Origin of the sequence: Thauera sedimentorum (assembly GCF_014489115.1) — a bacterium.
Classification (GTDB): Bacteria; Pseudomonadota; Gammaproteobacteria; order Burkholderiales; family Rhodocyclaceae; genus Pseudothauera; species Pseudothauera sedimentorum.
Map to the genome: position 1 here is coordinate 1,243,378 of NZ_JACTAH010000001.1, position 114,393 is coordinate 1,357,770.

Sequence of the window (114,393 nt, forward strand, 5' to 3'; positions counted from 1 at the left end):
GGACATGTTTTTCTGCAGCAGGCTGATGTAGTGGATGAAGGCAAGGCGGTCGTCGAAGGAAAGACCCTTCAAGGCTTCGTCATAGAACTGGTGAATCGGGTCGGCGAGGGCGGTCCATAGCTCCTCGCCCTTCGGGGTGAGGCGCACCTTGCGCGAGCGCCGATCCTCCTCGCCGGTGATCCGCTCCAGATAGCCGTCGCGTTCGAGACGGTTGAGCAGGCCGGAAAGGTTCTGGCGGCTGACTAGCAGGTAGCGGGACAGCTCGCCGACGCTCATGCCGCCCTGTGCCTTGGGACGCGAGAGTGCACCGAGCACTGACCACTGTTGGGTCGTGACGCCGAACTCGTCGAGAGCCTGGGTGCCCTTGGTGTGCAAGGTGTTTGCAGCCTGAAAGAAGCGGAAAAACAGGCGGTTGTTGATCTCGATGGAAGCGAGGCTCTTTTCGGCGGACAGGTCTTTCATCGGTTAGGTCGTCGTTTTTGGTTGAGCAGTATTGAAACGCAGAGCTGGCATCCCGGGCAATGGGGCACGGCAGATTCACGTCACAAAAAGGAGAAGCAGGAATGAAGGGACTCAAGGACAAGGTGGTGATCGTTACCGGTGGCGGCGGTGGCATCGGTTCGTCGATCTGCCGTCGTTTTGCCGAAGAAGGTTCGGCGGTGGCCGTGTTCGACATCAACAAGGATGCAGCGGAAACGGTGGCTGCCGGTATCCGTGATGCGGGTGGCAAGGCGCTGCCCTTCGCGGTCGACCTGACCAGCCAGGAATCGGTGATCGCTGCGGTGAGCGCTGCGGAAGCCGCGCTCGGCCCGACCGATGTGCTGGTCAATAACGCGGGCTGGGATCACGCAGCGCCCTTTCTGAAAACCGACAAGGCGCTGTGGGAGAAGATCGTCGCGGTCAATCTCTACGGTGCGCTCTACATGCACCACGCGGTGCTGACGGGCATGGCTGAGCGCGGTCGTGGCCGTGTGGTCAACGTGGCCTCCGATGCCGCCCGTGTGGGCTCCTCGGGTGAGGCGGTGTATGCCTTCTGCAAGGGCGGTCTGGTGTCTTTCTCCAAGACCATGGCGCGCGAACTGGCGCGCAAGCAGATCAACGTGAACGTGGTCTGCCCGGGGCCGACCGATACCGCACTGTTCCGCGACTTTGCCGGCGAAGGCGAGAAGGGCGAGAAGCTCAAGGAGGCGCTCACCAAGGCGATTCCCTTCGGCCGCCTCGGTCAGCCGGATGACCTGGCCGGCATCGTCGCTTTCCTGTCCAGCGATGAGGCTTCGTTCATCACCGGCCAGATCATCAGTGCCTCCGGTGGCCTGACGATGGCCGGCTGAGTCTGACGACCTGCCCACACGTTCCAACAGCAAGGAATTCACGAACATGCAATACGAAGACATCCTCTACACCAAGGCCGATGGCATCGCCACCATCACCATCAACCGCCCCAAGCAGTTCAACGCCTTCCGCGCCCAGACCTGCGAGGAAATGATCCACGCGTTCAAGGACGCGGATTTCGACAAGAGCATCGGCGTGGTCGTGCTCACCGGTGCGGGCGAAAAGGCCTTCTGCACCGGCGGTGATCAGGGTACGCAGGACGGCGGTTACGGTGGCCGCGGCGTCATCGGTCTGCCGATCGAGGAAGTGCAGAGCGCGATCCGCGACATCTCGAAGCCGGTGATCGCGCGCGTCAATGGCTACGCGATCGGTGGGGGAAACGTGCTGGTGACGATCTGCGATCTGGCCATCGCCTCCGACAACGCCCAGCTCGGTCAGGCCGGACCGCGCGTCGGCTCGGTCGACCCCGGTTTCGGTACCGCGCTGCTGGCGCGGGTTGTGGGCGAGAAGAAGGCGCGTGAAATCTGGTACCTGTGCCGTCGTTACACCGCCCAGGAAGCGCTGCAGATGGGGCTGGTCAACGCCGTGGTGCCGCAGGATCAGCTCGATGCCGAGGTGAAGAAGTGGTGCGACGAAATCGTCGAAAAGAGCCCCACGGCCATCGCGCTGGCGAAGAAGTCCTTCAACGTTGATACCGAAATGATCCGTGGCATGGGCGGGCTGGCAATGCACGCGCTCAAGCTCTACTACGAAACCCCCGAATCGGCCGAAGGGGGCAACGCCTTCCGCGAAAAGCGCAAGCCGGAGTTCCGCAAGCACGTCAAGTAAGACGGTACGGCGCGGCACGAGACCTCTCTCTCCCTCCACTCGTGCCGCGCCGCGACCTCCTGCCTTTGCCTTCCCCCAATAGCCTCGGAGACTGACAAGAATGATCCGCGACCAGGAAACACTGAACATACTGCTGGACACGATCTCGCGCTTCGTGCGCGAACGCCTGGTGCCGGCCGAGGCCACGGTTGCCGAGACCGACCGGATTCCCGACGACGTGCTCGAAGACATGAAACAGCTGGGTCTGTTCGGCATCTGTCTGCCCGAGGAGCACGGGGGCATGGGGCTGACGATGGAAGAGGAGGTGCTGCTGACCTTTGAGATCGGCCATACCTCCCCGTGTTTTCGCTCCATCTTCGCCACCAACAACGGCATCGGGGGCCAGGGTATCGTCATCGACGGCACCCCGGAGCAGAAGGCCTTCTATCTGCCGAAGCTCGCCAGCGGCGAGATCATCGGCTCCTTCGCACTGACCGAGCCGGACAGCGGCTCCGATGCAGCCAGTGTGCGCACCACCGCCATACGTGATGGCGACTTCTATGTGCTCAATGGCACCAAGCGCTACATCACCAACGCGCCCGAGGCTGGCATTTTCACGGTGATGGCGCGTACCGATCCGGCAAAGAAGGGCGCGGATGGCATCTCGGCCTTCATTGTGGAGAAAGGTACCCCCGGCCTGTCGTTGGGCGTGCCGGACGAGAAGATGGGCCACAAGGGCTCCCACACCTGCGATGTGATCTTCGAGGACTGCAGGGTGCCGGCCGCCAACTTGATTGGCGGTGTCGAGGGCGTCGGCTTCAAGACCGCGATGAAGGTGCTCGACAAGGGGCGCATCAACATTGCAGCAATTTCCGTCGGCGTGGCCGAGCGCATGCTGGAAGACGCACTGCGCTACGCCTGTGAGCGCAAGCAGTTCGGCCGGCCGATTGCCGAATTCCAGCTTGTCCAGGCCATGCTGGCCGACAGCAAGGCAGAGATCTACGCCGCCCGCAGCATGGTGATCGATGCGGCACGCCGTCGCGACCTGGGGCTGGATGTCGGCACCGAGGCCTCGTGCGCCAAGATGTTCGCCTCCGAAATGTGCGGTCGGGTTGCCGACCGTGCGGTGCAAATCTTTGGTGGCGCGGGCTACTTGTCCGAGTACGGCATCGAGCGCTTCTACCGCGATGTACGGCTGTTCCGTCTCTTCGAAGGCACTACCCAGATCCAGCAACTGGTCGTCGCCCGCAACATGATCCGGGCCCACAACGGCTGACGCGCGCTGCGCCATACGCCGAATCGCAGGAATACAAAGGAGACATGGATGAAGAACACGTTCAAATGGGATGACCCGCTTCTGCTCGATCTGCAACTGGACGAGGACGAGCGCATGATCCGTGACGCGGCCGAGGCCTATTCGCAGGGCAAGCTGCTGCCGCGTGTGCAGGACGCGTTCCGTCATGAAACCACCGATCCCGCAATCTTCCGCGAGATGGGCGAGATGGGGCTGCTCGGGCCGACCATCCCCACCGAATACGGCGGCGCCGGTCTGAACTATGTGAGCTACGGCCTGATCGCGCGCGAGGTGGAACGGGTGGATTCCGGCTACCGCTCGATGATGAGCGTGCAAAGCTCGCTGGTGATGGTGCCGATCTTCGAGTTCGGCAACGAAGCCACCAAGCGCAAGTACCTGCCAAAGCTTGCCAGCGGCGAGTGGATCGGCTGCTTCGGCCTCACCGAGCCGAACCACGGCTCCGACCCCGGCTCCATGGTCACCCGCGCCCGCAAGGTCGATGGCGGCTACAGCCTCTCCGGCAGCAAGATGTGGATCACCAACAGCCCGATCGCAGACGTCTTCGTGGTCTGGGCCAAGGACGACGAGGGCAAGATTCGCGGCTTCGTCCTGGAGAAGGGCTGGAAGGGTCTGTCGGCTCCGGCCATTCACGGCAAGGTCGGCCTGCGCGCCTCGATCACCGGCGAGATCGTCATGGACGAGGTGTTCTGCCCGGAAGAGAACGCCTTCCCCGAAGTGCGCGGCCTCAAGGGTCCGTTTACCTGCCTCAACTCGGCGCGCTACGGCATCGCCTGGGGCGCACTGGGTGCAGCCGAAGACTGCTGGCACCGCGCGCGCCAGTACGTGCTCGACCGCAAGCAGTTCGGCCGCCCGCTGGCCGCCAACCAGCTCATTCAGAAGAAGCTGGCCGACATGCAGACCGAGATCGTGCTTGGCCTGCAGGCCTGCCTGCGCGTGGGACGCATGAAGGACGAAGGTATTGCCCCGGTGGAAATTACCTCCATCATCAAGCGCAATTCCTGTGGCAAGGCGCTGGATATCGCCCGCATGGCGCGCGACATGATGGGCGGCAACGGCATCTCGGACGAGTTCGGCGTGGCCCGCCACCTGGTGAACCTGGAAGTGGTGAACACCTACGAAGGCACGCACGACATCCACGCGCTGATTCTCGGGCGCGCGCAGACCGGCATCCAGGCCTTTTCGGGCTGACAAGACCGGATCGCGGAAAGGAGGAGACGATGACGGACAAGACTGCACAAGCAGCGGACGACCTGATTCTTGAAACGGCGGGACTCGTCAAAGAGTTCCGCGGCTTCGTGGCGGTCGACGGTGTGAACCTGAAAATCCGGCGCGGAGACATCCATGCGCTGATTGGTCCGAACGGGGCGGGCAAGACGACCTGTTTCAATCTGCTGACCAAGTTTCTGCAGCCCACGCGGGGCAGGATTCTGTTCAAGGGTCAGGACATAACCGGGGAGTCGCCCCAGTGCATCGCCCGCAAGGGGATGGTGCGTTCCTTCCAGATTTCGGCGGTGTTCCCGCACATGACCGTGCTGGAAAACGTTCGCGTTGCCCTGCAACGCAAGCTCGGCACCTCCTTTCATTTCTGGAAGTCCGATCGCAGCCTCGACTGCCTCAACGAGCGCGCGATGGCCTTGCTGGCCGAAGTCGGCCTGGAGAGCTACGCGCGGATGGTGACGGTGGAAATGCCCTACGGCCGCAAGCGGGCGTTGGAGATTGCGACCACCCTGGCGCTCGATCCGGAACTGATGCTGCTGGATGAGCCAACCCAGGGCATGGGCCTTGAAGATGTCGAACGGGTCATGGCGTTGATCAAGAAGGTGTCGGCCAACCGCAGCATCCTGATGGTGGAGCACAACATGAAGGTGGTGTCCGGTATCTGCGACCGCATCACCGTGCTGGCCCGCGGAGCGGTTCTCGCCGAAGGGGACTACGCCGAAGTGTCGTCCAACCCGGTGGTGATCGAGGCCTACATGGGCAGCGAGGCTGCCGAACTCGCGGGAGCCCACTGATGAGCGCCACGGAATACCTGCGTGTGTCCAAGCTGCATGCGTTCTACGGCGAATCGCACATTCTTCACGGCATGGATTTCACCGTGCGCCGTGGCGAGTGTGTGAGTCTGCTCGGGCGTAACGGAGCGGGGCGCACCACGACGCTGCGTGCGCTGATGGGCCTAACCGGCAAGCGCACCGGCTCCATCATGATCAATGGCCGGGAGGCGATCGGCATGGCGCCGCACAAGATCGCCCAGTTGGGTGTCGGCTATTGCCCGGAGGAACGCGGCATCTATTCAGGCCTGACTACCGAAGAGAACCTGATGATGCCGCCGCGTGTCGGCAGCGGTGGGATGAGTGTCGAAGAGCTCTACACCATGTTCCCGAACCTGGCGGAACGTCGCCACAGCCAGGGCACCCGTTTGTCGGGGGGCGAGCAGCAGATGCTTGCACTGGCCCGCATCCTGCGCACCGGCGCGCGCTTGCTGCTGCTCGACGAAATCTCCGAGGGCTTGGCGCCGGTTGTCGTCCAGAAGCTTGGGGAGGTCATTCGGGAACTCAAGCAGAAGGACTACACCATCGTCCTGGTCGAGCAGAACTTCCGTTTTGCGGCACCGCTGGCTGACCGCATGTTCGTGGTCGAGCACGGCCAGATCGCCATGGAAATCGCCCAGAGCGAACTGGCCTCGCGCATGGGTCACCTGCAGGAGATGCTCGGTGTATGACGCCTCCCGCCACCTTCCGCACCGTGGGTGCGGGTGCTACTCAATTCATCGGAGTCCTGCCAAATGACTGAAATATTCGGCATTCCGCTCGCTGCGTTGATGGGCCAGCTGATGCTAGGCCTCGTCAACGGCTCTTTCTACGCCCTGATGAGCCTGGGGCTGGCCGTGATCTTCGGCATGCTGCAGATCATCAACTTTGCGCATGGCGCCATGTACATGATGGGTGCGATGTTCGCCTGGATTGCGTTTGTACATCTCGGTGTTGGCTATTGGTGGTCGCTGTTGCTGGTGCCGGCCGCGGTCGGTGCCATCGGAATCGTCATCGAGCGCTCCCTTTTGAAGTGGATCTACAAGCTCGACCACCTCTATGGCCTGCTGCTGACCTTTGGGCTGGCGCTGATCATCACCGGCGGCTTCCGCTATGTGTTCGGCTCATCCGGGCAACCCTATTCGATTCCGCCGGCGCTTGCCGGCGCGGTCGACCTGGGCTTCATGTTCATGCCGAAGTACCGGCTGTGGGTGATCGTGGCCTCGCTTTTTGTGTGCCTATTCACGTGGTACATGATCGAAAAGACCCGCCTTGGCGCCTATCTGCGTGCGGCGACCGAGAATCCGGCACTGACTCAGGCCTTCGGCATCAATGTGCCGGTGATGGTGATGCTGACCTACGCCTTCGGTTCGGCCCTGGCCGGGTTCGCCGGAGTGCTGGCTGCGCCCACCACCCAGGTCAGTCCCTTGATGAGTTCGAACATGATCATCACCGTATTCGCTGTGGTCGTGATTGGCGGCATGGGTTCGATCATGGGGTCGATCATCACGGGGCTGGGGCTTGGGGTGCTGGAAGGGCTGACCAAGGTGTTTTACGCCCAAGCGAGCTCTACCGTGATTTTCGTCGTCATGGTCATCGTGCTGATGTTTCGGCCGACCGGCTTGTTCGGAAAGGAGAACTGAATGAGTGCCACGACCGCCCGGCTCGGCTATCTCGCCGCGCTCGTCCTGTTGCTCCTGGCGCCGGCCGCGATCTACCCGGTACTGATCATGAAGGTGCTGTGCTTCGCGCTGTTCGCGTGCGCCTTCAATCTGCTACTCGGCTATACCGGCTTGCTGTCCTTCGGCCATGCCGTATTTCTCGGAAGTGCCGCCTACCTGACCGGACATGCTTTGAGTGCCTGGGGCTTACCCACGCTCGTCGGTCTTGCCGTGGGCACTGCGGCGGCCGCACTGCTCGGCTTGGTGATTGGTGCGCTGGCGATTCGTCGGCAGGGCATCTACTTCGCGATGATCACCCTCGCCCTCGCGCAGATGATGTACTTCGTCTTCCTGCAGTCGCCCTTTACCGGTGGTGAGAACGGCCTGCAGGGCGTGCCGCGCGGCAGCCTCGCGGGTATCGACCTGTCAAATGACTATGCCTTGTACTACCTCGTGGTGGCGCTGTTTGCTGCGGCATTCTGGTTGATCCTGCGCACCATCCATTCGCCGTTCGGGCAGGCGCTCAAGGCCATTCGCGAGAACGAGGCGCGCGCGGTGTCGCTGGGCTACGACGTTGACCGCTACAAACTCCTAGCTTTTGTGCTCTCCGCTGGGCTTTCGGGACTGGCAGGTGCGCTCAAGGTGCTGGTGTTCGGCTTCGCGACCTTGACTGATGTCCATTGGCACACATCGGGCGAGGTCGTTCTGATGACCCTGCTGGGCGGCATGGGAACGGTCATGGGGCCTGTTGTTGGCGCGGGGGTGGTGGTGTTGCTGCAGACCGAACTGGCGGACAAGGTCGGTTCGCTGGTGACGGTGATCATGGGGGCACTCTTCGTGTTCTGTGTGCTGGTGTTCCGCCGCGGTATCGTAGGCGAGAGCGTCGCGCTCTATCGGCGAATGATCGGCGAGAAGACGCGTTGATCTGACTCATACTCCCCAAGGAAATCACAACTATGAATGCACCAGACCCGGTGGCGACGGTCAGCCGGATCGTCGATCAAGTGATGATCGGCCGCAGGTCGATTCGCCGCTTTCTGCCCGACGAGGTTGGTGAGGACATCCTGAGGGACATCCTGAACGTTGCCACGCGGGCACCCTCTGGCACCAATATTCAGCCGTGGCGGGTGCATGTGCTGACGGGTGCCACGCTCGGTCGCGTGATGGATGAAACCTGCAAGGCGTTTGATGTGGCGGATGGCAGCCATACGCCGGAGTATGACTACTACCCGCCCGAGTTCTTTGAGCCCTACCTGGCGCGGCGTCGAAAGGTCGGCTGGGATCTCTACGGGCTGCTCGGTATTGCCAAGGGCGACGGTCCGCGCATGAAGGTGCAGCACCGGCGCAATTTTGAGTTCTTCGGGGCGCCGGTCGGGCTGATGTTTACCATCGACCGGCGCCTCGGCAAGGGTAGCTGGCTGGATTACGGCATGTTTTTGCAGAACGTCATGCTGGCGGCTGATGCGCGAGGTTTGGGTACTTGCCCGCAGGCCGCCTGGATCGACTATCACCGCATCATCGAACATGTGCTGGATCTGCCGCCGAATGAACAGGTGGTATGTGCCATAGCACTTGGCCACCCCGACCCGCACGCGCCGGAGAACACCCTGGTGAGTGAGCGCGCGCCGCTTGAGGAGGTCGTTGTCTGGCATCGCTGATATCTGTGAAGGTGCCGACCTCGGCATCACCCCGATCACCTGCGTCCGGGTTCGTGCCCGGTGCGTTTGCGTGACCGGCGGGAAGATTCCCTGTTCAGTCTCCACGCTTCCCTGCCGGCCTTGCGCGGCTCGATGGTCCACCGTCGGGCCGTTTTTTTGTGCGTGCCGCATGGAAACGACAGGAAATTTCTTAAAGCAACCATACGTTTAAGTGTTTGTTGAATAACTAAGTAAATACATTGACTCAAAATGCTTGGACGGATATTGTCTGTGCAGCTAACGGGGTTCGTCCGCAGAACCCCTGTGTCCGACCGGAGAATCCTGAATGAGTGATGTACTTCTCGAACATCCACAGCCCCATGTCGCCTTGCTTCGACTGAATCGGCCTGAGGCGCGCAATGCGTTGAGTCAGTCACTGCGTGCGCAACTCGCCGAGCACTTTCGCGCACTTTCGGCCGACGAGACGGTGCGCTGTATAGTGCTGACCGGGAACGAGCGCGTCTTTGCCGCGGGTGCGGACCTGAAGGCCTTGCTCGACGCTGGACCGATAGAGGTACTGCTGCTTAACAATCAGCGCATGTGGGAGGCGATTGCGGGGTGCCCCAAGCCCGTCATCGCAGCAGTCAATGGCCATGCGCTGGGCGGTGGTTGTGAGTTGGCCATGCACGCGGACATCATCGTGGCTGGCCAAAGCGCCAGCTTCGGTCAGCCCGAAGTACGGGTTGGCGTCATCCCGGGCGCGGGAGGCACTCAGCGTTTGGCGCGTGCGGTGGGTAAGTTCAATGCCTTGCGGATGCTGCTTACCGGTGAGCCGATCAGCGCACCGAAGGCAGCCGAACTCGGCTTGGTCAGCGAGCTAGTGGCCGATGAGGAGGTGCTGCCTCGCGCCTTGGCGCTCGCCGGACAAATCTCCGCACTACCACCGTTGGCAGTCGCACAGATCAAGGAAGTGCTGTTGGCGGGTCTCGATGCGCCCTTGGATACGGCGCTGATGCTGGAACGCAAGGCCTTCCAGTTGCTGCTTGCCAGTGCCGACAAGCGCGAAGGCATGAGCGCCTTCCTCGAAAAGCGCGCGCCGATCTTCAGGGGATGCTGAGATGACGGATATCAATCGTCCAGATCTGCGATTAGGTATCGTCGGTGCTGGCCTGATGGGGCGCGGCATCGCACAGATTGCCGCCACAGCGGGCATTGAGGTCGTCCTGCACGATGCACGCGACGATACCGTGCGACAGGCCCGTCAGGCGCTGAGCGACACACTCGACATGCTGCGCGGCAAGGGCCGCATGACTGCTGATGAGGCCACCGCTGCGCTTGGGCGCATCCGTGTGGCTGACGCGCTGGCCGACCTGGCCGGCTGCGATGTGGTCGTTGAAGCGGTGGTGGAGGATCTTGCGGTCAAGCGCGAACTCTTCGCGGCGCTCGAAGCGGTGGTCACGCCGCACTGCATACTGGCTACCAATACCTCCTCGCTGTCGGTGACCGAAGTAGCCGCGGCGTGTCGCCACCCCGCTAGGGTGGCAGGTTTCCACTTCTTTAGTCCAGTGCCGCTGATGAAGGTGGTCGAAGTGATCGACGGCGTGCTCGGCGACCCGGCTGTGGGTGACAGCCTGATGGTGCTGGCGCAGCGTATGGGACACCGACCGGTGCGTGCCAGCGACACCCCGGGTTTTATCGTGAACCATGCCGGGCGCGGCTTTCTCACCGAGGCGCTGCGCATTGTTGGCGAGAACGTGGCGCCGTTTCATGTCGTCGACCGCATTCTGCGCGAGGCAGCAGGGTTCCGCATGGGGCCCTTTGAGTTGCTCGACCTGACCGGGCTGGATGTATCTCACCCGGTCATGGAGACGATCTACAACCAGTACTACCAGGAGGCGCGCTACCGCCCGTCACCGATTGCCCGCCAACGCATGAAGGCCGGCCTGCTCGGACGCAAGAGCGGACAGGGCTTCTATTCCTACGTCGATGGCAAGGGAGCGCTACCCGCCCAGCCTACGGCGCCGGCGTTGTCGGCGCGAGCGCTGTGGATTGCCGAAGGTGAGGGTGACGTGCGCGAACTCTTGCTCGTACGTTTGAAAACGGCCGGCGTTCCGGTGGATGAGGGCGCGCGACCCGCGGCCGACTCGGTCTGCGTGGTTCTGCCGCTTGGGCGAGATTGCAGCAGCTGTGTGGTTGAGGCCGGGTTGGACCCGGTACGTACGGTAGCGATCGATCCACTGTTCGTCGACCTGCATGCCACCTTGATGACCAACCCGCTCTGCGCTCATTGGGCTCGCGATGCGGTGTGGGCTGCAATGGCCGCAGCGGGCTGGTCGGTATCGGTGATTCGGGATAGCGCTGGCTGCGTCGTGCAGCGGGTGATGGCGATGATCGTCAATATCGCCTGTGACATGGCGCAGCAGGGAATCGCCTCGCCCGAGGATATCGACTGCGCGGTGTCCCTGGGGCTCGGTTACCCCAATGGTCCGTTGGCAATGGGCGATGCGCTGGGCGCGGGTAAAGTTCTGCGCATTCTGGAAAACCTGCACCAACTGTCCGGCGATCCGCGCTACCGCCCGAGCCCCTGGCTGGCACGCAGAGCCCGCCTGAACGCCTCCCTCCGCACGCAGGAAGGCTGAGCAATAAACGATCAAGGAATACGCTGATGTTGAATGCCTACATTTATGGCGGCCTGCGCTCGCCTTTTGGCCGTCACGGCGGCGCACTGGCGCCCGTGCGCCCCGACGATTTGGCCGCGGTGGTAATCACCGAGTTGATCCAGCGCTCGGGCTTCGATCCCGCGCAGATCGAGGACGTGGTCCTTGGCTGCGCGGCGCAGTCCGGTGAGGATAGCCGTAACGTCGCCCGCCATGCGGCCCTGCTTGCAGGGTTGCCGGCTACCGTGCCGGGGCAGACGGTCAACCGCCTGTGCGGTAGCGGTCTGGCGGCAGTGCTGGACTGTGCGCGGGCAGTCAGCAGCGGGGAGGGCGCACTCTACGTCGCCGGTGGCGTTGAAAGCATGAGCCGAGCACCCTTCGTGATCGGTAAGGCGGAGGCGGCCTGGAGCCGTGAGTTCAAAGTTTTCGATTCCACCATTGGCGCGCGTTTCCCCAATCCTGAGCTGGTGGCACGCTACGGCAACCACACCATGCCCGAGACGGCTGACATCGTTGCCACGGAACTGGGCATTGCCCGGGCAGAGAGCGACCGTTTTGCGCTCGCTTCGCAGACCCGCTACGCGAAAGCTCGCGCGGACGGTTTCTTTGCAGGTGAACTTCTGCCGCTTGCGGTACCCAATGGGCGGAAGCAGCCCCCGCGCCAAGTGGCCGAAGATGAGCATCCGCGCCCGGATGCCACCCTCGACAGCCTTGCTGCACTCAAGCCCCTGCATGGCGGTGTTGTTACCGCCGGCAATGCGTCCGGCCTGAATGATGGCGCGGCAGCCGTGCTCATTGGCAACCTGAAGGCCGGAGAGCGGGCGGGCGTCGAGCCACAGGCGCGGATTCTCGCCGGTGCGGTGGCCGGGGTCGAACCGCGCGTCATGGGTTTGGGGCCGGCCCACGCCATTCCCAAGGCGTTGGAGCGGGCAGGTTTGAGGCTGGCCGATATGGACGTGATCGAGATCAATGAGGCCTTCGCTCCCCAAGTGCTGGGCTGCTTGAAGCAGCTCGCCGTCGCTTTCGACGATCCGCGGGTCAATCCCAACGGTGGTGCGATTGCGGTCGGTCATCCGCTTGGCGCATCCGGGGCGCGCATCGCGCTGAGCGCGGTACGGGAACTGCGTCGACGCGGGGGGCGTTACGCGGTGCTAAGCCTGTGTATCGGCGTGGGACAGGGCATTGCGGTGGTGATCGAACGCTGCTGAGTGCTTTTCGGGGTGTAAAACCTCAACTGAAGGCACTGAATCAAACGATTGCTCAGGCCGGATCTCAGCGCAGCAGCAGCGTGGGGATCTTCGACGAACGCAGCAGGTCGGTGGTCTTGCTGCCGAGCAACAGGCTGCGCAGCGGCGAGTGGGCGTAGGCGCCCATCACCAGGATGTCGATCTCCAGCTCCTGCACCGCGCGGGCGATGACGCTCTCCGGGTCGCCCGGGAGGACTTGCGCCGGGGCCTCGAAGCCGGCGTCCTGCAGTGTCTTCTGCGCCCATTCGATCTGCTTGGGGCCGTCCTGACGGGCCTTGCCGGACATCAGCAGGTGCACCGGCAGGCCGCGGAACAGCGGGCTGGCGGCCACCATCTCCACGCCGCGCCGGGTGACGCCGCTGCCGTCGTAGGCGATCAGCACGCGGCGGGGCTCGCGGAAGCCCTCGGTGACGGTGAGGATGGGCTTGTGCAGCGAGCGCACCACGTGCTCGACGTTGCGTCCCAGGTCGCGCTGGGTGGTTTCGGCCGATTCGCCGCGCCGGCCGAGGACGAAGAGGCGCACGCCGGCCTCGTGCTCGGCCAGGGTTTCGCCCAGTTCGCCGTGGCGCTGGCGCATGTCCGGGGCGGGCACGCCGGCGTCGATGGCGCGCTGGCGGAGGCGGTTGAGGAAGATGCGGCCGGCCTCGCGCTCGTCGCGGGCGCGCTGGGCGTCCTTCTCGGACAGTTCGTTGAGCAGGTTCTCCTGTGCGTTGAAGCCGATGGCCCCGCTGTGGTCGTCGCCGGAGCCGATCTCCGGGTGGCGGTCGATGACGTGCAGCAGTTCCAGCGGTGCACTCATGCGCTCCGCGGCCCAGGCGGCGTAATCGGTAACGTAGTCGGCAAAGCGGGAGCGGTCCACGCAGGCCAGTACCTTGTTGTCGGCATTGATCTTGAGCTTGGTGTTCATGTCCGGTTCTCCGCTCAGTGGCCCATCAGCCGTTCGACGGCGTCGGGTTTGTCATGCACCGCGAAGCGGTCGACCATGGTGGCGCTGGCTTCGTTGAGGCCGATGATCTCCACCTCGGTGCCCTCGCGGCGGAACTTCACCACCACCTTGTCCAGCGCGCTGATCGCGGTGATGTCCCAGAAGTGCGCACGCGAGACGTCGATGACGACGCGCTCGATCACCTCCTTGAAGTCGAAGGCGGCGACGAAGCGGTCGGCCGAGGCGAAGAACACCTGGCCGAACACGCGGTAGCGGCGGGTGCGGCCTTCGCTTTCGGCCTTGGAGCCGATGTGCAGCACCATGCCGACCTTGTGCGCGAAGAAGAAGCCGGAGAGCAGCACGCCGACCAGTACGCCCTTGGCCAGGTCGTGGGTGAGCACGGTCACTGCCACCGTGGCCAGCATCACCACGCTGGAGCTCTTCGGGTGTTCGCGCAGGTTGCGGATCGAGCTCCAGTTGAAGGTGCCGATGGAGACCATGATCATCACCGCCACCAGTGCGGCCATCGGAATGCGGCTCACCCAGTCGCCGAGGAAGACCACCAGGATCAGCAGCACCACGCCGGCGGTCAGGGTGGACAGCCGCCCGCGGCCGCCGGACTTCACGTTGATCACCGACTGGCCGATCATCGCGCAGCCGGCCATGCCGCCGATGAAGCCGGTGGCGATGTTGGCCACGCCCTGGCCGACGCATTCGCGGTTCTTGTCGCTCCTGGAGTCGGTGAGGTCGTCCACGATGGTGGCGGTCATCAGCGATTCCAGCAGGCCGACCACCATCAGGGTGAGCGAGTACGGGAAGATGATCGCCAGCGTCTCCAGGGTGAAAGGCACGTCGGGGATGAGGAATACCGGCAGGCTGTCCGGCAGCTCGCCCATGTCGCCCACGGTGCGGATGTCCAGGTCCAGGAAGATCGCCACCGCGGTGAGCACCACGATGGTGACCAGCGGCGAAGGCACGGCCCGGGTGATGCGGGGGAAGAGGTAGATGATGCCCAGGCCGGCGGCGGTCATCGCATACACATGCCAAGTGACGTTGGTCAGCTCCGGCAACTGGGCCATGAAGATGAGGATGGCCAGCGCATTGACGAAGCCGGTGACCACCGAGCGCGAGACGAAGCGCATCAGGCGTCCGAGCCGCACCCAGCCGGCGACGATCTGCAGGACGCCGGTGAGCACGGTGGCGGCGAGCAGGTATTCCAGCCCGTGCTCCTTGACCAGGGTGACCATCACCAGCGCCATGGCGCCGGTGGCGGCCGAGATCATGCCGGGGCGGCCGCCGGTGAAGGCGATGATGGTGGCGATGGAGAACGAGGCGTAGAGCCCCACCTTGGGGTCGACCCCGGCGATGATGGAGAAGGCGATCGCCTCCGGGATCAGCGCCAGCGCGACCACCAGGCCGGCCAGCAGGTCGTTGCGGACGTTGGAAAACCAGTCCTGTCGCAGGTTCTTCATGTGTACGTGCCTTTCCGTCGGGCGGCTCGATGGCGTAGCCCTTGTTCGGGTCTGTCGGGTGTGGTCTTGCAGCGGCTGTCGCGGTGGACGGCGGCGGACTCGCGCGCGGGCGAAGGGCGTGATGAACGTGGTGCTCGCGTCGATGAGTCAGGTATTACACGGGTGGGAATCCGGTATGGAGGGCTGCAGGAACGCCGGCCCGGCGGCCGACGATGGACTGAGGGGCAGCACTATACAGAAATTGCTGCAGCGCAACAATGCAGGCACGCCGATGGAAGTGCCCGCCAGGCCTGCAGCGGCGGCAAGCCTGTCAGCCCCGCGGGCGAAGCTGCTCGGCGTCCAGCACGATGCCGTCCAGCCACACGCGGCCTTCCGCGTCGCGCGTCGGGCGGCCGCGCTCGTGCACGTGGCGGGTACCGCCGTCGGCATGGCGGATACGGTAGTCGAGGGCGTAGGATCGGTCGTCAGCGATCGCCTGGGCGACGGCCTCGTCGATGCGGCTGCGGTCCTCCGCAAAGCAGAGGTCGCCGAACAGTACGCGGCCGGACAGGAAGTGCGCGGCGGGATAGCCGGTGAGGTCCTCGATGCCCTGATCCACCTCGACCGGGTGGCGCAGGGTGTTGTCGGCCAGGCAGCGGTAGCTCGCACCGGGCAGGTTCCCGGTCAGCACGTCGAGACGATTGCGGTTACGGTCGAGTTCCGTACGCAGCACGGCGATCTGCCGCTTGCTGCGGGCCAGGACTGCAAGGACGGTCAGCAGGCCCAGGGTGAGCACCACCAGCGCGCCGGCCGCGACCGGCAGGACCGAGGCGTCGGTGTGGGCCACCGGACGCGCGCGTCGCTGGCCATCGTAGGGCGGCAGCGACAGCGCCTCCAGCAGCCGGCGCACCGGTTCGTAGTCGGCGGGGTAGGCCCATCCGGCATAGCCGCCCTGCCGGGCCGCGGGCGCGTCCTCCGGCAGGCTGAGGAGGGCGGCGGCAATCCGCCGGGCGAGCCGTTCGTCCACATGGGGTTGTATCGACAGCGGCCATTCCGGATAGAGGCGGGTCGACAGCAGGAAGGGAAAGCTCGGCAGCCGTTGCCTGTTGAGCACGCGCAACTGCCCGGGCGCGAGCCGGCCTTCGGCGAGCATGGCTTCGACGACCCCGGTGCGGACGAAGGCGGCATCGGCCTGGCCGGCAAGCAAAGCGTCCAGCGCGCGGTCGTGCGGCATGCCGGTAAACAGCATGGTGACGTCGTGCTGGGGGTCCAGGCCGGCTTCCTGCAGCACCTGCGCCTGCACCTGGTAGCCGCCCAGCGAACCGCGCTCGGGACTGGCCACCGTGGCGCCGCGCAAGTCGTCGATGTCCTGCAGATGCGCGTCGCCGGCGCGCACCGCGACGACGCCGCCGAAGGCGGTGAGATTGCGCCCCTGCTCATCGACGACCAAGGTGGCGATGCGCTGCAGCTGATGATCGGCATTCAGGACGATGTAGTGGCTCGGATTGGTCAGCACCAGATCCACCTGATGGCTGGCCACCGCCGCTTCGAGTTCCGGATAGCCCGCCGGGACGATCTCGAAGCGGTAGCCGGGCAGCTGGGCACCCAGATAGTCCGCAGTGGGCTGCCAGCGTGCCAGGGTGTCGGCCGCAGGCCGAAAGGCCAGCACGCCGATGCGCAGGGTCTGCGCGGCAGCCGCCTGCAGCGGCAGGGCCAGGGCGGCCATCGCCAGCAGGGCGATCGTGGCCAGCTGCCACGCTGCGGGGCGCCGCATGCTCATCCGCTGACCTGCGTGTCGCGCACGCGCTGGATGAAGGCCTCGACCGGCTCGGGACGGCAGTACAGATAACCCTGGTAGAGCATGGGCGTGCGCGAGGCGAGGAAGGCGGCCTGCGCCTCGGTCTCCACCCCCTCGGCGACCACGGCGATCTTCAGGTGATCGGCGATCGACAGGATGGCGTCGACCAGCGCGGCGTCGTTGGGGTCGGTGGGTGCGTCCTGGATGAAGCTGCGGTCGATCTTCAGCTCGTTGATCGGCAGGCGCTTCAGATAGGCCAGCGAGGAGTAGCCGGTGCCGAAGTCGTCGATCGAGAAGTGTATGCCCAGCGCGGCGAGCTCGGACATGGTGGCGACGGTCTGGTGCACCTTGTCGATCACCAGGCTCTCGGTGACCTCGAAGGTCAGGCGGCTGGCGTCCGCGCCGGTTTCGGCCAGGATGTCGCGTACCCGGTCGATGAAGCCGATGCGGTGGAACTGCCGCGGACTGACGTTCACCGAGATGCGCAGCGGGCTCTCGGCCAGGGCAGGCATGGTGAGCAGGCGGCAGGCGCGGCGCAGCACCCAGTCGCCCAGTTCGACGATCAGCCCGGTTTCCTCGGCGATGGGGATGAAGCTGGCCGGGGAGATCAGCCCGCGGCGCGGATGGTGCCAGCGCAGCAGGGCTTCGGCGCCGCGCATGCACCGTTCGCCGTCGTACTGCGGCTGCAGGTAGAGACGCAGTTCGTCATGCTCGACCGCGTGGCGCAGCTCGGCTTCGAGCATGAAGCGCATCTCCGCGCGGGCCTGCATCTCGGGTTCGAAGAAGCGCACGATGTTGCGTCCGGCGGCCTTGGCCTGGTACATCGCGGTGTCGGCCTGCTTGAGCAGCTCCGAGACGTCGCCGCCCTCGGCTGCAGGGAAGAGGGTGACGCCTATGCTCGCCCCCAGGGCGATCTGCTCGCCGTCCATCTCGAAGGGTTGGCTCAGCACGCTGCGCAGCTTCTCGGCCACGCTGCGGGCCATGTCGGCGGCCAGCTGCGGGTGGGGAGAGATCTCCGGCAGAAGCAGCACGAACTCGTCGCCGCCGAAGCGCGACAGGGTGTCGCTTTCGCGCAGTTCTGCCCCCAGGCGCTCGGCCACGGCCTTCAGCACGCGGTCGCCCATGTCGTGGCCGCGGGCGTCGTTGAGCGTCTTGAAGTAGTCCAGATCGAGCAGCAGCAGCGCGCCGTGGTGGCCCGAGCGGCGTGCCACCGCCACCGCGTGGGCGAGGCGGTCGTTGAGCAGGCGGCGGTTGGGCAGGCCGGTGAGCGGGTCGAAGTAGGCCAGGCGGGCGATCTCGGATTCCGCGCGGCGCCGGTCGGTGATGTCGCGGCCGATGCTCACCAGCCCGTTGCGGCTGCCGTCGGCATGGAAGAGCGGCACCTTGATGGTGTCGAACACCATGCTCTGGCCGTCGGACGTGGGGATCTTCTCCTCGATGCGCACCGCGGCCCGGTTGTTCCAGGCGTCGTCGTCGGCGCGCTCGTGGCCGAGCAGCGCACGGCGCGACTGACCCTGGCGGAAGGCCAGCTCTGCGTCGGTATGGCCCCGGTAGTCGGTTTCTGACAGGCCGAAGAGTTCCAGCGCGTAGCGGTTGGCCTGCTGCCAGCGGCCCTTGCCGTCCTTCAGGCGCACCACGTCGGGCAGGGCGTCGATCAGCGTGGAGAGCTCTTCCTCTCGCCGGGCGAGTTCGCGTTTGCTGCGGCGCAGGCGGACCATGCTCAGCACCAGCAGCAGGATGACGATCACCTGCGCGACGATCGCCCCCAGGAGGATGCGGTCGGTGGCCTCACGGGCGGACAGTGCCTCGCGCGTGCGCTGGTCCACCAGTTCCTCCAGACGGTTCTTGTAGTCCAGCAGGTCGGCCTCGGCGATCTGCTTGCCGGTGATGTCGTGGATGATGGAGAACAGCACCAGTTGCCCGTCGTCCAGCCGGACCGGCGAGGAATACACCTCCACCGTGCGGATCTCGCCATTGGCCAGGCGGTGCGGGAAGACGAAGTAGTTGCGCCGTTCGCTTTGCGCGCGGGCGCGCTCGGCGGCCACCTCGTCCGCGCCGAGGGCGTTGATCTCGTCGATGCTGCGCCCGATCAGCTTGCCCTGGCCGTAGCCGTAGAAACGGTCGGCGGCGGCGTTGGCATCCACGATGCGTCCGGTGACCGGCTCGATGAACATCATCACCGCGGTGTGCTGCTGGAACAGCGAGGACAGCAGGTCGTGCTGGGCCTTGGCCAGCGAGGCCACTGCGGTGGCGGCAACCAGCATCAGCGGCAGCATCGCCCAGCGCACGCGCCGGTTGCGGAGGGTGTTGGCCAGCGGCGCGAGGAACTTGTGGATCATATTCATTCGGTGGGTGTCTCTCCGGCCGCCCTGGCGGCATCGGCGGTGGTGGACGATGTTAGCCGTCCGTCTGTGTTCCCGGCGGGAAAGATCTGCCCCTGCGAGGCCAGCCAGTGGTCGAGCTGCTGTTCGGCGGGCTCGGGCCGGCCGGTGAGGTAGCCCTGGTAGAGCAGTGGGCCGCGGCTGCGCAGGAAGGCGGCCTGATCTTCGGTTTCGACACCCTCGGCGACCACGCGCAGGTTGAGGTGGCGAGCCACGGCCAGGATGGCGTCGACCAGCGCGGCGTCGTTGGGGTCGCTGGGCGCGTCCTGGATGAAGGCCTTGTCGATCTTGAGTTCGTGGATGGGCAGGCGCTTCAGGTAGGCCAGGCTGGAATAGCCGGTGCCGAAATCGTCGATCGAGAAATGGATGCCAAGCGCGGCCAGCTCGCTCATCTTGCCTACCGTGTCGGCCAGGTTGTCGAGCATCACCCCTTCGGTCACCTCGAGCAGCAGACGGGTGGGGTCGGCGCCGGTGCTGGCCAGCGTATGGCGCACGCGCTGGACGAAGTCCGCCTGACGGAACTGGCGCGGGCTCACGTTGACCGCGATGCGCAGCGGCAGATGGCTCATCTCCTGGCGGGCGAGCAGTTCGCAGCAGCGGGTCAGCACCCAGTCGCCCAGCGGGACGATCAGGCCGCTGTCCTCGGCCACCGGAATGAACAGGCCCGGCGGCACGAGGCCGCGCTGCGGGTGGCGCCAGCGCACCAGGGCTTCGGCGCCCTCCAGGCGGCCGTCGATACCGCACTGCGGCTGCAGGTAGAGCACCAGCTCGTCGTTCTCGATGGCCTGGCGCAGCTCGGATTCGAGCGCGAAGCGGGCCTGGGCCTGGGCACCCATCGCCGCCTCGAAGAAGCACACCGTGTTGCGCCCCGAAGCCTTGGCCTGATAGAGCGCGGTATCGGTTTCGCGCAGCAGATCGTCGGCACCGTCCTGGCCCTTGGGGAAGAGCGTCACCCCGATGCTGGCGGCGATGTGGTAGCGCGTGCCGTCGATCTCGAAGGCCTGCTCGAAGCGGTTGCGCAGCTTCTCGGCAATGTGGTGTGCGGCGCGGGCGGCGGCGTCGGCGGGCGGCCGCAGGTTGGGCAGCAGCACGGCGAATTCGTCGGCCCCCAGGCGGGCCAGGGTGTCGCCCTCGCGCAGGCCGTCCTGCAGGCGTTCGGCAACGCGGCGCAGCAGTTCGTCGCCCAGGGCGTGGCCGCGAGCGTCGTTGATGGCCTTGAAACGGTCGATGTCGAGTTGCAGCACCGCGCCGAAGTGCGAGCCCCGTCGGGCGGCCACCAGGGCCTGGGTGAGGCGGTCGCGAAACAGGCTGCGGTTGGGCAGATCGGTCAGCGCGTCGTGGTTGGACAGGCGGTGGATTGCCTGTTCGGCCGCCTTGCGTTCCGACAGATCGAAGAAGTTGGACACGAAGTGGGTGAGCGTGCCGCTTTCGTCGCGCACTGCGCGTACCGACAGCCACTGCGGATACACGTGGCCGTCGCTGTGCCGGTTCCAGATTTCCCCTTCCCAATGGCCCGGTCCGGTGATCGCAGCCCAGAGTTCGTCGTAGAAGGCAGCGTCCTGATGGCCGGATTTCAGCAGGCGGGGCGTCTGTCCGGCCACCGCGCCGGCGTCGTAGCCGGTGATGCGGGTGAAGGCCTGGTTGATGCGCAGGATGAAGCCCTGCGCATCGGTCACCATGATCGCCTCCGAGGTCTCGAAGGCCGCCGCCGCCAGGCGCAGGTCCCGCTCGGCCTGGCGGCGGGCGGTGACGTCGTGGGCGGAGACGAGGTCTGCTTGGTGGCCGAGCCAGTCGACCGGGTGGGAGATCAGTTCGACCTCGATGATCGAGCCATCCGCGCGGCGATGGCGCACCACGCCGGCGGCGTCGGGATGCTCTTCCGGCGTTGTGGCCAACTGGCCGGTCGTCAGCGCCAGAAAGCGTTCGCGCGGATAGCCGTAGTGTGCGATTGCGGCCTCATTCACCGCGAGCAGGGCGCCGGATGCCGAGTCTTGCACCCACAACGGCAGCGGATGGGCGTCGAAGAGGCGGCGATAGCGCGTTTCGCTGTCGCGCAGCGCGGCGAGGTTCGCCTGGATCTGCGCCTCCATGTGGTTGAAGGTTTCGGTCAGCCGGACGATCTCCAGCGGGCCAGAGGCGCGGATCGACGGTCCGCCCACACCGGCGGCCAGGCGCTTGGCGGCCTGGTCCAGGTGGTGCAGGGGGCGGGAAAGATGACGGTAGAGCCACACGCCCAGCAGCAGCACGAAGACGATGCTGCCCATGAACTCCGGCAAGCGCCCGGCGACCACATCGGCCTGCCCGGCGGCATAGGCCGCGCGCAGGTCGTAGGCCATGTAGAGCAGGCCCCGCGTGGCGCTGCGTTCGGCACTGCCGTCGCGATGCAGGAACACCGTGGCCAGCGCGTAGAGGGTGTCGCCGTCGTCTGCTACCGTCAGGCGCGGCACGCGCGAACCCTGCGGCCTGAGTTCGTCCTCGGGCAGTTCGTTCAGCACGCGGACCGCCGGCTCGCCTTTCCAGGCGAAGCGGTTGGCCATCAATACGCGGCCATCCGGGCCGATCAGGGCCACCGTGCGCACACGCGGATCGGTGGCAGCATGGGTGAGGTCTGCCTCGACGATACCGGGCGAGCGGTGCAGTTCGCGCTCGGCCATGCGCAACAGATGGCCGACCTCGGCCTGCAGGTCGGTGCGCGCGCTGTCGAGAATGTCCTTGCGTGCATGCCAGAGCGCGCTCGCCAGCGAAGTGCCGAGGATCACCGCCAGAGTGACGAGCAGGATGAGCGGAAGCTCGAAGCGCAGCGGCAGACGGCGGATCATGCGGCCTCCAGGTCGGGCAGGAAGCGGTGGTCGAACAGTCCGTCGAGCGATTGGCGCTGGGGCAGCAGGCCGTTGGCGAGCATGATGTCCTGCAGGCGCAGCGCAGTCTCGTGCAGCGCTGTGGCCGGCGGCAGGAGGAGTTCGCGGTTCTCGGCCGCGTCGGGCATGTGCAGGCCGGCCAGCGCCTTGCGCACGTCCTGGGGGGAAACGCCCAGCCGCGGGGCCATGCGGTAAGCCGCGTCCTGAGGCTGGGTGCGGGTGTGTTCGAGGGCGGTGAAGTGCGCTTCGACCAGGTGGCGCAGCGCGCCGTCCGAGCGTTCCAGCGCCGCAGGCGAGACGGCCAGCACATCGACGATGCGACCGGGAATCGCGCGGCTGTCGAATACCCGCACCGCACCGGAGGCCAGCAACAGCGAGGCGACCGGCTCGAAGGTCACCACGGCGTCCACACGTCCGGCGAGGAAGGCTTCGCGTTGCTGGTCGACGGTCAGCGGCACCCGCTCGACGCTGTTCGCCGGCATGTCGTTCAGTTCCAGCGCCGATGCCAGCATCAGCGCGCCGAGCGCGGTCTGCTCCAGGCCGATGCGGCCGCCGGCCAGGTCGGCCATGCGCCCGGTGCCGGGGCGGGCGAGGATCATGTCCGCGCCCGCCGAGAAGTTGAAGATCTGCACGACGGTGAGTTCCAGCCCTTCGGCGCGTGCGGTGAGCACCTCGTCCAGGGTCAGGCCCGCGCCTTCGACAGTGTCGGCGGCAAGCGCCTGCATGCAGTCGGTGGCAGAGAGCAGTTCGATCAGGCGGACACGGTCCGGGTCAATCAGTCCGAGTTCGCGGGCGAGATAGAGCGGTTCATAGCCCGGCCATTGATTGCTGGCGATGCGCAGCGGTGCCGCTGCGTGGCGGCATCCGGCCATGCCCCCGAAGCCCAGGGCGATGGCGCTCGCACACGCGCCGGCGAGAAAGCGTCGGCGGCTCGCGGCGGCAGGATGATGGGGGGGGCGGGAAGGCACGAATACAGGCTGGCGTGGCGGTTTGGGAGCGTTCCGGGCAGCGCCGACGGCGCAGGGGGAAATATTACGGAAGTCATGCTCATCCGCCAACAAACACGTATCGCCGATAGGGGTTTTCCGAGGTAAAAAGACTGGATTGGCCGGGTTGGATTGGACTTAAGTTGTAAGCCGGCGAACGCTCATCCCGCGCTCGGCGGTTCGGCGCCGAGGATCCAGCCTTCCACCGGGTCGATACCGGGAGGGAGACCGAAGTGCGGCGGGCCGCAGCGCCATGCGCTGGCTGCCTGAACGAGCGCCAGTACCGCGTCCAGCGCGTCGCCCGTCGCGTCGTCCACCAACAGGGCGAGCAGGTCTTGCGGGCCATGCAGGCGCAGCGGCACATGCGGGCCGCCCTGAAGCAGGCAGGCGACCATGTCCGCGCGCGCCTGCCGTCGCGCCGCGCTCTGCAGGCTGCGGGTGTCGCTCTTGTAGGAGTGCGCGGAGAGCCGGCGCGCGAGCAGTCCGGGATAAGCCTCCAGCGCCACGCGTGCCGGGTCGCCGGCGTGCATCCCGGGCAGGTGCATGCCGGCCTCCAGCAGTCGCGGCGCACCTTCAAGGAACATCAGCCCGACCGGCGGGTTCACCAGCTTCAGCGGACTGTGCGAGCGCGCCGGTCCGTCGGTGGCGCGATGCGCGTAGCGGCGCCCGGGCGGACGGCTCTCGCGGTAGGCGTCGAGCGCAGCGCGGAAGGCCGCTTTGCCCAGCGCGCGGCAGTGGGCCACCAGCGCCGCCCAGTCGTCCGGCCAGCCGAGGTCGCGCACCGCCTCGCGCGGCAGGCCGAAGGGAAAGTCGAAGCCGCCGAGCCAGGGGCCGGGGCGGCGCAGGAAGGCTTCGAAGGCCGGCCAGTCGGGCAGGGCTTCCAGGCCGTCGAGCAGCAGCCGGTCGCCCTCCAGCCGGCCGGCGGCCACCGTGATCGCTTTCGCGCGGCGCGGCGCGCTGGTGAAGTCGATCCCGTAGAGCTGCACCGGCGGCAGCGCTCAGCCGGCGTTCTTCTTGGTGCTGCGCTTGTCGCGCAGGAAGAGATGGCTGCCGCGGCGTTCGGATTCGAACAGGCCGGTGGCCTCGATCAGGTCGCCGAGCTTCTTGTAGCCGTAGTTGCGCTGGTCGAAGGAGGCCTGGTTGGTGATGTGCGAGCCGACCGCGGAGAGGCTGGCCCAGCCGTCCTCTTCCAGGCAGGCCTCGACCGAGTTGCGCAGCAGGGTGACCAGGCGGGCGTCGCCCTTGAGCTCCTTGGCGCTCTTTTTCTGCACGTTGGCCGCGGCGGCCTCTTCCTCGGTGCGCGGTTGCGCGCCGAGCGTCTCCAGGTAGAGGAACTTGGAGCAGGCGTTCACGAAGGGCATCGGCGTCTTCTTCTCGCCGAAGCCGTACACCTTGAGGCCGTTGGTGCGGATGCGCATCACCAGCGGCGTGAAGTCGGAGTCCGACGAGGCGATGCAGAAGGCGTCCAGCTTCTGGGTGTACAGCAGGTCCATGGCGTCGATGATCATCGCGCTGTCGGTGGCGTTCTTGCCCTTGGTGTAGGCGAACTGCTGGATGGGCTGGATGGCGAACTCGTGCAGCACCTCTTCCCAGCTCTTCAAACCGGTGCTCTTCCAGTTGCCGTAGGCACGGCGCACGTTGGTGACGCCGTACTTGGCCAGCTCGTCGAGGATGACTTCGATCTTGGCGGCCGGGCAGTTGTCGGCGTCGATGAGCAGGGCGATGCGGGCTTCGTCGGTCATGCGGGGGTGTCCTCGGGCGATGTGCGGTACAGGCGGGCAGCGGTCTCCAGCGTCGCGGCGTGGATGGCTACCGTGTCGTCGATGTGGTGAGCATAGCCGCCGGCCATGGCGATGGCCACCGGTGCGCTGCCCGACTGACAGGCCGAGAAGACCCGGCGGTCGCGCTCGGCCAGCCCCTCGCGGCTCAACGCCAGGCGGCCGAGGCGGTCGCCCTCGTAGGGGTCGGCGCCGGCGAGGTAAATGACCAGATCCGGGCGGAAGCCGTCGAACACCTGCACCAGCGCATCGTCGAGCGCGGCCAGGTAGGCGGCGTCGGCGGTGCCGTCGGGCAGTTCGATGTCCAGATCGCTCGCCGCCTTGCGGAAGGGAAAGTTCTTCTCGCCGTGCAGGCTGAGCGTGAAGGTGGCCGGATTGCCGGCCAGGATGGTGGCGGTGCCGTCGCCCTGGTGCACGTCGCAGTCGACCACCGCGACCCGGCGCGCGTGGCCTTCGGCGATCATCGCCAGCGCGGCGATGGCGGCATCGTTGAACACGCAGAAGCCCGAGCCGAAGTCGCGGTGGGCGTGGTGGGTGCCGCCGGCCAGGTTGGCGGCACAGCCCTCGTCCAGGGCCGCGCGGCAGGCCGCCAGGGTGGCGCCGGCCGAGCGCCGCGAGCGTTCCACCATGGCCGCCGACCACGGAAAACCGATGCGGCGCATCTCGGCTGCGTCCAGCGTGCCGGCCTGCACGTGGTCCAGGTAGGCGGCGTCGTGTGCGCGCAGGATCTCGGCGTCGGTGGCGGCCTCGGGAACGTGGAAGGCGTCGGCCGCGAACAGTCCGCCGGCCTGCAGGCGTTCGCGCAGGCGGGCGTACTTCTCCATCGGGAAGCGGTGGCCCGGCGGCAGCGGCAGCACGAAATGGTCGGCGTAGAAGAGCTTCACGCGGCGGCCGGAAGGTTCAGGCCATACCGAGGCCAGGTAGCTCCGCGGCGCCGTAGAGGGTCTGGAACTCGTCCTCGGGCACCACGGTGACCGCGATCTCCGGCTCGTGCTCGCCGCCGCCGAGAATGACCCCGCGCATCGGCGACACGTCGGCGAAGTCGCCGCCCCAGCCGATGGTGATGTGCTCCAGTTCGGGCATCAGCGCGTTGGTGGGGTCGAAATCCACCCAGCCGTGCCCGGGGCAATGCACCGAGATCCACGCGTGGGTGGCGTCCGCACCGACCAGCCGCGGCTTGCCCGGGGGCGGGCGGGTGAGCAGGTAGCCGCTCACATAGCGCGCCGGCAGGCCCAGCGAGCGCAGGCAGGAGAGCATGAAGTGGGCAAAGTCCTGGCACACCCCGCGGCGGTTCTCGAACACCTCGGTGACCGGGGTGGAGATGTCGGTGGCCTCGGGATCGAAGGTGAACTCGTCGAAGATGCGCTGCATCAGGTGCCGGGCGCCGACCAGCAGCGGGGTGCCGGGCGGGAAGTCCTGGGCGGCGTAGTCGGCGAACTCGCGCTTGACGCGCACATGGCGCGACTCGAACAGGTAGCCGCAGGCCTCCAGCTGTTCCGCGTCCAGCGTACGCCCGGCGCGGTAGGCGAGCGCGTCGCGCACCGCCTCCCAGGCCGGGGAGTCGGCCAGCGCGGGCAGCTCGCGCGGAGCCAGTTCCACCCAGCTCTCGGCGCGGATGAACAGGGTGTCGTGATCGCGCTCGAAGTGCAGGGTCTCCACGGTGTTGCCCATGCCGTCGACGAAGCGCTGGCGGCGGGCCGGCTCCGGGGAGATGTCCAGGCGATGGGCGCAGACGTGCTGCCAGGGCAGCTCGCGCGGGCTCAGCCGCAGCAACTGGCGGGATTCGCCCACCGGCTGGTCGTAGCGGTAACGGGTGTCGTGGCGCACGTGGTAGCGCACCGCGGTCTGCAGCGCGGCGCTCATGCCACCCTCCGCAAGTGCATCGGGCGCACGGTGTGGGTGAAGAAGCGGCGGTGGACGTCCTCCGAGAGATGCCCGGCGGCGTCCTCGGCTTCGGCCAGCAGGGTGCGCAGGGTGCGCACCGCGAGGTCGCAGTCGTCCGCCTCGAAGCGGGTGAGGTCGAAGTCCGCCAGGCGGCGGGCCAGCGGGTCGATCATCAGCGAAGGATAGGGATGGCCGAGTTCGCGCGCGGTGCGGCCGAGGTAGCGCTGCAGCGCGTCCACCTGGAAGCCCACCGAGTGCGGGTTGGTGGTGTCGAACACCAGCAGGTGCACCAGGGGCAGCAGTTCCGGTACCCGGCGATAGCGCGCGCGGTAGGTGACGATGGAGTTGGCCGCTTCCAGCAGCCACTCGAACATGCGCTCGCGCTCGCGCACATGCGGCTCCATCGGCACCGAGATCAGCGCGCTCAGGCCGGCCAGGCGCTCGATGCGGCGGCCGAGGATGAGAAAGCGCCAGCCTTCGTCGCGGGTCATGTCGTCCATCGCGAAGCCGGCCAGCGAGATGCACGAGAGCATCACCTGGTCGATGGCCGACAAGGCCTGGTCCACCGTGTTCACCGGGCGCGAGAGCAGCTGCTCCAGGTGGTTGAGCGCATGCCAGTTGTCCGAGGACAGGCGCTCCTTCACGTGCCCGGCGGAATAGGCCAGCGCGCGCAGGTTGGCAGCGACCGAGCCGGGCTGATCGGCGTCGGTGAGGGCGGCGAGCAGGTCCTGTTCCAGCGAGTGGCTGTCGGTGGCATCCGCATCGGGCTCCGGCAGCACGCCGGTCCGCCGCGCGGCGGCCAGCAGGCCGGACAGGCGCAGTTCGGTTTCCGGGTCGGAGCTGGACACGCGGGCCAGCGCGGTGCGCAGCAGGCGGGCGCTGGCCTCGCAGCGCTCGGCGTAGCGGCCCATCCAGAACAGGTTTTCGCCCACCCGCGAGGGTACGTCGGCTCCGCCGCACACCAGGTCGATCACGCCCAGGCGGCGCTTGAGCAGGCTGGTGCGCACCACCGGGCCGTCGGCGCGCACCCAGGTGTCCTTGGACAGGCCGCCGCGCTGCATGGAGATGACCTCCATGCCGGCGCGCGGCGCCACCCGGCCGAGCGCGCCGGGCATGACGGTGTAGCCGTCCGGGGTGGCCGCGGCGAACACCCGCATGCCCACCGAGCGCGGCATCAGCTTGCGGTTCCACACCGGCGCCTGGGCAAGGCGCACCCACTCCTGGCCGACATAGGCATGCGGCTGGGCAACGATGCGCTCGATCATGCGGCGGCGCGAGTCGCCCTTGAGCTCGTGGCCGAACACGGCATCCATGCGCATGGAGGCGTAGGCCGGCTTGATCACCAGTTCGTCCAGGTGTTCCAGCACGTACTCCAGCGCCGGCTCCTCACCGCACCACCAGCTGGCCACCGACGGCATCATCAGCGGTTCGCCGAGCAGGCGCTCGCAGATCGGCGGCAGGAAGCCGAGCACCGCGGCCGATTCGAGGAAGCCGCTGCCGACCTGGTTGGCCATCAACACGCGCCCGGCGCGGATGGCGCCCATCAGCCCGGGGATGCCCAGCGCGGAGTCGGCACGTAGTTCCAGCGGGTCGCAGAAGTCGTCGTCCAGGCGGCGCAGGATGGCGTGCACCCGGCGCAGGCCGCGCAGGGTCTTGAGATAGACGGTGTCGTCGCGCACGGTGAGGTCCTGCCCCTCGACCAGCGGAAAGCCGAGGTAGCGGGCCAGGAAGGCGTGCTCGAAGTAGGTCTCGTTGTAGGGGCCGGGGGTCAGCAGCACGCTCAGCGGCGCTTCGCCATCGGTGGGGGCCAGGCGGGCCAGGCTGTCCTGGATGCTGCGGAAGAAGCCGGCCAGCGGCTGCACCTGCATCTCGCGGAAGGCGTCCGGGAAGGTGCGCGAGACGATGATGCGGTTCTGCAGCGCGTAGCCGGCACCGGACGGGCCCTGGGTGCGGTCGGCGATCGCCCACCACTGGCCGTCGGGTGCGCGGGCGAGATCCACCGCGTAGCTGTGCAGCCAGATGCCGGCCGGCGGCCGCACGCCCAGACAGGGCCACTTGTAGCCGTGCTGGCCGAACACCAGCGCCGGCGGCAGCAGGCCTTCGGTGAGCAGCTGGCGCGGGCCGTAGAGGTCGGCCAGGATGGCATTGAGCAGGCGGGCACGCTGGGTCACCGCGGCGCCGAGCTGTTCCCATTCGCCGGCGCCGACGATCAGCGGCAGCATGTCCAGCTCCCAGGGCCGCTTGGTGCCCTTGGGGTCGGTATACACGTTGTAGGTGACGCCGTCGGCTTCGATGGCGCCGCGCACGAAATCCGCGCGACGGCTCATCGCCTCGTCGGGGAAGCCGGTCAGCCGGTCGGCGAAGGCCTGCCAGTGCGCGCGCGGCTTGCCGGGCGCAGCGAGCATCTCGTCGTAGCGGTCGGCGGCGAAGGGGTAGCTGTCGATCAGGCCAGCGGGCATGGAGGCGGTTTCTTGGGAGTATGTGAGCAAGGGGGTGAAGGGAGCGGCGCCGGCACAAGGCGCCGCCCTGGGTGGCGTCAGCGCCCGCGCAAGTCTAGCGTGAACGGAAATTCCGCATCGATGCGGGGATTCCCGGCTTCCAGCCGTCCCGGGGTATGCCCCATGCGGAAGAAACGCGCCAGCCGGCGGCTTTCCGCCTCGAAGGCGTTGACCGGGAAGGTGTCGAAGTTGCGCCCGCCCGGGTGCGCCACATGGTACTGGCAGCCGCCCAGGCTGCGGTGGTTCCAGGTGTCGACGATGTCGAACACCAGCGGCCCGTGGGTGCCTATGGTCGGATGCAGGCAGGAGGCCGGCTGCCAGGCGCGGTAGCGCACCCCGGCGACGAATTCGCCCACGGTGCCGGTGGGCACCAGCGGCACGCTCTCGCCGTTGCAGGTGACGCGGTAGCGCTCCGGCGCGGCACCGCAGAGCTTGACCTGCAGGCGCTCGACCGAGGAATCCACGTAGCGCACGGTGCCGCCGGTGGCGCCTTCCTCGCCCATCACATGCCAGGGTTCGAGCGCGGCGCGCAGCTCCAGGCTCATGCCCTTGACCGCGAAGTCGCCGTATTTGGGGAAGCGGAACTCCAGGTGCGGGGCGAACCATTCGGCCTGCATCGGGTAACCCTCGGCCTGCAACTCGTCGATGACGTCGCGGAAGTCCTGCCAGACGAAGTGCGGCAGCAGGAAGCGGTCGTGCAGTTCGGTGCCCCAGCGCACCAGCCGCGGCGGGGTGTAGGGGGCTTTCCAGAAGCGGGCGATGAGGGCGCGCAGCAGCAGTTGCTGGGTGAGGCTCATGCGCGCGTGCGGCGGCATCTCGAAAGCGCGCATCTCCAGCAGGCCGTGGCGGCCGGCGGGGCCGTCGGGCGAGTACAGCTTGTCGATGCAGAACTCCGCGCGGTGGGTGTTGCCGGTGACGTCGATCAGCAGGTTGCGCAGCAGGCGGTCGACCATCCATGGCGGGCAGCCGTCGGGCCCCTGGGCGCAGACGCGGTCCATCTCGCGGAAGGCCAGTTCGATCTCGTACACCGAGTCGTTGCGCGCCTCGTCGATGCGCGGCGCCTGCGAGGTGGGGCCGATGAACATGCCCGAGAACAGGTAGGACAGCGAGGGATGGTTGTGCCAGTAGGCGACCAGGCTCCTGAGCAGGTCGGGGCGGCGCAGGAAGGGCGAGTCGGCCGGCGTGGCGCCGCCGAGCACGAAGTGGTTGCCGCCGCCGGTGCCGATATGGCGGCCGTCGAGCATGAACTTCTCGGTGGTCAGGCGCGAATGGTGGGCCGCTTCGTAGAGGTGGGTGGTCTGTTCGACCAGCTGGTCCCAGCTGGCCGCCGGATGGATGTTCACCTCGACCACGCCGGGGTCGGGGGTGATGCGGAACTTCTCCAGGCGCGGATCGTTGGGCGGCTCATAGCCTTCCAGCAGCACCGGTTGGTCGAGCTCGGCGGCGGCGGCTTCGACCGCGGCGACGATCTCCAGGTAGTCTTCCAGCGTGGCGACCGGCGGCATGAAGATGTACAGGATGCCTGCGCGCGCCTCGGCGCACATCGCGGTACGGGTGATCCAGGCGGCGGATTCGCCGGCCTGCGGGGCGCGGTCGGACGGCGCGGGTGCGACGGTGCCGCGCCGTGTGCTGCCGGCGGGGGGGTGCAGGCCTTCAGCGCCAAGTTCGCCGGGGCCGTACTGGCGGCGCAGGGCCGCATGGGGGGCGAGTGGCGGGTAGTGGTCGAAGGGGTCGGGCTGCTGGATCCACGGGTAGTCGCCTTCCGCCACCCAGGGCTGGGAGTCGAGCGGCAGGCGGTAGCCCAGGGGCGAATCGCCCGGGATCAGGTAGCAGCGCTCGCTGCGCAGGAACCACCGGCCGGTTTGCCAGCGTCCGCTGGCCGGGTCGCGCATCACCGGCAGCACGTGGCCGGTGACGCGGTCCAGCCCGCGGCTGAACACCCGCGCCAGGCGCTCGCGCTCCAGCGGGTCGTCGAGGCGGGCGTCGAAGGGATCGACGTTGGTGGGCAGGCGGCGTTCGCGCCACAGGTAGTAGAAGGCGTCCTCATAGGCCGGGAAGGCGTACTGCGGATCGAGCCCGAGGCGTTCGGCCAGCGCGCGCAGGAAGCGCCCGGCGGTCTGTTCGTCCGCCTCGCCCGGCAGGTGCTCGTCGGCGATCAGCAGCGGATCGTCCCAGATCGGCCCACCGTCCTTGCGCCAGTAACAGTTCAGCGACCAGCGCGGCAACTGCTCGCCCGGGTACCACTTGCCCTGGCCGAAGTGCACCAGCCCCTTGGGCGCGTATTTCTGCCGCAGGCGGTGGAAGAGTTCGGCCGACATGCGCTTCTTGTCCGGCCCCATCGCCGCGGTGTTCCATTCGGCGCCGTCCGGGTCGTCCACCGAGACGAAGGTCGGCTCGCCGCCCTGGGTGAGGCGCACGTCGCCGGCGGCGAGCTCGGCGTCGATGGCGTGGCCCAGACCTTCGATCGCGCCCCATTGCTCTTCGGTGTACGGTTTGGTGACCCGCGGCGCTTCCCAGATGCGGGTCACCGCCATGTGGTGCTCGAATTCGACCTCGCACTCGTCGAGCAGGCCGGTGACCGGCGCCGCCGAGCCCGGCTCCGGGGTGCACGACAGCGGAATGTGTCCTTCCCCGGCGAACAGGCCGGAGGTGGGGTCCAGGCCTATCCAGCCCGCACCCGGCAGATAGACCTCGCACCAGGCGTGCAGGTCGGTGAAGTCGGCCTCGGGGCCGGAGGGGCCGTCGAGCGACTTCACATCCGGGGTGAGCTGGATCAGGTAGCCGGAGACGAAGCGTGCGGCCAGCCCCAGGTGGCGGGCGAGCTGCACCAGCAGCCAGGCCGAGTCGCGGCACGAGCCGGAGCGCTTCTCCAGCGTTTCTTCCGGCGTCTGCACCCCCGGTTCCAGGCGGATCAGGTAGTCGATGTGTTCGTAGAGCTCGCGGTTCAGATCCACCAGAAAGTTCACGCTCTGCTTCTTCTCGCGCGGCACCGCGTCGAGGTAGGCCTTGAACTTCGGGGTCAGTGGCAGCGTCTTGAAGTAGGGCGCCAGTTCCTCGCGCTGCCAGTCCTCGTACTTGAAGGGGATGTGCTCGGCGTAGGGCTCGAGGAAGAAGTCGAAGGGATTGATGACCGCCATCTCGGCCACCAGATCCACCTCGATGTCGAAATGCGTGGTCTTCTCCGGGAACACCAGGCGCGCAAGGTAGTTGGACTGCGGGTCCTGCTGCCAGTTGATGAAGTGCTCGACCGGCTGCACCTTCAGCGAGTACGACAGGATGCGCGTGCGGCTGTGCGGCGCGGGACGCAGGCGGATGGTCTGCGGGCCGAGATTGATCGGCCGGTCGTAACGGTAGCGGGTCAGGTGGTGCAGGGCCACATGGATAGACATCTCGGTTGTCCTCGACGGAAGCGGTTGCACGGCATGCAGCAATTCCCGCGCCATATGGCGCTGAGCGGCCCTGTGCGGCGTGCTTGCTGATGCGGCGCGGGCAGGATGCACCGTCCTCGTGCATCGCCCGGGATGCAGCGCACCATTCCCGTCTGCCGGGCCGGCGGCCGCCGTGGTGTAATAGACCATTCAACAGAGAACAATGAACCCTTGGTGAAGCAATGAGCGTCATCGACATCACGAAAGACAGCCATCAGAAGCTGACCGCCATCCGCCGCGACATCCACGCGCACCCGGAACTCGCCTTCGAGGAGCACCGCACCGCCGAGTTGGTGGCCCGCCACCTGGAGGCGCTGGGCATCGAGGTCCATCGCGGCATCGGCCGCACCGGCGTGGTAGGTGTGGTGCGCGGCGGGCGCGGCCTGCGCGCCATCGGCCTGCGTGCCGACATGGACGCCCTGCCGATGGCCGAGCGCAACGAGTTCGCCCACAAGTCGCGTCACGAAGGCTGCATGCACGCCTGCGGCCACGACGGCCACACCACCATGCTGCTGGGGGCGGCCGAAGTGCTGGCCGCACGGCGCGATTTCGAAGGCACGGTGTACCTGATCTTCCAGCCCGCGGAAGAAGGCGAGGGCGGCGGCAAGGCGATGATCGACGACGGCCTGCTCGAACGTTTCCCGATGGAGTCGGTGTTCGGCATGCACAACTGGCCGGGCATGCCCGCCGGCCATTTCGCCGTGCATACCGGCCCGGTGATGGCCAGCGCCGACCGCTTCGACATCGAGATCCTCGGCCACGGCGCGCACGCCGCCATGCCGCATCTGGGCTGCGACCCGGTGGCGGCCGGCGCGGCGCTGGTGCAGGCGGTGCAGACCATCGTCTCGCGCACCCTGGACCCGATCGACGCGGCGGTGGTGTCGGTCACCCAGTTCCATGCCGGCGAGGCCTATAACGTCATTCCCGACCGCGCGCAGCTCTCCGGCACGGTGCGGGCCTTTTCCGAAACCGTGCAGGCGCGCATCGAGCAGCGCCTGGGCGAACTCTGCGAGGGCATCGCCGCAGCCTTCGGCGTTAAGGTGGACTTCCGCTACCGGCGCGGCTACCCGCCGACCATCAACACCGCTGCCGAGGCCGAGTTGTGCGCCGAGGTGGCGCGCTCGCTGGTCGGCGCGGACGCGGTGCGCACCGATGCGCGGCCGAGCATGGGGGCGGAAGACTTCGCCTATTTCCTGCAGAAGAAACCCGGCGCCTACGTGTGGATCGGCAACGGCCCGGGCGAGGGCGGCTGCACCCTGCACAACCCCAACTACGACTTCAACGACGAGATCATCGTCCCCGGCGTGGCCTACTGGGTGGAACTCGTGCGCCGCATCCTGGGACCGCTGAAGACCTGATCCGGCGCGCCCGACCATGAAGACCCTGAAACTCGCCTTCCGCATGATGCTGCGCGACCTGCGCGCCGGCGAACTGCACCTGCTCGGCCTGGCGATCCTGATCGCCGTGGCCAGCCTGACCAGCGTCGGTTTCCTGGCCGACCGCGTGGGCCGCGGCCTGGACCGCGAGGCCAACCAGCTGCTCGGCGGCGACCTGCTGCTGCGCGCGGATCACCCGTGGTCGGAGAATTTCGTGGACGCCGCCCGCGAGCGCGGGCTTGCGACCGCCGGCACGGTGCTGTTCACCAGCATGGCCAGCACCGCGGAGCGTGCCGTGCTGACCGGCGTGAAGGCGGTGGACGAGGGCTACCCCTTGCGCGGCGCGGTGCGCATCGCCCCTGGCCCCAACCAGGCGGACGCGGAAGCCGGCCGCGTGCCTGCACCCGGCGAGCTGTGGCTGGACGAGCGCCTGTTCGCCGAACTGGGCGTGAAGCTCGGCGACACCGTAGGCCTGGGCCTGGTGGAGTTCCGAGTCGGCGGCATGGTCACCTTCGAATCCGACCGCGGGGCGAACTTCTTCAGCCTGCTGCCGCGCGCCATCTTCAACACCGCGGACCTGCCGGCGACCGGCCTGCTGGTCGAAGGCAGCCGCGCCACCTGGCGCCTGCATGTGGCCGGCAGCCCGCAGGACGTGGCTGCCTACGAAGCCTGGGTCAAGGACAACCTCGGACGCGGCGAGCGCCTGGAGAGCATCGACAATGCCCGCCCCGAGGTGCGTGCCGCGCTCGACCAGGCGCAGCGCTTCCTGCGTCTCGCGGCGCTATTGGCGGTCATTCTTGCTGCGGTGGCGGTGGGCTTGTCCTCGCGCCGTTTCATGGCCCGCCACCTCGATGGCTGCGCGGTGATGCGCTGCCTGGGTGCGGGGCACGGCCAGGTGCTGCGCCTGTTCGTCGGCGAGTTTCTGCTCTTCGGCCTGGTGGCGGCGCTGGCCGGCTGCGCGCTCGGCTGGCTCACCCAGTTCGCCCTGGCCGGGGCGCTGGCCGAGGTGGTCGCCACTTCGCTGCCCGCGCCCTCGCTGATGCCGCTGGCGCACGGGCTGGCCGTCGGACTGGTGCTGCTGGTCGGCTTCGCATTGCCGCAACTGCTGCGCCTGGGCGCGGTGCCCACGCTGCGCGTGCTGCGCCGCGAACTGGGCGGGGTGGAGCCGGTCACCGGCCTGGCCTGGGCGGCCGGTGCCGCTGCCCTGCTGGCCATCGTGTTCTGGATCGCCGCCGAACTGCGCCTGGGCCTGATGGTGGCCGGCGGCTTCGCGGTGGCGTTGGGCGTGTTCGCCCTGGCTGCGCGCGTGGTGCTCGGCCTGGCCGCCCGTCTGCGTGCAGGCGGGCCGGCGGGTGGCTGGCGCTACGGGCTGGCGGCGCTCTCGCGGCGCATGGGCGGCAGCGTGATCCAGGCCACCGCGCTGGGCATCGGCCTTACCGCCTTGCTGCTGCTCACCCTGATCCGCGCCGACCTGCTGCAGACCTGGCGGCAGACAGCCCCGCCGGATGCGCCCAACCGCTTCGTCATCAACATCCAGCCCGACCAGCAGGACGGAATGCGTGCCGCCTTCCGCGCCGCGGGACTGCCCGAGCCGGAACTGAAGCCGATGATCCGCGGGCGCATGACCGCGATCAACGGCGAAGCGGTCGACCCGACGCAGTACGAGGACAACCGCACGCGGCGGCTGGCCGAGCGCGAGTTCAACCTGTCCTACGGCACACAGCTGCCGCCGGGCAACATGGTGTCCGCCGGTGCCTGGCATGGCGATGCCGGCTCGCCACAGTTGTCGGTGGAAGAGGGGCTGGCAAAGACCTTCTCGCTGAAGCTGGGCGACGTGGTGGCCTTCGAGGTCGCCGGCCAGCAGGTCGAGGCGCCGATCACCAGCGTCCGCCGCCTGGAATGGGATTCGATGCGGGTGAACTTCTTCTTCATCGCCTCGCCCGGCCTGCTGGACGAGCATTCGGCCAGCCTGATCACCAGCTTCCACCTGCCGCCCGAGCAGCACGGCTTCACCACCACCCTGGTCAACCAGTTCCCCAACCTGTCGGTGATCGACATCGCTGCGGTGCTGGCGCAGGTGCAGGCGATGATGGACAAGCTGATCGTGGTGGTGCAGTTCGTCTTCGGCTTCTCGCTCGCGGCCGGCCTGGTGGTGCTGTTCGCCGCGCTGCAGGCGACCCACGACGAGCGCGAGTACGAGCTGGCGATGCTGCGTACCCTGGGTGCGCGCAACAATCAGGTGCGTCACGCGCTGATGGCGGAGTTCCTCGCGCTCGGGGCGGTGGCCGGCGTGCTGGCCGGCATCGGCGCCAGCGCCATTGGCTGGGTGCTGGCCGACCAGGTCTTCCGCATGGATTACGTGCCGGGCGTGCTGCCGGTGAGCGCGGGCGCCGCGCTCGGCGCGCTGGGCGTGCTGGCCGGGGGCTGGGTGGGCGTGCGCCGGCTGCTGGGCCGTCCGCCGCTGGCCAGTCTGCGCGCACTGGGCTAGGGCGGCAGGCGGCTGCGCTGGCAGGGGCGGTCCTGGCTGTGCGACTACGGTGGCCGGTCTTCTGACGGGGGTATCGCGGCCAAGGCCGCTCCTACATGGAGCGGTCTTGCGGGGGTATCCTGCGACAGGATGCTCAGTCGGTTAGGCTGAGTGAGGAGGGGGCGCATTCGACGCGATTGCGCCCCTTGCGCTTGGCGGCATACATGGCCAGGTCGGCACGCTCGACCAGGTCGTCCATGCGGTCGCCCGGGCGCAGGCTTGCGCAGCCCACCGAGATGGTGACCTGCAGCGGCGCGCCGCCCACATCGATCTGCAAGCCGGCGACGCGGGCGCGCAGCAGTTCGGCAGTTTCCGCTGCGGCGTCCTGGTCGGTTTCCGGCAGCAAGAGCACGAACTCCTCGCCGCCGTGGCGGGCCAGCAGGTCGCTGTGGCGCGTCTCGCTGCCCAGTGCGCCGGCAATGCGGGCGAGCACCTGATCGCCAGTCGCATGCCCCCAGTTGTCGTTGATGCTCTTGAAATGATCGATGTCGATCATCAGCAGGGACAGCGGGCGGCGGTAGCGGAAGGCGCGCTCCAGCTCGAAGCGCAGGCGGTCCATCAGCGTGCGGCGGTTGGCGAGGCCGGTGAGCGGATCGCTCGCCGCCAGGCGTTGCAGTTCCAGGTTCTGGTCCGACAAACGGTCCAGCAGCGCGCCGAGTTCGGCGGTCATCTGGTCGAGCTCGTCACGGGGGCTGCCCGAGCGCAGTCGCTGCGCCTCCACCGTGCCGCTCATCATGCCGTCGCGCAGTCGTGCGATGCGCCGCAGCAGGCGCCGGTCGACCAGGCGGTACTGGGCGAACATCAGCACGCCTACCAGCAGCCCGGCGCCAATGAGCAGCGCGCCCTGAAGCCAGCGCTGCTGCGCGAGTTGTTCGCGCTGGGCACTGAAGGCGTTTTCACTGTCGTGGGTGGCGATGGCGGCGTGACTCGCCAGCGTGAGCCCCAGATCGTCCAGCCGGCGGGCAAGGTCGCGCTCACTGCGCCGGGCTTCCAGCAGGCGGTCGGCCGGTAGCAGCCCTTGATCGACATCCCTCGCCACCTCGATGCGCCGCTCGGTGGCCGCGAAGGCCAGTTCGGCGGTGTGGCGTATCTCGTTCAGGGTACTGGTCAACGCGTCGTTCAGTTTCCCGGGCCCGGACCCCAGCGTGTCCTCGATGAGTGCCAGGCCGCCGGATACCATGTCATGAACGGTTCGCGCCTCGGCCTGGGTCATGGCAAGCGGCAGGCGGGCCACATGCACGCTGAGCGCCCTGCTGTCCGCTTCCAGCTGAAGGGCGGCGTGCCAGTTCGGCAAGGCCACTTCTTCCAGCCCGACCGCGCTGCGCTGGATCTGGAACTGGACCACGAGCGGGGCGCCGATGGCGCAAAGCAGGACGGCCGACATCACCGCCGAGAAACGCAGAAAGCTGCTCCTCACCGAGCGGGCGGAAACGGCAGGAGGGCGTTCGGGTGGCATGATCCAGGGCAGCAGATGGAGCGCGATGCCTTTCATGCTATACCATTTGGCGTAGTTTCAAATCCATCGGATGAGATTGGCCGCGGCTGCGGCGTGGCGAAGGGGACTGCGGCCGGGGCCGGCTGTGCCCGAGAACACTGTGGAGGCAGGCATGGGGATGCTTCGGTTTTGCTTGAGACTGGCGCTGGTTCTGGGGACCGCCGTGCCTGCCGGCGGCATGGCCGCCGACGACACGCTGGCCGCGGTGCGCGAGCGCGGTGCGGTGCGCTGCGCGGTGGATGGCACGCCGGGCTTTGGCGGGCTGGATCGCGAGGGGCAGCCGGCCGGCGTGGATGTGGCCTTCTGTCGCGCAGTGGCCGCTGCGGTGCTGGGCGATGCGCAGGCCGTCCGCATCGAGCGCATCAGCACGGCGAACAAGTTCCAGGCGCTGGTGGGCGACGAGGTGGATATCGCTTTCGGCATGGCCACCTGGACGCTGACCCGCGACGCCGCCCTCGGGGTGCGTTTCGTGGCCCCGGTGTTCCACGACGGACAAGCCCTGATGGCGTGGACCGATACGCCGCTGCGCAGCCTGACGGATGCGGCCGGCAAGCGCGTGTGCGTGCAAAGCGGTACGACGTCCGCTGCCAACCTGGCGGACGTGTCGCGGGTGCGCGGGCTGGCGCTGCAACTGGTCGAGTCGCCCAGCACCGAGATGCGCCTGCAACGCTTCCTGCGCCGCGACTGCGAACTGATCAGCGGCGATCGCGCCGAACTGGCCGCGGTGCGGGCCACCCGCACACCCGATCCGGCGCGCTGGCAGATCCTCGACGAGACCTTCTCCCGCGAACCGCTGGGCCCCTATGTGCGCGCGGGCGACGAGCGCTGGTTCGGCATCGTGCGGTGGGTGATCAACGCCACGCTGATCGCCGAGGTCTACGGGATCGATTCGGGCAGCGTCGGCAAGGTGGACGAACACACCGCCTCGGGCGAGGTGCGCATGCTGGCCGGCCGCGACCCGACTTCCGGCGCGGCGCTCGGCCTGGGGAGCGACTGGGCGCGCAACGTGATCGCCCAGGTCGGCAACTACGCGGAGATCTTTGCCCGCAGCGTCGGCAGGGAGAGCGCGCTGGGTCTGGAGCGTGGGCCGAATGCGCTGTGGCGCGACGGCGGTCTGTTCTTTCCGCCGCCTTTGCGCTGAGCGCTGGCGGCTGTTGCTGCTACCGCCTGTTCGGGAACTCCGGCCCTGGGTTCAGGCCCAGGCCACGTCGCCGCACAGCACGCGGCGCTGGCCGCCGGCCTGGAAGCAGATCGACACGGTGACGCACAACACGGCGCTGGAGATGCACAGGTAGGGGCGGGTCACGCAGACGCGCCCCGGGGTCTCCATGGCGCGGCGGAAGTAGGGGCGGCGCGACCAGCGCGAACGCGCGGCGTCGCTCTCCGGGGTGATGCCTTCGGCCAGGCGCTCGCCGTGCGCCGGAATGTTGCGGCTGATCTGGAAGCCCTGTTCGTCCAGCATGTAGCAGCGCAGCGCGCCGGGCTGGCCGAGAAAGAGCCGCAGCGCCTCGTCCGCGCTGCGGCGGTCCGCCAGCAGGGAGGCGGCGTGGCCGATGGCATTCACGTAGTCACTGATGCGCTCGCGGTAGCGCCGGGTGTCGTCGGCCTGCGAGGTGTCGTAGTCGGTCCACACCGCGTCGATGGCGGCGACCGACGGCGCCGGATCGGGCGTCTCGCCGCTGGGGCGGCCGAAGAAATAGCCCTGGGCGAAGTCCACGTCGGCCGCCATGGCGATGCGCGCCTGTTCGGCGGTCTCGATGCCTTCGAGCAGTACCAGCGATCCGGCTTCGTGCAACAGCTCGACGATCTGCGGCAGCAGGCGGCGGGCGCTCTCGTCGATGGCCGCGCGCACCGCGAAGTCGCGGTCGAGCTTGACGATCTCCGGCTTCAGCCGCCAGACGCGGTCGAAGTTGGAGTGCCCCGCGCCGAAATCGTCCAGCGCGATGCGGCAGCCGAGATCGCGCAGGTAGAGCACGCTGGACTCGAAGGAGGAATCGTCGGTCAGCACGTCCTCGGTGATCTCGATGACCAGCCGCTCGGGCGGCAGATCGAACGCGGCGGCGGTTTCGCGCATGAAGCTCGCGCAGTCGGTCGAGTGCATGCTGGCGAAGGCCAGCGGGTGCATGTTGAGGAACAGATAGCCGCCGGCGCCGAAGGCCGCAGCCTGGCCGATGTGCAGGTAGCGGCAGCTGCGGTCCAGGTCGATCAGTTCCGCCGCGGTGTCGGCCTGGCGCAGCAGCGTCAGGGGCGGCACCGCTTCTCCTGCGGCGTCGGTGGCGCGCACCAGGCCTTCGTGCCCCACCACGCGGCGGTGGCTGAAGCTGACGATAGGCTGCAGGTGGCTGCACAGCCGATGCCCCGCCCAGTCGACCGTCAGCCGTCCGTCGCGGCGGCTGGTCAGGCGCTGCAGCGCGCCGAAATCGAGGAGGGCGTCGCTGCGTGGCCGGAACTCGGGACTGTGGACGGGCATCATGCTCAAGGTCTTGCGCACTTCATGTTGCAGAGCAGCGAAAGATACCCCAATCGATATAATCCCGCATGATCTGTGTCAGGAGAATGTCGTGTTCGAGCAATTGCCGCCGCCGGCGATCCTTCTACCCGCACTGATCCTTGCGGCGCTCTGCGCGGGGCTGGTGTGGCAGGCCGTGAGGTTGAACCGGCTGGGCCGCGAGCTGGCCGAAACCCTGGGCGAGCGCATCGAGGCGCAGCGCGACGAGCAGCAGCGCGAGGCCCTGCGCCGCCAGCAGCTCGACCTGCACGAAGGCTTCGCCCGCCAGCGCGAGGAGATCGCCCTGCGCCTGGCGGAGCAGTCCGGGCTGATGGTCAATGCGCAGGAACGCCTGCGCGGCGAACTGCTCGGCCACACCCTGAAGACGCTCTCCGAGCACGCCCGCGCCGACCGCGAACTGCTGGAAGGCGGCCTGCAGCGCGCCTCCCTGCAACTGGCGGGCAGCATCGAGTCGCTCACCCGCAGCGTCAACGAACGCCTGGAGGCGATCAGCGGGCATGTGAACCAGCGCCTGGACGAAGGCTTCCGCAAGACCAACGAAACCTTCGCCAACGTGATGGCGCGCTTGGCGACCATAGACGAGGCACAGAAGAAGATCGACGGGCTGACCACCAACGTGGTCAGCCTGCAGGAGCTGCTCGGCGACAAGAAGGCACGCGGCGCCTTCGGCGAGGTGCAGCTGGAAGCGCTGGTGCGCAACGCGCTGCCGGCCGAGGCGCGCGAGTTCCAGGCCACGCTGCCCAACGGCACCCGCGCCGACTGCGTGCTGCGCCTGCCCGCGCCCACCGGGCTGGTGGCGGTGGATGCCAAGTTCCCGCTGGAGAACTACCACCGCATGTTCGACTCATCGCTCGCCGAGGCCGACCGGCGCGCGGCGCAGGGCGCCTTCCGCGCCGACGTAAAACGCCACGTCGACGCGATCGCCGACAAGTACATCATTCCGGGCGTCACCTCGGACGGCGCGGTGATGTTCCTGCCCGCGGAAGCGGTGTTCGCCGAACTGCACGCCTACCACCCGGAGGTGGTGGCCCATGCGCAGGCGCGCAGGGTGTGGATCGTCTCGCCGACCACGCTGATGGCGGTGCTCAACACCGCGCGCGCGGTCTTGAAGGACGTCGAGACGCGCAAGCAGATCCACGTCATCAAGGACGCGCTGGCCAAGCTGGCCAAGGACTTCCACCGCTTCGACGAGCGCATGAACGCGCTGGCGCGCCACATCGAGCAGGCCGGGCGCGACGTGCAGGAGGTGCAGGTGTCCAGCCGCAAGATCACCGCGCACTTCCAGAAGATCGAGTCCGCACGGCTGGATGAGCTCGACGAGGCGGAAAAAGAGCCCGCGGTGCCGGCGGTTCAGCCGCCGATGTAGGACATTTCGATCTTGCGCAGGGCCGCGGTGTTGGCGGTGCGGATCTCCGAGTATCGGTCCTCGCGCGCGGCCCACATGCGGGCGATGGCCGCGTCCAGCGTGGCGTCGTCGGCACCGCTGCGCAGCAGGCTGCGCAGGTCGTGGCCCTGCTGGGCGAACAGACAGGTGTAGAGCTTGCCTTCGGTGGACAGGCGGATGCGGGTGCAGGTGGAACAGAAGGCCTGGGTCACCGAGGAGATCACGCCGATCTCGCCCGCGCCGTCCGTGTAGCGCCAGCGCTCGGCCACCTCGCCCTCGTAGTTGGGGTCGACCGGCTCCAGTGGAAAGACCTGGTTGATGCGCTCGACCACTTCGCGCGAGGGCAGCACCTCGTCCATCTTCCAGCCGTTCGAGGCGCCCACGTCCATGAACTCGATGAAGCGCAGGATGTGGCCGCTGCCGCGGAAGTGGCGGGCGAGTTCGACGATGCCGTGATCGTTGGTGCCGCGCTTGATGACGGTGTTCACCTTGATCGGCGCTAGCCCCGCGGCCTGCGCGGCGGCAATGCCTTCGAGCACGCGCTCGACCGGGAAGTCGGCGTCGTTCATGCGCCGGAAGGTGGCGTCGTCCAGCGAATCGAGGCTGATCGTCACCCGGTGCAGGCCGGCGTCGGCCAGCGGGCGGGCGAGCTTGGGCAGCAGCACGCCGTTGGTGGTCAGGGTGAGCTCGACGCCGTCGAGTTCGGCCAGCATGCCGACCAGGCGCTCGATGTTCTTGCGCAGCAGCGGCTCGCCGCCGGTGATGCGGATCTTTTTCACCCCGCGGGCGACGAACAGGCGCGCCACGCGGACGATCTCCTCGAAGCTGAGCAGGTCGCGGCGGGGCAGGAAGGGGTAGTCCTTGTCGAACACTTCGCGCGGCATGCAATAGATGCAGCGGAAGTTGCAGCGGTCGGTCACCGAGATGCGCAGGTCGTGCACCTGGCGCCCGCGGCGGTCGCTCAGCGCAGCGCCGGGCGGCGGCAGCGGGCCCGCGGCGGGGGCGGACTCGAGGCCCGCCTGCTGGATGGGGATGACCTTCATCTGCGGACGATGTGGGGAAAGTGGCGCGGTTTATCGAAGAGTGGGCCGCGGCGCCTGCGGCCTGCCCCGATTATCGGCACGCGGCCCCGGCAAGGCAAGCTGCCGGGCGTTCAGCCACGGCGTGCGCCGGAGGAGACGCCGGCCAGCCGGCGGAACTCGTCGCCGAGATGGCGGATCATGTGGCGGAACTGCGCGTAATGGTGCTCGGCGGGTGCGTCCGATCCGTTGCCGCGATCGGCCCACATCACCCCGAGCGGGCGCTCCGCCGCCTGCAGGCTGCCCACCAGGAAACCGCCTGTGGGTGCCAGCGGGGCGAGGGCCGGCGGAAGCTGCCGGCGCGCCACCGGCACGCGGGCGGCGGCGACATGCAGGGCGCTGCCGGGGCGCTGGTAGAGACGGGCCAGCAGATTGTCGTCGGCCGAAGACCCTGCCAGGCTGCGTGCTGGCGGCGCAGGATCGAAACCGTGGGCGAAACAGCACACCAGGCGGTCGGCGTTCGAGGCCTTGAGCATCAGCAGGCAGCGGCGCAGGCCGATGCCTTGCTCCAGCGTGCGCACCAGGGCCGCCATGAAGCTGCGCAGGTCGCGGTGGGCGCCCGCGCGGCAGTCGCGCACGAAGGCGTCCACGATGGCCGGGTCGGCCGCGGGCGCTTCCGCGCGTCGTGCGGGCGCGGCGGGAGTCAGGTCGCTGAACAGGTCGACGTCCGGTGGGCGTGCTGCCGCCGCCCGTGCCGGAGCAGCCGGTTCGTGCGACGGACCGGCCCGGCGTGCGGCAGCGACCCGCAAGGCGGCAGGCGTGTGGCGGACCGCCGGCGGCCAGAACAGCTGCTGGGCCGGGGTGAACACACGCCCGCCCAGCACGGGGGCGCGACTGGCGCGCACCGCCACCTGGTGCGCGTCGGCGATCACCCGGTCGAGCGGCTGGTGCAGCAGGGCGGACGCCGCGCGCATCAGGGCCAGGGTGCGCCGGCTGTACCAGCCGTCGCAGGCGCTCCAGGCGAGCAGATGGGCGAGCACGGCGAGCATGGTGCGCGAGCGCAGCCGGCGGGAGAGGTCGGTGGGCAGGGCCGGTGCGATGCTGCCGGTCCACGCGTGGTGGGCGGCCTCGGCCAGCAGCCGCGGGTCCGGGGTCATGGCCTCGGTCAGCAGCGGGTCCGTGCTGAGTCCGGCGGCTGCCAGCAGCGCGCCGTTGAGCGCGTTGGTGTCGCAGCCGAGCAGTTCGCGTTCCACGCAGGCGCGATGCTCGCCGGCGCGGGCGCGGCGTTCGATCTGCAGATGCACTTCCGGCGCGGCCAGCGGCAGCTTCCAGCGCGCGAGTCCGAGGATCATCGCCACCCACTGCAGGTACTCGCCGCTGCCGCCGGGGTTGGCGCGGTCCCAGTGCTCGACCAGGGCAGCCGCGAGGCGGCTGGTGGACATCGCCTGCAATGCGCCCCGATGGGCCGGCCGTTCGTCGCTGAACAGGCGGTTCATGCGGGTGCGGGCGAGTTGCTGGACGCGGTCGATGCCGAGCACGCTGAGCGCGTGCTGCAGGCCCTGGACCTCGCCCTGCAGGCGGGGCAGACGGGCCGCCATGAGAATGGTGTCGAGCGCCAGCGGGGGTTCGGCGAGCAGCAGGCGGCCGAGTTGCTGCAGGGACAGGGCCGGTTGCAGCAGCGCAGCGCGCCCGGCCTCGTCGCCCAGTACCGGCAGCTGGACCTGCGCGAGCAGGTCGCGCCAGAAGGCCAGTCCGCCGGACGGGGCGCTCATCTCTCAGTCCAGGACGTTGAGGATGCCGTCCAGGCCGCTGTGGTCCAGGCAGCAGTCGGCCACTTCGCGCAGCACCGGCTTGGCGCGGAAGGCCACGCCGAAGCCGGCTTCGCGCAGCATGGGAATGTCGTTCGCACCGTCGCCCGCGGCGATGGTCTGTTCGGCGCGCAGTCCGCGCGTCTCGCGGGCGCGCACCAGGTGGGCGGCCTTGGCTGCGGCGTCGATCACCGGGCCGGTGACCCGCCCGGTCAGGCGGCCGTCGCTCACTTCCAGTTCGTTCGCCCAGGCTTCGTCGAAGCCCAGGCGCTGCTTGAGGCGTTCGGTGAAATAGGTGAAGCCGCCGGACACCAGCACGGTGTAGATGCCGGCCTGCTTGAGCCCGCGCAGCAGGCGCTCGGCGCCGGGGTTGAGCGCCAGGCGTTCTTCATACACCTCGGCCAGGGCCTCGACCCGCAGGCCGGCGAGCAGGCTGACGCGGCGGGTGAGCGATTCGCGGAAATCGATCTCGCCACGCATCGCCGCCTCGGTGATCTCCGCGACCTCGTGCTTGAGGCCCTGGAGGTCGGCGATCTCGTCGATGCACTCGATGTCGATCAGGGTCGAGTCCATGTCGGTGACGAAGAGGCCGAAATCGCCCAGGCGCCGCCCCTTGGGTGTCCAGGCGAAATCAAGCGCGGCGCGCGCGCAGACCGCCGCGACCTCGCCGTGGGCCTGGGCATCGACCAGGCGGAAGGCGGTGGGCGTGATCTGCACGATGCTGCTCGCGCCGGTCAGGCAGGCGAGCGTCTTCAGGACGTTGGAGTCGACCTCCGGACCCTGTACGACCAGGTTCATGCAGGCACACCCCGGTTGGCCAGCGCTTCGCGCAGCACCCCGGCGGCGTTGCGGATCATCTCGTCGGTGGTATCCCAGCCGACGCAGGCGTCGGTAACCGAACAGCCGTACTTGAGCTGCGAGAGATCGGCCGGAATCGACTGGTTGCCGGCCTCGATGAAGCTCTCGATCATCAGGCCGACCACCGAGCGGTTGCCCTCGCGGATCTGGTGGATCACGTCCTTCATCACCAGGGGCTGGAATTCGGCCTTCTTCCACGAGTTGGCGTGCGAGCAGTCCACCACGATGTTCACCGGCAGCTTGGCCTTGGCCAGCGCCTGTTCGGCAAGCGAGATCGACACGGTGTCGTAGTTGGGGCGGCCGCCGCCGCCGCGCAGCACCACGTGGCCCAGGCGGTTGCCGCGGGTGCGCAGGATGGCCGACTGGCCCTTGCCGCTGATGCCCAGGAAGCTGTGCGGACGCGAGGCCGAGATGATGGCGTTGATCGCCACGTCCAGGTCGCCGTCGGTGGCGTTCTTGAAACCCACCGGGGTGGACAGGCCGGAGGACATCTCGCGGTGGGTCTGCGATTCGGAGGTGCGCGCGCCGATGGCGGTCCAGCTGATCAGGTCGCCGTAGTACTGCGGAGCGATCGGGTCCAGTGCCTCGGTGGCGGTGGGCAGGCCGATCTCGCACACGTCCATCAGGAAGCGGCGCGCCTTCTCCATGCCCTCGTCGATGCGGAAGGAGTCGTCCATGTAGGGATCGTTGATGAAGCCCTTCCAGCCGGTGGCGGTGCGCGGCTTCTCGAAATACACCCGCATCACCAGCACCATGGTGTCGGCGACCTCGTCGGCGAGCTTCTTCAGCCGGCGGGCGTAGTCCAGGCCGGCGACGGGGTCGTGGATGGAGCAGGGGCCGACCACCACGAACAGGCGCTTGTCCTTGCGGTCGAGGATGTCGGCGAGCGCGCGGCGTCCGGCCAGCACGCTGGCGGCGGCACGCTCGGTGAGCGGCACGCGGGCCTTGATCTCTTCCGGCGACGGCATGTGGTCGACGGCGACGATGTTGAGGTTTTCGGTCTGGGCGACAGACATGGCACGCTCCGCGGTGCAGCAAAGAAGGCGGATTGTAACCCGAACGCCTTGCGCGACGCAGTCGCCCATGGATGCTGCGCTGCGCCGCCGCAACCGCCGGGCAGGCTGCGCCGCGACCGCGCATTGCTGCGATAATGCGCCCCCGAAGACGGATTTCCCCCAGGCTGCACATGTCCATCCAATGGTTCCCCGGTCACATGACCTCGGCGCGCAAGAAGGCCGCCGAGACCATGGCGCGTACCGATCTGGTGATCGAGGTGCTCGACGCCCGCATCCCCGAGGCCAGCTGCAACCCGATGATCCGCGAGCTGCGCGAGTTCCGTCAGCGCCCCTGCCTGAAGATCCTCAACAAGACCGACCTCGCCGACCCTGAGGCGACCCGTGCCTGGCTGGCCCACTACGAGCGTCAGCCCGGGGTGAAGGCGGTGGCGCTCTCCTGCAAGAAGCCGGGCGACGTCGCCCGTATCCCGAAGCTCGCGCAGGCGCTGGCGCCGCACCGCAACGACGGCACCAAGCAGCTGCGCCTGATGATCATGGGCATCCCCAACGTCGGCAAATCCACGCTGATGAACGCGCTGCTCAACCGCCGGGTGGCCAAGGTGGGCGACGAGCCGGCGGTGACCAAGTCGCAGCAGACCTTCGACCTCGGCGGCCACATGACGGTGACCGACACGCCAGGGATGATGTGGCCGAAGATCGCCCACGACTCCGACGGCTTCATGCTCGCCGCCTGCCATGCGATCGGCCGCAACGCGGTGATCGACGAGCAGGTCGCAGCCTTTCTCGGAGACATCCTGCTGGCGCGCTACCCGGGCGAACTCGCCGCGCGCTACAAGTTCAAGACCCAGCCCGCCGACGGCCACGCGGTGGTGGAAGAGGTGGCACGCCGGCGCGGCTGCCTGATCAAGGGCGGCGGACTGGACCTGGAGAAGGCCGCCGGCCTGCTGCTGACCGACTTCCGTGCCGGGGCGATCGGGCGGATCAGCCTGGAGACGCCGGACACGCGTGCGCAGATGCTCGCCGCCGCGCGGCAGGCGCCTGCCGCCGCCCCCGATGAACAGGCCCGCGAGGAGGACGCAGATGAGTGAACCGGATGCCGTCGACGCCCGTCTGGTCGAACTGGAGAGCAAGCTCGCCTTTGCCGAGGATCTGCTCGAAACCCTCAACATGACGGTCTTCCGCCAGCAGCGCGAGATCGAACGTCTGCAGAAGCAGTTGCTGCATCTGGGCGAACAAATGCGCAACGTCGCCACGCCCGGCCAGCCGACCAGCCTGCGCGACGAAATTCCGCCTCACTACTGAGCCGGCGGCGCTTCCCCTGCCGCGGCGTCCTGCCGTGTTGCCAGCAGCGGGGCGCGCAGGCGCTCGAAATCGCGCGGCGCCACGTACTGCAGCAACTCCTTGCCGTCGGGGTCCAGGGTGATGCCCAGGCCGAGCGCCGGGTAGAGGAAGTGTTCCTGCTGGCCGGCACCCTTGAAGCGCTCGGCCGGTTCGCCGAAGCGCTCCAGGATGGTGGGCGCATCCAGGTTGGCAGTGGGGATGAAGCCCAGCGCGGCGATCGGCGCCGCCAGCGCGGCGGGCAGGTCCTCCGGGTGCAGGGTGGCCTTGCGGGTGGTGCTCTCCATGAACTCGGTCTTCACCGCGCGCTCGCGCATGGCGGCGATCAGCTGCGCCGGCAGGTCGGCGGTGACCACCAGGCGGCCGGTGATGAAACCGGCCTTGGTGCTGCCGTTGTAGCCTTCCAGCGAACTCTTGCCGTCCTTGGGGGTGACGATGGCGATCTCCAGTTCCTCGCCGTAGCGCGCCCGCGCATCGCCCAGGGTGTTCGCACCCAGCGTGAAGCCCAGCGCCCGCGCGGTACCGTCGTCGGCCACCTCGATCTGCCAGGGCAGGTCGCCGAGTTGCGGGTCGCGGGTCTCGACGAAGGGCATGTAGATGAAGGGCGCGATGATGACGATGGCGACGGCGACGAGGATTAGCGGAATCGGTTTCATCCGGGGGCGGGGCTCCGTGGGGAATCGTTGGTGGGCGCTCAGGCGCCCGGGCGGGTGCGGTAGAACTGCAGCGGCGTGGCTTCTGCCTGCTTGAGCACGTTCTTCTTGATACGCCCGACCACATGCATCTCGCAGGGCTTGCAGTCGAAGCGCAGGGTGAGGCGTTCGCTGCCGTTGACCAGCACCAGCGGCTCGGCGCGGATGGTGCCGGCCACCCCGGTGACCCCGGCGGTCTGCTTGGGACACAGGCTCAGGCTGTAGCGCACGCAGTGCTTGGTGATCATCAGGCTGGCTTCGCCCAGCTCCTCGTGGCTCTCGTAGGCCGCTTCGATCACCTTCACGCCGTGGCGGGCGTAGAAGTCGCGCGCCTTGTGGTTGAAGACGTTGGCCAGATAGCTGAGGCTGTCTTCCGGGTAAGGCACCGGCGGCTCCACCGCGGCGGCACGCGGCAGGCGCTGCCAGGCCGCGGCGCGGGCGGCCTCAATCCGCTCGACGGCCTCGCGGCGCAAGGCGTTTACCGCCGCAGCGGGCAGGAACCAGGCGCGGGCGAGAGCGATGTCGATCCGTTCCGCGGAGAAGATGGTGTTGCCCAGCTTGGCGAGTTGTTCGCGCAGCGCGGCTTCGGCACGGGCCGGGTCCTTGGCGGGCTCGAAGGGCTGCGCCAGGGTGGCGCTGGCGCAGTAGTCATCCTCGTCCTGCACGGTGAGCGACAGCCCGTCGGCGCATTCGCGCAAGCTCATCCACAGGCCGATGCGGCGCTCGGCGGATTTCTTCTCCAGCAGGCGGTCCCAGGCCATGTCGGTGTTGCGCGAGATCTCGGTGCCGGCGCGCAGGTCCTTGAGGCGCGCCATGCCGTCGGCCGGCCACACGCGCCAGAGCGCCAGCCGCGGTTCGGAAGCGGCTTGCGCCAGGCGCTCGACCTTGTTGGCGCGAAAACCCACCAGGTTGCGCTGCAGGTCGAAGTAGGTGAGGCCGTCGCCGTTGGCCAGCTGCGCCTCGCTCTCCAGCTCGAAGCTGTCGCGCGCCGTGGCCAGCACGTGGCCCAGCGGCAGGCCGGCCCAGGTGGGTGCGTCGAAGGCGCCGATGTCCGCCTTGCGGCCATTGACGAAGTAGTCGGTGGCGCCGCGGTTGTAATTGCGCTGCGGGTCGGGGGTGAAGCCGTAGCTGCAGCGTCCGCTGGAAGCGCGCGCCAGATCGGGGCGGGCGTCGAGAACTTCGTCGAGCAGCAGGCGGTAGTGGGCGGTGATGTTCTTCACATAGCCCATGTCCTTGTAGCGCCCCTCGATCTTGAAGCTGCGCACGCCGGCATCGACCAGCGCGGCGAGGTTGGCCGACTGGTCGTTGTCCTTCATCGACAGCACGTGCTGCTGGTGGGCGACGATGCGGCCGGACTGGTCGGTGACGTTGTAGGGCAGGCGGCAGGCCTGCGAACAGTCGCCGCGGTTGGCGCTGCGCCCGGTGTGGGCGTGGCTGATGTAGCACTGGCCGCTGTAGGCCACGCACAGCGCGCCGTGGATGAAGAACTCGATCACGCAGCGCGCCGGGTCGGTGGCCGCGCGGATGGCACGGATCTGTTCCAGGGTGAGTTCGCGCGCCAGCACGATCTGCGAGAAGCCGACGTCCTGCAGGAAGCGGGCCTTTTCCGGCGTGCGGATGTCGGTCTGCGTGCTGGCATGCAGCTGGATGGGCGGCAGGTCCAGCTCGAGCAGGCCCATGTCCTGCACGATCAGCGCGTCCACGCCCATGTCGTAGAGCGCCCAGGCGGTGCGCCGGGCGTCGTCCAGCTCGTCGTCGCGCAGGATGGTGTTCAGCGTGGCGAAGATGCGCGCGTCGAAGCGGTGGGCGTGGCGCACCAGGCGCTCGATGTCGGCCAGCTCGTTGCCGGCGCCGGCGCGCGCGCCGAAGGCCGGGCCGCCGATATACACCGCATCTGCGCCGTGATTGACCGCCTCGATGCCGATGTCGACGTTGCGGGCGGGGGCGAGCAGTTCGAGCTGGGTGTCGGGAAAGCGGGGCTGCGGCGGCGTCATGGCAAGGGGCGGGTGAAGGCAGGGCGCAATGATACCGGTTCGCCCGCCTGCGGTGCCGCCCGCGGCGCGAGCGGCGTATCCTTGCGCTGTGCGCGACAAGGCAGGAGGAGAAGGCCGATGGTCATCCGCGTGGTGCGCCTGGGCAGCCCCCGGGCGGCAGATGAAGGACTACGCCTCGGCACGGTGCGCCGCCCGCCGCGCGGCGTGCCCAAGACCGAGTTCGCCAGGCAGGACTGGTACGACCTGTGGTTTCCCAATCTCGCGCCCAGCGTGGACACGATGAAGATGGCCCAGGCGGCGGAAACGCCTGCGCAGTGGGCCGCCTTCGCCCGCAAGTACCGCGCGGAGATGTCTGCGCCGCTGCCATCGCACGATCTCGACCTGCTCGCAGCCATGTCGCACCGGACCAATTTCTCGGTCGGCTGCTACTGTGCGGACGAGGACCACTGCCATCGCTCCATCCTGCGCGCGCTGCTGGCGGAGCGCGGAGCGGCGGTCGAGGCGTAGGCGTATCGGACGCAGCCGCTGTCCAGGCCGCCCCCGCGGACTACCGCTCGTCCTCGTCGCGCCCGAACAGGGAGTAGTGTTCAGCGCGGCGCTCGCGCTCCTTCCAGGTGTCGGCCGATTCGGCTTCGTTCTCGTCGTGCATGACCTTGGTCAGCAGGGCCGCGACCAGGGACATCGCCGACAGGCAGAAGGCCATGATGCCGGCGGACGGGCCGGTGTAGAGCAGGGTGACCATGGCCGGCAGCACGAAGGCGCCGGTGAGGAAGAAATCGGTCCAGGAAGGCATGGCGGACTCCTTCAATGGATGAGGCGCCCGTGCCATGCTCGGCGGCTGGCCGGACGGGTGTGAGGGGACTGCGGGAAGCTCTTCCATCCTAGACCCCGGCAAGGGGCGCTGCAGGTCGATTTTCGGCAAGCCCGGGCACCCGGCCGGGCCAGGGGAGAAAGCGTGTGAACGAAGTGGCGATGATCATCGTGCTGACGGCCGCGGCGGGCGCCTGCATACCGCTCGGCGGCCTGCTGGCGAGCTTCGAGCGCATCCGCCCGCGCTGGCTGGAACGCGAGTTCCGTCATTTCCTGATCGCGGTCGGCGGCGGCATCCTGATCGGCGCGGTGGCGGTGGTGCTGGTGCCGGCCGGGCTGGACAGCATGGACGGCTCGATGCTGGCGATTCCGCTGGTGCTGGCCGGCGGACTGGTGTTCTTTGCCATCGAGCGCGCGCTCGGGCTGCGGCGGCGGGAGTCGCCGCAACTCATGGGCACGGTATTGGACTACGTGCCGGAGGCCATCGCGCTCGGCGGGCTGGTGGCGCTGGATTCGCCGGTCGCGCCCCTGCTTGCGGCGTTGATTGCGCTGCAGAACCTGCCCGAGGGCTTCAACGCCTATCGCGAGCTGTCCGCCCTCAATGGACGCAGTCCGCGCCGCACCCTGGGCTACATGAGCCTGCTGGTGCCGATCGGGCCGCTGGCCGGGCTGGCAGGCTACTACTTCCTCTCGGCCCACGCCGCGGTGCTCGGCGGCATCATGCTCTTCGCCTCGGGCGGCGTGCTCTACCTGATTTTCCAGGACATCGCCCCCCAGTCGCGCCTGAACCGCCACTGGGCGCCGCCGCTCGGCGCGGTGTGCGGCTTCTGTCTGGCGCTGTTCGGGTCGATGCTGGTCGGCCATCCCGGCTGAGCGTGCTGCGCCCGCCGGGGCAGGCTTGACCTGCATCAAGCGCATCCGCTGCCGGCTTGGCGAGAATTCCGCCATTGCGCAAGGCGGCGAAACGGCCTGCCGTGCGCCCGAACATCCCAGAGGTGATGCGAATGGAACAACTGGCGTGGAGCGACGCGCTGCGCACCGGTATCGACGTGATCGACCGCCAGCACCGTGGCCTGGTCGACATGGTCAATGCCACCGCGATCCGGCTCGAAGCCGACGCAGCATTGAGCGCCGACGAAGTACGGCTGCTGCTCGGTTACCTCAAGGACTACGCCGAGGTCCATTTCGGCACCGAAGAGGCCTTGATGGCCCTGTGCGGCCTGCCGCCCGGCTACGCGCAGGACCACCACGCCAACCACGCGCGCTTCCTGGCCCACGTCGGCGACATGGTCGACGACCTGTCCGACGACGCGGTGCCCGACGGGCGGCAGCTGCTCGCCTTCCTGGCCGACTGGCTGATCCGCCACATCCAGGGCGAGGACCAGGGCCTGGCCCGCCGGCTGCGCGCGGCCCACCCCGAAGGACCGGGCATGCATGCCGAAGGGGCGGTCGGCGGCGGCGTGGGCGCCACCGGCCTGACCCGCCAGTTCGCCGATGTGCTCGCCCTGGGCAGCGCCACGCTGCACGCCAGCGAGGCCGACGTGCTGGAGATGATCACCGAGGGCACCGCGCCCACGCTGGTCATGGCGCTAGATGCCAGCCTGCTGCCGGCCACCGTGCTCCATGCCAACGCCGCGGCCGGCGAGCTGTTCGGCTCACCGGCCGAGCGCCTCGCGGGCCGCGCCAGCGATGCGCTCTTCGGCGAAAACCAGGCCCAGCGCCTCCCGGTGATGATGAGCGAGGTGCTGATGCACGGCGCCTTCGAGGGCGAGATCGACTGCGTCGACGCCGTCGGCGAGCTGCACCCGGTGCAGGCGCGCGTCACCCATCTGGTCCTGCAGGGGCGCATGGCCATTCTGGTGGTGTTCGTGCCGCAGGACCTGCGAAGCGGCAGCCGCAAGGCCGGCCACCCGGAAGAGGCCGTCCGTGACGCGGCAGCCGAGGGGCGCGAGGCACGTGGGCGCAGCCGCGCCACGCTGGCCGGACGCACCGTGTTCTCGCGCCATCCGCTGTTCGGCGTGCTCAACCGCGACGAGCTGCAGATCCTGGAACGCTCGGCCCGCCTGATCCGCCTGCGCAAGGGCCAGGTGCTGTTCCACAAGGGCGACGAACCCGCCGGCATCTACATCGTCATCAGCGGCCAGGTGAGCCTGGCGGCCTCCAACAGCCGCGGCATCGAGAAGGTGCTGGACATCCTCGATCCGCCGGATGTCTTCGCCGAGGTGGAGGTGCTCACCCGGCGGCCGGCGGCGGTGCATGCGCAGAGCCTCAGTACGTCCGTGGTCCTGCTGGTGCCGGCCGACGCGGTGCGCCGCGTGCAGGCCTCCAGCCCGGCCTTCTCGGAAGCGGTGGTGGCCCACCTGGGGCGCCGCGTGCAGCGGCTCACCGGCGAGATCGAAGCCCTCACGCTGCACACCGCCATGGAGCGCATCATCGACCACCTGCTGGCGCATGCGCAGGTCAACGCGCACGGCGTCATCGAGGCTCAGCTGCCGGCGCAGAAACAGGTGATCGCCTCCTATCTCAACATCAGCCCGCCCACGCTGTCGCGTGCCTTCCAGCAGCTGACCGACAACGGCCTGATCACCATCACCCGCCGCTACGTGACCATCCCCGACCGCGAGCGCCTGCTGCGCTTTCGCGACGGCGAGTTGGCCGAGGATCGCGTATAGCGCAGGGCCTCACAGGCTGGTGAGCGCTGCGCGGCGCGGCCGCCGCGGATCGTCGGCGCTCACCGCGGTGACCACGTAGCGCAAGGGACCGCCGGCCTGCAGCGCATCGAAGGGCCAGCAGGTCACCAGGGTGAGCTGGCGGCCATCGCGCGGCTGGGCGAGCGGGCTGAGGTCGTTCTTGTCCACCACCCTCGTGTCGGCGACCCGGTAGTGCAGGGTCTCGCCGGCGGCCGTCTCGATCTCCAGTTCGCTGCCGTCCTCCAGCCACTGCAGGAAGGCGAAATGGGTGTCGCGATGCGCGCCGAGCACGCTGTTGCCGTCCTCGCCCGGTAGCGCGGTGCCGTACATGTGCCCCGGACCGAAGGCGATGGTGCGTCCGTCGGCCCCGGCCAGGACAAAGAGGTCCACACCCTGGCCCGGCGCGCGCAGGCGGGCCACCGGCCAGGTATCGGCCCACGGCCAGGGCTTGACCTGCGTGGCGCCGGCCTGGGTTTCCGCCCAGGCCTGGCCGATCAGCACCTGTGCGAGCCAGGCCTTGGCGTGGATGTAGCCGGCCTGGCCGAACTGCCACAGCCCGGCGGCCAGGGCGAGCGCGGCGGCGGTGCGCAGCACGCGGGTGCGCCACTGCTGGCGGCGCGTGCGCGCCAGCGCGGGGCCGAGGCAGGCCGCGGCCGGCCAGGCGCATTCCACGCCGAGAAAGTCCTTGCTGTTGCAGTGATGGCAGGCTTGCAGGGATCTCATGTCGGGACTCCTTGTGGTTGATGTGAAAGTCGCGTAGCAGACTCCGTCTGCTCCCCTCGCCCACTTGTGGGAGAGGGGTTGGGGGTGAGGGGAACGGACAGCCCGACTTTCATGATTCGGGGCGATCGTCATCCTGTCCGTTCGTTCAGGCGGAAAGGGCAAAGGAACTGCGGCCGCGGCGCTGGGCGGACCACAGCAGGGCGCAGGCGAGCAGGGCCAGGGTGCCGAGCAGCAGGTTCAGCCGTGCATCGGTGGCGCCCATGGGCAGCTGACCGAACACCGCTTCGTGGCGCCAGCCATCTGGCAAGTTGGTGGGCATGGCGCCGCCGTGCAGCGCCTCGCCGGCCGGACGGGCAGGGGTCTTGTCCACCGCGACCAGGCTGGTGTAGCGGCTCACCAGGTGGTGCTCCAGGGCGAGCTCGACGACCGCCGGGCGGATGTCGGCTTCCGGCGTGCCGGCGCGCAGCTCGTCCATCAGGGCGGCGATCTTCTGGCGCGCCCACAGCACGCCGACACCGGTGGCGGGCGAGGCTTCGGCGAGCGGAATTCCGGCGCTCCATTCGACCCCGCGTCCGCTACCGGCGACGCGCAGCGATCCGCCGCCCTTGCGCAGCGCGGCCACCACCATGACCGGCTCGCCGGCATACAGGTCGGGCACGCGGCGCGGCCAGGTTTCCAGCGCGCTGCCGTCCGCCCAGGACAGTTCGATGCCCTTCATCACCGGGGATTCGAGCTTGGCGAACAGCGCCGACATGCGCTCCTGCACCTCGTCGAGCTTGCCGATGTAGGTGAAGCTGCCGCGCCCGGCAGCGGCCGCCTGACGCATGAAGTGGCTGTTGGGCGCCGAGCCGATGCCGACGGTGAACAGGCGCGAATCGCCCAGGCGCTCCTCGATCAGGCGGAACAGCGCCTCTTCGTTGCCCACTGCGCCGTCGGTGAGGAAGATCACCTGGCGCACGCGACCGGCGCGCTCGCTGCCGTCCAGCGCCATCTCCAGCGCCTTCTTCATCTCGGTGCCGCCGCGCGCCTGCAGGCTGCGCACCCAGCGCGCGGCGTGATCGACCGCGTCGCGGCTGGCCGGCTGGGCGGTCGGGAAGAGGGCATAGGCCTCGGAGTTGAATTCGATGATGTTGAAGCGGTCGGCCGGGTTCAGCCGGCGCAGCGCCAGGGCAAGCGCTTCGCGCGCCTGCACGATGGACGTGCCCTCCATCGAGCCCGAGGTGTCGAGGATGAAGACCACCTCGCGCGGCAGCGGTTGTTCGTCGGCGCGCAGTTGCGGCGGCATCAGCATCAGCATCAGCAGGGCGTAGTCGAGATCCTTGCCGGGCTCGCTGAACAGCGCCACCTGCGGCGCGGCGCCGGCGGCCAGCGTCCACACCAGTTCGAAGTCGCGGTTGGCCGGGGTGCTGCCTTCGGCCAGTTCCACCACGCGGCGGTGGGCATGCGGCGCCTCGACGCGCACCGCGTGGTAGGGGCTGTCCACCGCGGCCAGCGGCACGCCGGCATCGAGTTCCACGCGCAGGCTCACCGGGTTGATCGGGCCGGCCGACGGGTGCAGCACCGGCGGGGTGATGCGGTGGGCGTCCGGCACTACGGTGGTGGGCGCCACGGTGCCGTGGCCGGCGCTGCGCTCGCCGTCGGGCGTGCCGGGGATGTAGCGCGGGCCGACCACCATAGGGAAGCGCAGGCTGTAGCGCCCGGCCTCATCGACCAGCTGGTAGTCCAGCGTCTGCTGGTACTCGATCTCCACCCGGATCTCGGCGTCGGGGGCGATGTTGGCCACGCTGGTGGTGAACATGTTGGGCCGCTCCTGCTCGACCAGCGCCGCGCGCTGGCCTTTGGCACGGGCCTGTTCGAAGGTCGCGCGAGCTTCCTCGCGTTCGCGGATCTCGCCTTCGATGAGGCGCTCGCCCACGCGCATGCGCAGGCGGTCGACCGCCGCGTTCTCCGGCAGCGGGAATACGTAGACGCCTTCCAGCCAGTCGCTGCCCGGGTTGCGGAAGGTCTGCATCACGCGGGCGCGGGCCAACGGGCCGTTGACGCGGATCGTTACCTCGGTGGCGAGGGTGGGCAGCGCAAAGGTGGCGCCATCCTCGGTGCGCATCAGCAGCGTGCCCTGGCCGGCCTCGGCGGGGCGCATCGGCACGGCCCGCATCTCGACCGCATGCGCCGGCGCGGCGAGCAGCAGCACCAGGGCGGCGAGCGCCAGCGCCACCCCCAGCCCGCCGGCGAGGATGCGGACGAAGAGGGCGGCGATCTCGACCGCGTGGTGGCGGCCGGGGGCCGGGGCGGGGCCGCGGGCGGCGGTGGTGGTATTCATTGCTTGTTCTCCCTTTGCGTTGGCCGGGGCATCTGCCGGTGTTGGCATTTGAGCGCCGCAAGCGGTCGGCTTTCGGCGGCAAAAGGGGAGAAGCGCGGGCGAAATGTGGCAGGAAAATGGCTCTTGCGCCGCAGCCCGGCGGCGGAGGCTGTGCAGCCGGGGCGCGGTGCTATAGTCGGCCCCGGATCAACAGCGACAATGCATATGGGACGCCGCATCGCCATCGTCGAGGACGAAGCCGCCATCCGCGCCAACTACGCCGAGGCCCTGGCCCGCCAGGGCTACGAGGTGGCCGCGTACGCCGACCGCCCGCAGGCGCTGGCCGCCTTCCGCGAACGCCTGCCTGACCTGGCGGTGGTCGACATCGGCCTGGGCGACGAGCCCGAGGGCGGCTTCACGCTGTGCAGCGAACTGCGCGCGCTGTCGAAGCGCCTGCCCATCATCTTCCTGACCGCGCGCGATTCGGACTTCGACGTGGTCTCCGGCCTGCGCCTGGGGGCGGACGACTACCTCACCAAGGACATCTCCATGCCCCACCTGCTGGCGCGGATTGCGGCGCTGTTCCGCCGCATCGACGCGCTGGCCGACGCGCAGCCCCAGGAGGACGTCATCGAACGCGGGCCGCTGCGCCTGGACGCGATGCGCCTTTCCGCGCAATGGCGCGGGCAGCCGGTGGATCTCACGCTCACCGAATTCTGGATGGTGCACACCCTGGCCAAGACCCCCGGCCACGTGAAGAGCCGCGACCAGCTGATGCACGACGCCCGCCTGGTGGACGACGGCACCATCACCTCGCACGTCAAGCGCATCCGCCGCAAGTTCGCCGCGGTCGATGCCGGCTTCGACGCCATCGAGAGCGTGTACGGCATGGGCTACCGCTGGAAGGCGGCCTGATGACTGAAACCGCCGTGCCGCGCTGGCGCATCAGCCTGCGCGCCAAGCTCGCGCTGCTGGCCCTGCCGCTGCTCGCGCTGCCGTGGGTGGGCTACCGCTACGTCGCCGAGATGGAGGCCTTTCTGGTCGAAGGCCAGCAGCAGGCGCTGATCGGCACCGCCCGCGCGGTGGCCACCGCGCTGCACGAACGCCCGCAGCTGTTGGGCATGCAGGAATGGACGCCGAGCTCGCGGGTGGCGGTCGATGAATCCCTGCTGCCCGGCGAGGAAGTGGTCGACATCGAACATGTGCCGCTGGCCGACCCGGTGGCCGAACGGCGCGCGGTGGAGGAGGTGCAGGCCATCCTGCGCGGCGTGCAGCGCAGCAGCTCGCGGATCAGCTTGGTCAGCCGTGACCTGCGGGTGCTGGCGCTGGCCGGCAGCCTGGAAGCCGAACCGCAGTCCGATACCCTCGCCGAACCGGCCTGGCGCCGCGTATGGCGCGCGCTGGTGGCCCGCATCGTGCCGGCGCCGGGCGAACGCATTGGGGCCGACTGGACGCCGACCCGCGGGCGCGAGGTGCATGACGCCCTGCTCGGCATCCCCGGCGCGCAGTTGCGCACCACGGCCGACGGGCGGGCGCTGGTGCTGAGCGCGGCGCATCCGATCTGGGGCGGCAGCCGGGTGCTGGGTGCCGTGGTGGTGGAGGAGCGCAGTGACTCGGTACTGTCGCTGCGCCAGCATGCGCTGGAACGCCTGCTGCTTTTCACCCTGGGCGGCTTCGGCGTGGTGGCGGTGCTGGTGCTGGGCTTCGCCACCCGTCTGTCCTCGCGCATCCGCCGCCTGCGCGACGAGGCCGAGCGCGCCATCGACGGCCACGGGCACATTGCCGCGGCGCTGCCGGCATCGGCCGCCGGCGACGAGGTGGGCGACCTGTCGCGCAGCTTCGCCGCGCTGCTCGACCGCCTGGCGCGCCATCACACCTACCTGGAGAACATGGCCAGCCGCCTGTCGCATGAGCTGCGCACGCCGATCGCGGTGGTGCGTTCCTCGCTCGAGAACCTGCAGGCGGAAGCGCTGCCGGACGGTGCGCAGACCTACATGGGGCGCGCGCAGGCCGGCTTGTCGCGGCTGTCGAAGATCCTCTCGCGCATGAGCGAGGCGTCGCGGCTGGAGCAGGCGCTGGCCAGCACCGAGACCGAGCGCTTCGACCTGCGTGCGGTGGTGGCCGAATGCGTCGGCGGCTACCGCATGGCCCATCCGCAGCGCGCCTTCGAGGCCGACCTGCCGCCCTATCCGGTGTGGGTGCGCGGGGCCCCCGACCTGGCTGCGCAGATGCTCGACAAGCTGGTGGACAACGCGGTCGACTTCGCCGAACCGGGCACGCCGGTGCGTGTGGTGCTGCGCTTCGAGCTCACCACCGCGACCCTGTCGGTGATCAATCGCGGCCCGGCGCTGCCGGCCGATTTGCAGGCGCGCCTGTTCGACCCCATGGTCTCCGGGCGCAAGCGCGACAGCTCGGACGAGCCGCATCTGGGCATCGGCCTCTACGTGGCGCGGATGATTGCCGCCTTCCATGGCGGCAGCCTCAGCGCACACAACCTGCCGGGCGGCGATGGGGTGTGTTTCAGCGCGGTGCTGCGGCTGAGTTGAGCGGTTCGCGGCGGTCGGACGAGCCCGCCACCATCTCCGTTATAAGCATTGCGGTTATATGGAAATGGAAAAACATTCTTGGACCATCTAAGGCGGGATGGTTATCGTTTGTGCGCCGCACCGTAGCGGCCTCAACCGATCCGTCCACGCCCGATGTCGTCCCTAGACCTGCCGCTGCTGTTCGTCGTCTTCGTCCTCGCGGCGGTGCTGGTGGCCTTCGTGCGCGAAAAATGGAGCCCGGACGTGGTGGTCGCGGCCGGCGTCGCCGCCCTGCTGGTGGCGCAGTTGCTCACCCCGGCCGAAGTGCTGTCGGTGCTCTCCAACCCGGCCCCGGTGACCATTGCCTGCATGTTCGTGCTCTCCGCCGCGCTGGAACGCACCGGCTGCGTCGAGGTGCTGGGCAACTGGCTGGGCGCGCTGGTGGGCGACAACCCGGTGCGCCTGCTCGGCGGCCTGATGCTGCTGGCCATCCTGATTTCCGCCTTCATCAACAACACCCCGGTGGTGGCCATTCTCACCCCGGTGGCCATCGCCCTGGCGCGGCGTTCCAGCACCCAGCCGTCCAAGCTGCTGATTCCGCTTTCCTACGCCACCATCCTCGGCGGCACGCTGACCATGATCGGCACCTCGACCAACATCCTGGTCGATGGCGTGGCGCGCAAGCAGGGCCTGGAGCCCTTCGGCATGTTCGAGATCACCCTGGCCGGTTCGGCGCTGGCGGCCAGCGGCTTCATCTTCGTAATGCTGTTCGGCCGCCGCCTGCTGCCGGCGCGCGAGACGCTTTCACGCATGCTGCGTCCCGACCTCGAGCGCACCTTCATGAGCGAGCTGCTGGTGCCGCACGACTCACCGATGAGCGGCCGCACCATCGCCGAGGCCAACCTCAACGGCAAGGCCGGCCTGCAGGTGCTCAAGCTCTTCCGCGGCGACGAGGTGATCACCGAGCCGCCCAACACCACGGTGCTGGCTGCGGGCGACCGCCTGGTGCTGCACACCACGGTGCGCGACGTGGTCGAGCTGCGCGAGTCCGGCAAGCTGGAGTTCTCGCGCGGCAACGCCTTCGAGACCATCGCCACCCGCGACGTGATGCTGGTGGAGGCCATCGTCGGCCGCAACTCGCGCTATGTGCACCGTCCGATGCGCGACCTCGACCTCACCGCGCGCTACGGCATCGCGGTGCTGGCGGTGCACCGCCAGGACGAGAACGTACGCAGCAACCTGGACGACTTCCAGCTGCAGTTCGGCGACGTGATGCTGGTCGAGGGTACGCCGGCGCAGATAAAGCGCTTCGCCGACAACGGCGACCTGATCAGCCTCAACGACGTGCAGGAGCGCGCCTACCGGCGCGACAAGGCGCCGGTGGCCATCGTCGCCACGCTGTCGGTGATGGTGCTCGCGGCCTTCAAGGTGATGCCGATCGAGGGCCTGGCGCTGATCGCCGCCGCCGCGGTGCTGGTGACCAACTGCCTGGACGTGGAGGATGCCTACAAGGCGGTGGACTGGAAGATCCTGTCGCTGATCTTCGGCATGCTGGCGATCAGCATCGCCATGGACAAGGTCGGCCTGGTCAGCCTGATCGTGGAGAACGTCACCGCCGCGGCCCCCTGGGCCAGCCCGCTGGTGATGTTCGCCTTCATCTACCTGTTCACCTCGGTGCTCACCGAACTGCTGTCCAACAACGCGGTGGCGGTGCTGATCACGCCCATCGCCATCGGCCTGGCGCAGCATCTCGGCGTGGACCCGCGCCCCTTCGTGGTGGCGGTGATGTTCGCCGCCAGCGCGAGCTTCGCCACCCCCATCGGCTACCAGACCAACACCTTCGTGTACAACGCCGGCGGTTACCGCTTCACCGACTTTCTGCGCATCGGCATCCCGCTGAACCTGTTGATGTGGGTGGTGGGCGTGATCGTGATTCCGCTGATCTGGCCGTTCTGATTGCCCGCGGGGCGGGCGGCCTGCCAGAATGGCGGCCCCGCGAACCGACCCGGTCCCACCCATGGCCCTGAAGGCAACCATCTACAAGGCGGAGTTGCAGATCGCCGACATGGATCGCAACTACTACGCGACCCACAACCTCACGCTGGCCCGCCACCCGTCCGAGACCGACGAGCGCATGATGGTGCGCCTGCTGGCCTTCGCGTTGTTCGCCGAGGAAGGGCTGGCTTCCGGCAAGGGGCTGTGTGTCGATGACGAACCCGACCTGTGGGTGCGCGACCTGACCGGCGACATCCGCTGCTGGATCGACGTGGGCCAGCCGGATGAGAAGTGGATCCGCAAGGCCTGCGGGCGCGCGGCGCGGGTGGTGATCGTCAGCTACGGACGGGCCGCCGACATCTGGTGGCAGGGCGTGCGCGACAAGCTCGCCCGCCAGGACAAGCTCACCGTGCTCAACCTGCCGGCGGAGGCCGCACCGGCGCTGGCGACGCTGACCGCACGCTCGATGCGCCTGCAGTTCACCATCCAGGACGGCCAGGTGTGGGTGACCGACGGCGAGCGTACCGTGCAGGTCGAGCCCGTCACGCTGCAGGGCACGGCGCACGCCTGATCGGATACCAGAGTCTTCCCGCGCCAGCTGTCTTGCAGGAGCGGCCTTGGCCGCGATACGGCCTGCGATGGAACCACCGCCGCCATCGCGGCCAAGGCCGACCCTACGCGTGGCCGAGCATGGTACGGCGCCAACGCGCCGCGGTGCCGAGCAGGTTGGCCATCAGCCAGGCGAATTCCGCCACCAGCATCGCTCCGGCGAGCCGCCCGGCCCAGGCATTGCCCGAGGTCGCGAGCAGCAGGGCGGGCAGGGTGGCCGCGTGCAGCATCAGCTGACGGCGGACCGGCACATCGGGCAGTAGCTTCTTCATGTTCGGCGCCTTGACCTTGGCCTGGGTCAGATGCAGCCAGGCGAGGAAAGGCACGATCTTGTAGAGCATGGCGCTGATCGCGCTGACGAAGCCGCCGTGCAGCACCAGGATGCCGGCGGCCAGGGGCCAGGCATCGTGGTCCAGCCAGGAGGCGAGCATCGCGCAGGCCGCGCCGGCGAGCACACAGGCCATGGACAGCTGCAGGGTACGGAAGCTGGCGTCCGGGTGCGGCCGGCGGGTGCGACGCATCAGCAGCAAGGTGGCGAGCGCGAAGCACATGGCCAGCACCGCGAGCACGTCCAGGGTCAGCGCTGGTGCGCCGGCCTTGCGTGCCAGGGTCAGCACGCTCCAGCCGGCCAGTACGGCAAGTACCAGCGGCGCCCAGATGCGGGTCAGCCAGCCGGGGTAGTTGGGCGTGATCTGGAACATCGGCACGACCACCCAGCTGGTGGCCGCCATCAGCACGCCGCCCCAGCCCAGCCAGCCCCAGCCGACATGCAGGTTGGTCAGTTGCAGCAGCGGCAGCGACAAGCCGCGGGACAGGGCGAGTACCAGCAGGATGCCGAGCACCGCGGTGACGGCAAGGCCGATGAGCGCGATGCGCAGGTCGCGGGCGGTGTTCTGTGTTGCGGCGCTGCGCCGCAGGCCGATTGCGGCGGCGCCAAGAAAGAGCAGCACGCCCAGCCCCAGCAGCACGCCGCCGGCCTGCATCAGCGCCGGCTTGCCAGCCCCCAGTCCCCAGGCGAGCGCAATCGCGCCGCTACTGACCAGGGCATGCACGCCCGCCGACAAGGGCCGGATGGCGGGCAGGCAGGCGCCGGCGACCACCGGGAGGATCTGCATCAGGGCGCCCAGCATCACCAGCAGCATGAAGCCGGCGGTGATCAGGTGGGTGAGGGCGAGGGCGCCCGGCGTCCAGCGCGAGGCGAGCGCTTCGGGCTGCAGCAGCAGGTAGACACCGGCGGCCAGCCCGAACAGCGCGGCGGTGAGGAAGAACGAGAGCGGAACGTGGAAAGGCGGGGTCGCCTCGTAGCTGAGCGAGCGCTGGCCGGCGCTCATAGCCCACCGATGCGCACTTCGACCGCGTCGTCGCGCACCTCGTATTCGTAGCGCGTGCCGTCACGGTCGAGCATGCGCAGCAGCGGCCAGGGCGTGCGGTCGAGCAGCAGGGTCAGGGTCTCGCCTTCCGGCAGGTCGGCGAGGGCTTCCATTGCCAGTTCGAAGGGCTCGGGCGGCTCCAGGCCGCGGGCGTCGATGACCTTGTCGCTCATGCTTGCACCTCAGCCTGATGGCCGGCTGCGAGCTCGCGACCGAGCGCCAGCGCCAGGTCCTCGCGCTGCGACTGCAGGCGCTGGTCGCACATCGGGTAGAGGATGTTCTCTTCCTTCATGTTGTGCTGCTGCATCAGGATCAGCAGGGTCTCGGCCTCGCCGGTGTACTCGTCGGCGTCCTGGTCGTCGATGGCCTGCTCGAGCCGGGCCAGCGCCGCACGCAGTTCGCGGTGTTCCTCGCGCATCACCATGGTCGGCCCGTGCATCATGCCGGTGGCCTGCTCGAAACGGGGAAAGAGAATGGACTCTTCCGCGCCGAAATGGGTGTTCAGGGCGCGCGAGAACAGCCCGAGGGCGGCGCGCGCCGCTTCCCACTCGCCACGGCCCACGTGGTGTTCCGCACTCGCGAAGGCTTCGTCGCACTGGCGGTGGTCGTGGGTCATGAGGTCGGTGAGCGTACTCATTGTTGTGGATCTCCTGTCGGGGTGCGCACAATTCTCCGAGTTGTCCACGCTTCGGCCTTGATACGTGTCAAACGCCTGAATTGGTTTGCCCATACGGGGTTTCGGCAGTTCGGCATTGCCCCAATGTGGTGCAGAATCCGCGCTTCGACGATAGGGAGCTTTCCATGCGGCACGAAACCGGCGGCGCGAGCTGGGGCAGGATCTTCCTGCCGTTCGCGCTCGGGTATTACCTGTCCTACCTGCTGCGCACCGTCAATGCGGTGATCTCGCCCGCACTGACCGGCGAACTCGGTTTGTCCGCCGCCAATCTGGGGCTGCTGACCAGCACCTATTTCCTGGCCTTCGGCCTGGCGCAGATTCCGGTCGGGATCGCCCTGGACCGTTTCGGCCCGCGGCGGGTGGAGGGGATGCTGCTCATCCTCACCGCGCTCGGCGCGGCGGCCTTCGCCGTGGCCGAATCGCTCGGCGGCCTGGGCCTGGCGCGCGCGCTGATCGGCCTCGGGGTGTCGGCCTGCCTGATGGGTGCCTTGAAGGGCTTTGCCATGTGGTATCCGCCGGAGCGCCAGAGTTCGATGACCGGCTTCATCATGGCGGCCGGTGCGCTGGGCGCGCTGACCGCCAGCGCGCCGGTCGAGGCGATGCTGCCCTTCGTCGGCTGGCGCGGGGTGTTCTGGATCATCGCCGGCATTGCCGCGGCGATTGCGGCGTGGATCTTCCTGTCGCTGCCGGACGAGGCCGCGCACGCCTCCCGCGACACCGTGGGGCAGGCCCTGCGTTCGGTGGGGCAGATCTACGCCTCGGCCGGTTTCCTGCGGTTCGCCGGTTCCGCGGCCTTCTTCACCGGCGGCTTCATGGCCCTGCAGAGCCTGTGGGCGGTGCCCTGGCTGATGACCGTGAATGGCCTGGACCTGGCCGGCGCGGCATCGCAACTGCTGGTGCTCAACTTCGGCATGCTCGCGGGGCAGCTCACCATCGGCCTGTTCGGCACCCGCCTGGCGCACAGCGGCGTGCGGCCGGTGAACCTGATGCAGGCAGGCTTCGCCGGCATGCTGGCGGTGGAACTCGGCATCCTCCTGCAGATCGGCCCGATTGCCGTGCTGTGGTTCCTGCTGGGCGCGCTGTCGGCGGTGAACTCGCAGGCCTACCTGGCCGCCTCGGCCTATTTCCCGCGCGAGGTGTTCGCGCGGGTGAGCACCGCGGTGAACCTGATGGCCTTCATGGGCGCCTTCGCGGTGCAGTGGGGGCTGGGCGTGACGCTGGACCTGCTGGAAGGCGCCGGGCGGGGCGGGGCCAGTGCGCTGGCGATTGCCTTCGCCGGCCTGATCGCGCTGCAGGCGGCGAGCTACCTGCCGCTGCTGCCGATCTTCGAGCGGCGGAAGAAGCCCTGAGCCGCCAGCACCGGGTCGGCGGCGGCGAGCGCCTCGTCCTCGCTGCCGGCGGCGGTTTCCACCGGTAGCGGAGCGGGCGCGGTCTGCCGGCCGCGCCATTCCACCAGCTCCAGGCGGCCGTCGAGGTGTTCGAGGATGGCGGTGCAGCTGTCGACCCAGTCGCCGCAGTTCACATAGGTCAGGCCGTCGACCTCGCGCAGCGCCGCCCAGTGGATGTGGCCGCAGATCACGCCGTCCACCCCGCGCTCGCGCGCGCCGTGGATCACCGAATCCTCGAAGTCGAAGATGAAGTTCACCGCGGTCTTGACCTTGCGCTTGGCGTAGCCGGCCAGCGACCAGTAGCCCGAGATGCCCAACCGGCGGCGCATCCACGACAGCCAGCCGTTGATGCGCACCAGTGCGTTGTAGGCCACGTCTCCGATCACCGCCACCCAGCGGTGGTAGCGGGTGACCTGGTCGTATTCGTCGCCGTGCAGCAGCAGGTAGCGGCGGCCGTCGGCGGCCTGGTGGACCCAGTCGTGCTCCAGCTGGATGTCGCCGAAGGTGATGCCGACGTATTCGCGCAGCGCCTCGTCGTGGTTGCCCGGCACGAACACCACCCGCGTGCCCTTGCGCGCGGCGCGCAGCACCTTCTGCACCACGGTGTTCTGCGTGGTGGTCCAGTGGATGCCGCGGCTCATCGCCCAGAAGTCCACGATGTCGCCGATCAGGAAGAGGTGTTCGGCCTCGTGGTGACGGAGGAAATCCAGCAGGCGGTCGGCCTGGCAGCCGCGGGTGCCGAGGTGGATGTCGGACAGGAAGATCGAGCGGACCTGGCGCGGCTCGACGGACATATCGACGGTTTTCATACGCCGGCTAGCCTAGGCCGGCGGTGTGACGGCACGATGACAGTTCATCGCGCCGTAACCGTGGCGCGGCGGGGGCGGATCAGACGAACTGTGCTGCGGCGTGACCGGACGACCAGGCCCACTGGAAGTTGTAGCCGCCCAGATGGCCGGTGACGTCCATGACCTCGCCGACGAAGTACAGGCCCGGATGACCGGTGGCCTCCATGGTGCGCGAGGACAGCGCGCGGGTGTCCACCCCGCCCAGGGTCACTTCCGCCTTGGCGTAGCCCTGGGTGCCGGACGGGGTCAGCGGCCAGGCGGTCAGCGCTTCGGCTATCGCGGCGAGTTCGGCGGGGCGGAACTGGTTGAGCGGCCGCGACCAGCCATGCAGCTCGCACCAGGCCTGGGCGAAGCGGCGCGGCAATCGTTCGGCGAGCAGGTTGGGGAGCAGGGCGCGGTCCTGCGCATGGGCGGCCAGCCAGGCCCCGGCGTTCTCGCCGGGCAGCAGGTTGAGCGAGACCGGCTCCCAGTCGCCGGTCTCGTAGGCCTGCGCCTGCCAGTAGCTGGACACCTGCAGGATGGCCGGGCCGGAGAGTCCGCGGTGGGTGATCAGTGCCGCTTCGCGGAAGCTGCCGTCCCTGCAGCTGGCCTCGACTTCGAAGGAGGCGCCGGAGAGTGGTGCCAGGCGCGCCAGGGTTTCCGGCGGCAGGGTCAGCGGCACCAGCGCGGGGCGCGGGGCCACCATGGGCAGGCCGAACTGCTCGGCCACCTTGTAGCCGAAGGGCGTGGCGCCGATCTTGGGAATCGACAGGCCGCCGGTGGCGATGACCAGGCTCTCGCAGGTCAGCGTGCCGCGCGCGGTATGCAGGGCGTATCGCTCGCCGCCGGTACGCGAGGCGTCTTCGGCAATCGCGTCGATGCGCTCCACGCCCAGCGGCATCGCCCAGTCCACCCCGCCGTCCGCGCATTCGGCACGCAGCATGTCGATGATGCGTTGCGCGGAGTCGTCGCAGAACAGCTGGCCGTGCTCGCGCTCGTGCCAGGCAATGCCGTGGCGGTCCACCAGCTCGATGAACTCGCGCGAACCGTACCGCGCCAGCGCCGAGCGCACGAAATGCGGGTTGCGCGACAAATAGTTCTCCGCGCCCACCCGCAGATTGGTGAAATTGCACCGCCCGCCGCCGGAGATGCGGATCTTCTCGGCCAGCACCTGCGCGTGGTCGAGCAGCAGCACGCGACGGCCGCGCTGGCCGGCGAAAGCGGCGCACATCATGCCGGCCGCACCCGCGCCGATGACGATCACGTCGTAGCTCTGCCGCATGCTGCCAGGTATCCCTTGCCTTGAAAGCGCGCGAGCTTACGCGCAGCGGATCATGGTCGCAAACATTTACGCCAATGATCCGCCCGCGAGGCCCGGACCCTGATAGATTTCGCGCTTCGCGAAAATGGCCCGGGGCAACATTCCGCCCTACGGTCCATACTTGGCTCACATACCCTGTCTGCAAACTCCGGAGTCGACGATGCTCTCGCCCGCTGCCCTGGCCACCCGCCTGCGGCCCTCGCGCAAGCTGCTGAACTGGTTCGCCGCATGCATCGCGGCATATGCCGTGTTCGGCTTCATTGCCGTGCCCCATCTGGTACGCAAGCATGGCGAACGCCTGCTGGGCGAGCTGACCGGGCGTGCGGTGGCGGTCGAGCACGTGCAGTTCAACCCCTTCACCCTGGCGCTCACCGTCGAGGGCCTGAGCGTGCAGGAGGCTGACGGCAGCGCGCCGGCTTTCTCGCTGGCCCGCGCGCACGCGAATCTCGAACTCGAATCGATCCTGCGCCGCGGCGCCGTGCTGCATGAACTGCGTCTCGAGGAACCCCGGCTCAGCGTGGTGCGCGCCGAGGACGGGCAGTACAACTGGGACGACGTCGCCGCGCGCCTGACCGCGCGCGCGGAAGCCGGCGACGACTCGGGGAACGACGCGCCCGCGCGCTTCTCGCTGGGCAACATCCAGCTCAGCGGCGGCGAGGCGGTGTTCGACGACCGCCAGGCCGGTGTGCGCCACGAGCTTCGCGAACTGGCCGTCAGCCTGCCCTTCCTGTCCAACCTGCCGGTGAAGGTGGAGGTGTTCGTCGAGCCGGCCTTGTCGGCCACGCTTAACGGACAGCCGCTGCAGATGAGCGGCAAGACCCGGCCCTTTGCCGAGGGCCGCGAGACCGCGCTGGAGCTCGTGCTCGAGAAGCTGGAGCTCGCCCCCTATCTGGCCTACCTGCCGTTCGAGCCGGCGTTTGCGCTGCGCAGCGGACATCTGAGCACCGGGTTGCAGCTGGCTTTCCGCCAGAAGGCGGATGGCGAACCGCACATCGCGCTCAATGGCGAAGTGCGCCTGGGCGAAGTGCAGGTTGATGACGCTGGCGGCCGCCGCGTGCTCGCTGCCGAGGAAGTGGCGGTGGAGCTGGTCGAGATGCAGCCCCTGGCAGGCAAGTGGCATTTCACCCGCTTGCGCGTGCAGTCGCCGGAAGTGGCGCTGGTGCGCGAACGCGACGGCAGGCTCAACCTGGCCCGCCTGCTGCCGCAGACCGCCCCCGCCAACCGCGGCAAACACAAGGGCGAAGCCAAGGACGAGACCGCCGCGCCGGTCGACTTCCTGCTCGCGACCGCACGCGTGCGCGACGGCGTGGTCGCCTTCGAGGATCTCGTGCCCGCCACGCCGCTCAGGACGCGCCTGGAGGCGATCAACATCGACCTGCGCGACCTGGCGACCGTCGGCGACATGCCTGCGGTGATCCGTGCCGACTTCCACACCGACGCCGGCGAGCGTTTCGACTTCCAGGAGCAGCTGCGCATCGCGCCCTTCGAGCTCGACGGCACCGCATCGGTGACCGAACTGCAGCCGGCCAGGCTTGCCCCTTACTACCGTGCAGCCCTGGCGGCGGGTGAGATCCGCGACGGCAAGCTCGATGCGGTGGTGCGTCATCGCGTGCGCGCAGGCGCCAAGGCGCCGGAGATCGAACTGACCGTGGAAAGCCTCGCCCTGCGCGACGCAGTGCTCGGGCTCAAGGGGCGCAAGCAGGCGCTGCTGGAACTGCCCGAGCTGACCGCTGCCGAGATTGCCGTGCTGCCGTCCGGGCGCAGCGTCCAGGTGCGCGAGGCAAAGGTGCGCGGGGCCAAGCTGAAGCTCAACCGCTCCACCGATGGAAGGCTGGATGCGCTGGACTTCCTGGCGCCGGCCACAGCGGGTGGCAGCAGCGGGCAGGCCTGGCGCTACGCGATCGCGCAACTCGGCGTCGAGGACGCCAGCCTGCGCCTGGAAGACCGCAGCGCCGGCACGCCGGTGGTGGTGGAGGCGGAGCAGTTCGCGTTTACCGCCGATGGCCTGTCGAACGCCCGCGACAGCAAGGCCCGCGTCAGCCTGCGCACCCAGGTCAACAAGCGGGGCAGGGTAGCCGCCGACGGCACGCTGGCGCTCTCGCCCTTGAAGACGGAGCTGGAACTCGATCTGGCCGAGGTGGACCTGCTGCCGCTGCAGCCCTATGTGCTGGAGGAAACCAAGATCGCCATCGCGCGCGGCCAGCTGGGCACCCAGGGCGTGCTTGCGCTGGAGCAGACCGCTGCGGGCGACTGGAAGGGGCGCTTCCGCGGGGATCTCGGCGTGGCCGATTTCTCTTCGGTGGACCGCCTGAACGCCACCGACTTCGTGCGCTGGCGCGCGCTGCGGCTGAGCGGGGTGGACCTCGCGCTGGCGCCCTTTGCCCTGGCCATCCGCGAAGTCGCGCTGAGCGGTTTTCACAGCCGGCTGATCCTGGACGAGCGGGGCCAGCTCAACCTGCGGGAGATCCGCCCGCAAGCGGAAGCCACGGAGGACGCACCGGCCACGGCGGTGGTAGCGCCACCCGGGCAGGTGCCGCCGCTGTCGATCGGCCGGGTGGTGTTCCGCCAGGGCAGCATCGCCTTCAGCGACCGCTTCATCCGCCCCAACTACGACGCCAATCTGAGCGGACTGGGCGGCCAGTTGGTGGGTCTGTCCTCGAACCCGTCCACGCTCGCCCGGCTGGAACTGGACGGCAAGGTGGACAAGACCGCGCCGGTGAGCATCCGCGGCGAGTTCAACCCGTTCCGCGAGGACCGCCGGCTGGACATCGCCGCCGAGGTGAAGGACTTCGAGCTGACCGGCGTGTCGGCCTACTCCGGCAAGTACGTGGGCTACGGAATCGACAAGGGCAAGCTGTCGGCCGAACTGAGCTACAGGATCGAGGAGCGCCAGTTCACCGCTTCACACCGGGTTTTCCTAGACCAACTTACCTTCGGCCCGCCCACCGACAGCCCCGATGCCATCAAGGCGCCGGTACAGCTGGCGGTGGCCCTGCTCAAGAACCGCCGTGGCGAGATCGATCTGCGCCTGCCGGTCAGCGGCACATTGGACGATCCTGAATTCAGCATCGGCGGTTTGGTGTTCCGCGCCATCATGAACCTGCTCGGCAAGGCCATCACCTCGCCGTTCGCCCTGCTCGGCTCGATGTTCGGGGGGGGAGAGGAGCTCTCGCAACTGGAGTTCGACGCCGGCTCCGCCGTCCTGGGGCCGGCCGCGCTCACCCGCGTGCAGACGCTGGGCGACGCCTTGCTCGACCGCCCGGCGTTGAAGCTGGAGATCACCGGCCGCGCCGACCCGGCGACGGACAGCGACGGACTCAGGCAGCAGGCCCTGCTGCGCACGGTGAAGGCCGCGAAGGTGCGATCGACCATCAAACGCGGCGAGGAAGCGCCACTGCTGGACGAGGTGCTGGTGGCCGACGAGGAGTATCCGGCCCTGCTGCGCGAAGCCTATCTCGAAGGTGATTTCAAGAAGGAGCGCAACTTCTTCGGCATGGTCAAGGATGTGCCGGTGGCGCAGATGGAGGCCGCCATCCTTGAGAACAGCGAGGTCAGCGCCGACGAGTTGAATGCGCTGGCGCAGCAACGCGCACAGGCTGCGCGCAACTGGCTGGTGGAGCAGGGCGGCGTGCCGGCCGAGCGGGTCTTCGTGCTCGCGCCCAAGACCGAGGCGCCCGGCGAGCAGGCGTGCGGCGCCTGCGTACGCTTCTCGCTGCGCTGAGAGGCAGCGGCAGGGGCGGCCTAGGCCGAGATCGCGGCCGTCGGATTCCCCAGCGCCGCATCGCGGGCGAGCCCGCTCCTACAACTGGCCGCCCCCGGGTTCACCGGTAGGAGCGGCCTTGGCCGCGATTGCGTGCGTCGGTTTCCCCAAGGCCGCATCGCGGGCAAGCCCGCTCCCACGCCGACGGCCGGCGCTTACACCGCGGCCAGCGCCTGCTCCAGGTCGGCGAGGATGTCGTCGATGTGCTCGATGCCGATAGACAGCCGCACCATGTCCGGCGAAACGCCGGCCTTGGCCAGTTCCGCGGGCGAGAGCTGGCGGTGGGTGGTGGATGCCGGGTGGCAGGCGAGCGACTTGGCATCGCCGATGTTCACCAGGCGGGTCACCAGCTTCAGCGCATCCTGGAAGCGGCCGCCGGCTTCGAAGCCGCCCTTGACGCCGAAGGACAGGATGCCCGAGGCGCGGCCGCCCATGTACTTCTGCACCAGCGCATGGTCGGCATGGTCGGGCAGGCCGGCGTACTTCACCCATTCCACCTTCGGGTGCTTCTTCAGGTATTCGGCCACCTTCTGGGTGTTTTCGCAGATGCGGTCCATGCGCAGCGCCACGGTCTCGATGCCCTGAAGGATCAGGAAGGCGTTGAAGGGCGAGAGCGCCGCCCCGGTGTTGCGCAGCGGCACCACGCGGGCGCGGGCGATGTAGGCCGCGGCGCCGAGCGCTTCGGTATACACCACGCCGTGGTAGGACACGTCCGGTTCGTTGAGGCGGCGGAAGCGCGCCTTGTGCTCGGCCCAGGGGAACTTGCCCGAATCGACGATGACGCCGCCGATCGAGTTGCCATGCCCGCCCAGGTACTTGGTCAGCGCATGCACCACGATGTCGGCGCCGTGCTCGAAGGGGCGGCACAGGTAGGGCGTGGGCACGGTGTTGTCCACGATCAGCGGCACGCCGGCCTTGTGGGCGATCTCCGCGAGGCGGCCGATGTCGGTGACGTTGCCGAGCGGGTTGCCGACCGACTCGCAATACACCGCCTTGGTGCGCTCGTCGATCAGCGCGGCGAAGGAGTCGGGGTCGCTCGCGTCGGCAAATCGCACCTCGAGGCCCAGTTGCGGGAAGGTGTGGGCGAACAGGTTGTAGGTACCGCCGTAGAGGGTGGCCGCGGAGACGATGTTGTCGCCGGCTTCGGCAATGGTCTGGATGGCGTAGGTGATCGCCGACATGCCGGAGGCCACCGCCAGCGCACCGATGCCGCCTTCCATCTCCGCCACGCGCTGCTCCAGCACCGCGGTGGTCGGGTTCATGATGCGGGTGTAGATGTTGCCCTGTACCTTGAGGTCGAAGAGGTCAGCGCCGTGCTGGGTGTCGTCGAAGGCGTAGGACGTGGTCTGGTAGATCGGCACGGCCACCGCGCGGGTGGTGGGGTCCGGCTGGTAGCCGCCATGGACGGCGATCGTCTCGAGCTTCATCGGTGCTTCCTCCTCGTGGTCAGGGGGCGGAGTATAGCCAGCAAGCGCGGGGCGGGGAAATTGTCTGCCCGCGTCCCGGGGCCGCCGCGACGGGCTGCCCGAGGCGGGCAATTCCTTCACATGAACATGGTTATTCTGCTTGCACTTTCACGGCCGTTTTCCATACTGGGAAGGCTGCAGGAAAAAAAAGAGCGGCCGCCCGCACAAGACATAGATCAAGGGGCAAGAAGAGCAATAAAGGAGGGGACATCATGGAGTCGATGCAGATGCCGGGGCGCGTGGCGACCTGGCTTGAACTTGCGGTTGCGCCGGAGTGGCGTCGTCAGCATTGCCGGGTGCGCGTGCATGCGCTCGGCGGCAGGGGGAATGGCGGATGCTACGCCCTGTCGATGGACGATCGCTGGCTGTGCACCGGTGACGGACGCCTGACCGTTTTCAAGGGGATAGACGCGGCGCTGCGTTTTCTCAAGGTGGTGCGCGTCGAGGACTTCGAACCGGGCGACGCGCCCGAGGGCGGGACGGTGTGCGACGGCCAGCACCACTGCCTGTGCGTGGGCCGTGACGGCGAACTGGGCCCTTGCCCGGTGAGCTGCAGGCTGCAGCAACTCAACTCCTGACCTACCGGGTTGGATGACGCCCGGGCGCAGTCGACGCGCCCGGGCGTCCGTTCGTTCACGCCGGGCTGCTGACCGCGTCCGACATTGCCACCTGGCGGTCCGGGCGGCCGATGTAGTAGCCCTGTGCGAAGTCGATTTCCAGCTCGCGCAGCATCTCCAGCACCTCGGCCGATTCCACGAACTCCGCCACCACCTTGATGTTGAGCGCCTTGGCCAGCGAGGTGATGCTCTGCACGAACACCCGGTCGCGCTCGCTGTTGAGCATGTTGGCGATGAAGTCGCCTTCGATCTTGAGGAAGTCGAAGGGGAAGCGGCGCAGGTAGTGGAAGGACGAGAAGCCCGAGCCGAAGTCGTCGATCGCCAGGCCGAAGCCTTCCGACTTGAGATCGGTGATGAAGCGTTCGAGCAGCGACAGGTTCTTCACCGTGTCGCGTTCGGTGATTTCGAAGACGATGCGCTCGGGCGCGATGCCGGATGCCTTGACCACGGTGCGCAGGGTGCGGGCGAACTCGGAGAGCACCAGGGCGCGCGGCGACAGGTTGAAGAAGATGTAGCCGTCGTAGTCGCTTTCCTTGATCTTGGCCAGCGCGGCTTCGATGACGATGGTGTCGAGCCGGTGAATGATGCCGATCTTCTCGGCGATCTCGATGAACTGGTCCGCACGCATCAGTTCGCCGTTCACCTCCAGGCGGGAGAGGACTTCCACCGCCGCCAGGCGATTGCCCTGCAGGCCCATGATGGGCTGGAAGAAGGGGATCACGCGGCGCTCGTTGACCGCCGCCAGCACCGCCACGCCCATCTCCGAGACATCGCGGAACACCGCCATCACGTCCTCGGTGGACGGCAGCGACACGCGCTCCTTACCCTCGGCCTTGGCGCGGTACATCATGTTGTCGGCGAACAGGAAGAGGTCCTTGGCGTCCGACGCATGGTCCGGATACACCGCCAGGCCGATGGACACCGAACCGCGGATCTGCTCGCCGCCCGGCGTCGCCTCGAGCGACACCGACTTGGCTGCGGCGAGCACGCGCTGGGCGATCGAGTAGCCCTGCTCGACGTCGGTCTCAGGCAGCACCACGACGAACTCGTCGCCGCCGTAGCGCGCCAGGATGTCGCCGCCGCGCAGCGAGCTGTCCACTGCCTCGGCGAAGCGCTGCAGGAAGCGGTCGCCGGTGGCGTGGCCGTAGTGGTCGTTGATCAGCTTGAAGTTGTCCAGGTCGATCAGCAGCAGGGTGCACTTGGCGTTGTGGCGCTGGCTGCGGCCGATCTCGTAGCCCAGCAGCTCCCAGAACACCCGCTGGTTGTAGAGATCGGTGAGCGGGTCGCGGGTGGCGTAGTACTCCAGGTCGCGGGTGTACTTGTGGATGGCCTTGATCGAGCCCACCACGTTGAGCAGGGTGGACAGGATGCTGTCGAGCACCAGGCTGTGGGTGTGGTCGGCCAGCGCGTCCGACTGCACGCCGATGCCGACGATGCTGCCGATGCGCGGGCGGTCCACGAAGAAGGACTTGATGCGCAGGACCATCGCGTCCTGTTCGGCGTGCGTCAGCGTGCGCTCCTTCTCCGGTGTGTGATGGTGGATGTTCAGCGTGGCCGGTTCGCCGAAGCGGCTGTCGGCGATCAGCGCGTCGCGGATGGACTGCTCGACCTGCTTGCGGCCGTTTTCGTCCGGGCTGAGGTACCAGAAGATCTCGATGTCGAACAGTTCGTCGTCGATCTGGAACACCGAGAACAGCACGTGAGCTTCGATCACGCTGTTGATGTCTTCCAGCAAGCGGCCGACATAAACGCGCCAGTCGCGGATCACCTCGGAGGTGATGACGAATTTCTCCAGCAGGCCGATCTCGAACAGCAGGATGTCCTTGTCCACCGCCACCGAGCGCAGCTTGGTGGCCAGCGACATGATGGAGCCATGTACCTGGTGGAATTCGTCGAAGGTGTGGCGGTCCTCGTTCACCGCGAGGTGGCGCAGGTCGTCGAAGCTGTTGATCGACTCCAGGCTGTTCTCCACCTCGTCCACGCTGCGCTCGATGCGCAGGCTGACCCACCACACCGCGCCGAGCGCCACGATCATGCCGAGCAGCAGGCTGGGCAGGGCGCTGATGTAGAAACCGGTGCGCACGTTCCACAGCACCGCCTCGTAGGGCTGCCGTACTTCGATCGCGCCGAGCACTTCGCCCACTTCGGCGTTGTCGTGGCAGGCCAGGCAGCGCGCTTCGGCCTTGAGCGGGAAGGTGCGGCGGAACACGCCGAACTCGGCCGAATCCGCACCCTCGCCGGTAGCCAGCGTTTCGCGCGCGAGACGGCCGGGGTCGGGCTGGTGGATTTCGCCGTAGCGTTCGACAACCGCCGGCGCGCGGAAGATCATCACCTTTAGGCGGTCATTGCCGGCGTCCGTGTCGTCGCTGCCGTGGATGCCGGCCAGAAAGCGCTCGGCCTCCTCACGGGTCCAGCCGCGGCTCATGATCTCGTACATCGCCGAGAAGGTGAGCGCGGCCACGTCGTCGGCCTGGCTGCGGGCGTGTTCACGGAAAGCTTCGTCGAACCCCTTGCTGATGGCCCACCAACTGCCTCCCAGAAAGACGATGCCGACGACTACCGAGGTAGCGAGGATGAAGCTGCGCAGTTTCATGCGAAGGTGGCCCGAGCCCAAAATGGGCATGAACATACCATCTGTAGGGGTTTACCGCCACGAAGCAGATCAAGAGTTTTCGGGCGGAATTTGACCGCCGTCACGGTCGGACGCATGACGCGGGGGTGGCGCCGCCGATCGCCGGTCTTGCATGGCATTTCCGATGTATGAATAATAAGGTAATACCGAATGCGGGGATCTCATGAAAAAGCAGCTATCCATCGCGCTCGTATCCCAGAAAGGCGGTGCGGGCAAAACCACCATTGCCATGCAGCTTGCCGCCGCGCTCAGCGCAGGCGGCAGGCGGGTGGCGGTGGCCGACCTCGACCCGCAGGAAAGCGCGCTGCGCTGGAATGAAGCGGCCAGCGGCGAACCGCCGTTTCCCGAGCGGGTGTTCGCGGTGGCGGGCGATGCCGCCGCCATCGCCGAAACAGTGAGACGCGGGGCGGAAGAATGCGCCCTGGTGGTGCTCGACTGCCCGCCTTCGATCGAACACCCGCACACCCTGGCCGCACTGGAGTTCGTCGACCTGGCCCTGGTGCCGGTGGTACCCGGGCCGACCGACCTGTGGTCCACCCGCGCGGTGGAGCGGCTGATCCTGCTGGTGCAGCAGCGCCGCCGGGCGCTGCGCGCGGCCTTGCTGCCCAACCGGGTGCAGCGCACCGCACTGGCCGGTGACGTGCTCGAGGTCATGCGCGAATTCAGCCTGCCGGTCATGCCGGTGGCGCTCGCACAGCGAACCGCCTACGCGCAGAGCGCGGTGCAGGGCGGTTCGGTCTTCCAGCTCGGACGTGCGGCGCAGGCCGCACGTGAGGAAATGACGCGGCTGGCGGCCGCGGTGATCGACATGACAGGAGAGAAGAACCGATGACTACCCCGCGCAAGACCCAGTCGGCACTGCGTGCCGCCCTCAAGCAGGAAGACGCCGCGCTGGCCGAGCGCCTGCCGGCGGCACCGGCCGCCAAGCCGGCTCGCAAACCCGCAGCCAGGCCGGCTGCGGCGAAAAAGGCCGGCACGCCGGCCATCGTCACCCAGCCGGCGGAAGCGCCGGTGGCCGCCAAGCCGGCAGCGCCGAAGAAGCCGGCGTCGGCACGAGCGGCGGTGAAGACCCCTGCGAAGCCCGCTGCAGTCAAACCGGCCGCGAAGAAACCTGCCGCGGCCAAGCCTGCAGCGGCGAAAGCCGTTGCGGAAGTCCAGGCCGGCAAGCCTGCCAAGGCGGTCAAAGCGGCCAAGCCGCTCAAGGCGGCCAAGACCGATACGCCGGCAGCTGTCGCGAAGGCTCCGGCGGCCAAGGCGGCAAAGGCGCCTGCGGTCGAGGCGGTACGCAAGGAAAAGCGCGAGAAGGTGGTGCGCGACTCCTTCTCCATGCCAAAGAGCGAGCACGCGCAACTCAAGACCTTGCGTACCGCACTGGCAAGGGAAGGACGGATCTGCACCAAGTCCGAACTGCTGCGCGCCGGCCTGCAATTGCTGGCCGAGCGACAGGCGGCCGAACTCGTGCGCCTGGTCGATGCACTGCCGGTGGTACCCAAGGGCAAGAGCAAGAAGTAAGGGACCGGCGGATTGCGCGGGCTGCACGGCCCGCCGCGAAAGAAGCGGGGCGGCAGTGTGCCGCCCCGTTGTCGTCTACCCTGGCCCGCATTTCTCACACCGTCCCTACTGCGGGTGCCGATGCACTCGCCGTGGCACGCCGCACTCCCTCACGCCGCCTCGACGTAGTGTCAGCTACGCCTTCGGCGTCGATCGGTCCGTACGGCGAACCACTGCGGCGCCTCGGCCCCCTCGTGACGTGCCAGTGTGAGAAATGCGGGCTAGCCGCACCTGCAGCAGCCCGCGCAAGGCGTTGCCCAGGTAGAGGGCGGATGCCGCGCGCAGGTCGGCCAGGGTCAGCACGCGCTCGCGCGCGCGGCCTTCGTCGAGCATCTTCCGGCGCCATACGCCGTCGAGCAGTCCGCAGGTGAGCGGCGGCGTCCACAGTTGGCCGTCCAGTTCCACGAACACGCTGCTGCGCGCGCCTTCGCACAATTCGCCGCGCTCGTTGAAGTACAGCAGGTCGAAGTAGCCGGCGGCCATGGCCTGCGCCAGCTCGCGGTCGTAGAGGCTGCGGGCGGTGGTCTTGTGGCGCAGCAGCGGATCGTTGGCACGCAGCGGGCTGGTGGACAGCGTGACGCTCACAGCGTCCGGCAAGTCGTCCAATGGCGCGGCGGTGATCGCGAATGTTCCATCCGCTTCCAGCTGCAGGCGCACGCGCTGCGGGCCGGCGAGCCCGTCTGCCTGGCGGAGCAAGGCGGCACGTGCCGCCGGCAGGTCGCAGGCAAAGCCCAGCGCGCGCGCCGAGCGCGCCAGGCGGGCGAGATGGCGTTCGAACAGCGGATAGGGCTCAGCCTCGGCCGGATCGCAGCGCAGGGTCTCGATCAGCGCGAAACCCGGCGGCTCACGGTGCACGAAGCTGCCCTTGAGCAGGCACTCGCTCCATTCGTCGTCCGGATCGGAATCGGCCACGATGCCGCTGCCGATGCCCAGGCGGGCACCGCCGCGCCCGTCGATGGCGAGCGTACGGATCGGCACGTTGAAGCGGAAGTCGCCGTCCGGCGCCAGCCAGCCGATCGCGCCGCAATAGACGCCGCGCGGCTGTGCTTCCAGCTCGCGGATGATCTCCATCGCACGGATGCGCGGCGCGCCGGTGACCGAGCCGCAGGGGAAGAGGGCGCGGAAGATGTCGCACAGGCCGGCGGTGACTGGCTCGGCGCTGACCGTGGAGGTCATCTGCCAGACGCTGGGATAGGCCTCGATCTCGCACAAGGCCTCGACCCGTACGCCGCCGGGCGGGGCGAGGCGGCCGAGGTCGTTGCGGATCAGGTCCACGATCATCACGTTCTCGGCGCGGTTCTTGGCGGACTCCGCCAGCGCCTGCGGGTCGCTGGCACGCGGCGCGGTGCCCTTCATCGGCCGGCAGACGAGGCGGCGGCCGCGGCGCTCGATGAACAGCTCCGGCGAACGCGAGAGCAGGCGGCGCTGCCCATCCTCGATATAGGCCCCGTAGCGCACCGGCTGGGCGCGGCGCAGGCGCTCGTAGAGGGCCAGCGGGGCGCCGTAGCTGCGCCCGGCGAGCGCGAAGGTGTAGTTGACCTGGTAGCAGTCGCCGGCGTGGATCAGCGCGCGGATGCGCTCGACCGCGGTGCGGTAGCGCCCGGCGTCCAGCGTCGGCGTGAGATCGACGAGGCCGGCGAGGCGCTGATGCTCGTCCAGCGGCGCGAGCGTGGCCGCGATGTCGTCGGCGGTCTGCGCCGCGCTGCGCCGCTCGCCGCGGGCGAACACCCAGGCGGTGAGCAGCGGCCCCTCGCGCTCGGCCGGCAGCAGCGGCGCGAGGCGCGGCTCCAGCAGATAACCCAGCTCATAGGCGGCCGCCAGCGCCACCCAGTGCCCGGCGGCCTGGGCGGCCTCGATGGCGGCGAAGGTCGCATCTATGTCTTCGGCCCGCTCGCAGCTCAGGGTCTGGCGCAGCTCACTGAGCAGCAGATCGCCGGCGGCATCCTGGTTGTCGTCGAACAGCGCGAAGGGCGGGGTGGGGAGCATGGGGCAGGGCGTGCGGGAGAGGGGGCGATGTTAGCCGAAAGGTTTCGGTGCCGTGACGATGTTGAGTGCGGCAGCCCACCTGTAGGAGCAGCCTTGGCCGCGATACGGCCTGTGATGGAACGACCGCAGCATCACGGCCAAGGCCGCTCCTACAGGGCGGCATTCCGGTGCTCTCGTACGGCAGGTATGCGTCGCGTCTCAATGAAAATCCCGGCTGCGCGCCTCCAGTTGGCCGAGCAGCGCGGAATGGTCCACCACCCGGCCGGCCACCAGATGCACCACCTTGCCCTGGCGGCTGATCTGGCCATAGACGCCGAGCAGGCGGGCGCCGAGCAGTTCGCGGCGCTGGGCTTCCAGCAGTTCCGGGCGGACGATGACGTTGATCAGCCCGGTCTCGTCCTCCAGGGTGACGAACAGCGTGCCCTTGGCGGTGCCCGGACGCTGGCGGCAGGTGACCACGCCGGCTGCGCGGGCGAGCTGGCGGTCCTGGCAGGCGGTGATCTGCTGTGCGCTAAGAAAGCGCATCGCGGCCAGGTGCTCGCGCAGCAGGGCCAGCGGATGCCGCCCCAGCGTGAAGCCCAGGCGGGCGTAGTCGGCGACGATCTCCTGCGCTTCGGAGGCCGCCGGCAGGGCGAGGCGCGCCTCGTTGCGCGGCGCGCCGTGCAGCACGCCGGGTAGCGACACGTCGCCGGCGGCCTGCCACAGCGCCTGGCGGCGGTGGCCGGCCAGCCCGGCCAGTGCGCCGCCGCTGGCCAGGATGCGCAGCTCGGCGGCGTCGAGCGCGGCGCGGTCGGCCAGGTCGGCGACGTCCGCAAACGGGCGCTCTTCGCGCGCGGCGACGATGCGTACGGCCGCGGCGGCATTGAAGCCCTTGACCAGATGCAGGCCCAGGCGCACTGCGGGCGGCGGTCTGGTCGCGCCGTCGGCAGTCGCGGCGGACGGCGCCAACGTGCTCTCCCAGCGGCTGTGGCAGACATCTGGCGGCAGCACCGGCACGTCGTGGCGGCGGGCGTCCTGGATGAGTTGCGACGGCGAATAGAAGCCCATCGGCTGGCTGTTGAGCAGGCCGCACAGGAAGGCTGCCGGGTGGAAGCGTTTGATCCAGGCCGAGCAATACACCAGCAGGGCGAAGCTGGCCGCGTGGGATTCAGGGAAACCGTAGCTGCCGAAGCCCTCGATCTGGCGGCACAGGCGTTCGGCGAACTCCGCCGGATAGTCGTTCTTTGCCATGCCGGCCATCAGCTTCTGGCGGTAGCGGTCGAGTTCGCCCTTGCCGCGCCAGGTGCCCATGGAGCGGCGCAGCTGGTCGGCCTCGCCGGGCGTGAAGCCGGCCGCGGCCATCGCCAGTTGCATGACCTGCTCCTGGAAGATCGGCACGCCCAGGGTGCGTTCCAGCACCGGGCGGATCTCCCCGCGCACGCCGTCCAACGGGTCTTCGCCGCGCGCGGCGCGCTCGCGGGCGCCCAGGTAGGGATGCACCATGCCGCCCTGGATCGGCCCCGGGCGGACGATGGCCACTTCCACCACCAGGTCGTAGAAGGTGCGCGGCTTGAGCCGCGGCAGCATGGTGAGCTGGGCGCGCGACTCGACCTGGAACACGCCGATGGCGTCGGCTGCGCTGAGCATGTCGTACACCGCCGGCACCTCACGCGGGATGTCGGCCATGGTCACGGTGCGCTGCTCCCATTCGGACAGCAGCGCGAGGCTGCGGCGCAGTGCGGAGAGCATGCCCAGGGCGAGCACGTCCACCTTGAGCAGGCCCATGGTGTCGAGGTCGTCCTTGTCCCACTGGATCACCGTGCGCCCGTCCATCGCGGCGTTCTCCACCGGCACCAGTTCGTCCAGCCGGCCGCGCGCGATGACGAAGCCGCCGACGTGCTGCGACAGATGGCGCGGGAAGCCGAGCAGGGTGTGCACCAGGTCGGTGAGCCGGCGTGCGACCGGGCTTGCCGGGTCCAGGCCGGCTTCGCGCAGACGTTCGGGGGCGATCTGGCGGCCGTCGAACCACTGCTGGCCGCGGGTCAGGCGCTCGATGCGCGGCTCGTCCAGGCCCAGCGCGCGGCCGACGTCGCGCAGCGCGCTCCTCGGGCGGTAGCTGATCACCGTGGCGGCCAGCGCGGCGCGCTCGCGACCGTACTTGCGGTACAGGTACTGGATGACCTCCTCGCGGCGGTCGTGCTCGAAATCGACGTCGATGTCCGGCGGCTCGTTGCGCTCGCGCGAGATGAAGCGCTCGATCAGCATGATGCCCTGCTCGGGATGCACCTCGGTGATGCCCAGCGCCCAGCACACCACCGAGTTGGCCGCCGAGCCACGCCCCTGGCACAGGATGCCGACGCTGCGGGCGAAGTGCACGATGTCGTGCACGGTGAGGAAGTAGGGCTCGTAGCGCAGTTCGGCGATCAGGGCGAGTTCGTGCTCCACCATGCCGCGCACCCGCGGCGGTGCGGGATCGTCGGCCGGGGAGGGGCGGCAGTCATGGCCCGGTGCGGCAACTTGCGGGCGGTGGCCCGCCGGTCCATAGCGCCAGGCGAGCCCGCCTTCGACCAGGCGGCGCAGCCAGGAAGCGGCCGATTCGCCCGGCGGCACCAGCTCTTCGGGATATTCGTAGCGCAGTTCGTCCAGCGAGAAAGTGCAGCGGCCCGCCACCACCAGGCTTTCGGCGAGCCACTCGGCCGGCAGGCGGCGGGCCAGTTCTGCCGGGTGGTGCAGGCGGCGTTCGGCGTTGGCGGCCAGCGCAAGGCCGGCTTCGGCCAGCGGGGTGCGCAGGCGGATCGCGGTGAGGACGTCGGCCAGCTCGCGCCGTGCGGCCTCGTGCATCAATGCGCCGGTGGCCGCCACGACCGGCAGTCCGGTGCGGCGGGCGACCGCTTGCACCGTGCCCTGCCGGGCCTGCTCGTCGGGGCCGCAGGGGCAGTCCACCGCAATCCACGCGCGGCCGGGGAAACACCGTCCCAACCAGTCGGCCTGCTCCGCCAGACGCGCTTCCAGGCTTGCACCATCGGCCGGTGCCAGCAGCAAGGCGAGGCAGCCGGGCAGGCCGTCTTCCAGGTCGGCACGGCTCAGGCGGTACTCGCCCTTGGGCGCCGCACGCCGACCCCGGCTGATCAGGCGGGAGAGCCGGCCGTAGCCTCCGCGCTCGGCCGCCAGCAGCACCAGCCCGGTGCCGTCTTCCAGTAACACGCGGCTGCCAACGATCAGCTTGAGCGGCAGCTGCTGGCCACGGATCTCGCCGTGCGCACGCACCACCCCGGCCAGCGTGCATTCGTCGGTGAGCGCCAGTGCGGTGTAGCCCAGTGCTGCGGCCTGCCGGACAAGCTCCTCGGGGTGGGAGGCGCCGAGCAGGAAGCTGAAGCAGGACAGGCAGTGGAGTTCGGCATAAGGAGGGCTGTTCACAGCTGTAATTATATATAGCTTTCGACTGAGAGCAGGGGATCTGCAGGCGCGCTCCACTGCTACCCCGGCGCGTCGTCCAGCATGCGTTCAGCAACTGTCAAATCCTTGCCACAAGCGCTGCAGCGCCGCTTGACACTCCGAGCGGCGGCAGGGTATTACCTCGGTTACAAAAAAACACATGAACGCATCAGGGGTTTTGGGATGGGGGAAAAAATCTCTGCGTGTCTGCATGCGGCCATGCTCGTGGCCGCGACGCTGCTCGCGTCCACCGCGGTCGACTGCGCCCGGGCCCAGCAGGCCCAGGCCAGATGGACCATTGGCTTCGCGCAGGACACGCTGGGCAACGACTGGCGCCGCGCGCAGACCGAAGGCCTGGCCCGTGCCTTCTCCCGCCATCCCGAGGTCCGCTTCCGCCATACCGACGCAGACGGCAACACTGCCCGCCAGGTGCAGGACATCGAGCAACTGGTTGCCGAGGGCATCGACCTGCTGATCACCAGTCCGCGCGACGCCGAACTGATGGCGCCGGTCATCGACCGGGTACGTGCCCGCGGCGTGCCGGTGGTGCTGCTCAGCCGGCGCACCAGCGGTGACAGCCACAACGTCTTCATCCGCGCGGACAACCGCCAGATCGCCCGCCAGGCGGCCGCCCATCTGGCGCAGCGCCTGGGTGGCAAGGGCCGCATCCTGATGCTGCAGCACATTCCCACCACCACGCCGGCCATCGAGCGCACCGAGGGCTTCATGGATGAGCTGGCCAAGCACCCGGGCCTGAGCGTGGTCGCGGTCCGCCGGGCCGACTCATTGCGCGACAAGGCCATCCTGGCGGTCGAGCAGGTCCTCGCCGAAGGCATCGCCTTCGACGCCATCTACGCGCAGAGCGACAGCATGGCCGCCGGCGCCCGCGCCGCACTGCGAAAGCGCGGCATCGACCCGGCCAGCATCCCGACCGTGGGCATCGACTACATCGCCGAGGCGCGCGAAGCCATCCGCGCCGGCAAGCAGGACGCTTCCTTCCTCTACCCGACCTTCGCCGAGGAAGGAGCCGACGCCGCCATGCGCATCCTGCGCGGCGAGCCCGTCCCTCGCGAGATCGTCGTGGAGTCGAAGAAGATTACCCGTGACAACGTTGAACGGATCGAACCGATCTTCTGACATGCCCCGTTTATTCCGTCTGACCCACAGGCTGCTCCTTCTCTGGTTCGCTTCGGTCGCCGCGGTGCTCGGAGTATCGGGCGTCGCCTTCCTGATGTTCGAAGAGCACGAGATCGAGACCGAGCGGCGCGCCCGCATCGAGGCCGCTTTCGCCGTACTGCAGAACCACGTCGACCAGCGCGCGACCCTGCTCGGACGATCGGCGGCCACCATGGCCAACCGCCCCGGGGTGGTGGCCACCATCGGCCTGTACGCCAACTACTTCGACCCCGAGGCGGACAACGCCGCGGTGTTCGACACGCCCGCACGCGAGCTTGCGATGGAGCTTGGCGAACTCGCACGTGCTGCCGGCGCAAGCTGGGCATCGGTCATCGGCCCGCACGGCCCGGTGAGCGCCTACTGGCGCCACGGCGACGAGGACCACAAGGCCTACTTCTCGCTCCGCCCCCAGAGCGCGGAAGTCTATGTCAGCACCGGGGCGGGCGTGCCGTTCCGCGCAATCGACCAGCAGGCCTCGTTCATCGCGCGGGTGACCGCGGTTGCCGGCGCGGACGTGGGCGACGCAACGGTGGTGACCGCCTGCGCCACCGCGGGCGGTCCGGCCCTGGTGGTCAGGCGGCCGATCCAGGTGGATGCTCAGCAAGGCAGCCGCGAGTTCGGCCAGGTCATCCTGGGCGCCTGCCTGGACGAAGCCTTCGTGGACAAGGTCGCTGCGCAGGCCGGTGCCGCCTTCGGCATCGTCGGCGAGCGCAAGCTGTTCAGCGACGCGATGCCGGACATCATTCCGCCGGCAATGGCCGAGCCGCTGGCTTCCCCGGCCCAGCGGGGCGGACTGACCCTGGCCGGGATGCGCTGGCACAGCGACGAGGTCCACGTGCTGGGTGCCGGGGACTGGCTGCTGGGCGACGGCAGCCGCAATACCGCGATGTTCGTGCTCAGCCGCCAGCAGCTGTCCGAGCAGCGCAGCGCCTTGTTCACCGCCGGCCTGGCCGGCATGGGGCTGGCCGCTACCGTGGTCTTCGTCGTGGGGCTGCTGTACCTGCGCCGCAACGTCACCAGTCCGCTGGAACGCCTGGTCGCCGCGGTCGCCAGCTTGCGCGCCGGGCACTACGAGACGGTGGCCGGCGTTCGTCCGGGCGACGAGATCGGCGACCTGGTGCATACCTTCAACACCATGACCGAGCAGATCCGCGAACGCGAGAGCGAGCTGCGCCGGCTGTCGCTGGCGGTCGAGCAGAGCCCCGCGTCGGTCATCATCACCTCGCCGGACGCGAAGATCGAATACGTTAACCCGCGTTTCTCGGAGATCACCGGCTATACCGCGGCGGAGGTCATCGGGCAGGACCCGGGCTTCCTGAAGAGCGGGCACATGCCCGAGGACGTGTACCGCGAGCTGTGGGACACCATCCGCGCGGGCAAGGTGTGGCGCGGCGAACTGTCCAACCGCACCAAGGACGGACGCGTCGTCCATGAACAGACCTCGATCTCGCCGATCTTCGACGACAAGGGTGAGATTGCGCATTTCGTCGCGGTGAAGGAGGACATCACCCGGCGCAAGGAGGCCGAGGCCTATGTCAACCACCTCGCCTACCACGACGCGCTCACCGACCTGCCCAACCGCCGCCTTTTCCGCGACCGGCTCAGCCAGGCCCTGCGCCAGCACCAGCGCAACGGCGGCAAGTTTGCCCTGCTGATCCTCGATCTCGATCATTTCAAGGACATCAACGACAGCCTCGGCCACACGGTGGGCGACGAACTGCTGCGCCTGGTCGCCGGCCGGCTGAGCGGCCTGGTCCGCGAGGCCGACACCCTGGCCCGCCTGGGCGGCGACGAGTTCGCCATCCTGCAGTCCGGCATCCGCCAGCCTTCGGATGCGGCGGTGCTGGCGCAGAAGATCATCGACTCCTTCCGCGAGTCCTTCGAACTCGGACTGATGCGCCTGCACAGCAACACCAGCGTGGGCATCGCGGTGCCGACCGGCGACGTGGTGGACGTGGACGACATGATCAGCCGCGCCGACATCGCGCTGTACAAGGCCAAGGCCGCCGGCCGGGCGGGCTATGTGTACTTCGACGACGCGATGACCGCCCAGGTGCAGAACGACGCCGAGCTCGTGCATGACCTGGCCCGCGCGCTGCAACTCGGCCAGCTGTCGCTCGCTTTCCAGCCACAGGTCGAACTGGCCAGCGGGCGCCTGGTCGGGGTGGAATCGCTGCTGCGCTGGCAGCACCCGCAACTGGGCAACATCCCGCCCATCCGCTTCATTCCGCTGGCGGAGAGCCGCGGCCTGATGCCGGAGATCGGCCTGTGGGTGATGGCCGAGTCCTGCCGCCAGTGGAAACGTTGGCGCGATGAGGGGCTGGACGTCGGGCGGGTGGCGGTCAACGTGTCCGCGGTGCAGTTCAAGGGCGGCCGCGGTTTCGAGAGCATGCTGGAAACCATCGAGCGCAGCGGCGTGCCGCCGGACGTGCTGGAGATCGAGTTCACCGAATCGGCCTTCGTCGACGTCGGCAGCGACACCCTGGCCTGGATCCGCAACCTCAGCGAACGCGGGGTGCACTTCGCCATCGACGACTTCGGCACCGGCTATTCCTCGCTGATCATGCTGCGCCAGCTGCGTGCCCACAAGCTCAAGATCGACCGCGAGTTCGTCAAGGACATGCTGGCGGACCCGAACGATGCGGCCATCGTGCACGCCACGGTGTCGCTGGCCAAGACCCTGGGCATGACCGTGGTGGCCGAAGGCATCGAGGAGGCCGCGCAGGCCGACTATCTGCGCGGCATCGGCTGCGACGTTGGCCAGGGCTACCACTTCGCGCGGCCGATGTCTGCCGAGGACATCCTGACACGCTACCGTCCGGCGTGATCCGCCACGCCGTTTGATGAGAAGATGGCGCCGTCGGCGCCATTTTCATTTTCTGGGAGAACAACAACATGGCCGACGGTTACAACCGCGCCCCCGACCGCAGCCTCGACCCCGCACGCCTGCGCACCCGCTGCGCGCCGGAGAGCCTGGGCTTTTCCACCACCGATGAACTGCCCGAGGTCCCCGGCGGACTCGGCCAGGAGCGCGCCGAGGAGGCACTGCGCTTCGGCCTGGCGATGCACCACCCCGGCTATCACGTCTTCGTGCTCGGCGGCGCCGGTACCGGGCGGCACGCCACCGCCCTGCGCCTGCTGCGCGAAGAGGCGGCCAAGCGGGCGACGCCACCCGACCTGTGCTACCTGCACGACTTCGACAAGCCGCTCAGCCCGCGCCTGCTCAGCCTGCCCGCCGGTCGCGGCGGGGCATTGCGCGGCGACATGCAGACCTTCATCCGCGAGCTGCGCCCGGCCATCGACGCGGCGCTGAGCAGCGAGACCCACGCCAAACGGGTGGAGGCGCTGCAGGAGGCCCACGAGAAGCGCGAGGAGGCCTCGCTGCGCGAGATCGGCCACGCCTGCGCAGCCGACGGCCTGACCCTGCTGCGCACCCCGCAGGGCTTCGTGTTCGCGCCCACGCGCAACGGCGAAACCCTGTCCGCGGAAGAGTTCGAGGCCTTGCCCGAAGACGACCGCAAGGCCTGCGAGGCCCTGGTCGACACCTGGAGCGACCGCCTCACCGACCTGCTCAACCAGTTGCCCGACTGGCGCAAGGCCCTGCACGAGGCCATCGCCCGCGCCGAACGCGACGCGCTGGCGCCCACCGTCACCCACCTGATACGCGGCGTGCGCGAACGCTTTGCCGACCTGCCCGAGGTCGGCGAATTCCTCGACGCGATCTGCCGCGACCTGCTCGACAGCGGCACCATCTGGCGCGGCACCGGCGAGGAGGGCGAGGAGGAGGACGAAGAGGACGGCAGCCGCTTCCAGCGCTACCAGGTGAACCTGCTGGTCGATCACGCCGCCACCGAGGGCGCGCCGGTGATCAGCGAGGACAACCCGGGCTTCGGCAGCCTTGTCGGCCGCATCGAGCATGTCGCCCAGATGGGCATGGCGGTGACCAATTTCACCCTGATCCGTGCTGGCGCCCTGCATCGCGCCAGCGGCGGCTACCTGGTGCTGGACGTGGAGCGCCTGCTCGGCCACCCCTACGCCTGGGAGGCGCTCAAGCGCGTGCTGCGCAGCGGCGAGATCCGCATCGAGCCGCCGTCCGAGGCGCAGGGCTGGAGCAGCACGCTCACCCTGGACCCGGCGCCGGTCCCCTGCGACGTCAAGGTGGTGCTGGTGGGCGAGCGCGAGATGTTCTACCTGCTCAACGAGATGGACCCGGACTTTCCCGAGCTGTTCAAGGTGGCCGCGGACTTCGACGAAGACATTCCGCGCACCGCCGCCAACGAACTGCACTTTGCCGGCCTGCTGGCCAAGCTGGCGCGCTTGTCCGAGCTGCGCCCATTCGACCGCGCTGCCGTCGCGCGCCTGATCGAGCAAGGCTCGCGCCTCGCCGAAGACGGCGGCCGGCTGTCGCTGCGTACCCGCCAGTTGGCCGACGTGATGCGCGAAGCCGACCTGCTCGCGCGCCAGGATGGGCAACCGCGGGTGGGGCGCGCGCAGATCGACCGCGCCATCGCCGCACGCATCCGGCGCTTCGGCCGCTACGCGGAACAGGTGCGCGAGTCCATGCTCGACGGCACCACGCTGATCGCCACCGAAGGCCTGCAGGCCGGCCAGATCAACGGCCTCGTGGTGGTCGAGCTTGGCGGCGAGCGCTTCGGCCACCCGATGCGCATCACCGCGACGGTGCGCCTGGGCGAGGGCGATGTGGTCGACATCGAGCGCGAAACCGAACTGGGCGGCGCGATCCACTCCAAGGGCGTGCTGATCCTGTCCGCCTTCCTCGCCAGCCGCTATGCCCGCCACCAGCCGCTGTCGCTGTCCGCCAGCCTGGTGTTCGAGCAGTCCTACTCGCCGGTGGAAGGCGACTCCGCCTCGCTCGCGGAGTTGTGCGCGCTGCTCTCGGCGCTGGCCGACGTGCCCATCCGACAGTCGCTGGCGATCACCGGCTCGATCAACCAGTTCGGCGGCGTACAGGCCATCGGCGGCGTGAATGAGAAGATCGAGGGCTTCTTCGACCTGTGCGCCGCGCGCGGGCTCACCGGCGAGCAGGGCGTGGTCATCCCCACCGCCTGCATCCGCCACCTGATGCTGCGCGAGGACGTGGTCGAGGCGGTGACCGCCGGGCGCTTCGCGGTGTATGCCGTGGCCACCGTGGACGAGGCGATGGAAGTGCTCACCGGCATGGCCGCCGGCGTGGCCGACAGCAAGGGCATCATGCCGCGCAACACCCTCAACCACAGGGTCGCCACCGCGCTCACCGACATGACGGCAGCCCGCCATGCCTGGAGCGAAGGCAACGTACGACCGCGCAAGAGAGGGCGGCGGCACGAGCACTGAGCCCGGCTCCGCAGCCTCGCCCGGATCAGGCGCCGCCGCAGGGCGGCGCTCCCGCGCGTGGCTTTACGCTTATCCCCAGCGCCCGTGGGCAGAGGTGTGGATAAGCTGTGGGACAGGGCGGGAAGGGACTGAGCGGACGGACTTTTTCCGTGTTGCACAAAAAACGGGCAGGCGGGGCCCGGGGGTTTGGAACGGGGCAGAAAGGGGCCGTTTCCCGCCCACCGGCCGGTGTTCCGGGCCTGTGCTGTGGAAGATTTGCCGGCCTATCCCCAGCATCCGTGGGCAGGCTTGTGGATAAGCTGTGAGGGCGTGCGCCATCCCGTTGAGCGCACTGAGTTTTTCATGCCTGCTCAATTTTCGGGCAGCTCGGTCGTGCGCCATCGCGCGTAGAATCGGGCGTTTCCGCCGCATTGCATCGTCCAGCGCATGACTACGCCCATCCACTACCGCATCCGCCCCGCCAATCCCGCCGCACACCTCTTCGAAGCCAGCGTCACGGTGGCCGAACCGGACGCCGAAGGCCAGGTCTTCAGCCTGCCGGCCTGGATACCCGGCAGCTACATGATCCGAGAGTTCGCGCGCAACATCGTCACCATCCGCGCAGAGGCGGACGGCAAGGCGGTGGCGCTGGAGAAGCTCGACAAGCACAGCTGGCGGGCCGCACGCGTGCCGGCGGGCAGCGCGCTCACCCTGCATTACGAGGTCTATGCCTGGGATCTCTCGGTACGCGCCGCCCATCTCGATCAGACCCACGGCTTCTTCAACGGCACCAGCGTGTTCCTGATGGTGCACGGCCAGGCCGGGCGGCCCTGCACGGTGGACATCCAGCCCCCGGCCGACACCGGCCTGCGCGACTGGCGGGTGATCACCGCGCTGCCGCGCGCACGCGGCAAGGGCGCCGCGAAGGCCTACGGCTTTGGGCTCTACCGTGCGGCGGACTACGACGAACTGATCGACCATCCGGTGGAGATGGGGCGCTTCACCCTGGCCAGCTTCGAGGCCGCCGGCGTGCCGCACGACGTGGCGCTCACCGGCCGCCACGACTGCGACATGGATCGCCTCACCACGGACCTGAAACGCATCTGCGAATGGCAGGTGGCATTGTTCGGCGCGCCCGCGCCGATGGACTACTACGCCTTCCTGACCATGATCGTCGGCGACGGCTACGGCGGCCTGGAGCACCGCGCCTCCACCGCGCTGCTGGCCAGCCGCGCCGACCTGCCGTATCCCGGCATGAAGGCGATGAGCGAGGGCTACCGCCAGTTCCTCGGCCTGTGCAGCCACGAATACTTCCACACCTGGAACGTCAAGCGCATCAAGCCGGCGGCCTTCACCCCCTACGACCTGGCGGTGGAGAACCATACCGGCCTGCTGTGGGCCTTCGAGGGCTTCACCTCCTACTACGACGACTTGGCGCTGGTGCGCAGCGGGGTGATCGGCGTGGACGACTACCTCGGTCTGCTCGGCAAGACCATCTCCAACGTGTTGCGCGGCCCCGGGCGCTTGCGCCAGAGCGTGGCCGAATCCAGCTTCGACGCCTGGACCAAGTACTACCGCCAGGACGAGAACGCCCCCAACGCCATCGTCAGCTACTACGCCAAGGGCTCACTGGTGGCACTGGCCCTGGACCTGCAGTTGCGCGCGGCGAGCGCCGGCGAAAACAGCCTGGACGACGTGATGCGCCTGCTGTGGCAACGCCATGGGCAAACCGGCACCGGCGTGCCCGAGGACGGCATCTTCGCCGCGGTGGAGGACATCGGCGGCAAAACGCTGGCACGCTGGCTGCGCCGCGCGGTGGAAGGCACCGACGACCTGCCGCTGGCGCGCCTGCTCAAACCGTTCGGCGTAGCGTGGTCAGCCGAGCCGGCCAGCGCCGCGCCCTGGCTGGGCGCAAAGCTGGCTGCCGGCAACGGCGAGACCAGGCTGGCCAACGTATACGACGGCGGTCCGGCACAGCGCGCGGGGCTGTCCGCCGGCGACGTGCTGGTGGCGCTGGACGGGCTGAAAATCGGCGCCAGCGGGCTGGACGCCATGCTCGCCCGCCGCCAGCCCGGCGAACGGATAGCGCTCCACGCCTTCCGGCGTGACGAGCTGATGTGCTTCGAGCTGGAACTGGCCGCCGCGCCGGCCGACAAGATCGGCCTCAAGCCGGCGGCAAAGGCCCCGGCGGCGGCGGCGCGGCTGCGCCGCGGCTGGCTGGGGAGCTGAGGCGCCTCGGGTGTAGGAGCGGCCTTGGCCGCGATCCGGGCTGCGGAAAAATGGACGCACGCAAGTGCGTGCAATCCCGTCCCTGCCGGGAAAAGGCTTCAGGCCGCGCTGTCCTTCGCCAGCAGCTTGCCGCGCCAGTAGCGCCAGGCGAGGAAGGCGAACAACGCGGACATGATCAGCCAGAAACCCACGCCCTGCCAGAAAGCGGTCGGGTCGGTGGCCAGAAAATAGTCGCGCGGCGGGCGAACGAAATGTACGCGCCCGGTGGCGATGGCATTGATCGCCGCGCCCACGCCGCCCAAGGCGGGCGCGAACCAGATCAGCAGTCCCAGTCCGACGATCACCCGGTCGAGCAATGGCGAAGGCTGCCGGCGCGGGCGATACACGCTGTCGACGCCCGACCACAGCGCCACCACGAAGCCGGCCGCAGCCACCACCGGCATGACCGCCATGACCGCGCCGAGCGCGGTGGCGGCCAGCATGAAGCTGGCACCTTCCAGCGGCATCACCTGCGCCCAGATCTCCGGCAGGCGGATGAACAGCCAGGCCGAGGCGGCGAGCCCGATCAGGAAGGCGAGCAGGGCGTAAGTGGCCACTCGACGGGAGAAATCGCCGGGCAGTTCGGTTGCACGGGGTTTGGGAAACAGGGGCATGGGTACGGGGGATCGGGGCAAAGGCGGAAGTCTAGCGGATCTTGGCGCCGTGGGCAGAAGGCCGTGCTCAGCCGAAGTAGCCGTGCACATACCATTCGTCCGGCCTGTCCAGCGGATGGAATACCCAGCACAGGGCCTCGTCCCTGTCCCGCGCCACGTAGTAGTCGCGTCGCACGTCGGCGCCGTCCCACCAGCCGGATTCGATGCGCTCCGGGCCGGCCAGCAGGATCAGGCCGGAGCTGCCGCGCAGCGCCCTGGGCTCGGCAAGCAGCCACAGCGGGCGCGGCCCCGGCACCGGTGTGTCGGCCGGCAGGCGTGTACCGGGACGGACCGGGCGCCAGGCCCGCTCGGGGCGGTGGTCGGCACAGGGGCGCAGGCTGGTGACCGCATCCGTCCCCAGCCGGGCGACCAGGCGGTCGAACAGCAGGCCGGCGTTCTCGCGCGCGGTGTCGGGGTCGCCGAACAGATCGGCGGACTTCGGCGCCAGTTCGACCGGCAGGCCGCTTTCCAGGCGCAAGGCCTCGACCGGCGCCGGCAGGGGCAAAGCAGCCAGGCGTTCGCGCGCCAGCAGCCCCAGGCGGGCCTCGTCACGCGAGGGGGCGCCGGTGTAGAGCTCGAGCACGGTGGCCGGGCCGGACTCGTGCTCCAGGGTCAGGCTGCAGTGATCCACCGCCGTCTGGCGGGCGGTGAGCCAGGCGGCCAGGCCGGCAAACAGCCGGCGGGCCGCGAACAGCAGGGGTTCGACGTTGTCGGTGGGCGCAGCCATCGCCACCCGGGCGGTGTAGCGCGCGGGCGGTACGAACCAGTCGCGCAGGTCCGGGGTTTCGCCGCGGGCGCGGGCCAGCGCCGCACTCACCGCCGCCGCCTGCCGGCGGGCCAGCCCGTCGCGTGGCAGACGCAGGACGTCGGCCAGGCTGCGGGCGCCGATGCCGTGCAGCAGCATCAGGATGTCCTTGCCCACGCCGGCATCGGCCAGCACCGCAAGCGGCAGAGGGGCGAGGCATTCCTGCCAGCCGCCACGCGCCATGGCCAGGGTGCCCGGGCTGGAGGCCGCCAGCCAGCGCGCAGCCAGCGGGGTCGGCGCGCCGGCAATGCAGGCCTGCAGGCCGAGCGCGTCCAGTTCCTGGACAAGCGTCCCGGCCAGTGCCTGCAGGCCGCCGAACAGGCGCAGGCTGGCGGAGATCTCCAGCACCAGTCCGCCAGGCGGGTCCAGGCTGACATGAGGCGTGAAGCGACCGGCCCAATGGGCCAGCTCCGCCAGGGTGGCGGTCTCGAGTTCGGGCGCGCGCGGGCGCAGCAGCAGGTCGGGAGCCACCGCCAGCGCCCCCGCCACGCCGTCGCCCGCGCTCACGCCGAGCGCGCGCGCGGCCGGGCTGGCGGCCACCACCTGCTGGCGAGGGCGCGATTCGGTGACCGCCAGCAGGCCGGGATCAGCTGTGCCGCGGGTGAAGACCTGCAAGGGCAGGTCGGGCAGGAGCAGGGCGAGCCAGTACATGGAGGGATGGCGGTGAAAGCTTGGACTCGGTGCGGAGGCCCGGGCGCTGCGGCAGGACGAGTTCGACCGGCGCGCCGGGCGCCGGTCCGCGGCGCTTGAGGATATGGACGAGCAAACGGCCCGCGCGGGCGGACAGCTGCAGGCGCAAGGCGGCAACCGAGGGTTGGCGGGCGGCGTCCGCCGGGCGGAACAGGAACAGCGGCGTGGCCGAGTCTTCCGCCGCCAGCTGCAGGCGGCGCAGCCCGGCGTTGTCGACCCGTCCCGGCCAGGCCAGCACTGCAGTGCAGGCCCCCGATGCGGTGGCCTGGCGGGTGGCCCACAGGGTTTCGGCATCGCTCGCGGTGCGCACCAGCAGCAGGCGTTCCAGCGGCACGCCGGCCGCGGCCAGCGCCGGGGCGTAGGGCAGGCGGGGCGGAGCGATCCAGGCCAGCCAGTGGTCGGCTGGCGTGCTGCGCAGCAGCGGCAGCAACAGGGAGAGTTCGCCCACCCCGGGGCGGGCGGCGAGCAGTTCGATCAGCGCGCCGCGCGGCCAGCCGCCGCCGGGCAGTTGCGCGTCCAGCGCGGCAAAGCCGGTGGGCAACCCGGGCGCGGCGCTGCCGGCCAGGCGGTCGGCCTGCCAGACCAGGCCGGGTGGCAAAGTGGCGAGGGCGAGCGGGTTGGCCATGATGTGAGCGCTGCCATCGGGACTGGGCGCGTCAGTGACCGCCGTCCTGGCGGATCAGCCCGACCATGATGCCTTCGATGGCGAGCGGCTCCTCGCGGGTATCGACCACGATGGGTTCGTAGTCCGGGTTGGCGGGTAGCAACTCGACCAGCGGTCCCTTGCTGCGGAAGGTCTTGACGGTGACGTCGTCGTGCACCCGGGCGACGACGATCTGGCCGTTGCGCACCTCGCTCTGGCGGTGCACCGCGATCAGGTCGCCATCGAGGATGCCGGCGTCGCGCATGCTCATGCCGCGCACCCGCAGCAGGTAGTCGGCACGCGGGGAGAACAGCGCGGGGTCGAGCTGCAGGCGGTGCTCGACGTGCTCGCTGGCGAGGATGGGGCTGCCCGCGGCCACCCGCCCGACCAGCGGCAGGCCCAGGCCTTCGGCCAGGCGGATGCCGCGCGCACGGCCTTCCTCGAGCAGGATCGCGCCCTTGGCGGCCAGCGCGCGCAGATGGGTTTCCGCCGCATTGGGCGAGCGGAAACCGAAGGCTGCGCACACTTCCAGGCGGGTGGGAGGACGGCCTTCGGCTTCGACGGTCTGGCGGATGAAGTCGAGGATCTCGGCCTGGCGGGCGGTGAGCGATTCGCTGCGCGGGGGCATGGCGGGCTCCATGAAGGAGAGAATTGTTGTGCTGTAAGTTTAAACAGTCCTGAAGCGAGCGTCGAGAACAAAGATGCTCCGCGTCGCCCGCCTGCGCTGTACGAGGGAGATGCTGCGATGCGCCTTGAGCCGTTCGTCGATCTGGGCTATTGCTTGAAGCGGATGTGTCCGGCCGCTGAACAATGACCGCTACAAAGGGGAGAGCCGCCATGTTGCTGCGTGAAGTTCGTGTCCCGTCGTCCGGTTCCGGTAGAGTTCGCTACGGTTCCCGGCTAAAATCCCCCGCACGTCAGGGAGGCCCCATGCTGCAGAGCGGAGACACGGCTCCGGCTTTTTCACTGCCGGATGCGGATATGGAGACTTTCGACCTCGCCGCCGAGCGCGGCAGGCATCATGTGGTGCTCTACTTTTACCCCCGCGACAACACGCCGGGATGCACGCTGCAGGCCGCCGATTTCAGCGACCATGAAGCGGAGTTCGCCCGCCACGACTGCATCGTGGTCGGCGTCAGTCCCGACGATTGCCTCACCCACGCCGAGTTCCGGGATCAGCACGGCCTGTCGGTGCGCCTGCTCTCCGACCCCGATACCGAGGTCTGCAGGCTGTACCATGTGTGGCAGCCGAAGGAAGTCGACGGTGTGAAAAAGATGGGTGTGCGACGAACGACCTACATCATCGACAAGCAGGGCATCGTTCGCCACGCACTCCACGACGTCACGCCCCGCGGCCATGTCGCCGCGGTCTATGAATTGGTCAAGGAACTGGAAAAAGACTCATGCAAACCGAAATCGTCAAGAACACCGTCGTAACCCTCAACTACACCGTGCGCGACCCCGAGGGCAACGTGATCGACGACGGCGCGCACCCGCTGGTGTACCTGCACGGCGGCTACGACGGCATCTTCCCGGTGCTCGAAGAACTGCTGCAGGGCAAGAAGGTCGGCGAGCGCTTCGAAGTGAAGCTGCAGCCGGAAGACGCCTTCGGCGACTACGACGAGGAACTGGTGCTGATCGAGGACGCCAAGCTCTTTCCCGAGAACATCGAGGTGGGCATGTCCTTCGAACGTGTCACCGACGACGGTGAAGAGGAAATGATCTACCGCATCACCGACATCGCCGACGGCAAGGTGGTGGTCGACGGCAACCATCCGCTGGCCGGCACCGCGCTGGTGTTCGATGTCACCGTGTCCGAGGTGCGCACCGCGAGCGCCGAGGAGATCGCCCACGGTCACGTGCATGGCGAAGGCGGCCATCACCACTGAGCCACGACCGGGGCCGCGCAAGCGGCCCTTTTCACATCCCGCCCCCGTTTTCCTGATCCACCCCGCGCGCAGATGATCGGCTACATCCGCCAGGTTGCCGGCCCCGACCCCGATGCTCCGCTGCTCGAGGTGGCCGACCTGCGCGTGGCGATCGGCGGCGAGCGGGTGGTGCGCCCGGTGGCCGGCATCGGCTTCCAGCTGCGCGCCGGCGAAACCTTCGCCCTGCTGGGCGAGTCCGGTTGCGGCAAGTCGATGACCGCGCTGGCCATCGCCCGCCTGCTGCCCGACGGCGGCCGGATCGAAGGCGGCAGCCTGCGCCTGCGCGGCGAGGACCTGCTGGCGCACACCGAGGCGCGCATGCGCGCGGTACGCGGCGGGCGCATCGGCATGGTGTTCCAGGAGCCCGGCACCAGCCTCAACCCGGTGATGACCGTGTTTGAGCAGATCGCCGAGGTGCTGGCCCGCCACCGTGGCCTGCGGGGCGCAGCCGCCCGCGCTGAGGCCCGCAGGCTGCTTGACGCGGTGGGCATCCCCGACGCGGAGCGCCGGCTGGATGACTATCCCTTCCAGTTCTCCGGCGGCATGAAGCAGCGGGTGATGATCGCCATGGCGCTGGCCGGCGAACCCGAGCTGCTGATCGCCGACGAGCCGACCACCGCGCTCGACGTCACCATCCAGGCCCAGGTGCTCGACCTGCTCGCCCGCCTGCAGCGCGAGCGCGGCATGGGCATGCTGCTGATCACCCACGACCTCGGCGTGGTCGCGCGCATGGCGCAGCGCGTCGGGGTGATGTACGCCGGCGAGCTGGTCGAGACCGGCGAGCGCAGCGCCTTCTTCGCCGCGCCGCTGCATCCGTATTCGCGCAAGCTGTTCGCCGCACTGCCCGGCGGCCAGCAACGCGGGCGGGCGTTGGACGCGCTGGCCGGCAGCGTCCCGGCGCTGGATGCGGAGATTCCCGGCTGCCGCTTCTCCGCGCGCTGTCCGCAGGCCTTCGCGCCTTGCACGCACGAGTCGCCCGGCTGGCATCGCCGCGATGGCCAGGCGGTGCGCTGCCATCTGTACGCTGAAGGGCACAATGCACCCGTGCCGGCGGCACACATTGCGGCGATCGACGGCCCGGGCCCCGCGCACGGTAAGGCGCCGCTGCTGGCGGTGCGCGACCTTCAGGTGCATTTCCCGGTGCGCAAGGGCATCTTCCGCCGCACCGTGGGGCAGGTGCGCGCGGTCGACGGGGTCAGCCTCGAGTTGCGCCCCGGGCGCACGCTGGCCCTGGTGGGCGAATCGGGCTGCGGCAAGACCACGGTGGGCAAGGCGATCCTGCAGCTGATCCCGCCGACCGCCGGCGAGGTGCGTTTCGACGGACGCGACATGGTCGGGCTGGGCGCCGCTGCACTCGCGCCCATGCGCCGCGCGATGCAGATGGTGTTCCAGGACCCCTTCGCCTCGCTCAACCCGCGCATGCGCATCGGCGAGATCATCGAGGAAGGCATGCTGGCGCTGGGCGTGGGGGGCGACGCGGGCGAACGCGCCCGCCGGGTCGACCAGCTGCTCGATCGCATCGGCCTGTCGCCGGCGATGCGCTGGCGCTACCCGCACGAATTCTCCGGCGGTCAGCGCCAGCGCATCGCCATCGCCCGCGCCCTGGCGGTGATGCCGCGGCTGATCGTGTGCGACGAACCGACCAGCGCGTTGGACGTCTCGGTGCAGGCGCAGCTGCTCAACCTGATGCGCGAGCTGCAGCGCGAGCTGGGCCTGGCCTATCTGTTCATCACCCACAACCTGGCGGTGGTGGACTATCTGGCCGACGAGATCGCGGTGATGTACCTGGGGCGCATCGTCGAACGCGGCGAAGCCGGGCGCGTGCTCGCCGCACCGGCCCATCCCTACACCCGCATGCTGCTCGACGCGGTGCCGCGTATCGACGGGGTGGGGCGGCAGGCCGGACCGGCGCCCGCCGCCGACCTGCCGTCGCCGCTGTCGCCGCCGAGCGGCTGCCACTTCCATCCGCGCTGCCCCAAGGCCGACGAACGCTGCCGGCGCGAATACCCGGCCCCCGGCACCCTGCCGGACGGACGCGAACTGCGCTGCCACCACCCGGACAGCGCCTGATTCCGCGGCAAACGTGACGCTTTTCCGTGCCCGCGGACGGGGTGATCGGCACAATCCGCGGACTTTGCGCGATGCGCTCCTGCGCAGCGCAGCCCACCCGTTTCCGGAGTCTTCCCTTGCCGCTCTTCTGGCGCAAACAGATGAACGTCGGCCATCCCGAGATCGATGCCGACCACCGCTACCTGATCCACCTGATCAACACCGTCGAACTGGTACTGCGCTTCCCGGAGAATCCGGAGCACATGAAGCTGGCCTTCGACGAACTCGAGCACTACGCGGCCGAACATTTCGCCCGCGAGGAAAAGATCCAGATCTCCTGGGGCTATTCGCACTATGACGAGCACCAGCAGGAACACCGCAGGCTGCTGGAGAGCCTTTCGCTGCTGCGCCGGATGATGGAGAAGGCGATGGCGGAAACCTCACCGCCCGCCGATGCGCTGCGCGAACACAGCGGCTACGTGACCGATTTCCTGCGCAAGTGGCTGGTCGACCACGTGATGAAGACCGACCTGAAGATGATCGACCTGTTCAAGGGCCGCAAGGTGTTCTGAACTGCAGCGGCTCAGTTGGCCAGGCGCATCTTGAGCGGAATCAGCCCGGTCACGGCCAGCGCACCGCGCGGATCGCCGCCTTCGGGAACCAGCAGCGCATGCCCGGGAGCAACCTTGCTGCGGCTTCCCAGGCCGTTGAGCTGGCGCAACTGGGAGAGGGTCAGGCGGTGGCGCTTGGCCACCGCGGCGAGCGATTCGCCGCGCTTGAGCCGGTAGGTTCGCCACAGCGGGCCGGATTCGGCAAGGGTCTGCAGGCGGGCTTCGAAAGCCTCGGCGCGGTCGGCGGGCACCACCAGGCTGTAGCCCTCGCGGGTGATCGCCGGCCGATTGAAGGCGGGGTTCAGCGCGACGAACTCCTCGATCGGCATCTCTGCCAGCCGCGCCGCGGTGGCCAGGTCGATGCCGACGGGCGACTCCACGGTGACGAAGTGCGGACGGTTGGCGACATAGGGCAGCTCGAAACCGAACTGCTCGGGATTCATCACGATGTTCTTCAGCGCCTGCAGCTTGGGCACGTAGTTGCGCGTCTCGGCAGGCATGCGCAGGTGGCTGTACTCGGTGGGCAGTCCGGCATCCTCGTTGCGCTGCAGCGCCCGTCCCACCGAGCCTTCGCCCCAGTTGTAGGACGCCAGCGCCAGATGCCAGTCGCCGTGCATGTCGTAGATCTGCTGCAGGTATTCCAGCGCCGCGTCGGTGGAGGCGATCACGTCGCGGCGCTCGTCCACCCACTTGTCCTGGGTGAGCTTGTAGTGCCGGCCGGTGGAGGGGATGAACTGCCACAGGCCGGAGGCGCGGGCGCGCGAGTAGGCCAGCGGGTTGTAGCTGCTCTCCACCATCGGCAGCAGGGCCAGCTCGGCCGGCAGGCCGCGGGCCTCGATCTCGTTGATGATGTGGTAGAGATAACGCCCGCCGCGGGCGAAGACCTGCTTCAGGAAGCCGGGGCGTTCCAGGTAGAAGCGCTGGTAGGACTGCACTGCATCGTTGTCCAGGTCCGGCATGGCGAAGCCGCGCCGGATGCGGTCCCAGATGTCGTTGGCGTCGCGGGTGAGGTCCAGGGTGAGAACCCGGGGCAGGGAGGGGACGCTCAGCGCATGGTGCTGCGCGGTCGTGCCCGGGAGCGCAGTGGTGGCGGGCGACAACAGGGCGAGCGGCCCGATCGGCTCCGGCGGCGGGTTCGTCGTCTGCGCGTGCACGGATGAGGCGAAACACAGGACGAAGCTGCAGATCAGGGCGGTGCGTGTTGCCATGTGCGCCGGTACCGGAGTGCGGAAAACGCGAAAGTCTATCGACCGAAGCGGTAATACGTCAAACTCAGGGGCAAAAATCCCGCAAATAGGCGTATTTACGGAAGTTTCACCTGATACGATTACGCCATTCGCCAGATTCCCGCAAACCGTTTCCTTTCACTTCCGCCGCCGCAATGAAGGCCCTGATCATCGAGGACACGCTCACCAGCGCCACCCTGGTCTGCCACCAGCTTGGCAAGATGGGGCTGGAGACCGTGCACGCGCGCGACGGCGAATCCGGCATCGAGCTGTTCAAGGCCGAACGGCCCGACCTGATCCTGCTCGACATCATCATGCCCGGCCTGGACGGTTTCGAGGTGGCGCGGCGCATCCGTCAGCTGGAGAAGGACGGCGAGTGGACGCCCATCATCTTCCTCACCGCGCGCACCGGGGACGAGGATCTGGAACGCGGCATCGAGGTGGGCGGCGACGACTACCTGATCAAGCCGGTCTCCGAGATCGTGCTCAAGGCCAAGGTGCGCGCCATGCAGCGCATCGCCCAGATGCGCTATTCGCTGCTGGTGCTCACGCGCAAGCTCGACGAGGCCAATCGCGAGCTGACCCGGCTGTCCACCGCCGACGGCCTGACCGGCATCGCCAACCGGCGGCGCTTCGACGAGACCCTGCTCAAGGAGTGGCGGCGCTGCGCGCGCGAGGAGCGGCCGCTGTCGCTGCTGCTGATCGACGTCGATTTCTTCAAGCCCTTCAACGACAACTACGGTCACCAGGTGGGCGACGAATGCCTCAAGGCCGTGGCCCGCACGCTGGCGCAGACCCTGCACCGGCCGTCGGACCTGGCCGCCCGCTACGGCGGCGAGGAGTTCGGCGTGATCCTGCCGGGTACGGACGAGCAGGGCGCCCTGGCGGTGGCCGAATCGCTGCGCGAGGCGGTACAGCAACTGGGCATCACGCATCGCTTTTCCGAGGTTGCGCAGGTGGTGACGATCAGTATCGGGCTGGCCTGCATCACGCCGCAACGTGGCAACGAGTCGGGTTTCATCCGTCTGCTCAAGGAAGCGGACGAGGCGCTCTATCAGGCCAAGACTGGCGGGCGGAACCGGGTGACCAAGGCATCCGACAACACCACTGAAAGGGTCGGCTGATGCGTCTTTCCTCCAAGCGGGTAGTCATCGTCGATGACAACGAGAGCATCCGCGTGGTGCTGCGCGCCATTGTTCGCCAGGCCGGGCTGCAGGTGGTCGGCGAGGCGCGCGACGGCAATGGGGCGCTGGAGGTCATCGAACGCTGGCAGCCGGATCTGGTGTGCCTCGACGTCGTCATGCCGGGGCGCGACGGAGTGGAGGTGCTGGCCGAACTCAAGCGCCGTCATCCGCATGTACGCGTGCTGATGATCACCGGCAAGTCGGACCGCGAGACCGTGGAGAGCATGATCCAGCAGGGCGCCAGCGGCATCGTGGTCAAGCCCTTCAATGCCGCGCGGGTCATCGAGACCATCCAGCGCGCCTTTGGCCTGGCCGGCTGAGCCCGGGCCCTCCTCAGAAACAGTCCTTCCAGCGCCGCAGCGCGGCGAAGCACTCCGCGGGCGAGGCGGGCGCCTGCCCCGTGTGCCGCGCCACCGCGGCGATGACCCCGGCCTCATGCACCCGCAGGAAGGGGTTCACCGTGCGCTCCAGGCCTATGCTCGACGGCAGCGTCGGCTCTCCGCGGGCTCGGCGTGCCTCGCAGTCGGCCGCATAGCGGTCGCGCGCCGGATTGTCCGGCTCCACGGCGCGGGAGAAGGCGAGGTTGGCCAGGGTGTATTCGTGGGTGCAGTAAACCGCGGTATCGTCCGGCAGGTCGGCCAGGCGCTGCAGCGAGGCGAACAGCTGCTCCGCGCTGCCGCCCAGCAACCGGCCACAGCCGGCCGAGAACAAGGTGTCGCCGCAGAACAGCAGGCCCGGCGCGTGGTAAGCCACGTGCCCCGCGGTGTGGCCGGGCACGTCGAGTACGGTGAAGCGCTGTCCGAGCGCCGGCAGTTCGACCACGTCGCCCTCGGCGACCGGATGGCTGACCCCGGCGATGGCCTCGGTCGCCGGGCCGAACACCGGCACAGGATGGCGCGCCAGCAGGGCGGCGAGGCCACCGATGTGGTCGGCGTGATGGTGGGTGACCAGGATTGCGGCGAGGCTCAGTGCCTGCGCGGCAAGGTGGCTCTCCACCACCGCGGCGTCGCCCGGGTCGACCACCACCGCGTTGCGCCCGTGGCGCAGCAGCCAGATGTAGTTATCGCGAAAGGCGGGAAGGGGGATAATGGCGTCCATGCCGCAGATTCTGAAGCGCTGACCGCTCATGTCAATTCTCAGTCTGTCCGACTGGCTGGATACCCCGCAGGGGCGCTACCTGCTCGGCTGGGAACAGGAGGGCTTCGACCGCCTGGTGGCCGACCTGTTCGGCTACAACGCGGTGCAGATCGGTCTGCCGGAGGTGGATTTCCTGCGTGCCAACCGCATGCCCTTCCGCTTCCACGCCGACCGGCTGGGCGAGGCGGCGGTGATCACGCGCAGCGAGGCGCTGCCCTTCGCCAGCGCCAGCCTGGATCTGGTGATCCTGCCACACGTGCTGGAGTTCTCCAGCACGCCGCATCAGGTGCTGCGCGAGGTCGAGCGGGTGTTGATGCCGGAGGGCAACGTGATCATCTCCGGCTTCAACCCGTTCAGCCTGTGGGGGCTGCGCAGGCTGGCGGCCCGACGGCGGGGCGCCTTTCCGTGGCGGGGCCAGTACCTGTCGCCCTTCCGCATCAAGGACTGGCTGACGCTGCTCGGTTTCGAGACCCAGTCGGCCGGCTTCGGCTGCTACGCGCCGGCGGTGCGCAGCGAGCAGTGGCTGGCGCGCTGGCATTTTCTCGATCGCGCCGGACCGCGCTGGTGGCCGATCTGCGGAGCGGTGTATCTGATGCACGGGGTCAAGCGCGTGCAGGGGATGCGGCTGATCACCCCGAACTGGCGCGAGAAGCGCGCCGCAGCAAAACGCATGGCACCGATCGCCCAGCGCGGCCGTTCGGTGACCGGAACAAGGAAAACGCAATAGATGGAAGTTGTCGAGATATTCACCGACGGGGCCTGCAGCGGTAATCCCGGCCCCGGCGGCTGGGGTGCCATTCTGCGCAGCGGCGCGCACGAGAAGGAAATCTGGGGCGGCGAGCCGCACACCACCAACAATCGCATGGAACTGCTGGCGGTGATCCGCGCACTCAACGCGCTCAAGCGCCCGGTGGACGCGCGTGTACATACCGACAGCCAGTACGTGCAGAAGGGCATCTCCGAATGGATCCACGGCTGGAAGGCGCGCGGCTGGAAAACCGCCGCCAAGGAGCCGGTGAAGAATGCCGACCTGTGGCAGGCGCTGGACGATGCCGCACGCCGCCACAAGGTGGACTGGATCTGGGTGCGCGGCCACGCCGGCCACGTGGAGAACGAACGCGCCGACGCGCTCGCGCGCCGCGGCGTGGATGCGGTGCGCAAGAGCGGCGCCGCGGTTGAATGCTGAACACAGCAGGGAAGCGAGACAGATGAGACAGATCGTCCTCGATACCGAAACCACCGGCCTGGACTGGCGCAACGGCGACCGGGTCATCGAGATCGGCTGCGTGGAGCTGGTCAACCGCAGCCTCACTGGCCGCCATTACCACGTGTACATCAACCCCGAGCGCGGCATCGACGCCGAGGCGGTGGCTGTGCACGGCATCACCGAGGACTTCCTCGCCGACAAGCCGCGCTTTGCCGACGTTGCGGCCGATTTCGAAGCCTTCGTGCGCGACGCCGAGCTGGTGATCCACAACGCGAGCTTCGACGTCGGCTTCCTCAACCACGAGCTGTCGAGGCTCGGCCGGCCGGCGCTGGATGCGCTGTGCGCCGGGGTCATCGACACGCTGAAGATGGCCAAGGAGCAGAACCCGGGCAAGAAGGCCTCGCTCGATGCGCTGTGCGGGCTCTACCAGGTGGACAATGGCCACCGCACCCTGCACGGCGCGCTGCTCGACGCGGAGATCCTCGCCGAGGTCTACCTGGCGATGACGCGCGGGCAGGAGAGCCTGATCATGGCCCTGGACGAGCCCGCGCCCGGATCGATGGAGGCCGAGGCGGCGCTGGGCGAGCGCCCGGTGCTGGCGGTGCTGCGCGCCAGCGAGGACGAACTCGCGGCGCACGCTGCGGTGCTGCAGGACATCGCCAAGGCCACCAAGGGCCAGTGCCTGTGGCTGCCGCCCGAACCGGCGGAAGCGGAGGCCGGCGCGGCCTGATCCACAGGGGCGCTCGGAATGTGTGAAGAAATCGTAGCGAGCGGGTCGGTGGCAAGGCGCGCGGCGCACAGCGACCGAGACATATCGGATGGATAGGCGAGGGAGCGAGCACCGCGCAACGCCGCCATCGGCCCGCGCAGTAGATTCATTCGCACATTCTCAGGCGGCGGACAGACGCTCGGTGACCGTCTCGGCGATCGCCAGCGCGGCGGTCAGCCCCGGCGACTCGATGCCGAACAGATTGACCAGGCCCGGCACCCCGTGCGTCTGCGGTCCGTCGATGCGGAAGTCCGCAGCGGCCTCGCCGGGGGCGTTGATTTTCGGGCGGACGCCCGAATAGTCCGACGCCAGCGCACCGTCGGGCAGGGCCGGCCAGTAGCGTCGGATTTCGCCGTAGAAGGCTGCCGCCCGCGCAGGATCGACCCGATAGTCGAGCGCTTCCGCATCCGCCGGCAGGTCCAGCCATTCCACATCCGGGCCAAAGCGGGCCCGCCCCTGCAGGTCGAGGGTGAGATGAACGCCCAGACCGGCCGTTTCCGGGACGGGGTAAACCAGCCGCGAGAAGGGCGCGCGCGCCTGCAGCGAGAAGTAGCTGCCCTTGGCGAAGTAGGCCTTGGGCACGTGGGCGGTCGTCAGCCCCTCGATGCGTGCGGCCAGGGCCGGCGCGCCCAGGCCTGCAGCGTTGATCACGGTGCGGGCCACCAGGCGCATCGGCGCCTCGCCACCGGTGCGCAGTTCGATGCCCGCCGCGGTGACCGCAGCGCCCAGTGCCGGCGTGTTGAGCGCGAGGATCGCCCCGTCGGCTTCGGCGTCGCCCAGCAGGGCCAGCATCAGCCCGTGCGAATCGACGATGCCGGTTGAAGGCGAGAGCAACGCGGCTTCGCAGTTCAGTTGCGGCTCCATGCGCGCCGCTTCCGCCCGGTCGATGAACTGCAGGTCGTCCACGCCGTTGGCCCGCGCACGTGCTGCGATGCGTTCGAGTTCGTCGATCTGCGCAGCCGAGGTGGCGACCACCAGCTTGCCGCAGCGCCGGTGGGCGATGCTGCGCTCACGACAATAGGCGTACAGCAGTTCGCGGCCACGCACGCACAGCCGCGCCTTGAGCGAGCCGGGCGGGTAGTACAGGCCGGCGTGAATCACCTCGCTGTTGCGGCTGGAGATGCCGCCACCGAAGCGTTCGCCGGCTTCCAGTACGATCACCTCGCGCCCGGCGGCCGCCAGGGCACGGGCGCACGCCAGGCCGACCACGCCGGCGCCGATCACCACGCAATCGACGTGTTCCATGTCATCCAGGAAAAAACCGCCCTGCGCAACGAGGGCGGGAATACGGGACGCTCAGCGGCGCAGCTTCTCCATCGCGCGCAACACGTCGCGGCGGGAGATCTGGCCGATCAGGCGCTTGCCGTCGACCACCGGCAGGCAGCGGTAGGGGCGGGAGATGAACAGTTCGATGGCGTCAACGAGATTGGCATCCCCTTGCAGCGACAGGACGTCGCGCGCCATGTAGTCCTGCACCAACCCGCCGCGGCCGTCGAAGTAGGACGAGTTCAGCGCGATGCGCAGGCAGTCCTTCTCCGAGAGGAAGCCCACCAACTGGCCGGCATCGTCGGCGACCGGCGCGCCGCTCAGCTGGTGGTGCAACAGTTTGTGGATGGCATCGAGCACATTGGTCTGCGGTTTGAAGGCGAGGTGATCTCCGATCATGTAGTCCTTGACGAGCAGCGACTGCAGCATGATTTCTCCCTATCAGTTGTTGTTCGCTTCGGCTTCTTCCTGGGCTTGCATGCGCGCGAGCCGCTTCGGGCATGGCTTCTCGCAGCCGGCCTCGCACTCCAGCCCCACGCGCCCCAGCCCGCCGCAGCTGCCGCCGATCGGGTTACGGCCGGCGATCACGCCGATGGCCATGCCGGCCACCAGGATGGCAACGATGATGAAGGTGAGGATGAAAATCGTCATGGGGTCGATACGCTCCGTTTGCTGCCCGTATCCGCCCTTGGGGCGAAGCCGTGGTTCATGACCACGATGATACAAGCGGTTTGCACAAATGCCATCAGGTCCTCAGAGGACCAGCCGCCCGCCCGGCAGGCTGCCGGCCTGCTCGAGCCGGGTGACCGTGGGCAGCAGATCCATGCCGGTTCGAGCCTTGAGCTGCTGCGCGCGTTCCCTGAGTTCGCTCGCCGGCAGCACGATCTGCTCGCCGGCGGCGCCGAAGGCCACCACGTTGCCGCTGTCGCAGGACGGGAAAGCGATGGCGCGGTCCTCGAAGGCGGTGATGATGCGCTCCAGGCTAGCGCGAAAGCCGCGCGAGCGGCCGAACAGGTTGACCGCCATCAGCCCGGTATCGGACAGGCGGCTGCGCACCGCCTGGTAGAAGGGCAGGGTGTCGAGCACGCCTGCGCGGGCGTTGCGGTCGTAGCCGTCGACCAGGATGTAGTCGAAGCGGCGCTGGGTGTTCAGCACGTAATCCGCGCCGCAGCCGATGTGGATGGCGAGCCGCGCATCTTCGTCCGGCAGGCGGAAGAACTGGTGCGCGGCGGCGACCACGCGCGGCTCGATCTCCACCACCTGAATGCGCAGCTGCGGGCAATGGTGGTAGAGGAACTTGGTCACCGACGCGGCACCCAGGCCGATCACCAAGGCGGTCTTCGGCCAGCCGTCAGGGTCGCGCAGCAGCAGGCCGGCCATCATCTCGCGCGTGTAGGCCAGTTCCAGTGCATTGGGCTTGCGGATGCGCATCGCGCCCTGGATCCACTCCGAGCCGAAGTGCAGGTAGCGCACGCCGGCTTCCTCGCTGATGTCGATGGGCGTGCTCAAGAGACCAGCCTCTTCAGCTGGTACAAGCGCTCCAGTGCTTCGCGCGGGCTGAGCGCGTCCGGGTCGATGTCCGCCAGTTCGGTGAGCACCGGGTGGGAAGGCGGCTCGGGGTCGTTGTCGGGCAGCGCGGCAAAGAGGTCCGCCTGCGGGCCGCCGGTGATCTCGCGGTTTTCCAGGGCGCGTAGCCGCCGCTTGGCGTCGCGGATCACCGCCGCCGGGATGCCCGCGAGCGCGGCGACCTCGATCCCGTAGCTCTGGCTCGCCGGGCCTTCTTCCAGCGCGTGCAGGAAGACGATGCGGTGGGCGTGCTCGACCGCGTCCAGATGCACGTTGGCGCATTCCGGGTAGTCGGCGTTGAGACGGGTGAGTTCGAAGTAGTGGGTGGAGAACAGCGTCAGGCAGCGGTTCTTCTCCAGCAACTGGCGGGCGATGGCGAAGGCCAGCGCGAGGCCGTCGAAGGTCGAGGTGCCGCGGCCGATCTCGTCCATCAGCACCAGGCTGTGCTCGGTGGCGCCGTGCAGGATGGCCGAGGCCTCGGTCATCTCCACCATGAAGGTGGAGCGCCCGGAGGCGAGGTCGTCGGAAGCGCCGATGCGGGTGAAGATGCCGTCCAGCGGGCCGATGCGCGCAGCAGCAGCCGGCACGAAGCTGCCCACGTGGGCGAGCAGGCAGATCAGCGCCACCTGGCGCATGAAGGTGGATTTACCGCCCATGTTGGGGCCGGTGATCATCAGCATGCGGCGGGTGGGCGCCAGCACGCAGTCGTTGGCGATGAAGTTCTCCACCTGGCGCTCGACCACCGGGTGGCGTCCGCCGGCGATCTCCAGCCCGGGCTGGTCGGAGAAGCGCGGCTGCACATAGCCGTAGCGCAGCGCCGCTTCGCCCAGCGCAGCCAGGCCATCGAGCAGCGCCAGCGCGCGGGCGATGCGCTGCAGCGCCGGTATCTGCGCGGCGAGCGTCTCCAGCAGCTCGTCGTAGAGCAGCTTCTCGCGCGCCAGCGCGCGCTCCTGGGCGGACAGTGCCTTGTCCTCGAAGGCCTTCAGTTCAGGCGTGATGTAGCGCTCGGCGTTCTTCAGCGTCTGGCGGCGGCGGTAGTCGTCCGGCACCTTTTCGGCGTTGGCACGGCTCACTTCGATGTAGAAGCCGTGCACCTTGTTGAACTCGACCTTCAGGTTGGCGATGCCGCTGCGCTCGCGCTCGCGCGCTTCCAGCGCCATCAGGAACTCGCCGCAATTGCTCTGGATGCCGCGCAGCTCGTCCAGGTCGCTATCGAAGCCAGGGGCGATCACCCCGCCGTCGCGCAAGGCCGCAGCCGGCTCGGGCGCTACCGCGCGGATCAGCAGATCGAGGATGTCGACCGGGATGTCGAGCTGCGCACGCAGCGTGCCGAGCAGTTCATCGGCCGGCGTGCCGAGCGCCCCGTGCAGTTCCGGCAGGCGGGCGAGGCTGTCGCGTAGCGCGGCCAGGTCGCGCGGGCGGGCGGAGCGCAAGGCCACGCGGGCGGTGATGCGGTCCACGTCGGCAATGCCACGCAGCGCACTGCGCAGGCTGCCCAGCACGCGGCCGTCGCCTTCGCCCAGCAGCTCGCCAATCGCGCCGTGGCGGCGGGCCGCCTCGAAGCGGTCGCGCAACGGGTGGTGCAGGGCGTGGCGCAGCCAGCGCGAGCCCATGCTGGTGGCGCAGTGGTCGAGCAGCGAGAGCAGGGTGGGGGCCGGTTCGCCGCGCAGGGTTTCGGTGATCTCCAGATTGCGCCGGGTGGCCGCGTCCAGTCGCAGGTACTCGGTCTCGCGCTCCACGCGCAGGCCGGTGACATGCTCCAGGCTCTGGCGCTGGGTGGCCTTGGCGTAGTCGAACAGTGCCGCCGCCGCGCCCAGCGCCACCGGCATGTCCTCGACGCCGAATCCGACCAGGTCGCGGGTGCCGAAATGCCCGGTCAGCAGGCGTTCGCCGGTCTCACCGTCGAACTGCCAGTCGGCCAGCTTGCGCAGCACCGGGGCAAGCTGCTGCAGCAAGGGCAGGGCAAGGCCGTCGGGTGCCAGCACCTCGGCCGGACGCAAGCGCTCGAATTGAGTCTGCAGCGCCTCGCTCGGGCACTGCATGATGCGCAGGTCGCCGTTGGCCAGATTCAGCCAGGCCAGGCCCAGGGTGCCGCGGTGCAGATTCACCGCCATCAGCAACGAATCGCTGCGGTCGTCGAGCAGCGCGGCGTCTGTAAGCGTGCCGGGGGTGACGATGCGGCTCACCGCACGCTCCATCGGCCCCTTGGTCGCACCCGGTTCGCCCACCTGCTCGGCAATCACCACCGATTCGCCCAGCTTCACCAGGCGCGCCAGGTACTGCTCCACCGCGTGGAAGGGCACCCCGGCCATCTTGATCGGCGTGCCGGCCGACTGCCCGCGCGTGGTCAGCGTGATGTCGAGCAGGCGCGCGGCCTTCTCGGCGTCCTCGAAGAACAGCTCGTAGAAGTCGCCCATGCGGTAGAACAGCAGCGTGTCCGGGTGCTGCGCCTTGAGGCGCAGGTACTGCTGCATCATGGGGGTATGGGCTTCCAGCGCCTGGGCGGCCTGGGAAACGGCGGACAATTCGCTCTTCATCGGGACAACGGGCGGGGTGGGTGCGGCTGCGAAGGGCGCATTTTGATCGAGTTCGATCGCGGACGCACGCGCTTCCTGCCGGAAGCGACCGTGGGTTCGATCGCCCGAATGCCACGAATCCCGCCCGGCATGGAAGAATTGGGCATCAGGCATGTGCCGGCTCCCCACGGCCCGCCTATCCTGGGATGGGAGGACATACCATGAACATGGAAGACATACGCGCTGCCGTGCTTGCGACTCTTGGGGCCATCGTGCCGGACCTCGATCCGCGCGACATCCGGGCGGAGCGCCCCTTGCGCACCCAGCTCGATCTCGATTCCATGGACTGGCTGAACGTGATCGTCGGCTTGCACGAGCGGCTCGGTGTGGCCATTCCCGAGACCGACTACGGGCGGCTGGGGAGCCTGGACGAGATCGTCGGCTACCTGGACGGCCGACTGGCGCGCGAGCGCCGGGAGTAAGGCGCCATGGCTGACTACCCCGCCGATCTGGAGCGCGTTCGCACCCTGTTCGATGGCAGCCAGGTAACGATCCGTCCGATCCGCCGCGAGGATGCGCCGATGGAGCAGGACTTCGTGCGCCACCTGTCGCCCGACTCGCGCCATGCGCGCTTCATGGGCACGCTGAACGAACTGCCCGCCAGCAAGCTGAAGTATCTGACCGATATCGACTACGAACGCCATCTGGCGCTGGTGGCGGTGGTCCGGCGCAACGGATGCGAGGTCGAGATCGGCGTCGCCCGCTATGTGGTCGGCCCGGATGCCGACAGCTGCGAGTTCGCGATCGCGGTGGATGATGCCTGGCAGGGCAGCGGCGTCGCAGGTGTGCTGATGCTCGAACTGATGGAGGCCGCACGACGGCGCGGGCTGAGGCTGATGGAAGGCTTTGTGCTGGCCACCAACCACAAGATGCTCAAGTTCGCCCGCCAACTGGGCTTCGACGCCCGGCGGGCGGCCGACGATCCCAACACGATCCACGTGTGGCGCAGCCTGCAGCCTGACCGGCCTGGGCCGTGAGAGCCTTGGCTCCCGCGCAGATTGCGCTCGCCAGCCTTGACCCGAACTCGCGGCCGCCGACACCAAACCACCTGCCGGCAGATGAGCGACTACCCCCGTCGGCGCACGGAAAAGCGGGCGCTGCACCGGGGGCAGGCCCGCGTTCGTAGGCCGCTCGCTCAGGCCTGCATGGTGGCCGGGCGCCAGGCCTGGATGATGGGCAGCAGTTGCGCGAAGATCTTGGGCGCGCCGGCCACCACGTTACCGGTGGTCAGGTAGTCGGCCTCGCCGGCCAGATCGGACACCAGCCCGCCGGCCTCCTGGATCAGCAGCACGCCGGCGGCCATGTCCCAGGGCGACAGCCCCAGCTCCCAGAAACCGTCGATGCGCCCGCAGGCCACCCAGGCCAGATCCAGCGCCGCGGCGCCGGGGCGGCGGATGCCGGCGGTCTTCTGGGTGAGTTCCTTGAACATCGCCAGGTAGGCGTCCACATGGTCGAACTGGCGGAAGGGGAAGCCGGTGCCGATCAGCGACTCGTTCAGGCGGACGCGTTTGGACACGCGGATGCGGCGGTCGTTGAGATAGGCGCCGCGGCCCTTGGAGGCGGTGAACAGCTCGTTGCGATTGGGGTCGTAGATCACCGCGTGCTCCAGCACGCCGTTCTTGGTCTGTGCGATGGAGATGGCGTACTGCGGGAAGCCGTGGATGAAGTTGGTGGTGCCATCCAGCGGGTCGATGATCCACTGGTACTCCGCGTTCGCCGCATCGCCGGCCTCGCCGGACTCCTCTGCTAGAATCGCGTGTTCCGGATAGGCCTCGCGCAGCACGTCGATGATGGCCGCTTCCGCGGCGCGGTCCACTTCGGTGACGAAGTCGTTCGGCGACTTGGACTGCACCTTGAGCAGGTCGAGATCATTGGAAGCGCGGTTGATGATGCTGGCCGCCTTGCGGGCTGCCTTCACGGCGATGTTCAGGGTGGGGTGCATGCGCGTCGTCTCGCGTAAGGGAAGCGCCGTCACGGCCGCTTCCGCAGGAATGAAAACTAAAAACGTTGAATTTTAATATGAACAGCGCCCTCGCGCTCGACCGCGTCCACATCGTACTTTCCCGCACATCCCACCCGGGCAACATCGGCGCCGCCGCGCGCGCCATGAAAACCATGGGATTGTCGCAACTGTGGCTGGTGGCGCCGCAGGAACACCCCAGCCGTGAGGCCTGGGCGCGTGCGTCCGGCGCGATCGACGTGCTCGACGCCGCCCATGTGGTGCCCACCCTGCAGGAGGCGCTGGCCGGCACCGTGCTCTCCGCTGCGGTCACCGCCCGTCGCCGCGAGCTGTCGCTGCCGCGCATGCATGCCCGCGAGGCGGCCGTGGAGTTGCTGCAGCACACCGCGGCGGGCGAGGTGGCGCTGGTGTTCGGCAACGAGACCAGCGGGCTGACCAATGAAGAGGTCGCCCTGTGCGGGATGCCGGTGAGCATCCCCGCCAATCCCGACTACTCCTCGCTCAACCTGGGCGCGGCGGTCCAGCTGCTGTGCTACGAACTGCGCATGAGCGCACTGGCCCCGCAGCCGCCTTCCGACCCGCTGCCCCAGCTTGCCACGCACGACGAGGTCGAGGGCTTCTTCGCGCATCTTGAGCGCGCCAGCACGCAGAGCGGCTTTCACGACCCGGCCAACCCCAAGCGCCTCCTGCCGCGCCTGCGCCGCATGTTCGGGCGCACCCGGCTGGAGCGCGAGGAGGTGAGCATCCTGCGTGGTCTGCTCACTAGCTTTGAGCGCAAAGTTGATTAAAATAGTCGGAAATTCCGTACCGACCACCTCAAGAGGCACCCCGGATGTTCGAACACCTGCGTGAAGACCTGGCCAGCGTTCGCGAGCGCGATCCCGCCGCCCGTTCCACGTGGGAGGTGCTGACCTGTTACCCGGGCATCCACGCGCTCATCCTGCATCGCCTTGCGCATGCCGCCTGGAAGCGCGGTTTCTACTGGGTCGGACGATTCGTCAGCCATCTGGGCCGCTTCCTCACCGGCATCGAGATCCACCCCGGCGCGCGCATCGGCCGGCGGGTGTTCATCGACCACGGCATGGGCGTGGTGATCGGCGAGACCGCCGAGATCGGCGACGACTGCACGATCTACCAGGCGGTGACCCTCGGCGGCACCTCGCTGTACCGTGGCGAGAAGCGTCACCCGACGCTGGGCAAGGGCGTGGTGGTCGGGGCGGGCGCCAAGGTGCTGGGTGGTTTCACGGTCGGCGACGGTGCCAAGATCGGCTCCAACGCGGTCGTGGTAAAGCCTGTTCCGGCCGGCGCCACCGCGGTTGGCAACCCGGCGCGCGTCCTCGACCCCGAGCGCGACAGCGCCCGCGAGCAGAAGGCCGAGCAGATCGGTTTCTCGGCCTACGGGGTGACCCGCGACATGGACGATCCGGTCTCCAAGGCCCTGCATGGACTGCTCGATCACGCGGTCGAAACCGACCGCAGGTTCGAGGTGCTGGTCAAGCGCCTCGAGGCGGCCGGCTTCAAGCTGGATGGCGAGGTGGAAGCCACTGACGCCTTTGATCCTTCGCGTCTTTCCAAGATGGTCGATTAGTTGACCGATTTTGTCGGGATACGTATAGTTGAGCGAAACGTTCGGGTATTGAGCCAGGCTCCGGTTTCCGAACGCCATCCGCTCACATGTGCGAGGAACCATCATGAGACTGACCACCAAGGGACGATTTGCCGTGACGGCGATGATCGATCTGGCCTCGCGGCAGACCGACGGACCGGTCACCCTGGCCGGCATTGCCGAACGCCAGAGCATTTCCCTGTCCTACCTCGAGCAGCTGTTCGGCAAGCTGCGCCGCTACAAGCTGGTCAGCAGCGTGCGCGGCCCCGGCGGCGGCTACCGCCTGGCGCGTGACATGAAGGACATCACCGTGGCCGACATCATCGTCGCGGTCGACGAGCCGCTCGATGCCACCCAGTGCGGCGGCAAGCAGAACTGCCACGACGAGCACGTCTGTCTGACGCACGACCTGTGG

93 protein-coding genes (2 of these 93 cut by a window edge) are annotated in these 114,393 nt (G+C 68.6%); 48 read left to right on the forward strand and 45 right to left on the reverse strand.

Translation table 11 applies throughout. The features are described 5' to 3' along the window. On the reverse strand, positions 1-462 hold the 5' portion of the coding sequence (locus IAI53_RS05625; RefSeq protein ID WP_187717143.1) for a MarR family winged helix-turn-helix transcriptional regulator. 9 nt of this gene lie to the left of the window's left edge; 462 of the gene's 471 nt are visible here — the first part of the coding sequence; its start codon is at positions 460-462; its stop codon lies beyond the left edge, outside the window. 101 nt (positions 463-563) lie between these two features. Here IAI53_RS05625 and badH point away from each other — a divergent pair, with 101 nt between their 5' ends. The 12 genes from badH (at position 564) to IAI53_RS05685 (ending at position 12,644) form a co-directional block, all read left to right on the forward strand. Further along, positions 564-1,331, forward strand: coding sequence for a 2-hydroxycyclohexanecarboxyl-CoA dehydrogenase (badH, locus tag IAI53_RS05630; protein ID WP_187717144.1), 768 nt, complete (start codon positions 564-566; stop codon positions 1,329-1,331). 46 nt (positions 1,332-1,377) lie between these two features. Next, positions 1,378-2,160 (forward strand): 2-ketocyclohexanecarboxyl-CoA hydrolase, encoded by a 783-nt coding sequence (gene badI / locus IAI53_RS05635; RefSeq protein WP_187717145.1) that lies wholly within the window; start codon positions 1,378-1,380, stop codon positions 2,158-2,160. Between the two features lie 100 nt (positions 2,161-2,260). After that, positions 2,261-3,415, forward strand: coding sequence for an acyl-CoA dehydrogenase family protein (locus IAI53_RS05640; RefSeq protein WP_187717146.1), 1,155 nt, complete (start codon positions 2,261-2,263; stop codon positions 3,413-3,415). Positions 3,416-3,463: 48 nt separating this feature from the next. Continuing rightward, entirely contained in the window at positions 3,464-4,642 is a 1,179-nt protein-coding gene (locus tag IAI53_RS05645) for an acyl-CoA dehydrogenase (RefSeq protein ID WP_187717147.1), read from the forward strand. A gap of 29 nt (positions 4,643-4,671) precedes the next feature. Next, complete coding sequence (locus tag IAI53_RS05650; RefSeq protein ID WP_187717148.1) at positions 4,672-5,466, forward strand: ABC transporter ATP-binding protein; 795 nt, start codon at positions 4,672-4,674, stop codon at positions 5,464-5,466. Beyond that, on the forward strand, positions 5,466-6,173 hold the full coding sequence (locus IAI53_RS05655) for an ABC transporter ATP-binding protein (protein WP_187717149.1): 708 nt from the start codon (positions 5,466-5,468) through the stop codon (positions 6,171-6,173). The genes IAI53_RS05650 and IAI53_RS05655 overlap by 1 nt, the downstream gene beginning before the upstream one ends. A gap of 63 nt (positions 6,174-6,236) precedes the next feature. Further along, complete coding sequence (locus IAI53_RS05660) at positions 6,237-7,124, forward strand: branched-chain amino acid ABC transporter permease (protein ID WP_187717150.1); 888 nt, start codon at positions 6,237-6,239, stop codon at positions 7,122-7,124. Next, entirely contained in the window at positions 7,125-8,066 is a 942-nt protein-coding gene (locus IAI53_RS05665; RefSeq protein ID WP_187717151.1) for a branched-chain amino acid ABC transporter permease, read from the forward strand. 32 nt (positions 8,067-8,098) lie between these two features. After that, entirely contained in the window at positions 8,099-8,800 is a 702-nt protein-coding gene (locus tag IAI53_RS05670) for a nitroreductase (RefSeq protein WP_187717152.1), read from the forward strand. 325 nt (positions 8,801-9,125) lie between these two features. Then, on the forward strand, positions 9,126-9,896 hold the full coding sequence (locus IAI53_RS05675) for an enoyl-CoA hydratase (RefSeq protein ID WP_187717153.1): 771 nt from the start codon (positions 9,126-9,128) through the stop codon (positions 9,894-9,896). Position 9,897: 1 nt separating this feature from the next. After that, positions 9,898-11,418, forward strand: coding sequence for a 3-hydroxyacyl-CoA dehydrogenase (locus IAI53_RS05680; protein ID WP_187717154.1), 1,521 nt, complete (start codon positions 9,898-9,900; stop codon positions 11,416-11,418). A 26-nt stretch (positions 11,419-11,444) separates the two neighbouring features. Continuing rightward, positions 11,445-12,644, forward strand: a complete 1,200-nt coding sequence (locus tag IAI53_RS05685) for a 3-oxoadipyl-CoA thiolase (protein WP_187717155.1) — start codon at positions 11,445-11,447, stop codon at positions 12,642-12,644. A gap of 64 nt (positions 12,645-12,708) precedes the next feature. On the opposite strand, the gene IAI53_RS05690 is transcribed toward IAI53_RS05685, so the two are convergent. The 12 genes from IAI53_RS05690 to IAI53_RS05745 all read right to left on the reverse strand — a co-directional run bounded on the left by IAI53_RS05690 (position 12,709) and on the right by IAI53_RS05745 (position 32,631). Then, complete coding sequence (locus IAI53_RS05690) at positions 12,709-13,590, reverse strand: universal stress protein (RefSeq protein WP_222948170.1); 882 nt, start codon at positions 13,588-13,590, stop codon at positions 12,709-12,711. Between the two features lie 14 nt (positions 13,591-13,604). Beyond that, positions 13,605-15,080: a SulP family inorganic anion transporter gene (locus tag IAI53_RS05695; protein ID WP_187717156.1), complete on the reverse strand. Its 1,476-nt coding sequence runs from the start codon at positions 15,078-15,080 to the stop codon at positions 13,605-13,607. A 310-nt stretch (positions 15,081-15,390) separates the two neighbouring features. Beyond that, complete coding sequence (locus IAI53_RS05700; protein WP_187717157.1) at positions 15,391-16,839, reverse strand: PhnD/SsuA/transferrin family substrate-binding protein; 1,449 nt, start codon at positions 16,837-16,839, stop codon at positions 15,391-15,393. Continuing rightward, on the reverse strand, positions 16,836-19,202 hold the full coding sequence (locus IAI53_RS05705) for a sensor domain-containing protein (RefSeq protein WP_187717158.1): 2,367 nt from the start codon (positions 19,200-19,202) through the stop codon (positions 16,836-16,838). The genes IAI53_RS05700 and IAI53_RS05705 overlap by 4 nt, the downstream gene beginning before the upstream one ends. Continuing rightward, positions 19,199-22,057 carry an EAL domain-containing protein gene (locus IAI53_RS05710; RefSeq protein WP_187717159.1) on the reverse strand — a complete coding sequence of 953 codons (2,859 nt, stop codon included), beginning with the start codon at positions 22,055-22,057 and terminating at the stop codon, positions 19,199-19,201. Before IAI53_RS05710 ends, IAI53_RS05705 begins: the two co-directional genes overlap by 4 nt. Next, positions 22,054-22,968, reverse strand: a complete 915-nt coding sequence (locus tag IAI53_RS05715; RefSeq protein ID WP_187717160.1) for an ABC transporter substrate-binding protein — start codon at positions 22,966-22,968, stop codon at positions 22,054-22,056. Before IAI53_RS05715 ends, IAI53_RS05710 begins: the two co-directional genes overlap by 4 nt. Before the next feature lie 275 nt (positions 22,969-23,243). Continuing rightward, the gene (locus IAI53_RS05720; protein ID WP_187717161.1) at positions 23,244-24,068 is read right to left on the reverse strand and encodes a DUF429 domain-containing protein; all 825 of its coding nucleotides are present in this window, start codon (positions 24,066-24,068) and stop codon (positions 23,244-23,246) included. A 12-nt stretch (positions 24,069-24,080) separates the two neighbouring features. Beyond that, positions 24,081-24,824 (reverse strand): NYN domain-containing protein, encoded by a 744-nt coding sequence (locus tag IAI53_RS05725; protein WP_187717162.1) that lies wholly within the window; start codon positions 24,822-24,824, stop codon positions 24,081-24,083. Further along, positions 24,821-25,744 (reverse strand): histone deacetylase family protein, encoded by a 924-nt coding sequence (locus tag IAI53_RS05730; RefSeq protein WP_187717163.1) that lies wholly within the window; start codon positions 25,742-25,744, stop codon positions 24,821-24,823. Before IAI53_RS05730 ends, IAI53_RS05725 begins: the two co-directional genes overlap by 4 nt. 16 nt (positions 25,745-25,760) lie before the next feature. Continuing rightward, positions 25,761-26,723: a transglutaminase family protein gene (locus tag IAI53_RS05735; RefSeq protein ID WP_187717164.1), complete on the reverse strand. Its 963-nt coding sequence runs from the start codon at positions 26,721-26,723 to the stop codon at positions 25,761-25,763. After that, on the reverse strand, positions 26,720-29,203 hold the full coding sequence (locus tag IAI53_RS05740; RefSeq protein WP_187717165.1) for a circularly permuted type 2 ATP-grasp protein: 2,484 nt from the start codon (positions 29,201-29,203) through the stop codon (positions 26,720-26,722). Before IAI53_RS05740 ends, IAI53_RS05735 begins: the two co-directional genes overlap by 4 nt. A 77-nt stretch (positions 29,204-29,280) precedes the next feature. Continuing rightward, the gene (locus tag IAI53_RS05745; RefSeq protein WP_187717166.1) at positions 29,281-32,631 is read right to left on the reverse strand and encodes a transglutaminase family protein; all 3,351 of its coding nucleotides are present in this window, start codon (positions 32,629-32,631) and stop codon (positions 29,281-29,283) included. Between the two features lie 221 nt (positions 32,632-32,852). On the opposite strand from IAI53_RS05745, the gene IAI53_RS05750 reads away from it, so the two are divergent. Next, positions 32,853-34,028, forward strand: coding sequence for a M20 aminoacylase family protein (locus tag IAI53_RS05750; RefSeq protein WP_187717167.1), 1,176 nt, complete (start codon positions 32,853-32,855; stop codon positions 34,026-34,028). A 16-nt stretch (positions 34,029-34,044) separates the two neighbouring features. Further along, positions 34,045-36,534 carry an ABC transporter permease gene (locus tag IAI53_RS05755; protein ID WP_187717168.1) on the forward strand — a complete coding sequence of 830 codons (2,490 nt, stop codon included), beginning with the start codon at positions 34,045-34,047 and terminating at the stop codon, positions 36,532-36,534. A 133-nt stretch (positions 36,535-36,667) separates the two neighbouring features. Here the strand turns inward: IAI53_RS05755 and IAI53_RS05760 are convergent, their stop codons facing one another. Further along, a complete protein-coding gene (locus tag IAI53_RS05760; protein ID WP_187717169.1) occupies positions 36,668-38,065 on the reverse strand; it encodes a GGDEF domain-containing protein in 1,398 nt (465 codons plus the stop codon). A gap of 136 nt (positions 38,066-38,201) precedes the next feature. On the opposite strand from IAI53_RS05760, the gene IAI53_RS05765 reads away from it, so the two are divergent. Next, positions 38,202-39,209: an amino acid ABC transporter substrate-binding protein gene (locus IAI53_RS05765; protein ID WP_187717170.1), complete on the forward strand. Its 1,008-nt coding sequence runs from the start codon at positions 38,202-38,204 to the stop codon at positions 39,207-39,209. Between the two features lie 51 nt (positions 39,210-39,260). Here IAI53_RS05765 and IAI53_RS05770 read toward each other — a convergent pair whose 3' ends face one another. Continuing rightward, positions 39,261-40,541 carry an EAL domain-containing protein gene (locus IAI53_RS05770; RefSeq protein WP_187717171.1) on the reverse strand — a complete coding sequence of 427 codons (1,281 nt, stop codon included), beginning with the start codon at positions 40,539-40,541 and terminating at the stop codon, positions 39,261-39,263. Positions 40,542-40,629: 88 nt separating this feature from the next. Here IAI53_RS05770 and IAI53_RS05775 point away from each other — a divergent pair, with 88 nt between their 5' ends. Then, a complete protein-coding gene (locus IAI53_RS05775; RefSeq protein WP_432813914.1) occupies positions 40,630-41,943 on the forward strand; it encodes a DNA recombination protein RmuC in 1,314 nt (437 codons plus the stop codon). On the opposite strand, the gene moaA is transcribed toward IAI53_RS05775, so the two are convergent. The 4 genes from moaA to IAI53_RS05795 form a co-directional block, all read right to left on the reverse strand. Beyond that, positions 41,928-43,004 (reverse strand): GTP 3',8-cyclase MoaA, encoded by a 1,077-nt coding sequence (moaA, locus tag IAI53_RS05780; protein ID WP_187717172.1) that lies wholly within the window; start codon positions 43,002-43,004, stop codon positions 41,928-41,930. The two genes, IAI53_RS05775 and moaA, sit on opposite strands and share 16 nt — an antisense overlap. A 110-nt stretch (positions 43,005-43,114) precedes the next feature. Continuing rightward, on the reverse strand, positions 43,115-44,752 hold the full coding sequence (locus tag IAI53_RS05785; protein WP_187717173.1) for a hypothetical protein: 1,638 nt from the start codon (positions 44,750-44,752) through the stop codon (positions 43,115-43,117). Between the two features lie 3 nt (positions 44,753-44,755). Continuing rightward, entirely contained in the window at positions 44,756-45,586 is an 831-nt protein-coding gene (gene serB, locus IAI53_RS05790) for a phosphoserine phosphatase SerB (RefSeq protein WP_187717174.1), read from the reverse strand. Continuing rightward, entirely contained in the window at positions 45,583-46,662 is a 1,080-nt protein-coding gene (locus IAI53_RS05795) for a 3-deoxy-7-phosphoheptulonate synthase (protein ID WP_187717175.1), read from the reverse strand. Before IAI53_RS05795 ends, serB begins: the two co-directional genes overlap by 4 nt. A 170-nt stretch (positions 46,663-46,832) precedes the next feature. Between IAI53_RS05795 and ylqF the strand changes: the two genes are divergently transcribed. Both ylqF and IAI53_RS05805 read left to right on the forward strand, forming a co-directional pair. Beyond that, complete coding sequence (ylqF, locus tag IAI53_RS05800) at positions 46,833-47,750, forward strand: ribosome biogenesis GTPase YlqF (protein WP_187717176.1); 918 nt, start codon at positions 46,833-46,835, stop codon at positions 47,748-47,750. Further along, positions 47,743-47,964, forward strand: coding sequence for a SlyX family protein (locus tag IAI53_RS05805; RefSeq protein WP_187717177.1), 222 nt, complete (start codon positions 47,743-47,745; stop codon positions 47,962-47,964). Before ylqF ends, IAI53_RS05805 begins: the two co-directional genes overlap by 8 nt. Here IAI53_RS05805 and IAI53_RS05810 read toward each other — a convergent pair. Beyond that, positions 47,958-48,656 (reverse strand): hypothetical protein, encoded by a 699-nt coding sequence (locus IAI53_RS05810; protein WP_187717178.1) that lies wholly within the window; start codon positions 48,654-48,656, stop codon positions 47,958-47,960. The genes IAI53_RS05805 and IAI53_RS05810 overlap by 7 nt on opposite strands. A 38-nt stretch (positions 48,657-48,694) precedes the next feature. Next, the gene (locus IAI53_RS05815; RefSeq protein WP_187717179.1) at positions 48,695-50,686 is read right to left on the reverse strand and encodes a peptidase U32 family protein; all 1,992 of its coding nucleotides are present in this window, start codon (positions 50,684-50,686) and stop codon (positions 48,695-48,697) included. A gap of 117 nt (positions 50,687-50,803) precedes the next feature. Between IAI53_RS05815 and IAI53_RS05820 the strand changes: the two genes are divergently transcribed. Then, on the forward strand, positions 50,804-51,193 hold the full coding sequence (locus IAI53_RS05820) for a DUF488 domain-containing protein (RefSeq protein WP_187717180.1): 390 nt from the start codon (positions 50,804-50,806) through the stop codon (positions 51,191-51,193). A 40-nt stretch (positions 51,194-51,233) separates the two neighbouring features. On the opposite strand, the gene IAI53_RS05825 is transcribed toward IAI53_RS05820, so the two are convergent. Next, positions 51,234-51,479 (reverse strand): hypothetical protein, encoded by a 246-nt coding sequence (locus tag IAI53_RS05825; protein WP_187717181.1) that lies wholly within the window; start codon positions 51,477-51,479, stop codon positions 51,234-51,236. A gap of 164 nt (positions 51,480-51,643) precedes the next feature. Here IAI53_RS05825 and IAI53_RS05830 point away from each other — a divergent pair, with 164 nt between their 5' ends. Then, entirely contained in the window at positions 51,644-52,369 is a 726-nt protein-coding gene (locus tag IAI53_RS05830; RefSeq protein WP_222948171.1) for a ZIP family metal transporter, read from the forward strand. Between the two features lie 131 nt (positions 52,370-52,500). Continuing rightward, the gene (locus IAI53_RS05835; protein ID WP_187717182.1) at positions 52,501-54,168 is read left to right on the forward strand and encodes a hemerythrin domain-containing protein; all 1,668 of its coding nucleotides are present in this window, start codon (positions 52,501-52,503) and stop codon (positions 54,166-54,168) included. 9 nt (positions 54,169-54,177) lie between these two features. Here the strand turns inward: IAI53_RS05835 and IAI53_RS05840 are convergent, their stop codons facing one another. Together IAI53_RS05840 and IAI53_RS05845 are read right to left on the reverse strand one after the other, a co-directional pair. Next, on the reverse strand, positions 54,178-54,909 hold the full coding sequence (locus IAI53_RS05840) for a class GN sortase (protein ID WP_187717183.1): 732 nt from the start codon (positions 54,907-54,909) through the stop codon (positions 54,178-54,180). A 145-nt stretch (positions 54,910-55,054) separates the two neighbouring features. Continuing rightward, on the reverse strand, positions 55,055-57,229 hold the full coding sequence (locus IAI53_RS05845) for a marine proteobacterial sortase target protein (RefSeq protein WP_187717184.1): 2,175 nt from the start codon (positions 57,227-57,229) through the stop codon (positions 55,055-55,057). Between the two features lie 198 nt (positions 57,230-57,427). On the opposite strand from IAI53_RS05845, the gene pdsR reads away from it, so the two are divergent. From pdsR to IAI53_RS05865, 4 genes are all read left to right on the forward strand, one after another. Further along, positions 57,428-58,123: a proteobacterial dedicated sortase system response regulator gene (gene pdsR, locus IAI53_RS05850; protein ID WP_222948172.1), complete on the forward strand. Its 696-nt coding sequence runs from the start codon at positions 57,428-57,430 to the stop codon at positions 58,121-58,123. Further along, positions 58,123-59,754, forward strand: coding sequence for an ATP-binding protein (locus IAI53_RS05855; protein WP_187717185.1), 1,632 nt, complete (start codon positions 58,123-58,125; stop codon positions 59,752-59,754). Before pdsR ends, IAI53_RS05855 begins: the two co-directional genes overlap by 1 nt. 153 nt (positions 59,755-59,907) lie before the next feature. Continuing rightward, positions 59,908-61,689, forward strand: a complete 1,782-nt coding sequence (locus IAI53_RS05860; RefSeq protein WP_187717186.1) for an SLC13 family permease — start codon at positions 59,908-59,910, stop codon at positions 61,687-61,689. A gap of 61 nt (positions 61,690-61,750) precedes the next feature. Then, on the forward strand, positions 61,751-62,299 hold the full coding sequence (locus IAI53_RS05865; RefSeq protein WP_187717187.1) for a YaeQ family protein: 549 nt from the start codon (positions 61,751-61,753) through the stop codon (positions 62,297-62,299). 103 nt (positions 62,300-62,402) lie between these two features. Here IAI53_RS05865 and IAI53_RS05870 read toward each other — a convergent pair whose 3' ends face one another. From IAI53_RS05870 to IAI53_RS05880, 3 genes are read right to left on the reverse strand one after another with little or no spacing between them, the layout of a single operon-like run. Then, positions 62,403-63,668 carry a hypothetical protein gene (locus tag IAI53_RS05870; protein WP_187717188.1) on the reverse strand — a complete coding sequence of 422 codons (1,266 nt, stop codon included), beginning with the start codon at positions 63,666-63,668 and terminating at the stop codon, positions 62,403-62,405. After that, positions 63,665-63,880 carry a DUF2249 domain-containing protein gene (locus IAI53_RS05875; RefSeq protein ID WP_187717189.1) on the reverse strand — a complete coding sequence of 72 codons (216 nt, stop codon included), beginning with the start codon at positions 63,878-63,880 and terminating at the stop codon, positions 63,665-63,667. The genes IAI53_RS05870 and IAI53_RS05875 overlap by 4 nt, the downstream gene beginning before the upstream one ends. Beyond that, positions 63,877-64,344 carry a hemerythrin domain-containing protein gene (locus IAI53_RS05880; RefSeq protein WP_187717190.1) on the reverse strand — a complete coding sequence of 156 codons (468 nt, stop codon included), beginning with the start codon at positions 64,342-64,344 and terminating at the stop codon, positions 63,877-63,879. Before IAI53_RS05880 ends, IAI53_RS05875 begins: the two co-directional genes overlap by 4 nt. 164 nt (positions 64,345-64,508) lie before the next feature. On the opposite strand from IAI53_RS05880, the gene IAI53_RS05885 reads away from it, so the two are divergent. Continuing rightward, the gene (locus IAI53_RS05885; RefSeq protein ID WP_187717191.1) at positions 64,509-65,732 is read left to right on the forward strand and encodes an MFS transporter; all 1,224 of its coding nucleotides are present in this window, start codon (positions 64,509-64,511) and stop codon (positions 65,730-65,732) included. Here the strand turns inward: IAI53_RS05885 and IAI53_RS05890 are convergent. Both IAI53_RS05890 and IAI53_RS05895 read right to left on the reverse strand, forming a co-directional pair. Next, a complete protein-coding gene (locus IAI53_RS05890; protein WP_225433138.1) occupies positions 65,687-66,580 on the reverse strand; it encodes a UDP-2,3-diacylglucosamine diphosphatase in 894 nt (297 codons plus the stop codon). The genes IAI53_RS05885 and IAI53_RS05890 overlap by 46 nt on opposite strands. 79 nt (positions 66,581-66,659) lie before the next feature. Then, on the reverse strand, positions 66,660-67,880 hold the full coding sequence (locus IAI53_RS05895; protein WP_187717192.1) for a BaiN/RdsA family NAD(P)/FAD-dependent oxidoreductase: 1,221 nt from the start codon (positions 67,878-67,880) through the stop codon (positions 66,660-66,662). Between the two features lie 199 nt (positions 67,881-68,079). Here IAI53_RS05895 and IAI53_RS05900 point away from each other — a divergent pair, with 199 nt between their 5' ends. After that, positions 68,080-71,640: a DUF748 domain-containing protein gene (locus IAI53_RS05900; protein ID WP_225433140.1), complete on the forward strand. Its 3,561-nt coding sequence runs from the start codon at positions 68,080-68,082 to the stop codon at positions 71,638-71,640. Positions 71,641-71,834: 194 nt separating this feature from the next. Here IAI53_RS05900 and IAI53_RS05905 read toward each other — a convergent pair whose 3' ends face one another. After that, positions 71,835-73,106: a bifunctional O-acetylhomoserine aminocarboxypropyltransferase/cysteine synthase gene (locus IAI53_RS05905; RefSeq protein ID WP_187717194.1), complete on the reverse strand. Its 1,272-nt coding sequence runs from the start codon at positions 73,104-73,106 to the stop codon at positions 71,835-71,837. A 251-nt stretch (positions 73,107-73,357) separates the two neighbouring features. Here IAI53_RS05905 and IAI53_RS05910 point away from each other — a divergent pair, with 251 nt between their 5' ends. After that, a complete protein-coding gene (locus tag IAI53_RS05910; protein ID WP_187717195.1) occupies positions 73,358-73,723 on the forward strand; it encodes a hypothetical protein in 366 nt (121 codons plus the stop codon). A gap of 55 nt (positions 73,724-73,778) precedes the next feature. Here IAI53_RS05910 and IAI53_RS05915 read toward each other — a convergent pair whose 3' ends face one another. Then, positions 73,779-76,355 (reverse strand): EAL domain-containing protein, encoded by a 2,577-nt coding sequence (locus tag IAI53_RS05915; RefSeq protein ID WP_187717196.1) that lies wholly within the window; start codon positions 76,353-76,355, stop codon positions 73,779-73,781. A gap of 202 nt (positions 76,356-76,557) precedes the next feature. Here IAI53_RS05915 and parA point away from each other — a divergent pair, with 202 nt between their 5' ends. Further along, positions 76,558-77,226 (forward strand): ParA family partition ATPase, encoded by a 669-nt coding sequence (parA, locus tag IAI53_RS05920; RefSeq protein ID WP_187717197.1) that lies wholly within the window; start codon positions 76,558-76,560, stop codon positions 77,224-77,226. Continuing rightward, positions 77,223-77,906, forward strand: coding sequence for a hypothetical protein (locus IAI53_RS18690; protein WP_187717198.1), 684 nt, complete (start codon positions 77,223-77,225; stop codon positions 77,904-77,906). Before parA ends, IAI53_RS18690 begins: the two co-directional genes overlap by 4 nt. A gap of 174 nt (positions 77,907-78,080) precedes the next feature. On the opposite strand, the gene pabB is transcribed toward IAI53_RS18690, so the two are convergent. Together pabB and IAI53_RS05935 are read right to left on the reverse strand one after the other, a co-directional pair. Next, positions 78,081-79,931 (reverse strand): aminodeoxychorismate synthase component I, encoded by a 1,851-nt coding sequence (gene pabB, locus IAI53_RS05930; RefSeq protein ID WP_187717199.1) that lies wholly within the window; start codon positions 79,929-79,931, stop codon positions 78,081-78,083. A gap of 198 nt (positions 79,932-80,129) precedes the next feature. Continuing rightward, positions 80,130-83,327 carry an error-prone DNA polymerase gene (locus tag IAI53_RS05935; RefSeq protein ID WP_187717200.1) on the reverse strand — a complete coding sequence of 1,066 codons (3,198 nt, stop codon included), beginning with the start codon at positions 83,325-83,327 and terminating at the stop codon, positions 80,130-80,132. A 237-nt stretch (positions 83,328-83,564) separates the two neighbouring features. Here IAI53_RS05935 and IAI53_RS05940 point away from each other — a divergent pair, with 237 nt between their 5' ends. The 4 genes from IAI53_RS05940 (at position 83,565) to IAI53_RS05955 (ending at position 92,063) form a co-directional block, all read left to right on the forward strand. Further along, positions 83,565-84,482 carry a substrate-binding domain-containing protein gene (locus IAI53_RS05940; protein WP_187717201.1) on the forward strand — a complete coding sequence of 306 codons (918 nt, stop codon included), beginning with the start codon at positions 83,565-83,567 and terminating at the stop codon, positions 84,480-84,482. Between the two features lies 1 nt (position 84,483). Further along, the gene (locus IAI53_RS05945) at positions 84,484-87,348 is read left to right on the forward strand and encodes a putative bifunctional diguanylate cyclase/phosphodiesterase (protein WP_187717202.1); all 2,865 of its coding nucleotides are present in this window, start codon (positions 84,484-84,486) and stop codon (positions 87,346-87,348) included. A 68-nt stretch (positions 87,349-87,416) separates the two neighbouring features. After that, positions 87,417-89,855, forward strand: coding sequence for a Lon protease family protein (locus tag IAI53_RS05950; protein WP_187717203.1), 2,439 nt, complete (start codon positions 87,417-87,419; stop codon positions 89,853-89,855). Between the two features lie 426 nt (positions 89,856-90,281). Next, positions 90,282-92,063: a M61 family metallopeptidase gene (locus IAI53_RS05955; protein WP_187717204.1), complete on the forward strand. Its 1,782-nt coding sequence runs from the start codon at positions 90,282-90,284 to the stop codon at positions 92,061-92,063. Between the two features lie 98 nt (positions 92,064-92,161). Here IAI53_RS05955 and IAI53_RS05960 read toward each other — a convergent pair whose 3' ends face one another. The 4 genes from IAI53_RS05960 to lexA form a co-directional block, all read right to left on the reverse strand. Continuing rightward, positions 92,162-92,716 (reverse strand): hypothetical protein, encoded by a 555-nt coding sequence (locus IAI53_RS05960; protein WP_187717205.1) that lies wholly within the window; start codon positions 92,714-92,716, stop codon positions 92,162-92,164. Positions 92,717-92,783: 67 nt separating this feature from the next. Continuing rightward, positions 92,784-94,211, reverse strand: a complete 1,428-nt coding sequence (locus IAI53_RS05965) for a Y-family DNA polymerase (RefSeq protein WP_187717206.1) — start codon at positions 94,209-94,211, stop codon at positions 92,784-92,786. Then, a complete protein-coding gene (imuA, locus tag IAI53_RS05970) occupies positions 94,147-94,875 on the reverse strand; it encodes a translesion DNA synthesis-associated protein ImuA (RefSeq protein WP_187717207.1) in 729 nt (242 codons plus the stop codon). Before imuA ends, IAI53_RS05965 begins: the two co-directional genes overlap by 65 nt. Before the next feature lie 31 nt (positions 94,876-94,906). After that, on the reverse strand, positions 94,907-95,521 hold the full coding sequence (gene lexA, locus IAI53_RS05975; RefSeq protein ID WP_187717208.1) for a transcriptional repressor LexA: 615 nt from the start codon (positions 95,519-95,521) through the stop codon (positions 94,907-94,909). Positions 95,522-95,823: 302 nt separating this feature from the next. On the opposite strand from lexA, the gene IAI53_RS05980 reads away from it, so the two are divergent. The 4 genes from IAI53_RS05980 to IAI53_RS05995 all read left to right on the forward strand — a co-directional run bounded on the left by IAI53_RS05980 (position 95,824) and on the right by IAI53_RS05995 (position 99,442). After that, positions 95,824-96,330, forward strand: a complete 507-nt coding sequence (locus IAI53_RS05980) for a peroxiredoxin (protein WP_187717209.1) — start codon at positions 95,824-95,826, stop codon at positions 96,328-96,330. Then, positions 96,297-96,782 (forward strand): FKBP-type peptidyl-prolyl cis-trans isomerase, encoded by a 486-nt coding sequence (locus tag IAI53_RS05985; protein ID WP_187717210.1) that lies wholly within the window; start codon positions 96,297-96,299, stop codon positions 96,780-96,782. The genes IAI53_RS05980 and IAI53_RS05985 overlap by 34 nt, the downstream gene beginning before the upstream one ends. Before the next feature lie 72 nt (positions 96,783-96,854). Then, positions 96,855-98,891 carry an ABC transporter ATP-binding protein gene (locus IAI53_RS05990; protein ID WP_187717211.1) on the forward strand — a complete coding sequence of 679 codons (2,037 nt, stop codon included), beginning with the start codon at positions 96,855-96,857 and terminating at the stop codon, positions 98,889-98,891. Positions 98,892-99,007: 116 nt separating this feature from the next. Next, positions 99,008-99,442 (forward strand): bacteriohemerythrin, encoded by a 435-nt coding sequence (locus IAI53_RS05995; protein WP_225433142.1) that lies wholly within the window; start codon positions 99,008-99,010, stop codon positions 99,440-99,442. A gap of 11 nt (positions 99,443-99,453) precedes the next feature. Here the strand turns inward: IAI53_RS05995 and IAI53_RS06000 are convergent, their stop codons facing one another. Next, entirely contained in the window at positions 99,454-100,689 is a 1,236-nt protein-coding gene (locus tag IAI53_RS06000; protein ID WP_187717212.1) for a transglycosylase SLT domain-containing protein, read from the reverse strand. 173 nt (positions 100,690-100,862) lie between these two features. Here IAI53_RS06000 and IAI53_RS06005 point away from each other — a divergent pair, with 173 nt between their 5' ends. Further along, positions 100,863-101,831, forward strand: a complete 969-nt coding sequence (locus tag IAI53_RS06005; RefSeq protein ID WP_187717213.1) for a diguanylate cyclase — start codon at positions 100,863-100,865, stop codon at positions 101,829-101,831. Continuing rightward, positions 101,831-102,211 (forward strand): response regulator, encoded by a 381-nt coding sequence (locus IAI53_RS06010; protein WP_187717214.1) that lies wholly within the window; start codon positions 101,831-101,833, stop codon positions 102,209-102,211. The genes IAI53_RS06005 and IAI53_RS06010 overlap by 1 nt, the downstream gene beginning before the upstream one ends. A 13-nt stretch (positions 102,212-102,224) precedes the next feature. Here IAI53_RS06010 and gloB read toward each other — a convergent pair whose 3' ends face one another. After that, a complete protein-coding gene (gene gloB, locus IAI53_RS06015) occupies positions 102,225-102,989 on the reverse strand; it encodes a hydroxyacylglutathione hydrolase (protein WP_187717215.1) in 765 nt (254 codons plus the stop codon). A gap of 28 nt (positions 102,990-103,017) precedes the next feature. On the opposite strand from gloB, the gene IAI53_RS06020 reads away from it, so the two are divergent. From IAI53_RS06020 to dnaQ, 3 genes are read left to right on the forward strand one after another with little or no spacing between them, the layout of a single operon-like run. Further along, on the forward strand, positions 103,018-103,755 hold the full coding sequence (locus IAI53_RS06020; RefSeq protein ID WP_187717216.1) for a class I SAM-dependent methyltransferase: 738 nt from the start codon (positions 103,018-103,020) through the stop codon (positions 103,753-103,755). Then, the gene (rnhA, locus tag IAI53_RS06025) at positions 103,756-104,214 is read left to right on the forward strand and encodes a ribonuclease HI (protein WP_187717217.1); all 459 of its coding nucleotides are present in this window, start codon (positions 103,756-103,758) and stop codon (positions 104,212-104,214) included. It begins immediately after the preceding gene. Between the two features lie 22 nt (positions 104,215-104,236). Next, on the forward strand, positions 104,237-104,965 hold the full coding sequence (gene dnaQ, locus IAI53_RS06030; protein ID WP_187717218.1) for a DNA polymerase III subunit epsilon: 729 nt from the start codon (positions 104,237-104,239) through the stop codon (positions 104,963-104,965). A gap of 159 nt (positions 104,966-105,124) precedes the next feature. On the opposite strand, the gene IAI53_RS06035 is transcribed toward dnaQ, so the two are convergent. From IAI53_RS06035 to mutS, 5 genes are all read right to left on the reverse strand, one after another. Next, positions 105,125-106,249: an NAD(P)/FAD-dependent oxidoreductase gene (locus IAI53_RS06035; RefSeq protein WP_187717219.1), complete on the reverse strand. Its 1,125-nt coding sequence runs from the start codon at positions 106,247-106,249 to the stop codon at positions 105,125-105,127. Positions 106,250-106,300: 51 nt separating this feature from the next. Continuing rightward, positions 106,301-106,699, reverse strand: a complete 399-nt coding sequence (locus tag IAI53_RS06040; RefSeq protein ID WP_187717220.1) for a CBS domain-containing protein — start codon at positions 106,697-106,699, stop codon at positions 106,301-106,303. 12 nt (positions 106,700-106,711) lie between these two features. Beyond that, positions 106,712-106,921, reverse strand: a complete 210-nt coding sequence (nqrM, locus tag IAI53_RS06045; RefSeq protein ID WP_187717221.1) for a (Na+)-NQR maturation NqrM — start codon at positions 106,919-106,921, stop codon at positions 106,712-106,714. A 102-nt stretch (positions 106,922-107,023) separates the two neighbouring features. Further along, positions 107,024-107,779, reverse strand: coding sequence for a fused MFS/spermidine synthase (locus IAI53_RS06050; protein ID WP_187717222.1), 756 nt, complete (start codon positions 107,777-107,779; stop codon positions 107,024-107,026). Next, positions 107,776-110,373, reverse strand: a complete 2,598-nt coding sequence (gene mutS / locus IAI53_RS06055) for a DNA mismatch repair protein MutS (RefSeq protein ID WP_187717223.1) — start codon at positions 110,371-110,373, stop codon at positions 107,776-107,778. The genes IAI53_RS06050 and mutS overlap by 4 nt, the downstream gene beginning before the upstream one ends. 206 nt (positions 110,374-110,579) lie before the next feature. Here mutS and IAI53_RS06060 point away from each other — a divergent pair, with 206 nt between their 5' ends. Together IAI53_RS06060 and IAI53_RS06065 are read left to right on the forward strand one after the other, a co-directional pair. After that, entirely contained in the window at positions 110,580-110,834 is a 255-nt protein-coding gene (locus IAI53_RS06060; protein ID WP_225433144.1) for an acyl carrier protein, read from the forward strand. A 6-nt stretch (positions 110,835-110,840) separates the two neighbouring features. Further along, a complete protein-coding gene (locus tag IAI53_RS06065) occupies positions 110,841-111,389 on the forward strand; it encodes a GNAT family N-acetyltransferase (protein WP_187717225.1) in 549 nt (182 codons plus the stop codon). 158 nt (positions 111,390-111,547) lie between these two features. Here IAI53_RS06065 and IAI53_RS06070 read toward each other — a convergent pair whose 3' ends face one another. Next, the gene (locus IAI53_RS06070) at positions 111,548-112,354 is read right to left on the reverse strand and encodes an inositol monophosphatase family protein (protein ID WP_187717226.1); all 807 of its coding nucleotides are present in this window, start codon (positions 112,352-112,354) and stop codon (positions 111,548-111,550) included. A 77-nt stretch (positions 112,355-112,431) separates the two neighbouring features. Between IAI53_RS06070 and IAI53_RS06075 the strand changes: the two genes are divergently transcribed. From IAI53_RS06075 to iscR, 3 genes are all read left to right on the forward strand, one after another. Further along, positions 112,432-113,160, forward strand: a complete 729-nt coding sequence (locus tag IAI53_RS06075; RefSeq protein WP_187717227.1) for an RNA methyltransferase — start codon at positions 112,432-112,434, stop codon at positions 113,158-113,160. 44 nt (positions 113,161-113,204) lie between these two features. Beyond that, positions 113,205-113,960: a serine O-acetyltransferase gene (cysE, locus tag IAI53_RS06080; protein ID WP_187717228.1), complete on the forward strand. Its 756-nt coding sequence runs from the start codon at positions 113,205-113,207 to the stop codon at positions 113,958-113,960. A 103-nt stretch (positions 113,961-114,063) separates the two neighbouring features. After that, a protein-coding gene (gene iscR / locus IAI53_RS06085) for a Fe-S cluster assembly transcriptional regulator IscR (protein ID WP_187717229.1) crosses the window boundary here: on the forward strand, positions 114,064-114,393 show its 5' portion. Its footprint extends 153 nt past the window's final position; the window shows 330 of its 483 coding nt (coding positions 1-330); its start codon is at positions 114,064-114,066; the stop codon falls past the right edge of the window.

Bases quoted from the DNA above. Each gene is read 5' to 3' on its own strand.
- badH (WP_187717144.1), top strand. From the start codon at position 564: ATGAAGGGACTCAAGGACAAGGTGGTGATCGTTACCGGTGGCGGCGGT.
- badI (WP_187717145.1), top strand. From the start codon at position 1,378: ATGCAATACGAAGACATCCTCTACACCAAGGCCGATGGCATCGCCACC.
- IAI53_RS05640 (WP_187717146.1), top strand. From the start codon at position 2,261: ATGATCCGCGACCAGGAAACACTGAACATACTGCTGGACACGATCTCG.
- IAI53_RS05645 (WP_187717147.1), top strand. From the start codon at position 3,464: ATGAAGAACACGTTCAAATGGGATGACCCGCTTCTGCTCGATCTGCAA.
- IAI53_RS05650 (WP_187717148.1), top strand. From the start codon at position 4,672: ATGACGGACAAGACTGCACAAGCAGCGGACGACCTGATTCTTGAAACG.
- IAI53_RS05655 (WP_187717149.1), top strand. From the start codon at position 5,466: ATGAGCGCCACGGAATACCTGCGTGTGTCCAAGCTGCATGCGTTCTAC.
- IAI53_RS05660 (WP_187717150.1), top strand. From the start codon at position 6,237: ATGACTGAAATATTCGGCATTCCGCTCGCTGCGTTGATGGGCCAGCTG.
- IAI53_RS05665 (WP_187717151.1), top strand. From the start codon at position 7,125: ATGAGTGCCACGACCGCCCGGCTCGGCTATCTCGCCGCGCTCGTCCTG.
- IAI53_RS05670 (WP_187717152.1), top strand. From the start codon at position 8,099: ATGAATGCACCAGACCCGGTGGCGACGGTCAGCCGGATCGTCGATCAA.
- IAI53_RS05675 (WP_187717153.1), top strand. From the start codon at position 9,126: ATGAGTGATGTACTTCTCGAACATCCACAGCCCCATGTCGCCTTGCTT.
- IAI53_RS05680 (WP_187717154.1), top strand. From the start codon at position 9,898: ATGACGGATATCAATCGTCCAGATCTGCGATTAGGTATCGTCGGTGCT.
- IAI53_RS05685 (WP_187717155.1), top strand. From the start codon at position 11,445: ATGTTGAATGCCTACATTTATGGCGGCCTGCGCTCGCCTTTTGGCCGT.
- IAI53_RS05690 (WP_222948170.1), bottom strand. From the start codon at position 13,590: ATGAACACCAAGCTCAAGATCAATGCCGACAACAAGGTACTGGCCTGC.
- IAI53_RS05695 (WP_187717156.1), bottom strand. From the start codon at position 15,080: ATGAAGAACCTGCGACAGGACTGGTTTTCCAACGTCCGCAACGACCTG.
- IAI53_RS05700 (WP_187717157.1), bottom strand. From the start codon at position 16,839: ATGAGCATGCGGCGCCCCGCAGCGTGGCAGCTGGCCACGATCGCCCTG.
- IAI53_RS05705 (WP_187717158.1), bottom strand. From the start codon at position 19,202: ATGAATATGATCCACAAGTTCCTCGCGCCGCTGGCCAACACCCTCCGC.
- IAI53_RS05710 (WP_187717159.1), bottom strand. From the start codon at position 22,057: ATGATCCGCCGTCTGCCGCTGCGCTTCGAGCTTCCGCTCATCCTGCTC.
- IAI53_RS05715 (WP_187717160.1), bottom strand. From the start codon at position 22,968: ATGGCCGGATGCCGCCACGCAGCGGCACCGCTGCGCATCGCCAGCAAT.
- IAI53_RS05725 (WP_187717162.1), bottom strand. From the start codon at position 24,824: ATGACCGACGAAGCCCGCATCGCCCTGCTCATCGACGCCGACAACTGC.
- IAI53_RS05735 (WP_187717164.1), bottom strand. From the start codon at position 26,723: ATGAGCGCCGCGCTGCAGACCGCGGTGCGCTACCACGTGCGCCACGAC.
- IAI53_RS05740 (WP_187717165.1), bottom strand. From the start codon at position 29,203: ATGCCCGCTGGCCTGATCGACAGCTACCCCTTCGCCGCCGACCGCTAC.
- IAI53_RS05745 (WP_187717166.1), bottom strand. From the start codon at position 32,631: ATGTCTATCCATGTGGCCCTGCACCACCTGACCCGCTACCGTTACGAC.
- IAI53_RS05750 (WP_187717167.1), top strand. From the start codon at position 32,853: ATGAGCGTCATCGACATCACGAAAGACAGCCATCAGAAGCTGACCGCC.
- IAI53_RS05755 (WP_187717168.1), top strand. From the start codon at position 34,045: ATGAAGACCCTGAAACTCGCCTTCCGCATGATGCTGCGCGACCTGCGC.
- IAI53_RS05760 (WP_187717169.1), bottom strand. From the start codon at position 38,065: ATGAAAGGCATCGCGCTCCATCTGCTGCCCTGGATCATGCCACCCGAA.
- IAI53_RS05770 (WP_187717171.1), bottom strand. From the start codon at position 40,541: ATGATGCCCGTCCACAGTCCCGAGTTCCGGCCACGCAGCGACGCCCTC.
- moaA (WP_187717172.1), bottom strand. From the start codon at position 43,004: ATGAAGGTCATCCCCATCCAGCAGGCGGGCCTCGAGTCCGCCCCCGCC.
- IAI53_RS05785 (WP_187717173.1), bottom strand. From the start codon at position 44,752: ATGAGCGCCCCGTCCGGCGGACTGGCCTTCTGGCGCGACCTGCTCGCG.
- serB (WP_187717174.1), bottom strand. From the start codon at position 45,586: ATGAACCTGGTCGTACAGGGTCCGGAGGTCGACTCCAACGTCCTGAAG.
- IAI53_RS05795 (WP_187717175.1), bottom strand. From the start codon at position 46,662: ATGTCTGTCGCCCAGACCGAAAACCTCAACATCGTCGCCGTCGACCAC.
- ylqF (WP_187717176.1), top strand. From the start codon at position 46,833: ATGTCCATCCAATGGTTCCCCGGTCACATGACCTCGGCGCGCAAGAAG.
- IAI53_RS05805 (WP_187717177.1), top strand. From the start codon at position 47,743: ATGAGTGAACCGGATGCCGTCGACGCCCGTCTGGTCGAACTGGAGAGC.
- IAI53_RS05810 (WP_187717178.1), bottom strand. From the start codon at position 48,656: ATGAAACCGATTCCGCTAATCCTCGTCGCCGTCGCCATCGTCATCATC.
- IAI53_RS05815 (WP_187717179.1), bottom strand. From the start codon at position 50,686: ATGACGCCGCCGCAGCCCCGCTTTCCCGACACCCAGCTCGAACTGCTC.
- IAI53_RS05820 (WP_187717180.1), top strand. From the start codon at position 50,804: ATGGTCATCCGCGTGGTGCGCCTGGGCAGCCCCCGGGCGGCAGATGAA.
- IAI53_RS05825 (WP_187717181.1), bottom strand. From the start codon at position 51,479: ATGCCTTCCTGGACCGATTTCTTCCTCACCGGCGCCTTCGTGCTGCCG.
- IAI53_RS05835 (WP_187717182.1), top strand. From the start codon at position 52,501: ATGGAACAACTGGCGTGGAGCGACGCGCTGCGCACCGGTATCGACGTG.
- IAI53_RS05840 (WP_187717183.1), bottom strand. From the start codon at position 54,909: ATGAGATCCCTGCAAGCCTGCCATCACTGCAACAGCAAGGACTTTCTC.
- IAI53_RS05845 (WP_187717184.1), bottom strand. From the start codon at position 57,229: ATGAATACCACCACCGCCGCCCGCGGCCCCGCCCCGGCCCCCGGCCGC.
- pdsR (WP_222948172.1), top strand. From the start codon at position 57,428: ATGCATATGGGACGCCGCATCGCCATCGTCGAGGACGAAGCCGCCATC.
- IAI53_RS05855 (WP_187717185.1), top strand. From the start codon at position 58,123: ATGACTGAAACCGCCGTGCCGCGCTGGCGCATCAGCCTGCGCGCCAAG.
- IAI53_RS05860 (WP_187717186.1), top strand. From the start codon at position 59,908: ATGTCGTCCCTAGACCTGCCGCTGCTGTTCGTCGTCTTCGTCCTCGCG.
- IAI53_RS05865 (WP_187717187.1), top strand. From the start codon at position 61,751: ATGGCCCTGAAGGCAACCATCTACAAGGCGGAGTTGCAGATCGCCGAC.
- IAI53_RS05870 (WP_187717188.1), bottom strand. From the start codon at position 63,668: ATGAGCGCCGGCCAGCGCTCGCTCAGCTACGAGGCGACCCCGCCTTTC.
- IAI53_RS05875 (WP_187717189.1), bottom strand. From the start codon at position 63,880: ATGAGCGACAAGGTCATCGACGCCCGCGGCCTGGAGCCGCCCGAGCCC.
- IAI53_RS05880 (WP_187717190.1), bottom strand. From the start codon at position 64,344: ATGAGTACGCTCACCGACCTCATGACCCACGACCACCGCCAGTGCGAC.
- IAI53_RS05885 (WP_187717191.1), top strand. From the start codon at position 64,509: ATGCGGCACGAAACCGGCGGCGCGAGCTGGGGCAGGATCTTCCTGCCG.
- IAI53_RS05890 (WP_225433138.1), bottom strand. From the start codon at position 66,580: ATGAAAACCGTCGATATGTCCGTCGAGCCGCGCCAGGTCCGCTCGATC.
- IAI53_RS05895 (WP_187717192.1), bottom strand. From the start codon at position 67,880: ATGCGGCAGAGCTACGACGTGATCGTCATCGGCGCGGGTGCGGCCGGC.
- IAI53_RS05900 (WP_225433140.1), top strand. From the start codon at position 68,080: ATGCTCTCGCCCGCTGCCCTGGCCACCCGCCTGCGGCCCTCGCGCAAG.
- IAI53_RS05905 (WP_187717194.1), bottom strand. From the start codon at position 73,106: ATGAAGCTCGAGACGATCGCCGTCCATGGCGGCTACCAGCCGGACCCC.
- IAI53_RS05910 (WP_187717195.1), top strand. From the start codon at position 73,358: ATGGAGTCGATGCAGATGCCGGGGCGCGTGGCGACCTGGCTTGAACTT.
- IAI53_RS05915 (WP_187717196.1), bottom strand. From the start codon at position 76,355: ATGAAACTGCGCAGCTTCATCCTCGCTACCTCGGTAGTCGTCGGCATC.
- parA (WP_187717197.1), top strand. From the start codon at position 76,558: ATGAAAAAGCAGCTATCCATCGCGCTCGTATCCCAGAAAGGCGGTGCG.
- IAI53_RS18690 (WP_187717198.1), top strand. From the start codon at position 77,223: ATGACTACCCCGCGCAAGACCCAGTCGGCACTGCGTGCCGCCCTCAAG.
- pabB (WP_187717199.1), bottom strand. From the start codon at position 79,931: ATGCTCCCCACCCCGCCCTTCGCGCTGTTCGACGACAACCAGGATGCC.
- IAI53_RS05940 (WP_187717201.1), top strand. From the start codon at position 83,565: ATGCTCGTGGCCGCGACGCTGCTCGCGTCCACCGCGGTCGACTGCGCC.
- IAI53_RS05945 (WP_187717202.1), top strand. From the start codon at position 84,484: ATGCCCCGTTTATTCCGTCTGACCCACAGGCTGCTCCTTCTCTGGTTC.
- IAI53_RS05950 (WP_187717203.1), top strand. From the start codon at position 87,417: ATGGCCGACGGTTACAACCGCGCCCCCGACCGCAGCCTCGACCCCGCA.
- IAI53_RS05955 (WP_187717204.1), top strand. From the start codon at position 90,282: ATGACTACGCCCATCCACTACCGCATCCGCCCCGCCAATCCCGCCGCA.
- IAI53_RS05960 (WP_187717205.1), bottom strand. From the start codon at position 92,716: ATGCCCCTGTTTCCCAAACCCCGTGCAACCGAACTGCCCGGCGATTTC.
- IAI53_RS05965 (WP_187717206.1), bottom strand. From the start codon at position 94,211: ATGTACTGGCTCGCCCTGCTCCTGCCCGACCTGCCCTTGCAGGTCTTC.
- imuA (WP_187717207.1), bottom strand. From the start codon at position 94,875: ATGGCCAACCCGCTCGCCCTCGCCACTTTGCCACCCGGCCTGGTCTGG.
- lexA (WP_187717208.1), bottom strand. From the start codon at position 95,521: ATGCCCCCGCGCAGCGAATCGCTCACCGCCCGCCAGGCCGAGATCCTC.
- IAI53_RS05980 (WP_187717209.1), top strand. From the start codon at position 95,824: ATGCTGCAGAGCGGAGACACGGCTCCGGCTTTTTCACTGCCGGATGCG.
- IAI53_RS05985 (WP_187717210.1), top strand. From the start codon at position 96,297: ATGCAAACCGAAATCGTCAAGAACACCGTCGTAACCCTCAACTACACC.
- IAI53_RS05990 (WP_187717211.1), top strand. From the start codon at position 96,855: ATGATCGGCTACATCCGCCAGGTTGCCGGCCCCGACCCCGATGCTCCG.
- IAI53_RS06000 (WP_187717212.1), bottom strand. From the start codon at position 100,689: ATGGCAACACGCACCGCCCTGATCTGCAGCTTCGTCCTGTGTTTCGCC.
- IAI53_RS06005 (WP_187717213.1), top strand. From the start codon at position 100,863: ATGAAGGCCCTGATCATCGAGGACACGCTCACCAGCGCCACCCTGGTC.
- IAI53_RS06010 (WP_187717214.1), top strand. From the start codon at position 101,831: ATGCGTCTTTCCTCCAAGCGGGTAGTCATCGTCGATGACAACGAGAGC.
- gloB (WP_187717215.1), bottom strand. From the start codon at position 102,989: ATGGACGCCATTATCCCCCTTCCCGCCTTTCGCGATAACTACATCTGG.
- IAI53_RS06020 (WP_187717216.1), top strand. From the start codon at position 103,018: ATGTCAATTCTCAGTCTGTCCGACTGGCTGGATACCCCGCAGGGGCGC.
- rnhA (WP_187717217.1), top strand. From the start codon at position 103,756: ATGGAAGTTGTCGAGATATTCACCGACGGGGCCTGCAGCGGTAATCCC.
- dnaQ (WP_187717218.1), top strand. From the start codon at position 104,237: ATGAGACAGATCGTCCTCGATACCGAAACCACCGGCCTGGACTGGCGC.
- IAI53_RS06035 (WP_187717219.1), bottom strand. From the start codon at position 106,249: ATGGAACACGTCGATTGCGTGGTGATCGGCGCCGGCGTGGTCGGCCTG.
- IAI53_RS06040 (WP_187717220.1), bottom strand. From the start codon at position 106,699: ATGCTGCAGTCGCTGCTCGTCAAGGACTACATGATCGGAGATCACCTC.
- nqrM (WP_187717221.1), bottom strand. From the start codon at position 106,921: ATGACGATTTTCATCCTCACCTTCATCATCGTTGCCATCCTGGTGGCC.
- mutS (WP_187717223.1), bottom strand. From the start codon at position 110,373: ATGAAGAGCGAATTGTCCGCCGTTTCCCAGGCCGCCCAGGCGCTGGAA.
- IAI53_RS06060 (WP_225433144.1), top strand. From the start codon at position 110,580: ATGGAAGACATACGCGCTGCCGTGCTTGCGACTCTTGGGGCCATCGTG.
- IAI53_RS06065 (WP_187717225.1), top strand. From the start codon at position 110,841: ATGGCTGACTACCCCGCCGATCTGGAGCGCGTTCGCACCCTGTTCGAT.
- IAI53_RS06070 (WP_187717226.1), bottom strand. From the start codon at position 112,354: ATGCACCCCACCCTGAACATCGCCGTGAAGGCAGCCCGCAAGGCGGCC.
- IAI53_RS06075 (WP_187717227.1), top strand. From the start codon at position 112,432: ATGAACAGCGCCCTCGCGCTCGACCGCGTCCACATCGTACTTTCCCGC.
- cysE (WP_187717228.1), top strand. From the start codon at position 113,205: ATGTTCGAACACCTGCGTGAAGACCTGGCCAGCGTTCGCGAGCGCGAT.